At 39.2% G+C, this 114855-nt stretch carries 130 protein-coding genes and 2 tRNA genes (2 of these 132 running past the window's edge); 83 read left to right on the top strand and 49 right to left on the bottom strand.

Annotated features, from left to right (window positions below; translation table 11 throughout):
* The 7 genes from BM192_RS04470 to BM192_RS04445 all read right to left on the bottom strand — a co-directional run.
* Positions 1–472: the 5' portion of a RagB/SusD family nutrient uptake outer membrane protein gene (locus BM192_RS04470; RefSeq protein ID WP_037438333.1), read on the bottom strand. Its footprint begins 1190 nt before the window's first position; only the first 472 of its 1662 coding nucleotides appear in the window; its start codon is at positions 470–472; its stop codon lies beyond the left edge, outside the window.
* 12 nt (positions 473–484) lie between these two features.
* The gene (locus BM192_RS04465) at positions 485–3745 is read right to left on the bottom strand and encodes a TonB-dependent receptor (RefSeq protein ID WP_081857462.1); all 3261 of its coding nucleotides are present in this window, start codon (positions 3743–3745) and stop codon (positions 485–487) included.
* A 232-nt stretch (positions 3746–3977) separates the two neighbouring features.
* Positions 3978–5021, bottom strand: a complete 1044-nt coding sequence (locus BM192_RS04460; RefSeq protein ID WP_037438332.1) for a FecR family protein — start codon at positions 5019–5021, stop codon at positions 3978–3980.
* Between the two features lie 135 nt (positions 5022–5156).
* Positions 5157–5750 (bottom strand): RNA polymerase sigma factor, encoded by a 594-nt coding sequence (locus tag BM192_RS04455; protein WP_051759608.1) that lies wholly within the window; start codon positions 5748–5750, stop codon positions 5157–5159.
* 157 nt (positions 5751–5907) lie between these two features.
* Complete coding sequence (locus tag BM192_RS04450) at positions 5908–6753, bottom strand: alpha/beta hydrolase (RefSeq protein ID WP_234797503.1); 846 nt, start codon at positions 6751–6753, stop codon at positions 5908–5910.
* Between the two features lie 115 nt (positions 6754–6868).
* Positions 6869–7069 (bottom strand): hypothetical protein, encoded by a 201-nt coding sequence (locus tag BM192_RS20725; RefSeq protein ID WP_037438330.1) that lies wholly within the window; start codon positions 7067–7069, stop codon positions 6869–6871.
* Between the two features lie 70 nt (positions 7070–7139).
* The gene (locus BM192_RS04445; protein ID WP_074963903.1) at positions 7140–7739 is read right to left on the bottom strand and encodes a DUF4468 domain-containing protein; all 600 of its coding nucleotides are present in this window, start codon (positions 7737–7739) and stop codon (positions 7140–7142) included.
* A gap of 187 nt (positions 7740–7926) precedes the next feature.
* Here BM192_RS04445 and BM192_RS04440 point away from each other — a divergent pair, with 187 nt between their 5' ends.
* Positions 7927–8619: a hypothetical protein gene (locus BM192_RS04440; protein ID WP_037438328.1), complete on the top strand. Its 693-nt coding sequence runs from the start codon at positions 7927–7929 to the stop codon at positions 8617–8619.
* A gap of 49 nt (positions 8620–8668) precedes the next feature.
* On the opposite strand, the gene BM192_RS04435 is transcribed toward BM192_RS04440, so the two are convergent.
* From BM192_RS04435 to BM192_RS04410, 5 genes are all read right to left on the bottom strand, one after another.
* Entirely contained in the window at positions 8669–9214 is a 546-nt protein-coding gene (locus tag BM192_RS04435; RefSeq protein ID WP_037438327.1) for a hypothetical protein, read from the bottom strand.
* A gap of 207 nt (positions 9215–9421) precedes the next feature.
* Complete coding sequence (locus BM192_RS04430) at positions 9422–10207, bottom strand: Fic family protein (RefSeq protein ID WP_074963911.1); 786 nt, start codon at positions 10205–10207, stop codon at positions 9422–9424.
* A 204-nt stretch (positions 10208–10411) separates the two neighbouring features.
* Positions 10412–10810, bottom strand: a complete 399-nt coding sequence (locus BM192_RS04425; protein WP_037438326.1) for a helix-turn-helix domain-containing protein — start codon at positions 10808–10810, stop codon at positions 10412–10414.
* A gap of 1 nt (position 10811) precedes the next feature.
* Complete coding sequence (locus BM192_RS04420; RefSeq protein WP_037438325.1) at positions 10812–11084, bottom strand: hypothetical protein; 273 nt, start codon at positions 11082–11084, stop codon at positions 10812–10814.
* A gap of 337 nt (positions 11085–11421) precedes the next feature.
* A complete protein-coding gene (locus tag BM192_RS04410; RefSeq protein WP_070808190.1) occupies positions 11422–12027 on the bottom strand; it encodes a LexA family transcriptional regulator in 606 nt (201 codons plus the stop codon).
* Between the two features lie 161 nt (positions 12028–12188).
* Between BM192_RS04410 and BM192_RS21335 the strand changes: the two genes are divergently transcribed.
* From BM192_RS21335 to BM192_RS04285, 26 genes are all read left to right on the top strand, one after another.
* Positions 12189–12449: a helix-turn-helix transcriptional regulator gene (locus tag BM192_RS21335; RefSeq protein WP_037438322.1), complete on the top strand. Its 261-nt coding sequence runs from the start codon at positions 12189–12191 to the stop codon at positions 12447–12449.
* A gap of 1 nt (position 12450) precedes the next feature.
* Entirely contained in the window at positions 12451–12684 is a 234-nt protein-coding gene (locus BM192_RS04400; protein WP_037438321.1) for a hypothetical protein, read from the top strand.
* Between the two features lie 45 nt (positions 12685–12729).
* Complete coding sequence (locus tag BM192_RS20885) at positions 12730–12897, top strand: hypothetical protein (protein WP_157282778.1); 168 nt, start codon at positions 12730–12732, stop codon at positions 12895–12897.
* Complete coding sequence (locus BM192_RS04395) at positions 12898–13101, top strand: hypothetical protein (protein ID WP_037438320.1); 204 nt, start codon at positions 12898–12900, stop codon at positions 13099–13101.
* A 202-nt stretch (positions 13102–13303) separates the two neighbouring features.
* Positions 13304–13522, top strand: coding sequence for a hypothetical protein (locus BM192_RS04390; RefSeq protein WP_037438319.1), 219 nt, complete (start codon positions 13304–13306; stop codon positions 13520–13522).
* A gap of 4 nt (positions 13523–13526) precedes the next feature.
* Positions 13527–14528, top strand: a complete 1002-nt coding sequence (locus BM192_RS04385; RefSeq protein ID WP_051759607.1) for a recombinase RecT — start codon at positions 13527–13529, stop codon at positions 14526–14528.
* 141 nt (positions 14529–14669) lie between these two features.
* Positions 14670–15839: a hypothetical protein gene (locus tag BM192_RS04380; RefSeq protein ID WP_139218404.1), complete on the top strand. Its 1170-nt coding sequence runs from the start codon at positions 14670–14672 to the stop codon at positions 15837–15839.
* Positions 15840–15996: 157 nt separating this feature from the next.
* Positions 15997–16689, top strand: a complete 693-nt coding sequence (locus BM192_RS04375; protein WP_037438317.1) for a PD-(D/E)XK nuclease-like domain-containing protein — start codon at positions 15997–15999, stop codon at positions 16687–16689.
* On the top strand, positions 16689–16967 hold the full coding sequence (locus BM192_RS04370; protein ID WP_037438316.1) for a hypothetical protein: 279 nt from the start codon (positions 16689–16691) through the stop codon (positions 16965–16967). Before BM192_RS04375 ends, BM192_RS04370 begins: the two co-directional genes overlap by 1 nt.
* Positions 16967–17149 carry a hypothetical protein gene (locus tag BM192_RS04365; RefSeq protein WP_037438315.1) on the top strand — a complete coding sequence of 61 codons (183 nt, stop codon included), beginning with the start codon at positions 16967–16969 and terminating at the stop codon, positions 17147–17149. The genes BM192_RS04370 and BM192_RS04365 overlap by 1 nt, the downstream gene beginning before the upstream one ends.
* Position 17150: 1 nt before the next feature.
* On the top strand, positions 17151–17477 hold the full coding sequence (locus BM192_RS04360) for a hypothetical protein (RefSeq protein WP_051759605.1): 327 nt from the start codon (positions 17151–17153) through the stop codon (positions 17475–17477).
* A gap of 9 nt (positions 17478–17486) precedes the next feature.
* Positions 17487–17930, top strand: a complete 444-nt coding sequence (locus BM192_RS04355) for a KTSC domain-containing protein (RefSeq protein ID WP_037438314.1) — start codon at positions 17487–17489, stop codon at positions 17928–17930.
* Between the two features lie 15 nt (positions 17931–17945).
* Positions 17946–18599 carry a hypothetical protein gene (locus tag BM192_RS04350; RefSeq protein WP_037438313.1) on the top strand — a complete coding sequence of 218 codons (654 nt, stop codon included), beginning with the start codon at positions 17946–17948 and terminating at the stop codon, positions 18597–18599.
* Positions 18600–18664: 65 nt separating this feature from the next.
* Positions 18665–19030, top strand: coding sequence for a hypothetical protein (locus BM192_RS04345; protein WP_037438312.1), 366 nt, complete (start codon positions 18665–18667; stop codon positions 19028–19030).
* Positions 19023–19250, top strand: a complete 228-nt coding sequence (locus tag BM192_RS04340) for a hypothetical protein (protein WP_051759603.1) — start codon at positions 19023–19025, stop codon at positions 19248–19250. Before BM192_RS04345 ends, BM192_RS04340 begins: the two co-directional genes overlap by 8 nt.
* Positions 19243–19467 (top strand): hypothetical protein, encoded by a 225-nt coding sequence (locus tag BM192_RS04335; protein ID WP_037438311.1) that lies wholly within the window; start codon positions 19243–19245, stop codon positions 19465–19467. Before BM192_RS04340 ends, BM192_RS04335 begins: the two co-directional genes overlap by 8 nt.
* Positions 19464–21155 carry a DEAD/DEAH box helicase gene (locus tag BM192_RS04330; RefSeq protein ID WP_037438310.1) on the top strand — a complete coding sequence of 564 codons (1692 nt, stop codon included), beginning with the start codon at positions 19464–19466 and terminating at the stop codon, positions 21153–21155. Before BM192_RS04335 ends, BM192_RS04330 begins: the two co-directional genes overlap by 4 nt.
* 78 nt (positions 21156–21233) lie before the next feature.
* The gene (locus BM192_RS04325; protein ID WP_051759601.1) at positions 21234–21605 is read left to right on the top strand and encodes a PcfK-like family protein; all 372 of its coding nucleotides are present in this window, start codon (positions 21234–21236) and stop codon (positions 21603–21605) included.
* A gap of 212 nt (positions 21606–21817) precedes the next feature.
* Complete coding sequence (locus BM192_RS04320) at positions 21818–22921, top strand: PcfJ domain-containing protein (protein ID WP_157282775.1); 1104 nt, start codon at positions 21818–21820, stop codon at positions 22919–22921.
* A 286-nt stretch (positions 22922–23207) separates the two neighbouring features.
* On the top strand, positions 23208–23504 hold the full coding sequence (locus BM192_RS04315; RefSeq protein WP_037438308.1) for a hypothetical protein: 297 nt from the start codon (positions 23208–23210) through the stop codon (positions 23502–23504).
* Between the two features lie 193 nt (positions 23505–23697).
* On the top strand, positions 23698–24462 hold the full coding sequence (locus BM192_RS04310) for a hypothetical protein (protein WP_139218403.1): 765 nt from the start codon (positions 23698–23700) through the stop codon (positions 24460–24462).
* A 1-nt stretch (position 24463) separates the two neighbouring features.
* Positions 24464–25219 (top strand): hypothetical protein, encoded by a 756-nt coding sequence (locus BM192_RS04305; RefSeq protein ID WP_037438306.1) that lies wholly within the window; start codon positions 24464–24466, stop codon positions 25217–25219.
* Positions 25220–25289: 70 nt separating this feature from the next.
* A complete protein-coding gene (locus BM192_RS04300; protein WP_051759599.1) occupies positions 25290–25535 on the top strand; it encodes a hypothetical protein in 246 nt (81 codons plus the stop codon).
* A 327-nt stretch (positions 25536–25862) separates the two neighbouring features.
* Positions 25863–26396, top strand: a complete 534-nt coding sequence (locus BM192_RS04290; protein ID WP_037438304.1) for a hypothetical protein — start codon at positions 25863–25865, stop codon at positions 26394–26396.
* Position 26397: 1 nt separating this feature from the next.
* Positions 26398–26574 (top strand): hypothetical protein, encoded by a 177-nt coding sequence (locus tag BM192_RS20880; protein ID WP_157282769.1) that lies wholly within the window; start codon positions 26398–26400, stop codon positions 26572–26574.
* Between the two features lie 154 nt (positions 26575–26728).
* Complete coding sequence (locus tag BM192_RS04285) at positions 26729–27574, top strand: DNA adenine methylase (protein ID WP_037438397.1); 846 nt, start codon at positions 26729–26731, stop codon at positions 27572–27574.
* Positions 27575–27616: 42 nt separating this feature from the next.
* On the opposite strand, the gene BM192_RS04280 is transcribed toward BM192_RS04285, so the two are convergent.
* A complete protein-coding gene (locus BM192_RS04280) occupies positions 27617–28009 on the bottom strand; it encodes a helix-turn-helix domain-containing protein (protein ID WP_037438396.1) in 393 nt (130 codons plus the stop codon).
* 30 nt (positions 28010–28039) lie between these two features.
* A complete protein-coding gene (locus BM192_RS04275; protein ID WP_037438303.1) occupies positions 28040–28336 on the bottom strand; it encodes a type II toxin-antitoxin system HigB family toxin in 297 nt (98 codons plus the stop codon).
* Positions 28337–29240: 904 nt separating this feature from the next.
* On the opposite strand from BM192_RS04275, the gene BM192_RS04270 reads away from it, so the two are divergent.
* The 4 genes from BM192_RS04270 to BM192_RS04255 all read left to right on the top strand — a co-directional run bounded on the left by BM192_RS04270 (position 29241) and on the right by BM192_RS04255 (position 30787).
* On the top strand, positions 29241–29450 hold the full coding sequence (locus BM192_RS04270; protein WP_037438302.1) for a hypothetical protein: 210 nt from the start codon (positions 29241–29243) through the stop codon (positions 29448–29450).
* A 4-nt stretch (positions 29451–29454) separates the two neighbouring features.
* Positions 29455–29607, top strand: coding sequence for a hypothetical protein (locus tag BM192_RS20875; protein ID WP_157282766.1), 153 nt, complete (start codon positions 29455–29457; stop codon positions 29605–29607).
* Between the two features lie 318 nt (positions 29608–29925).
* The gene (locus BM192_RS04260) at positions 29926–30117 is read left to right on the top strand and encodes a hypothetical protein (RefSeq protein ID WP_037438300.1); all 192 of its coding nucleotides are present in this window, start codon (positions 29926–29928) and stop codon (positions 30115–30117) included.
* Between the two features lie 232 nt (positions 30118–30349).
* A complete protein-coding gene (locus BM192_RS04255; RefSeq protein WP_037438395.1) occupies positions 30350–30787 on the top strand; it encodes an ASCH domain-containing protein in 438 nt (145 codons plus the stop codon).
* Here BM192_RS04255 and BM192_RS04250 read toward each other — a convergent pair.
* Positions 30756–31346 carry a hypothetical protein gene (locus tag BM192_RS04250; RefSeq protein WP_037438299.1) on the bottom strand — a complete coding sequence of 197 codons (591 nt, stop codon included), beginning with the start codon at positions 31344–31346 and terminating at the stop codon, positions 30756–30758. The two genes, BM192_RS04255 and BM192_RS04250, sit on opposite strands and share 32 nt — an antisense overlap.
* 30 nt (positions 31347–31376) lie before the next feature.
* On the opposite strand from BM192_RS04250, the gene BM192_RS04245 reads away from it, so the two are divergent.
* Positions 31377–31565, top strand: coding sequence for a hypothetical protein (locus BM192_RS04245; protein WP_037438298.1), 189 nt, complete (start codon positions 31377–31379; stop codon positions 31563–31565).
* On the opposite strand, the gene BM192_RS04240 is transcribed toward BM192_RS04245, so the two are convergent.
* Positions 31549–31944 carry a hypothetical protein gene (locus BM192_RS04240; protein WP_037438297.1) on the bottom strand — a complete coding sequence of 132 codons (396 nt, stop codon included), beginning with the start codon at positions 31942–31944 and terminating at the stop codon, positions 31549–31551. The two genes, BM192_RS04245 and BM192_RS04240, sit on opposite strands and share 17 nt — an antisense overlap.
* 15 nt (positions 31945–31959) lie before the next feature.
* Between BM192_RS04240 and BM192_RS20615 the strand changes: the two genes are divergently transcribed.
* Positions 31960–32499, top strand: a complete 540-nt coding sequence (locus tag BM192_RS20615; protein ID WP_051759595.1) for a hypothetical protein — start codon at positions 31960–31962, stop codon at positions 32497–32499.
* On the opposite strand, the gene BM192_RS04230 is transcribed toward BM192_RS20615, so the two are convergent.
* Complete coding sequence (locus BM192_RS04230; protein WP_037438296.1) at positions 32494–33123, bottom strand: hypothetical protein; 630 nt, start codon at positions 33121–33123, stop codon at positions 32494–32496. The genes BM192_RS20615 and BM192_RS04230 overlap by 6 nt on opposite strands.
* A 412-nt stretch (positions 33124–33535) precedes the next feature.
* Between BM192_RS04230 and BM192_RS04225 the strand changes: the two genes are divergently transcribed.
* Genes BM192_RS04225 through BM192_RS04215 form a run of 3 tightly spaced genes read left to right on the top strand, consistent with a single transcriptional unit; the run spans position 33536 to position 35116 of the window.
* Positions 33536–34165 carry a hypothetical protein gene (locus BM192_RS04225; protein WP_037438295.1) on the top strand — a complete coding sequence of 210 codons (630 nt, stop codon included), beginning with the start codon at positions 33536–33538 and terminating at the stop codon, positions 34163–34165.
* A gap of 52 nt (positions 34166–34217) precedes the next feature.
* A complete protein-coding gene (locus BM192_RS04220; protein WP_037438294.1) occupies positions 34218–34718 on the top strand; it encodes a hypothetical protein in 501 nt (166 codons plus the stop codon).
* Entirely contained in the window at positions 34715–35116 is a 402-nt protein-coding gene (locus tag BM192_RS04215) for a hypothetical protein (RefSeq protein WP_037438293.1), read from the top strand. Before BM192_RS04220 ends, BM192_RS04215 begins: the two co-directional genes overlap by 4 nt.
* A gap of 51 nt (positions 35117–35167) precedes the next feature.
* On the opposite strand, the gene BM192_RS04210 is transcribed toward BM192_RS04215, so the two are convergent.
* The 4 genes from BM192_RS04210 to BM192_RS04195 all read right to left on the bottom strand — a co-directional run bounded on the left by BM192_RS04210 (position 35168) and on the right by BM192_RS04195 (position 38643).
* Positions 35168–35935, bottom strand: coding sequence for a DUF2971 domain-containing protein (locus BM192_RS04210; RefSeq protein ID WP_051759594.1), 768 nt, complete (start codon positions 35933–35935; stop codon positions 35168–35170).
* Between the two features lie 340 nt (positions 35936–36275).
* Positions 36276–36947 (bottom strand): SOS response-associated peptidase, encoded by a 672-nt coding sequence (locus BM192_RS04205; RefSeq protein ID WP_037438292.1) that lies wholly within the window; start codon positions 36945–36947, stop codon positions 36276–36278.
* Between the two features lie 9 nt (positions 36948–36956).
* Positions 36957–38201, bottom strand: a complete 1245-nt coding sequence (locus BM192_RS04200; protein WP_037438291.1) for a Y-family DNA polymerase — start codon at positions 38199–38201, stop codon at positions 36957–36959.
* A gap of 1 nt (position 38202) precedes the next feature.
* A complete protein-coding gene (locus BM192_RS04195) occupies positions 38203–38643 on the bottom strand; it encodes a S24 family peptidase (protein WP_051759592.1) in 441 nt (146 codons plus the stop codon).
* 165 nt (positions 38644–38808) lie between these two features.
* Here BM192_RS04195 and BM192_RS04190 point away from each other — a divergent pair, with 165 nt between their 5' ends.
* The 27 genes from BM192_RS04190 (at position 38809) to BM192_RS04060 (ending at position 65350) form a co-directional block, all read left to right on the top strand.
* Positions 38809–39282, top strand: a complete 474-nt coding sequence (locus BM192_RS04190) for a hypothetical protein (RefSeq protein ID WP_139218402.1) — start codon at positions 38809–38811, stop codon at positions 39280–39282.
* The gene (locus BM192_RS04185) at positions 39266–39463 is read left to right on the top strand and encodes a hypothetical protein (RefSeq protein WP_037438289.1); all 198 of its coding nucleotides are present in this window, start codon (positions 39266–39268) and stop codon (positions 39461–39463) included. Before BM192_RS04190 ends, BM192_RS04185 begins: the two co-directional genes overlap by 17 nt.
* 47 nt (positions 39464–39510) lie before the next feature.
* A complete protein-coding gene (locus tag BM192_RS04180; RefSeq protein ID WP_037438288.1) occupies positions 39511–40275 on the top strand; it encodes a hypothetical protein in 765 nt (254 codons plus the stop codon).
* A 57-nt stretch (positions 40276–40332) separates the two neighbouring features.
* Positions 40333–40725, top strand: a complete 393-nt coding sequence (locus tag BM192_RS04175; protein WP_037438287.1) for a helix-turn-helix domain-containing protein — start codon at positions 40333–40335, stop codon at positions 40723–40725.
* The gene (gene terL, locus BM192_RS04170) at positions 40722–42185 is read left to right on the top strand and encodes a phage terminase large subunit (protein WP_070808185.1); all 1464 of its coding nucleotides are present in this window, start codon (positions 40722–40724) and stop codon (positions 42183–42185) included. Before BM192_RS04175 ends, terL begins: the two co-directional genes overlap by 4 nt.
* Before the next feature lie 7 nt (positions 42186–42192).
* On the top strand, positions 42193–42594 hold the full coding sequence (locus BM192_RS04165; RefSeq protein WP_037438286.1) for a hypothetical protein: 402 nt from the start codon (positions 42193–42195) through the stop codon (positions 42592–42594).
* Positions 42595–42597: 3 nt separating this feature from the next.
* Positions 42598–42921: a hypothetical protein gene (locus BM192_RS04160; RefSeq protein WP_037438285.1), complete on the top strand. Its 324-nt coding sequence runs from the start codon at positions 42598–42600 to the stop codon at positions 42919–42921.
* Positions 42918–44306, top strand: coding sequence for a phage portal protein (locus tag BM192_RS04155; RefSeq protein ID WP_037438284.1), 1389 nt, complete (start codon positions 42918–42920; stop codon positions 44304–44306). Before BM192_RS04160 ends, BM192_RS04155 begins: the two co-directional genes overlap by 4 nt.
* A 129-nt stretch (positions 44307–44435) precedes the next feature.
* Complete coding sequence (locus BM192_RS04150; protein ID WP_051759590.1) at positions 44436–45497, top strand: hypothetical protein; 1062 nt, start codon at positions 44436–44438, stop codon at positions 45495–45497.
* A gap of 100 nt (positions 45498–45597) precedes the next feature.
* The gene (locus BM192_RS04145) at positions 45598–46251 is read left to right on the top strand and encodes a hypothetical protein (protein ID WP_037438283.1); all 654 of its coding nucleotides are present in this window, start codon (positions 45598–45600) and stop codon (positions 46249–46251) included.
* 5 nt (positions 46252–46256) lie between these two features.
* Entirely contained in the window at positions 46257–46874 is a 618-nt protein-coding gene (locus BM192_RS04140; RefSeq protein WP_051759589.1) for a hypothetical protein, read from the top strand.
* A 6-nt stretch (positions 46875–46880) separates the two neighbouring features.
* Positions 46881–47972, top strand: coding sequence for a major capsid protein (locus BM192_RS04135; RefSeq protein WP_037438282.1), 1092 nt, complete (start codon positions 46881–46883; stop codon positions 47970–47972).
* A gap of 4 nt (positions 47973–47976) precedes the next feature.
* Positions 47977–48303, top strand: a complete 327-nt coding sequence (locus BM192_RS04130; RefSeq protein WP_037438281.1) for a DUF6706 family protein — start codon at positions 47977–47979, stop codon at positions 48301–48303.
* Positions 48303–48632, top strand: coding sequence for a hypothetical protein (locus tag BM192_RS04125; protein ID WP_139218401.1), 330 nt, complete (start codon positions 48303–48305; stop codon positions 48630–48632). The genes BM192_RS04130 and BM192_RS04125 overlap by 1 nt, the downstream gene beginning before the upstream one ends.
* Positions 48623–49069, top strand: coding sequence for a hypothetical protein (locus BM192_RS04120; RefSeq protein ID WP_037438279.1), 447 nt, complete (start codon positions 48623–48625; stop codon positions 49067–49069). Before BM192_RS04125 ends, BM192_RS04120 begins: the two co-directional genes overlap by 10 nt.
* A 32-nt stretch (positions 49070–49101) precedes the next feature.
* Entirely contained in the window at positions 49102–49515 is a 414-nt protein-coding gene (locus tag BM192_RS04115) for a hypothetical protein (protein WP_139218400.1), read from the top strand.
* Between the two features lie 6 nt (positions 49516–49521).
* On the top strand, positions 49522–50025 hold the full coding sequence (locus BM192_RS04110; protein ID WP_037438277.1) for a hypothetical protein: 504 nt from the start codon (positions 49522–49524) through the stop codon (positions 50023–50025).
* 39 nt (positions 50026–50064) lie between these two features.
* Entirely contained in the window at positions 50065–50571 is a 507-nt protein-coding gene (locus BM192_RS04105; RefSeq protein WP_037438276.1) for a hypothetical protein, read from the top strand.
* A 237-nt stretch (positions 50572–50808) separates the two neighbouring features.
* Complete coding sequence (locus tag BM192_RS04100; protein WP_074963899.1) at positions 50809–55740, top strand: tape measure protein; 4932 nt, start codon at positions 50809–50811, stop codon at positions 55738–55740.
* 8 nt (positions 55741–55748) lie between these two features.
* Complete coding sequence (locus BM192_RS04095; protein WP_139218399.1) at positions 55749–56873, top strand: hypothetical protein; 1125 nt, start codon at positions 55749–55751, stop codon at positions 56871–56873.
* A complete protein-coding gene (locus BM192_RS04090; protein ID WP_037438272.1) occupies positions 56873–58546 on the top strand; it encodes a phage tail protein in 1674 nt (557 codons plus the stop codon). The genes BM192_RS04095 and BM192_RS04090 overlap by 1 nt, the downstream gene beginning before the upstream one ends.
* Positions 58546–59673: a hypothetical protein gene (locus tag BM192_RS04085; protein WP_037438271.1), complete on the top strand. Its 1128-nt coding sequence runs from the start codon at positions 58546–58548 to the stop codon at positions 59671–59673. The genes BM192_RS04090 and BM192_RS04085 overlap by 1 nt, the downstream gene beginning before the upstream one ends.
* Positions 59670–63197 carry a phage tail protein gene (locus BM192_RS04080; RefSeq protein WP_037438270.1) on the top strand — a complete coding sequence of 1176 codons (3528 nt, stop codon included), beginning with the start codon at positions 59670–59672 and terminating at the stop codon, positions 63195–63197. The genes BM192_RS04085 and BM192_RS04080 overlap by 4 nt, the downstream gene beginning before the upstream one ends.
* A gap of 5 nt (positions 63198–63202) precedes the next feature.
* On the top strand, positions 63203–63487 hold the full coding sequence (locus BM192_RS04075) for a hypothetical protein (protein ID WP_037438269.1): 285 nt from the start codon (positions 63203–63205) through the stop codon (positions 63485–63487).
* A gap of 133 nt (positions 63488–63620) precedes the next feature.
* The gene (locus tag BM192_RS04070) at positions 63621–64247 is read left to right on the top strand and encodes an N-acetylmuramidase domain-containing protein (RefSeq protein ID WP_037438268.1); all 627 of its coding nucleotides are present in this window, start codon (positions 63621–63623) and stop codon (positions 64245–64247) included.
* A 1-nt stretch (position 64248) separates the two neighbouring features.
* Positions 64249–64554: a hypothetical protein gene (locus tag BM192_RS04065; protein WP_037438267.1), complete on the top strand. Its 306-nt coding sequence runs from the start codon at positions 64249–64251 to the stop codon at positions 64552–64554.
* A gap of 1 nt (position 64555) precedes the next feature.
* Positions 64556–65350: a hypothetical protein gene (locus tag BM192_RS04060; protein WP_074963897.1), complete on the top strand. Its 795-nt coding sequence runs from the start codon at positions 64556–64558 to the stop codon at positions 65348–65350.
* A 31-nt stretch (positions 65351–65381) separates the two neighbouring features.
* On the opposite strand, the gene BM192_RS04055 is transcribed toward BM192_RS04060, so the two are convergent.
* The 4 genes from BM192_RS04055 to BM192_RS04040 all read right to left on the bottom strand — a co-directional run bounded on the left by BM192_RS04055 (position 65382) and on the right by BM192_RS04040 (position 69640).
* Complete coding sequence (locus tag BM192_RS04055; RefSeq protein WP_074963896.1) at positions 65382–66602, bottom strand: tyrosine-type recombinase/integrase; 1221 nt, start codon at positions 66600–66602, stop codon at positions 65382–65384.
* A gap of 92 nt (positions 66603–66694) precedes the next feature.
* Positions 66695–66781: transfer RNA gene (locus tag BM192_RS04050), tRNA-Ser, on the bottom strand.
* A 210-nt stretch (positions 66782–66991) separates the two neighbouring features.
* Positions 66992–67537, bottom strand: a complete 546-nt coding sequence (locus tag BM192_RS04045) for an NADPH-dependent FMN reductase (protein WP_037438264.1) — start codon at positions 67535–67537, stop codon at positions 66992–66994.
* Between the two features lie 24 nt (positions 67538–67561).
* Positions 67562–69640 (bottom strand): HD family phosphohydrolase, encoded by a 2079-nt coding sequence (locus BM192_RS04040; protein WP_037438263.1) that lies wholly within the window; start codon positions 69638–69640, stop codon positions 67562–67564.
* Positions 69641–70030: 390 nt separating this feature from the next.
* On the opposite strand from BM192_RS04040, the gene BM192_RS04035 reads away from it, so the two are divergent.
* Positions 70031–70573, top strand: coding sequence for a YfiT family bacillithiol transferase (locus BM192_RS04035; protein WP_051759587.1), 543 nt, complete (start codon positions 70031–70033; stop codon positions 70571–70573).
* Positions 70574–70584: 11 nt separating this feature from the next.
* Here the strand turns inward: BM192_RS04035 and BM192_RS04030 are convergent, their stop codons facing one another.
* Positions 70585–72609: a cation:proton antiporter gene (locus tag BM192_RS04030; RefSeq protein WP_037438262.1), complete on the bottom strand. Its 2025-nt coding sequence runs from the start codon at positions 72607–72609 to the stop codon at positions 70585–70587.
* A 66-nt stretch (positions 72610–72675) separates the two neighbouring features.
* The gene (locus tag BM192_RS04025; RefSeq protein WP_037438261.1) at positions 72676–73914 is read right to left on the bottom strand and encodes a cation:proton antiporter; all 1239 of its coding nucleotides are present in this window, start codon (positions 73912–73914) and stop codon (positions 72676–72678) included.
* A gap of 173 nt (positions 73915–74087) precedes the next feature.
* On the opposite strand from BM192_RS04025, the gene BM192_RS04020 reads away from it, so the two are divergent.
* On the top strand, positions 74088–74594 hold the full coding sequence (locus BM192_RS04020; RefSeq protein WP_037438260.1) for a hypothetical protein: 507 nt from the start codon (positions 74088–74090) through the stop codon (positions 74592–74594).
* 6 nt (positions 74595–74600) lie between these two features.
* On the opposite strand, the gene BM192_RS04015 is transcribed toward BM192_RS04020, so the two are convergent.
* On the bottom strand, positions 74601–75758 hold the full coding sequence (locus BM192_RS04015) for a metallophosphoesterase family protein (protein WP_051759584.1): 1158 nt from the start codon (positions 75756–75758) through the stop codon (positions 74601–74603).
* Between the two features lie 241 nt (positions 75759–75999).
* Here BM192_RS04015 and BM192_RS04010 point away from each other — a divergent pair, with 241 nt between their 5' ends.
* Positions 76000–77937, top strand: coding sequence for a KUP/HAK/KT family potassium transporter (locus tag BM192_RS04010; protein ID WP_037438259.1), 1938 nt, complete (start codon positions 76000–76002; stop codon positions 77935–77937).
* On the opposite strand, the gene BM192_RS04005 is transcribed toward BM192_RS04010, so the two are convergent.
* Positions 77934–78722 (bottom strand): AraC family transcriptional regulator, encoded by a 789-nt coding sequence (locus BM192_RS04005; protein ID WP_051759583.1) that lies wholly within the window; start codon positions 78720–78722, stop codon positions 77934–77936. The two genes, BM192_RS04010 and BM192_RS04005, sit on opposite strands and share 4 nt — an antisense overlap.
* A 116-nt stretch (positions 78723–78838) precedes the next feature.
* On the opposite strand from BM192_RS04005, the gene BM192_RS04000 reads away from it, so the two are divergent.
* From BM192_RS04000 to BM192_RS03990, 3 genes are read left to right on the top strand one after another with little or no spacing between them, the layout of a single operon-like run.
* Positions 78839–80131, top strand: coding sequence for a TolC family protein (locus BM192_RS04000; RefSeq protein WP_234797502.1), 1293 nt, complete (start codon positions 78839–78841; stop codon positions 80129–80131).
* A 1-nt stretch (position 80132) separates the two neighbouring features.
* Positions 80133–81191 (top strand): HlyD family secretion protein, encoded by a 1059-nt coding sequence (locus BM192_RS03995; protein ID WP_037438257.1) that lies wholly within the window; start codon positions 80133–80135, stop codon positions 81189–81191.
* Between the two features lies 1 nt (position 81192).
* Positions 81193–82788: an MFS transporter gene (locus BM192_RS03990; protein ID WP_037438256.1), complete on the top strand. Its 1596-nt coding sequence runs from the start codon at positions 81193–81195 to the stop codon at positions 82786–82788.
* 51 nt (positions 82789–82839) lie between these two features.
* On the opposite strand, the gene BM192_RS03985 is transcribed toward BM192_RS03990, so the two are convergent.
* A complete protein-coding gene (locus BM192_RS03985) occupies positions 82840–83157 on the bottom strand; it encodes a hypothetical protein (RefSeq protein ID WP_037438255.1) in 318 nt (105 codons plus the stop codon).
* Between the two features lie 166 nt (positions 83158–83323).
* Here BM192_RS03985 and BM192_RS03980 point away from each other — a divergent pair, with 166 nt between their 5' ends.
* On the top strand, positions 83324–83503 hold the full coding sequence (locus tag BM192_RS03980; protein ID WP_037438254.1) for a hypothetical protein: 180 nt from the start codon (positions 83324–83326) through the stop codon (positions 83501–83503).
* A gap of 101 nt (positions 83504–83604) precedes the next feature.
* Here BM192_RS03980 and BM192_RS03975 read toward each other — a convergent pair whose 3' ends face one another.
* Together BM192_RS03975 and BM192_RS03970 are read right to left on the bottom strand one after the other, a co-directional pair.
* Entirely contained in the window at positions 83605–85728 is a 2124-nt protein-coding gene (locus BM192_RS03975) for an ATP-binding response regulator (protein ID WP_037438253.1), read from the bottom strand.
* Between the two features lie 316 nt (positions 85729–86044).
* Entirely contained in the window at positions 86045–86413 is a 369-nt protein-coding gene (locus BM192_RS03970) for a response regulator transcription factor (RefSeq protein WP_037438252.1), read from the bottom strand.
* Positions 86414–86531: 118 nt separating this feature from the next.
* Between BM192_RS03970 and BM192_RS03965 the strand changes: the two genes are divergently transcribed.
* Positions 86532–87914 (top strand): exonuclease domain-containing protein, encoded by a 1383-nt coding sequence (locus tag BM192_RS03965; RefSeq protein WP_037438251.1) that lies wholly within the window; start codon positions 86532–86534, stop codon positions 87912–87914.
* A 64-nt stretch (positions 87915–87978) separates the two neighbouring features.
* Positions 87979–88052: transfer RNA gene (locus BM192_RS03960), tRNA-Arg, on the top strand.
* A gap of 129 nt (positions 88053–88181) precedes the next feature.
* Here BM192_RS03960 and BM192_RS03955 read toward each other — a convergent pair.
* The 4 genes from BM192_RS03955 to BM192_RS03940 form a co-directional block, all read right to left on the bottom strand.
* A complete protein-coding gene (locus tag BM192_RS03955) occupies positions 88182–88961 on the bottom strand; it encodes a DUF4468 domain-containing protein (protein ID WP_051759581.1) in 780 nt (259 codons plus the stop codon).
* 9 nt (positions 88962–88970) lie between these two features.
* Positions 88971–89318 carry a hypothetical protein gene (locus BM192_RS03950; RefSeq protein ID WP_037438250.1) on the bottom strand — a complete coding sequence of 116 codons (348 nt, stop codon included), beginning with the start codon at positions 89316–89318 and terminating at the stop codon, positions 88971–88973.
* Positions 89319–89765: 447 nt separating this feature from the next.
* Positions 89766–90263 (bottom strand): YciE/YciF ferroxidase family protein, encoded by a 498-nt coding sequence (locus tag BM192_RS03945; protein ID WP_394358795.1) that lies wholly within the window; start codon positions 90261–90263, stop codon positions 89766–89768.
* Positions 90264–90444: 181 nt separating this feature from the next.
* Positions 90445–90810 (bottom strand): SpoIIAA family protein, encoded by a 366-nt coding sequence (locus tag BM192_RS03940; RefSeq protein ID WP_037438249.1) that lies wholly within the window; start codon positions 90808–90810, stop codon positions 90445–90447.
* Positions 90811–90969: 159 nt separating this feature from the next.
* Here BM192_RS03940 and BM192_RS03935 point away from each other — a divergent pair, with 159 nt between their 5' ends.
* Both BM192_RS03935 and BM192_RS03930 read left to right on the top strand, forming a co-directional pair.
* Positions 90970–92127, top strand: coding sequence for a zinc-dependent alcohol dehydrogenase (locus BM192_RS03935; RefSeq protein ID WP_037438248.1), 1158 nt, complete (start codon positions 90970–90972; stop codon positions 92125–92127).
* 63 nt (positions 92128–92190) lie between these two features.
* Positions 92191–93459, top strand: coding sequence for an Hsp70 family protein (locus tag BM192_RS03930; RefSeq protein ID WP_037438247.1), 1269 nt, complete (start codon positions 92191–92193; stop codon positions 93457–93459).
* A gap of 107 nt (positions 93460–93566) precedes the next feature.
* On the opposite strand, the gene BM192_RS03925 is transcribed toward BM192_RS03930, so the two are convergent.
* From BM192_RS03925 to trpS, 9 genes are all read right to left on the bottom strand, one after another.
* The gene (locus BM192_RS03925) at positions 93567–93980 is read right to left on the bottom strand and encodes an OsmC family protein (RefSeq protein WP_037438246.1); all 414 of its coding nucleotides are present in this window, start codon (positions 93978–93980) and stop codon (positions 93567–93569) included.
* 68 nt (positions 93981–94048) lie between these two features.
* Complete coding sequence (locus tag BM192_RS03920) at positions 94049–95287, bottom strand: nucleoside recognition domain-containing protein (RefSeq protein ID WP_037438245.1); 1239 nt, start codon at positions 95285–95287, stop codon at positions 94049–94051.
* An 88-nt stretch (positions 95288–95375) separates the two neighbouring features.
* Positions 95376–98216 carry a S9 family peptidase gene (locus BM192_RS03915; RefSeq protein ID WP_037438244.1) on the bottom strand — a complete coding sequence of 947 codons (2841 nt, stop codon included), beginning with the start codon at positions 98214–98216 and terminating at the stop codon, positions 95376–95378.
* Positions 98217–98379: 163 nt separating this feature from the next.
* Positions 98380–100182, bottom strand: coding sequence for a membrane protein insertase YidC (gene yidC, locus BM192_RS03910; protein ID WP_037438243.1), 1803 nt, complete (start codon positions 100180–100182; stop codon positions 98380–98382).
* Between the two features lie 20 nt (positions 100183–100202).
* Positions 100203–101819, bottom strand: a complete 1617-nt coding sequence (locus BM192_RS03905) for a CTP synthase (protein WP_037438242.1) — start codon at positions 101817–101819, stop codon at positions 100203–100205.
* Between the two features lie 462 nt (positions 101820–102281).
* Complete coding sequence (locus tag BM192_RS03900; protein ID WP_037438241.1) at positions 102282–102821, bottom strand: hypothetical protein; 540 nt, start codon at positions 102819–102821, stop codon at positions 102282–102284.
* A gap of 47 nt (positions 102822–102868) precedes the next feature.
* Positions 102869–103609, bottom strand: a complete 741-nt coding sequence (gene kdsB / locus BM192_RS03895; protein WP_037438240.1) for a 3-deoxy-manno-octulosonate cytidylyltransferase — start codon at positions 103607–103609, stop codon at positions 102869–102871.
* Positions 103610–103657: 48 nt separating this feature from the next.
* Positions 103658–104272, bottom strand: a complete 615-nt coding sequence (locus BM192_RS03890) for a deoxynucleoside kinase (protein WP_037438239.1) — start codon at positions 104270–104272, stop codon at positions 103658–103660.
* 45 nt (positions 104273–104317) lie between these two features.
* Positions 104318–105316, bottom strand: a complete 999-nt coding sequence (gene trpS, locus BM192_RS03885) for a tryptophan--tRNA ligase (RefSeq protein WP_037438238.1) — start codon at positions 105314–105316, stop codon at positions 104318–104320.
* 219 nt (positions 105317–105535) lie between these two features.
* Here trpS and BM192_RS03880 point away from each other — a divergent pair, with 219 nt between their 5' ends.
* The 6 genes from BM192_RS03880 (at position 105536) to BM192_RS20720 (ending at position 108543) form a co-directional block, all read left to right on the top strand.
* Positions 105536–106270 (top strand): lysophospholipid acyltransferase family protein, encoded by a 735-nt coding sequence (locus BM192_RS03880; RefSeq protein WP_074963895.1) that lies wholly within the window; start codon positions 105536–105538, stop codon positions 106268–106270.
* Positions 106267–106557, top strand: coding sequence for an Asp-tRNA(Asn)/Glu-tRNA(Gln) amidotransferase subunit GatC (gatC, locus tag BM192_RS03875; protein ID WP_037438237.1), 291 nt, complete (start codon positions 106267–106269; stop codon positions 106555–106557). Before BM192_RS03880 ends, gatC begins: the two co-directional genes overlap by 4 nt.
* 62 nt (positions 106558–106619) lie before the next feature.
* Positions 106620–107387 (top strand): ABC transporter ATP-binding protein, encoded by a 768-nt coding sequence (locus BM192_RS03870; RefSeq protein WP_170844840.1) that lies wholly within the window; start codon positions 106620–106622, stop codon positions 107385–107387.
* Between the two features lie 13 nt (positions 107388–107400).
* Positions 107401–107949, top strand: a complete 549-nt coding sequence (locus BM192_RS03865; RefSeq protein ID WP_037438383.1) for a cob(I)yrinic acid a,c-diamide adenosyltransferase — start codon at positions 107401–107403, stop codon at positions 107947–107949.
* Between the two features lie 84 nt (positions 107950–108033).
* A complete protein-coding gene (locus tag BM192_RS03860; protein WP_008240955.1) occupies positions 108034–108255 on the top strand; it encodes a DUF2795 domain-containing protein in 222 nt (73 codons plus the stop codon).
* A gap of 129 nt (positions 108256–108384) precedes the next feature.
* Positions 108385–108543 carry a lmo0937 family membrane protein gene (locus BM192_RS20720; protein WP_139218398.1) on the top strand — a complete coding sequence of 53 codons (159 nt, stop codon included), beginning with the start codon at positions 108385–108387 and terminating at the stop codon, positions 108541–108543.
* 43 nt (positions 108544–108586) lie between these two features.
* Here BM192_RS20720 and BM192_RS03855 read toward each other — a convergent pair whose 3' ends face one another.
* A complete protein-coding gene (locus tag BM192_RS03855; RefSeq protein ID WP_037438235.1) occupies positions 108587–109270 on the bottom strand; it encodes a 2-C-methyl-D-erythritol 4-phosphate cytidylyltransferase in 684 nt (227 codons plus the stop codon).
* Between the two features lie 112 nt (positions 109271–109382).
* Positions 109383–110432, bottom strand: coding sequence for a tRNA preQ1(34) S-adenosylmethionine ribosyltransferase-isomerase QueA (gene queA / locus BM192_RS03850; RefSeq protein WP_037438234.1), 1050 nt, complete (start codon positions 110430–110432; stop codon positions 109383–109385).
* Positions 110433–110674: 242 nt separating this feature from the next.
* On the opposite strand from queA, the gene BM192_RS03845 reads away from it, so the two are divergent.
* Positions 110675–111919 carry an ABC transporter permease gene (locus BM192_RS03845; RefSeq protein WP_170844839.1) on the top strand — a complete coding sequence of 415 codons (1245 nt, stop codon included), beginning with the start codon at positions 110675–110677 and terminating at the stop codon, positions 111917–111919.
* Between the two features lie 103 nt (positions 111920–112022).
* On the opposite strand, the gene BM192_RS03840 is transcribed toward BM192_RS03845, so the two are convergent.
* Positions 112023–113216: a pyridoxal phosphate-dependent aminotransferase gene (locus BM192_RS03840; RefSeq protein WP_170844838.1), complete on the bottom strand. Its 1194-nt coding sequence runs from the start codon at positions 113214–113216 to the stop codon at positions 112023–112025.
* 166 nt (positions 113217–113382) lie between these two features.
* Between BM192_RS03840 and BM192_RS03835 the strand changes: the two genes are divergently transcribed.
* Entirely contained in the window at positions 113383–114306 is a 924-nt protein-coding gene (locus tag BM192_RS03835; RefSeq protein ID WP_234797508.1) for a cation diffusion facilitator family transporter, read from the top strand.
* Positions 114303–114752, top strand: coding sequence for an NUDIX domain-containing protein (locus BM192_RS03830; protein WP_037440419.1), 450 nt, complete (start codon positions 114303–114305; stop codon positions 114750–114752). The genes BM192_RS03835 and BM192_RS03830 overlap by 4 nt, the downstream gene beginning before the upstream one ends.
* Here BM192_RS03830 and pdeM read toward each other — a convergent pair whose 3' ends face one another.
* A protein-coding gene (pdeM, locus tag BM192_RS03825) for a ligase-associated DNA damage response endonuclease PdeM (RefSeq protein ID WP_037440417.1) crosses the window boundary here: on the bottom strand, positions 114753–114855 show its 3' portion. The gene runs 533 nt beyond the window's last position; the window shows 103 of its 636 coding nt (coding positions 534–636); its start codon lies off the right edge, out of view; its stop codon occupies positions 114753–114755.

Below are 114855 nucleotides of genomic sequence, written 5' to 3'. Positions count from 1 at the left end.
CACCATACAGGTAAGCCAGGCTACGATATGAAAATGCCCTGAAAAAAGATGCTTTTGCAGTCGCTAGTTTCTTTTGTTCCTCTGTCATTTCCGAAGTAGATATGCGGTTGATTATAACATTGGCTTCAGAAATGATCTTATAAAATGCAGACCAATGCGTAAGGGGAATGTTACGGCCCCCACTTGGCACATAGGCTGCAGCCATATTGGTATGCCTTGCCGGGTCAGGCTGCCCATCATAGACAATGTCACAGCCATATAAATAGTCAAAAGGATAGTTTTCATCCCTGGTGTAAAATTCGGTGCGTGTTACCCTGTACATGTCGTTAATAGCGATCGTAAAATCTGCATTCGTTATATAGGCGTTGGATGAGCTTAAAAAGTCTTTGGGTGTTTCATCCAGATAACCCTTCTTGCAGGAAAACACCGAAATGGAAATAAACAGGGCAGTTATTATAGTTATTTTTTTCATGTTCAATACGATTTAGAAGGTTAAATTAAGTCCAAATGAGTAGCCCACCAGCAGTGGACGACCATCTATATTCAGGCCGCCCTCGCTTATTTCCGGATCCCAACCCTTCCATTTGGTTAAGGTCACGAGGTTCTTTCCGCTGGCAAATACACTTAGGTTTTGAATTTCCATTTTCTTGGTGAAACTGTTCGCTATCTTATAGGACAGCGTGACATCCTGCAGGCGGATAAAACTGCGGTTGCGAAATACGGAAGGATTGATTGTTGGGGCTTTCTGGAACATAGGATACTCTCCGTCAGGGTTACCTGGACTCCAGAAATCTACTGCACTCAGGTAGTTCCATCTAATGTTATTGTCACTAAGCATCCAAGACTGGCTATTGTTGCCCAGGTATCCTTTATGACCACCCTGAATCGAATTGATAAATATGCTTAAGCTGAAGTTTTTGTATTGAAAACTGTTTAGGACACTAAACCGGTAAGCCGGGTCTTCGGAGCCGAGTATCGATCTGTCAGCTGTATTTACAACACCATCACCATTTAGGTCTATCACCCGGTAATTACCCGTGTTATAGCCGACGGGCGCTGTTTCTCCAATTTGATAAATGCCATTGGTCCGGTAATCAAATACAGCGTTGATCGGTTGGCCAATGAATAACTTACTAGCGACTAAGTCACCAGTGCCAAGCAGCTTCATGACCTTGTTTACATTTCTCGAAAATGAAAAAGTTGTATTCCATTTAAAAGATCTGCCATCAATATTTTTAGAACTCAGACTAAGTTCAAAACCTTTATTGGCAATCTCTCCAATGTTTGTATTTATTTTGCTGTAACCAGTAATATTCGGAATATCCACACTATATAGAAGATCTCTGGTTTTTCTACTGTAGTAATCAAAACTCCCAGTTAGACGGCTTTGGAACAGGGTGAAATCCAGTCCTGTATTCAGTTCATAGGTGCGCTCCCATTTGAGATCTGGATTACCCAGTATATCTATATACTGACCATATTGGGTGGTTCCGCCGTCTCCAAAAACATAGGCAGGTTGAGTTGATACTTTGCTTAGTGAACTGTAACGGCTAGTTTGATTTCCACTTACGCCGTAACCTACTCTCAGTTTACCAAAATTAAGCCATGGAAGATTTTTTAAAAAAGATTCCTCTGTGAATACCCAACCTGCAGAGGCCGAAGGGAAAATTCCGTATTTACTATTTTTTGCAAAGCCCGAGAATCCATCGCGTCTCAGGGTGGCGGTCACTAAATATTTACCGTCAAAAGCATAGTTTATCCTCGCCATCTGGTAGTTTAATGATTCTGACCATGCGTTTGAAGTTGTAAATCTGTTAGTGCCCTGTTGCAAATTATGATAGCCTAAAGTAAGCCTGGTGAATCCGTTTGCTTTTGCCTCGGTGGATTCATTTTGACGTTCGATAGCTCCATACACCAGCGTTGCGTTTATGGAATGTTTATTGAAAGTGCGGGAGTAGGTGAGAATATTATCCAGCATATAATCATAATACTGTTGGTTCTGTTTGTAGGCCTCACCTGTAAGACCGGCGCCATATTTACTGGCAAAATAATGGTTATCGGTGCGGGCATTATTACCGAAGTTGAACCTGTAGTTTAAACCTTTAATGAAAGGAATATTAGCGTCGGCATAAATATTGGCGAAATAATAATTATGGCGCTCATAGTCATCTACATCATAGGTAAGGAAGGGATTGGATGAATTGTTTCCTTCATAAGGGTTTGGTTTCAGTGTGCCGTCGGCATTATACGGAGAGTTCAAAGGTGATGTCCGTCTCAGGTCGGTAAGTCCCGGCTCGGCACCATCCTGGTTCACGAATGAACCAAATGTCTGTAATCCTATTTTTAACCAGGATGTCGGTTGTGTCTCAATATTTGCACGCAAACTTTTACGTTTAAACAGATCATTGATAATATATCCTTTCTGATTGGTATACCCTCCGGAGATCAGATAACTAACTTTCTCTCCTCCACCGGAGATACTCAATTGATTGTCTTGGATAAAACCTTTTTGACTACCAGCCTTATTCCAGTTAAAATCAGTGTCTACAATCTTGCCGTTAACATCGCGCTGGGAAATATCTACTTTATTAGCCAGATTAAAATCGGGGTTGGGTTGCGTATATCCGGGGGCAAGAAAGGCTTCTGTATAATACATTTTCCGAACCTTTTCAAGTGTTTCTTCCCTGTTCAGTGGTCTCAGGTTACCTGAAGGATTTTGGGTGGTATAAGATGAAGAGAAGGAGATCCGTGGTTTTGTGTTATTTTTACCTTTTCTACTACTGACCAGGATTACGCCATTCGCTGCCTGTGCACCATATACAGCAGTTGAGGATGCATCCTTCAATACGTCAATTGATTCTATATCATCCGGATTAATTGATTCCAGTGAATTATTATATTGTATACCATCAAGAATGATGAGTACATTTCTATTACCATTTATCGTATTCTGACCTCTGATTGTTATTTGTGGTGTTGAGCCTGCTTTGGTTACCGGGCCTACGTTCAGGCCGGGCACTGTGCCCTGAAGATTTTGTGCAATATTTGTATTCGGGGCATCCCTGAAAGGTTCGAGATTCGCACTGGTGACTGCTCCGGTTACAGTTGTTCTTTTTTGCTTTCCGTAACCCACCACCACAACTTCGCTTAGATTGCTTTGATTGAGAGTCAAGACTACATTAATGATTTTTGACTGGGCGACGGCTCTTTCTTCCTGCTTATAACCGATATATGAAAATACAAGTATTGCCTGTTCGTTGGGGACAGTAATTTTATAGATCCCGTTTGAATCGGTTACTACACTGGAACCTGCATCCCTCATCTTCACAGTTACGCCTGGCAAAGGATCTCCGGTCTTTTCGTCTACCACTTTACCGGTAATGGCAATATCGGCCATGATATTACTCTGTATACTCTTTACGGACTGCTTTTTTGAAATGATAATTACGTCATCAGCGGCCTCATATTCCAGATTTAACGGTGCTAAAAGCTGATCGAGCAGTTCCGATAGGGGACGTAATTGGCTAAAGGCATTCACCTTCATTTTAGCGTCCACTACACGCGGGCTGTAAACGAAATTGACGCTGTAGTCCTTCTCCAGTTGCTTTAGAAGCCGGTCAAGGTAAATGGATGGCTCATTAATAGTGATTTTCGTTTTCAGAACTGCTTGCGCCTTGGTGTCTTTTGCAAGCGTAGTGCCAAATACTAAAAACAAAATAGTTAACTGTAAAAATGTTATTCTCATAATTTTTACGAGTAGATCTTTATATTTCATATTTTTGAATGGGTTATAGTGATTATCAACTCAACAAAAAGCCCCGGCACAGCCTGAAAAGGCTGCGTCATCTAATGGCTGGAATCATTTAGAGGGGCTTGCATTAAAAACCGGTAGTACTTCGAATACTATCGGTTTTTTTATGAATTATGGTTTCTATATCTTCATACGCATAGGATTTAGGTTTGTGGTTTATTTGGGTCTATTTTATAGAGATGGTTCCATCTTTGAATTCGTAAACTGCGTCAATGGCTTTACAAATGGCGCGCACTTTCTCATCCAGCGGTAACTTTGACAACGAGGCTGTCACAGTCACCTCTTCATATTTTTCCTTATCATAACTGATTGTTACGCCGTAGGCTTGTTCCAATTTTTTAATAATAACCGGGAGGGGTGCATTGGTGAATGAAAATTCCTTTTTAGCAAGTGAAGGTGAGAGAATAAGGGGTATGCTCACTGGGTTTGTTTTAAATGATGATAATTTAGGTTGATACACCGTTTGGAGGTTAGGCGTCAGAATTACCGATGCCTTAGCGCTGCCATCAGCACTTTTTTGGTTGTTGGATACCTCTACTTTACCCGTGTTCACCATAACCCGGAATCCATTGTCGCCATCGTAAGCGCTAACAGTAAAACTGGTGCCAAGTACCTTAGTTACCATATTGCCCGTATGAATCAGAAATGCTTTAAGTGAGTCTTTCCTTACTTCAAAGAATGCTTCTCCCTTTAAAAATACTTCACGATTCGTACTGCTGAATTTTAACGGATAAGTTATTTCCGAGCGGGATTTTAAAACGACGATACTCCCGTCAGCGAGCTGAAGGAGTTGCGGTGTTTGTTTATCATTGTATACTTTAACAAGGCTGGATTGTGTGGTTGCCAGAATATCAGGGGACTGTCTGTTTTGTTTGAAAAGGATCGTTCCCACAACAAGTATGAGTACAGCAGCTGCAGCCGTCCAGCGGGTAGATAACTTAAATAAGCGAGAGTGCTTTGGCGTAATAGAATGGAGAAAACGTTCGGACATATCTGCTACGTCCTGATCTGACAATTGTTTGTCGTTAGGCTTGATCTGCAATGCCCTTATAATTACAACAGCCTTTCTTACGTGTTCGCGGCGGTCTGGATTTTCGCTTAGCCAGGTTTGCCAAAATACCCGGTGTTCGGGTTTTGGATTTAGTACCCATTCTATAAAAAATCCATCGCACAGAAAGTCTTCCGCTTCGTAGTTCCGGTAATCGTTCATAAGGAAATATTTGGTTAATAGTAATACCCTGATACTGCATCATATTACCCCTGTTGCAGATTTTTTTTTAGATATTATTTTTAATGTGTTGTAAAACAGCGTTTTAATTTTACTGATAGAGAATCGAAATGCTGGTTAAGAGCGGTAAAGCTGCAGGGTTGTGGCGAATAATAGGAATAGCACGCTCCAGTCTGCCCGAAGGCTCGAGTAGGCTTTTTGAAGTAGGTTGTGAGCAGATTGCTTGTTAATATTCATAATACTGGAGATCTGCTGAATATCCAGGTCTTCAAAAAATTTCAGATAAATTATTTCCCGCTGTCTTGCCGGCAGCGTTTGTATGGCCTTCCTGACTTTCTGTGCGAGTTCCAGGTTGGCGGTATCAGTAATCAGTTTGCTGTCAATGGCAAAATCTAATACGAAGCCGTAGTCTTCCTCGAGTAGTTCCTCTTTGAACCATTTGTTTTTTTCACGCAGAACCCGGTTCCTAATTGCTTTAAATAAGTAGGATTTAATGGTAGAATTTTCACTAATATCAAAGCGCCGGTTCCATAAATCAAGATAAAGTTGCTGGATACAATCTTTGACAATGTCTTCATCCGGACAAAACCGATAGCCAAAATCGAAAAGCTGCTTAGAATACTTTTTGATCAAATCAGTATAGGCACGCCTCTGGTGATCTTCCTGGCGGGGTTCCGGCAGATTTTCCTTAATTATTTTTTCTCCGTTCAAGAGTTTTGGTTTATTGAATCAGGTTGTATTGACCGAATAAAGCTATAAGTTTTTTGTAATTAATCAAATATTTGCTGGGATTGGACGGGTGTGTTTTTTTTTTAAAACCAAATGAGCTAAATCGCTTTAACGATGAATGGGAGGAGAGGTGAAGAATTTAAGCGAGCGGGGCTTTCAATTTTTCTTCCATTATACTCCTCATTATTTTTAGGAATTGACTTTGCTGATCTACGAATGGGTAGTGGGAACAATTTTCGATAATATAGAGTTTTTTCTTACCGGTAATTTTCTCTAGATCTGAGATTTGTTTGGAAGAGAAAATGCCGTCATTCGCTCCATAGATAGCAAATAGTTTTACACCCTTAGTTGACAGGCTTTTTAAGATAGGCTTTGTATCAATATTTACGTGGGATTCATTCTTGTAAAATAAAACAGGCGCCTGATTATTGCGTATGTTGGACTTATAAAAGTCGCCAGTATCATATTCTTTGTTTACGTTTTTCGACTCTTCTGTAGGCTTGGGCATTTTGAAATATCCAAAACGAGAGGCAATCTCGTATGTTAGCTGACGATATTCAGCCCCACGTTTATCTAAAGTATTTATATAGTTTATCTTGCGTATGGATGCTGTATCATTTTGTGCTGTAGCCGTCTGTGCGCCCGTACGAAGTATATAGTCATAACTCTCCTGTTGCGCGAAAAGAGCACCAACCAAGATCAGCCGATCAACTTTTTCTGGATTTTGATTCGTAAATAAGGTCGAAACAATTCCTCCAAAACTATGCCCTATCAGGCTTACTTTTTTTAGCCCATATTGTTTTATCAGGTTATTAAGATCATGAGATGCCTCATCAAAGGTAAGATTAGCTGAACTATCTTTGGAACGGCCTTCACCTCTTCTGTCATATACGATCACATAGAAACCCAGGTCTGCTAACTTTTGTGCAGTGGTACCTTCAAATAAAGTTGAGTTTCCTCTGGGGCCGCCATGTATATAAATCATTGGTGGGTTCTTGCGATCTCCATAGGCTTTAGAATATAGATTTTGAGCAAATAGCGATTGGAAGCAGGTATATACAATGAGTGTGACTAGTACAGATATTTTAGTAAACATAGAATTAATAGAGTAGGTTTAGCCATAATGGCGGTGTCGGAACTTCAAAAGTAACTCTGGATGAAAATACAAATTTTAGCGGATGGGCAATTGAATAATTTGGATATTTTAAAATAGCAACAAAAATACTAATACCGGTTTTACCAGACAACAAAGAGAAAAAGCCAGATTTATATTGTTTGTTTAATATATTAATCATTTTCATTGCAATTGTTTATTATATAAAACAATGAAAAGATAATCTCCCTGATCTCAAATCAGGGAGATTATTTAGATTAAAAATCTGTATCAAGCTTTTTTGACATCTCTTTTTGGACTAAATTAAAAGTAGATAGCATCTTGTCATTAAGTGTTTTCAACACTCTCATTCTTTGTCGTTTACCGTTTTGCCTAGAATTAGCCAGGGAACCTACAGGTTTACTTTGCGATTGGAAGTCCGAATATGTCTTATATCTGGATGATTGGCCGTACGTATACTGAGGAACTTCCATTTTTATTTTGTATTTATCATCCTTAACTATGATCGACAATACTGCATTAAAATAATACTGATCAGTACTTGGATTTGAGCCGAAGGCACTTAAAGCTGTCATATCACTGATATCATAGAAATTGTTGATACTGCTAATTCCAGCTTCTGCATCATAATTCGAAGTCCCCATTTTATTGTTCGCAAAGGTCTTCTGAATTGCTAGTTTGGAACGTGAAAATAACTCTTGCTTTGATGTATTTGGGAGTTCAATAACTGCTTCTACATATACTTCGTTATCCCTCAGTGGTAAGTAATCGCCTAGAGCTACAGTATCTGCAACCTTACTTCCATTTCTAAATGTACTCCAGGTTATCGCATCTTGCGCATAAGAGCTTAAGCTCATTGAAAGAAATACTAAACTTGAGATCGTTAATTTGTTTAATTTCATTTTTTGGTTATTAAATTTAAGGATAAAATTAACAATTTCCTGTGGAATTTATTAGGAAGTTTATTGTAAGTAAATTGTTTTACGTTCATAATGTTGTTTATCTTAGGAGTATAAATCTAATCTTAGACTGGACGCTGATTAAATGTCAGCAGGCGCGGTGGGTGGGCTAGCACTTTGTCATAAGGTCATTATATCTAAACTAGATATAAAATATGTAGATGAGATACAAACATTTTGTAGCGCATGCGAAGGCCACGCGGAACTGGATTCTTCAAGAATCGAAGCTAAAAATCTGCTTAGTCTTGTATATGTCAGTAATGGACTTTCTGAAAAATCCCTTGAAGTAGGTTTAGAGTTATTGTCGCAATTTTCAGATGAAATGCTTAGCAAGTATAACAGTACAATATCTGGTGCAGTAACCAGAAGTACTGATCTTGGACGAATGGATGAAGTCCGGCCTTTTGCGCTCAGATATTTGATAAATAAAAAAGCCAAAGATTGGAACACCTTATTAAAAGTGTTGATCTGGTATATCAGATACTATCCAGATGCTCCAGAAATCTCTAGTGAGTTCAAAGAAGTTTTTTCAGGTATTTCCTCTACTATGGGTCATTTACCTGATTCATCTGCTTCACTTACAGATCAGGTAAGTGCCTTATCTGAAGAAAACGCGAGAAATGATAAGAATCTGAATCAATTTAGCAAGATCTATTTTGAAACAGCCACAGAAAATGAAGAACGGGTATTAGCAGATTACTTAAGTACAAATCCCTTATTTGTTTATAAGAAATTTGCATTTGATATGGTAAAAATGAAAAACCGCGTTTCCGAGTAAACTGGAATGGGTCAACCAGAAGACCTACCCTGAACGAAAATGGAATTAATTACGAAACTATAGGGCAAATATCTTCTTGTAAAACCCAACCATTACCTTTCTTTTTATAAACGAGAACACTTCCCTGTCCGCAACGTCCACCACAAAAGAAATACTTTTTTAAAATAGCAAAATTTTGATCTTTAGAAAAAATAGGCTTTGAAATGACGTAGAATGTTTTGTCTAATGTTTCTCCATCAAATGGCGCAATATCTCTAGAAATGGAGCTTCTTTCCCGGCTGCTTAATATTTTCACTGAATCATTACTGAAAAATTCTTTTGACCAGGCTATAGTATCTGTTTCCTGTGCTTGAAAGGTTTCTTCAAATGGAATTTCAAACTTATATTTATTTAATATTTCAGTTAAGCAATCTCTATTCACGGGTCCGTAAGAGGACTGCGATATCTGTATCATTCCTTGCGAATCAATAGATTTAATATAGGTGCTCACTAATGATTTAGTTAGCATATTCTTCGCTTCATAATTTGAATCACTTTTACATCCGATCGTTAGGTAGATTAATGATGCTATGGCTAGCTGAATTCGAGTTTTCATTGAATAGTTCTTTCGTGATTTGCAATCTAGCTTACTACGCAATTGCATTGTAAAAAATTAGATTAAACCCCATATTTTACATTTGAAGCCATTTGAGAGTAAATTCATCCATTACACTTACGGATTAGCTTGTTGCTCTCACTGATCTCTGAAGGGGGGGCTGCATTATTAAATCTTTACTATCCTGGCTTCTAATTGAATTGGCTTTTACTCTTTATCCGTTACAGACTTTGCTAACATCAATAAAAATGGTAAAGCTTTTGAATAGTCCAGATGCTGATATTCCAGACCTAAAGCTCTTATATTATTATAATAAGTCTCATGCTGTGTATAATAATATTTCTCAGACTGCACGAACCAGGCTTTGCTTCCCAGTTTTTGTGAAAGGAACCATTTCTCAAACAAACGTCCACTGCGACCATTACCGTCGTTCCATGGATGTATTTTTACAAATACAATATGGATCATACTTGCAAAGAAGAAAGTCTCTGAAATAGTAAGTTCAGTAGCGAGCAATACTTTCAGATCTGCGTACAATTTGTCCATCTCAGAAGGTACCTCAAAAGGGGAAGCAGCGAAATATTCAATGCGACCATCTTTTGTCGTAACAAACATATTCTGATTCCTGAATTTGCCAAGCCAGTTTGTAGATACAATATGTCTTGCTAAAATTGTGTGCATCCCAGCAAACGTTTTTTTATCTGGTTTGTTTTTCGAAGCAAATTGATAAGCCAGATACAGATCATCTATTTTACGTGTATAATCGGGTTGAAATTCAATGCGAAAACGTTTATGTTTGATATAAGAATCCAGTTCTATAGATTCCCCTTCAATTTTGCTGGAATAAACTGATGCTACTGAAGTATAAAAACTAAATTCGTCTGTAGAAAGAGAGGCATCTTCCAATTGATTAAATGCTGTAAACAAAGCTTCTTCGTTAACCGTCATTTTGTACTGTTCGAGCAAGTCTTTTTGGATGATTTGTAAATCCATTTCCAGCATTTTTTCCTCTTGTTAAATAAAGATAAAAAAAAAGCCTGCTCATCTTAATGATTGCAGGCTTTTTTTTTTGATTTCTGCGGAGGAAGAGGGATTCATGATGTCACTCTGGAGTACGTTTAAAGCCGCTTTCAAAAGTTTTTTACTCATGTTTTATAAGGTTTTTGTCCCCGAATAGTCCCCATTTTGTGCGTAATTTTATAAGGTTTTTGACTTGATTTTATTGAATTCGTCAAGTAGTTTGTAAAGTTCATTTTTCAAAGTAGAAACCTGATTTTCTAATAGTTGTTGGTTAGTCGAAAGTGTTTTCATATCCTTTATAAATCCTCCGAGTTGAGTGCCTTTTTCTGCGGACGCCTTTACTTTACGATCTCCTTTTCCAAAAAAGAACCACTCGAAACTCATATTGAAAACCTCATGTGCTTTTTTAATCACATCAATAGGGATGATGTAAGCGCCAGATTCGTAACGTTGAATAGTTGGCTGTGTAAGCTCTAGCATCTCAGCAAACTTCGTCTGAGTTAAGCCTTCAGTTTCACGAAGTATTTTAAATCTTTTCGTTTCATCAGTTGTCAGTTTTTCCTGCCTAAGCGCCATATTAATTCTCCATTTGTTTATCCGGTGTAAAATTTATTCCTTCTGATCTTTTAATCAGGTCAATCATCATATCTCTTTCAGTGATATTAATTTCAAAGTCCAGCTCTATTGAAAAGATACCAGTACGCTCAAATTCATCATCTTCCAGCTGTTCCTCTTCTGCCTCAAGTTTGCGGTATCTTTCTAACTGAGAATTTATGTTTTTTATGATCAACTGCTTCTCAAGTAAGATCGCCTTCATTTTAGCTTCGAATTCCTTTTCCTTTTTGCCCATTATTTCTAATCGTTAAAGGGATATATCGGAAACACTGCACCTAAACTTGTAAATGCTGATTCGTACTCGGATTTTAAAGAATCATATTTTGCCTTACTTTTTTTCCTCTGAAGCGATTCCCAGACAAATTCCTGAAGGTGGTATAATGCTTCGGAATCTCGTCTCAGGGAGATGCTCTTCTGATATTTCTTTAACCAGGTTTCAGGGTTTTTGCTAGTGAACCGAATTCGTATAGCTTCGATATTCCCGGCGATTTGAAAAAAGATAATTAACACAAAAAATTGAATTATCCCGACGATAACTATAAATGATTCCATATGCGATATTACACTTTAGTCTAAAAGAACTTTTTGATTGCCCCTTTCACCCGGAACACATGGGTTATTACTTTTTTTGGAATTGACTGATTTGCATAATCTGCACCCTTATTGTAAGGTATTAACATATAGTGTTCGTCATCCTTCCCTGCACCAATCATTTTTATAGTTCTAAACCCATTATTGGTTATCACTGCGTAAATTTCACCTTCCAGTAAAAATTCTTGCCAGCTGTCAACTTTTTTTAATGCCACTAAATCTCCGTGAGCAATTAAAGGTCCCATGCTGTTACCAGATACATTGACCCAGTAGTCGGCGTCATTGAAAGGTAGGAAATCAATATAAAATGCTGGGTTTACCTGACCGCCGTTAAAAACCAAGTCGAAACCACCGACAAAATCAATATCGTAATATGGCACGCCTTTTCTATCTGAGTTGATTGACGGGTTTAATGTATCTCTGAAACTGTCCCCAACATTTAAATCAATATTGAGGTTTGTCTTTACATTTTGTAATATGTCATTAGATAAAACTTCATATTTAAACCACTGACTCAACGATTGACGACTTGTATTTAGCTTAATAGCGGCCTCCTCCTGCGTCATATCAAGAGATTTGATAGCCATCTTTAATTTTTTTCCGTTGATATTCAATTGATTACGTTTTTATTTCTTATAAATACATAATGTAATTGCAAAATGTAATTACACTCCTTATATTTGTCTTACCTAACAGAAACAAAGGTACATAAAAACATTTCACTCACATATAGTAAGAAACTACCAAAATGCTACAACACAGGAACCAATTAACTTCAAATGCCGGCTTCATATACCAGCCGATCGGAAATCTGATTGACCCAGGGTTAACCAGACGAGAAATGGAAATTATGAGTTACATCTCTTTTCCCGATAAAATCATAGCTGCTTTATTAAATATCAGCATTAGGACAGTAATTAATCATTCGGTTAGCATTCGTAGGAAAACTGGTTGCCTTTCAAAAGGGGAGTTGATCCGCTACGCTGCCAATAAACAAATAATCAATTGATATGGATGTATCGAATTTAGCAGAACCAGTACCAGGAATTTCTTTGGTAAGACTGGTGGAGGGAATTAAAGAGGGGCAGGAGTTGCCTTTTAATCCAAAAAGAGAAAGATACCTGAGAACTATGGTGAGTAGTACCATTAAAGACAGATATCCAAGCAGAGAATACAGTGTCAATCTTGAAGAAGACAACTCAGCTGTAATTGTCAAAAGAAGTTTTGATAAGAAAATGCAATAGCAAGGATCCACAATGAATACGAACCACAACAACTAAATCGGTAAAATGGGAAGAGTCAAAAAACTCACGGATAAAGAAAGAATCGCACAACTTGAAAAAGAGGTGGTATTTCTTCAAGCGCACTTACTGATTGAGCTCAGAAGACTTAAGGAAGTAATAGGTATCAATGATGATTACGTCCATGAACCAGTAAAAGAATTGAAAATCAGTTAAATGAAAATAGCATATCTACATAAAGCGAAAATCAAAGCAAAGCCGAAAACGGACGAGCTTTTAGAAGGCTTTTATGCGAGGGATATCAGATTAACCTACAACAAAAAGAAAAAGATTTTAAACGATCTGGGGATAAGTGAGATTCAATTTGTCGCTGCCCTAAAAAAGAGGATCGGTACAGATCACGGGATTTTTGGGTATTAAAAAAGCGGCTACTGTCAATAGCCGCCCCTCAAATTAAAAGCAGTATTAAACCACTTAAAATAAGAAACCATGTCAAAAGTAACCACAACCTACCATATTTCAAAACCTACTAAGTGTTTTGAATGCAACCAACCCTTTGCTCACGAAAGGTTTTTCAGTCTCGGGCATACCTTCTGTGAATTGTCTTGTCTTGACATCTTTCATGAGAGAAATAATAACGAAGGGAGGTATGACCATGGGTAGACTCGCAATTACTCGAACAATTATTCCATTGGATTACGATCGTACCGCAGCGGGTTATAACGCCTGGGTAATCGGTATTCGGAATGAGTTACACCTGCCTGATAAGGCCTTTGATATCCATTCAATTATACCAGAGACTAATAAGGTATTGAAATTTCATAAAACACTTAATAAATAATATCATGTCAAATCAAATTCAAGTTACCAAAGATTATATCGATAGACTACATCCGTTATCAGTAGTGAAGGATGCTGCGATAGGAGATCACTTTATTAACAAATTCGTAGCAATGTACCGTGTTCCAAGAGAACAAGCAGTTGCTTTTCATGAGCGTGAGAAGGATAACTTCATTAAAAGGATAACCGATAGTGAGGATTTAAGTGCCTGCACACCAATGTCTATTTTCCTTGCTTATATGCAAGTAGGAGGATGGCAGTTAAGTTTTGAAGGGGGGCCACAGTCAGATGTCTACCTGATCCCTGGCAATAGAAATGTTGCACCGAAAGGTCAGCCGGACAAATGGATTAAAGAAGTTGTCGCTCAGCCAACTCCTTACGGTGAAAAGAAGATCCGTATCCAAAACGGCCAAATAAAAGATGCAGCAAAACCGATCATAGTTTATGAATGTGATGATTATGAAGAGTTTACTGATGATATTGGTAATGTACGTGTAACATGGAAAAAAGGTAATAGAGGCGATAAGCCTGTAATTGTCGGTTCATTCATTCGAATTGAAAAACCAGATGGATCATTCGAAATTAAAACCTTTGATATGGGAGATGTCGCCAAATGGAAAGCATCGTCTGAAAATAAAAATTCTAAATGGGATGCTGCTGCTGGAAGGAAGCTTCCTGGTAAGGCAAATGCACTTTACACTTCAAATAGCGGTCAGATAGACAAACTGTTTTTTGAAGGCAAGACATTGAAACATGCATTCAAACTTTACCCTAAAGTTGTGAATTCTCCAAAGTTGCCTGACGCATTTGTGCCTGTGGCATCTGATGCAATCAGACAAGGTTTTGATGTTTCTGAATTCACAGAAGCAGAATATGTTCCTGAAGAGGATTTATCGCAGTCGGAGCAAAGTGATTTTGATGTTGCTTTAGAGGAGGCACATAATACTGAACCGATTCAAACAAAAACATTTGCAGGTATCGATACCTCCGACGAACCAGAATTTTAATTAACCCAATTCATAACCGGGCATCCGCAATATAAACAACTCTTGTCAAGTTGAGCGGGTGCCTTTAACCATTTAAAATAGAAACCAATGTCAACTACAACAGCAATATCAAATATCAATGTAGAGGAAATCTCTACGACAATGGAAAATGCCGGTTTAATACTGGTGGCAAACGAAACCTTTGCTGATAAAGCCGTCAAAGGTGCAACTCAATTACTTGACACTATCGAAGGTCAAGGCATGTCTGACGAGCTTGATGCTGCGGCAAACGAATGGCAAGTAAAAGCAAAGCAAGCTATTAAAATCTTAAATGAACGTAGGTCGCCCATCACCCAGATGATGACTAAGCTTGCTGGCTTGTTTACAGCTCAGGAAGGTAAACTGGATCCTAAAAAGTCTGATAGCGTATATGCTAAAATTCAAACCGCCCGTGATCAATGGGCAACATTCAAAGTTAATGAGCAAAGGAAAAAAGAACAAGAAATCCTTAAGCAGCAAAATATTGCAAAAGAAAGGATTTCTATCAAAGCTGATATTCAAAACCATATCCGTTCAATTTTCAACCAAAAGCTATCTGCATTCAAAACAGACATACAAAAAAAATACAACCTGTTGACCCTTGAAAATGTAACGGAGATTACGGAGTACATCAAAGCCAGGCCACTTATTTATCCGATTGCTAATTTCAGATTAATTCAGCCGCCAGTTTTTACTGCTTATATCGACCAGGCGGAAGCTGATCAAATAATTTACGATGAACGTGAAAAGCTTTATGATGAGCTGGCAGCGGTCTTTCATGAAAATATTGAGGCTGAAAAGTCAAATACGCTGGAGTTAATTCCATCCCGTGTTCTGGAATTAAAAGAAATAGCCAAAGCCGGTGCACAGGAAAAAGCGCGACTTGAGAAGGCTGCAGAAGACCGACGCAAAGCAGATGAACTTCGATTAAAGAAAGAACAGGAAGATCAGGAGGTAAAAGACAAAGCTGCAGTTCAGAATACAGTCGCCCTTGAGACTGCTGGTTCATTATTCGATACCACTGCTGCTCTTGCTGAGGTTAAAGAAACTACAGGCAAATCAAAAGCTTCTGAAAAGATCAATGTACTGTCTACTGATGGTTGGGGTGCAATCTTCATTTTCTATTTTGAGAAAGAAGGAAAAGGTTTATCAGTTGATGATTTTGGTAAAAAGTCTTTGATTCAGATGAAAGCTTTTGCTGAGAAGCAAAATAATAAGTCAGGTGAGAAGATTGATAATCCTTTCATTGAGTACGTTGAAGAAGTTAAGGCGGTAACCTCTAAAGTAGCTTAGTAATGGCAAAGAAGATAAGATACAAAACTGTACAAGTGAATCTTCCTGAAAACATTAGCCTTAATTATCTCAAAAAAATGGTTGATACTTTAGGAAAGGATTACTGCTGCTCAATTCAGCAAATCGTTGATTTCTTGTCTGACAACAAACTTCAATAATGGTTCAGGATCCATACTTTGGAAGATCAGAAATTAGCAACTCTGATCTTTCTGCACTCCAAGAACTTCTTCATCCTAAGCCTCAATTTGGTGATAAAGAATATGCTTATGCGTTTGGTACACTCCTGGACAACCTTATCACTGAACCAGATAAAGTTGACCTCTTTAATCTTACCGTGAAGTACCAGACCTACCGGTACACTACAGAAGACTTTGAACTGGCAAAAGCAATGAAGCGTGCCTATTACAAAGATCCTTTTGCTAAAATGATCAGCGATGCTGCGGACTTCCAGGCAATATCAACCAGGTACAATTGGTTGATGAATTATAATGGTTTCGACTTCACATTAGAAGCTGGTACCCGTTGCAAATGGGATTTACTCGTAAGAGCCTGGAAGATGGGAGGTGATATCAAGTCAACTGCTGCAGAAACTCAAAGCCAGTTTGAAGCAGCTTGTGAACATTTCGGGTACTTCCGGTCCCGTGCCTGGTACATGGATATCGAAGGAACTAACAAGGATATGCTGATTGGTATCAGTAAGAAGAACCAGAAGATATTCAAGATCGCTATTGACCGGAATGCTCCAATTACTGATATGAGCAGAAAGCTATATGAGCATGGAAAAGCTCAATATGAAGAACTAGCATTTAAATACTGGCTGTTATTCGACGGCCTTAAAATAGCATCATAATGGAAATAGGAAGCATAGTAGAATGTATAGATGATAGAGGTATCAATCCAGTTGGCCTATGTACAGTTCCTAAAAAAGGCAATCTGTATACAGTGAGCGGCTTTGTGAATAAACCTCGAGGCTTGGGCATTTATATTGAAGAAAGCAGTGAGCTTATTATCGTTGAGTATAGCAAAAGACAGAGTTTGGAACGAGCACCATTTCTTGCATCCAGATTTATTGAGAGACTTCCTCCAATGAAAATCGAAGTTGAGGAGATACAATTTCAAGAGATATAATGGAAGACATAAAAGAATACGCTGCTCTAATTGAGCGCATGCGGACTGCTCAGGCAGAGTACTTTCGTACAAGGGCACAAGTCGCCTTAACGGTTTCAGTCAAGCTGGAAAAAATAGTAGACGAGGCTACTGAATCAATCCTCGGACCAGACAGAATCAAAAACCAAACTAAACTATTTTAAAATGGAAAATGAAAAATTTGATCTATGGTGTCTAGTTGAACTATTCGGACATAGTAAAATTGCTGGAAAGTGTACCGAGCAGAATATTGCCGGCAGCAATATGTTAAGAGTTGATGTTCCGGAAACATCCAAATCGGGAGCATTTACTAAGTATTATGGTGCTGGTGCTATTTATGCAATCAATCCGGTCACAGAAGAAGTAGCCAGAACATTCGCTGATTCATTGAATGTGGCCCCCGTAAACCCATGGGATGTTAAGAAGCTACATGATAAGGTACTTAGCCTTGGTCCAGAGTCACAGGACGAAGATGATGATTTCCCATATTAACCTATTCTTATGAAAACAATCACACTTCCCAGCGGCACGTACGCTGTAGATCCTATCCTTGATGGATTCGAATTCATTGAAAAACCTTCCAGTAACGTTGCCTTTGTGGGTACCGATATCCTGGCCAACAAGCTTTATGTCCAATTCAAAAACGGATCCGGATACAAGTATTCAGAAGTGGACTGCGATGTCATGTGTGCTTTACCTGCAGCCTTAAGTATTGGGAGCTTCATCAGTAAATATGTCGTTAAGCACTTTCCAAGTGAGAAGCAAGAAAAGCCTTTGATAACATTCATTGAAGTTATAATTGATGATCCGTATCCAGAAGGAGAATTAAGTGAAGAAACCAGAAAAGTATGGTTTAATAAGCAAATCGCTAATAGATTGACACGTAATAGTCAAAAAGAGCCTGTTACGGAAATAACAGGATTTAGTGATAAACCTGAGTTTTAATTTTTAATCCAATATATGAAATCAACAAAATCAATCACAAAAGACGAGCTGCAGGATAAGATAGACGCAGCAGAAGAAGCACACGAGTTAAAGGCCGGCACCAGAATTAAAATCACCGAGGCCAGTATGGGGAAGAGTGGTGTGAACTTAAAGTACTGGAAAGTCGTAACGCGTGACTTCGCAAATATTAAAGGAGACTTTGAACTGAGAGAGTTTGAAAACCCAGGTGCTGAAAAGCTTCCATTTCTACCGCATCCGGATTTAGTTCTGGCATTTGACTTACTCAGAGTCCATTTACTATTGTCATGCTTGCAAAAAGAAGCTTATGATGCCTATGGGCAGCTGATAGCTCCAATGACATTTGAGAGTTTCAATGGAGAGGATAACGATAATCCATTAAACAGATTCAAAGTTACTGGCTTTGCTATCAACGACAGTGAAACAGGGGTTATCCTTACTGGAGTGAAATACATCCGTGGCAATGCGACCTTACCGCTATCTCAGTACGCTGACTTCCATGGAGGAGAAAATGCCTACGAGTTCGGCGACGAATTGTATCATGTAATTAAGCACGTTAGAAACGAAGTACTCCTTTACTACAATGGTAAGGTTGCTCCGGATTCGCAGTACTCATTAGATTTTGATGATGCTGCCTCTGATATGGAATAATCAATTTTTAAACTACAAACTATGCTCTTTCGTGGTATCGAGCATAGTTTTATAAACTTGATCAAATGACTACAATAAAAATAACAACAGAAAAACCAGAAGTCGCAGCGCTTCTGATAGATATCATGATCGAAGTGGAGCGAGCTGAGGCTAAACATCCAATATGGCCTACTTGTCATATAAAACAGATCGCCATTATAGCAGAAGAAGCAGGGGAGTTAATTAGAGAAGGGAATCTGATTGATGAAGGTACCGGTACTTTCGCTCAAGCGAGAAAAGAAGCGATCGAAACCGCCGCAACATGCATTCGTTTTCTTACCAGGATTAAGCAGACAGAAGAGGACTTTAATCAGCCTGCAATAACCGATTATTTTAATGATCCCAGTTTTTTTATGAAATCAGGGTTGACAGAAGGAGGAAGCGATGAATAACGCTACAACACATCATGTTTCCATCTCTATTGAGGGATTACTAAATAAATCAGATAGTCTACTGCAGGATCTATTTGGCAGCTTTGGTCCCGATATCCGTACCGAATTGGAGGATCGCAAAGAAAAAGGAGAGTTGTTAATTGGTGCAGTAGGGTGCATCGGTTTTTGCCCAATAAACGGATGTCCAGGGCACGAGGAAAGCGAGGCTGACCATGGATAAAAGACAATGGTTATCAGCGTCGACACCTGCTCAACCTGATCCGGATTTATCTCGCAAGGACCGCCGTTCCTTGGAAATGGATGTCCAGTACTGGAAAGCATCATCAAAGCGAAAGGACAATGATATCAGTTATCTCAATAATCAAATAAGAGGCTTTAAATCTCAGATTACACGGCTTAAAGCCGCATTATACAAAAAAGGAGGCAAGCAGTCATGAGCGTAGGAACCATCATACAAATTGGAAATGTATTTAAAATTGAATTTGCATATCGACCAGCAATTACCGAGGCTGTAAAAGAACTTCCTGAACGTAAGTTTATTTATGCAGAAAAGCACTGGACAGTACCGGTTATGTATTCTGCAGCAGTAAGAGTCTTCGCAGAGAAGTATAAGCTCGAATTTGAAACAGTAAACACTGTAGAGCCAGAAACTAACTACGTCATACCACCGCTTCCGGAATTGACTTTGAAAATTCCAACCAATAGGCCAATGCTACCTTGGCAACCTGGTGGAGTGGCTTATACAATGGAGAAGCAGCGGCTAATTATGGGGGACGATATGGGGCTTGGAAAAACAAGTCAAGCCATTATTGCGATGGAGGGATTAAATATCCAAGGGAAAGCGGCTTATCCGTGTTTAATTATATGCCCATCAGCTGTGAAAGAAAACTGGGTAATTGAAATTAAAGCCAATGTGAAACGCACCGGTATTGTGCTTAAGGATAGCGTCAAGAATACTTTTCCTGAATTCTTTCGCGTTGGTATGAGTCAATACTTCATTTGTAACTTTGAGAGCCTTAAAAAGTATTTTGTAACTAAAGTTGATAAACCAGAGGCCGGTAAAAAACTACGAATAAATAATATTCATTTCAATCAGAAATTACTTGATTTCTTTAAAGCTGTTATCGTAGATGAAAGTCATAAGGTAAAATCCCTCACGTCACTTAATACAAAGTTTACAAAAGGTATATGTATCGGTAAGGAAACTATCTTCTTACTGACCGGAACGCCGATTGTTAATAAGCCCAAAGACCTAGTTTCCCAGCTCGGTATACTTGACCGTTTAAAAGATTTTGGAGGCTATAAAGCGTTTGAAAAGCGTTATTGTTCCGGACCCCGGGAAGCAAGTAACATGAAGGAATTGAATTATAAGCTCAATTTGATCTGCTTCTACCGCCGTAATAAAACGGATCCTGATATTAAAAAGTATTTACCGGATAAAGCTAGACAAGTTATACAGTGCGATCTTGATCCTGTCCATCGTAAAGAATACATGCATGCGCAGGCAGACCTTGAAAGTTACATGATCAATATTAAGAAGCAAAGCGATGATCAAGTAGCTAAATCCATGAAAGGGGAGGTGATGGTAAGGATTGGTATTCTAAAAAACATAAGCGCACGTGGAAAACTAAAGGATGCATTTGCCTTCATCCGGGATATAGTTGAACAAGGGCAGAAGATTGTAGTGTTTGCCAGCCTTAAAGAAGTTATTGCAGCGGTACAGCATGAATTTCCCAGATCAGTTAGAATAACCGGTGCTGAAGATGGCAAGCAGAAGCAAGCTGCCGTCGAGCGCTTTCAGAATGATTCAAAGATTGATGTGGTTGTCTTGAATCTAAAAGCCGGCGGGGTCGGTATTAATGGACTTCAAAATGTAGCTACACAGATATGTTTCATCGAATTTGGATGGCATGCAGCTATTATGGACCAGGCAGAAGATCGATTGTATCGGACCGGCCAAGGCGCGAACGTCATGTGCACCTACTTTTTAGGTAAAAACACGATCGATGAGTGGAACTACAAATTAATTAACAGCAAACGAGAGATTGCGAATACAATTACTGGTGCCGAAGATCAAACTGAGGAAACATTAATCGATAGTGTGATGACTCTCTTTTCTAAATAAATTATGCCCTTTTAGGGTGTTAGACATTTTCTTTTCAACAACCGCAGAGATGTTCTCCCCGGTTTAAACCTAAACAATATGCAAGCTACAGATACATTTACGGATGTCATTCAGGCACACCTGCAAAGTAGAGCAGAAACAGATTCTTTGTTTGCTGAGACACTTAAAAAAGCTAATAAAAACATAAAGGATTGCATCACTTATATTCTTAATACTGTGAAATCAAGTGGTCGTAACGGATTCGATGATGAAGAGGTCTTTGGTATGGCTATCCATTATTATGATGAGGATGATATCAAGGCTGGTCGAGATATTAATTGTAAAGTGGTTGTAAACCATTCAATTGCAACAATGGATAAGGTGCTTGCCGATCGTCCACAAGAGAAGGTTGAGACCAAGAAAGTAATGAAAAAACAACCCTTGATCGTTAACCAGTCATCCCTATTCTAACGCTTATGAAACCAAGAACTAAACTTCAGATCAGGGTTTTTGAACTCAGTACTCAACTGCCAAGTCTTAACGATGGACATAAACAATGGATTTATAAAAATTGCTTGTCCCACATCGGATATCGAACTAAGAAAAAGATATCGTGTTTGGATTGTGGGCATTCTTGGCCGGGCCAACAAAAGGTAAAAACTATAAAATGCCCAAATTGTCTTGTGAAGATTGAAATCAAGGATTCATTAAAAAGAAAACTTGACCAGTATGTAGTTGTAGCGTCTGTAGATAATCTTGGTGGTCTCCAGGTTAACCGGTTTTTTGAAGTCCGATCTTATCAAAATGCCGGATATATTGCTAAATATTTAATCCGTGAGATAGTACAGCAATGGTTTGAGCCAGAAGGGAAACTAACAATAGTTGCTCGCAGTGATTCGTTCGGTAACGGAAGTTATTCTGGAGATCTAGAGATCCGAACCAATATTTCAAATTACTGGCAATCCAATAAGTATGATGTTTATGCTGATAAGATTATCCCCAATGCCAATCCTCTACCTATTTACGCACGTAATGGATTCAATAGTAAAATAGAGAAGGTTCGCCTATACTCATTTTTACAGTCTCTGTTGAATGATGGCAAACTTGAAACCTTGATAAAGGCAGGTCAATACCCATTAGCATTAGCAAAACTAGGCGATCGAAGTAACACCATATACAGTCACTGGGATTCAATTAAAATTTGCATGCGTAGGAATTATTTGGTGAAGGATGCGGTGTCTTATCTGGATTACCTTGAACTACTGAGGCATTACGGTAAAGACTTACGTAGTCCTAAATATGTTTGTCCGGCCAGTTTTAAGAAAGAGCATAGCAGGCTTGTAAAAAAGCGAGCGCGAGATCAACGAATAGAAAGGATAATCCGTGACCAACAGGAAGCAGAGAAACGTAAGCTCCAGGCTGCGCAGGAGCAGATTAGTTATCTGGAAGAAAAATCGCCATACTTCGGTCTGTCGTTTTCAGAAGGACCGTTGATAGTTAAGGTTTTGGAGAGTGTACAGGAATTCATTGCAGAAGGTGATCATCACAAACATTGCGTTTATACTAACCGATATTACAGTAAGCCTGATTCACTTTGCTTTTCTGCGAAAGTAGATGGCATCCCTGTGGAAACAGTAGAAGTATCCCTCACAGAAATGAAAGTTATTCAGTCCAGGGGTCTTCATAATCATGCATCGGAATACAACCAACAGATAATTGCCATCATTAAAAAGAATATGGGGCAGATAAGAAAGAGGTATCAAAATTTAAAAAAAGAGGCAGCATAATGAAGCTATACCAAGATAGGCTAGACGCCGGAAGAAGCTCCGCGACGCAGCCGATTACGAGAAAAATGCCACATATAACACCGCCAACACAAGCATCACTGCCTCTATTATACCTGAATACTTTTAAAGTTTACGAGATGTAGAGGGTTTGTTACCATCAATATCGTGTTTTTCCTGAGATTCCATACAAGTAAATCTAAACAATAAAAGTCTGAATATCTAATGATTATAATTTACATACCATTAGGATCATATTAAACAAAAAACCATTCTAATTATAAAGTTCATGAAAGACAGAGATGACGTATACCCTTGGACTGACAGCGGTTTATTATTGCTGCATACCATTAATGCTATCATTCAAAAGAACGGCGGCAGGGAAGCGATGTTAAAGATTGTACAAGCTGAATTGAGTCAGACTGTATTCCATCGGGAAAAGAGTAAGGTGCAGGAAGCAATCAGCAGAATGGTGGAACTTAAAATACCAAAAGCGCAAGCTGCGGATATGCTCAACATATCTTTAACTCAATATAAAGCTGAGCTATCGAACATGAGGCACAATAAGAATGCGCATTCAAACTAATATCTCGAGTAAATATATGCTCCTTTATTACATTGAGAATAATACGAAATAATTAATTAATTTAGCGGTACCGGTTGTCAGCCGCAAGACATTCAATATTATCCCTACAGACCTCTTTGTGCCTATCTGCACTAGAATCAAGCTGACAACCTTAATGGTCTGTAGGGATAATATTACTCAATTCAATTACAGTATGGCTAAAACCAATGATTCTAAACCCAACGGGTACGCTCTTAGCCGTGCATGGTTTGACTTTGCTTTTGAAAATCAAGGGATGGTCTCAGGAAATCACGGCTGCATGTTTCTTTGGTTTTTAGAAAAAAACAATAGAATGGGGTGGGCAAAACAGTTCGGTGCTCCCAGGGATGAGACAATGGCCGCTGTAGGTATTACTTCATTCAATACATACAGGAAGATATTTAGTGATCTGGTTGAATGGGGTTTTATAAATGTTATAAAAGAAAGTAAAAATCAATACACCGCGCATATAATTGCCCTATCAAAAAATGATCAACCATTGATACAGGCACTGGACTCGGCACTGATACAAGCACAAGGTAAGCATGAATACCAGCATAGCTCAGGCACTGATACTGACAGTGTTGCCATAATTAAACCAATAAACAAAGAAACCATTAAACCACAAACAAAGAAACCTATAAGTGGGAAAACTACATTTTCCCCTCCCACACACATTGATCTCTGCAACTACTTTTATGAGAAATCTAATGACTCAAAATGGACTGATCACGACTGCAATTTCCAAGCTCAGAAGTTTATCGATTTCTACAGTTCAAAAAACTGGATGGTCGGGAAAAATAAAATGGCAAACTGGAAATCTGCAGCATCTGGATGGATCAACAGGTCATTGGAAAACATCTCAAAAAAATCAGCGGAAGAAAAACCTCAAAAAGGTTTTCAGGCTGCAATGGACATGTACAACAAACTAAAAATCTAATATGGAAAGTCAAAACCAAATAATCACAACCAACAAACCAAGCGCAGAAGTGCAGCATGTTCTTCAACATCAACCAGCCTTTCTGGAAGATTACAAATCGGTTCACAATGAAGTCCTAGCTCAGGTCATGAAATCAATCACCCATTTGAATTGGTCCGTTCCCGATCAGGCTTCTATGGGTATCCTGGTGAGCGAAATCAGCAACAGCATCAGGAACAATTACAAGCAGATCAGAGTAGCTGAAATAGGAAATTGTTTTGCAAAAGGAATACGCGGTGAATACGGTGAGTTCATGGGATTAAGCGTAGTCACATTTGAAAAATTCATTATGGGATACCTGGTAAGTGATTACCGCTCTAACCTTGGAAAGACACTCCCTAAAGCAGAAATTCCATCACCACCTAAAGAACTAACCAAGCAAGACCGTATCGATTTCGCTCAAAAAGCTTATGATAAATACAAAATTGCCGGTTTTTATAACGACTTAGGGAATATTATTTATGACTTCCTTGATTGCGAAAAACTGATTCCTTTCACTACTTCTGAGAAGTTTGAAATGCTTGATCAGGCCAGACAAGAAGAGTATAAGAAATTACAGAATCCTTTATCACTGGAAGAGGCCAGGAGGTTTAATATTCAGTTAGAAGCCCTTATGAGTAGTAATGATAAGATTATTCCCAGATCAAAACGAATAGCTCTCAATAGATATTTTAAAATTCTGCTTCAGCAAGAGACTGAAAATATTCCATTTAAATAATGGATTTCTCATATATACACTAATATCGGCACTACACTTTTTACACACTTTAAAGAAAAAAACTATCAATATGGACAATTTATCAATAATACCCCGAATTGAAAAAGGTAAATCAGACCTCCAGATGTTCATCAGCAAATACAAGCCATCGAAATACAAAGTATTGAAAAATGGCATCGAGGTGCGTAGCGTTCCAAATGTGGAGGAGGCTGAAAATAAAGCCCGTGAGTTGATTAAAGAGATGAAGCTGCGATTAGTGGTTGTTCGGGATGCGGAAATGAGCGCATATAGAGCCTTTGAAGTTCAGGAGGTTTAATTATGGATTATGTCACTGAAAATTACATTGACCTTTTGGAATTCATAAAGGCAAATAACTCCAACATAACGTTTGGAATAGTATTTACCAAAGAAGAGGGTAGAAAGCATCGTCTATGGTGTGGAAGCGAAGCAAAGCCAATGTTTAGGATTAGTTTAAAAGTAGAATTACGATCAGCACAGATATCCACTATACAGAATTCCCTTCGTGTGAAGTTCATTTAACGGATGACTTCATTGATGATGAAGATGATATTCAATTTGTCTACACCAATACTATCACGGGTGTTAATTGCGAAGAGTGTTTAAAACAATCAAAACTAAAGTCATGATCAAAGAACTCAAAACAGAAAAATTTGAAGGACTGGCGGTCCTGGTGGCTGATGGATATTATTGCGCTGAAATTGAATCAGTACCCGAAGAAAAGTTTTTTCAATTGAACTTTCTACTTGATAATACGGATGAAGAAAGTGGTTTTTTTGGTGATCCGGTTGTTTGGTCTATTGAATTACCTTTTGACTGCAAGATCCTAGGCAAAGCAACCGACTTGACAGAATATGAGTGTGCCGGGATCGTACAGCCGCTATGGAATGGTTTTATGAACTACTTATTGATTAATGAGCCTGTAGGAAATTATAAGCGGCTTGTAAAAGAGACCACCAAGGAATCCTTCGACTCACTGATGCAGTCATTAGGTTGTTACCCTGTCAATCCATTTGCGGGAATATTTACACCTCGCATAGCTAAGGATAAAAAAGATCTCGGTAGTGTTCTGGGAGAGGTGATCTACAATGATATGCGTGAGTTGTGGAAAGAAGCGGAAGCCAACACCGGCACATGGTTGATCCTTCAAAAACTGTAATATGACATTCGACGAAGTACTTTCGATGATGTTTAATGACGTCAAACACTCACATGAGATGATTAGGGTCAGGGCAAGGAAAGCCAAAATAGACCTTGCCAATACAATAATGAAAACAATAATCAGACAGCACGCAGTTCGCTGTTTTTATGGACGGATCGACAGCTCCTTCAGGTGATCAATATTATGGATTTAAAATAACGCACCCAACTACCTTTTCTTAGCTTCTCACGACCTCGATTAGTTTGCATATCACTGCACGTTGGATGCGTATGGCATCGGCTGCAGTATGTACAAATACGGGTCGTGAGAAACACAAAATTAAGAAAAATATGAGAAGATTAAATTTAAAAACACCCATTTCGTACTATGGTGGTAAACAGAAGCTTGCGGATAAAATCATTAGCTTGATCCCTAAACACACACTTTATTGTGAACCTTTTATTGGAGGTGCGGCTGTATTCTTTGCTAAATACCCATCTGAGGTAGAGGTGCTGAATGACACGAATAAGGAGTTGATTAACTTTTATAAGATGGTGCAGAATGAGTTTGTAGGGCTTGAAAAGGAAATAAGGATTTCTTTACATAGCAGAGATCTGCATCGTAAAGCTTCAGTTATTTACAATAATCCGGATATGTTTAGCGAGATAAAAAGAGCCTGGGCGGTATGGGTATTAAGTTCACAAAGTTTCAGTGCTCAATTGGATAACAGCTGGGGATATGATATCTCTAAAAATACTACCACAAAGAAAATTATCAACAACAGGGATAGATTTACCGAAGACATGGCAATTAGACTACAAAACGTACAGATAGAGTCTGCAGATGCTTTGTACATTATCAAAGGCCGTGATAGTGAAGAGTCATTTTTTTACCTAGACCCGCCTTACTTCAATAGCGATTGCGGCCACTACGATGGATATAGCGAGCAGGACTTTGAAAATCTACTGATTCTAATATCCAACATCCAAGGTAAATTCCTCATGAGCTCTTATCCGTCGGATCTGCTCAACAAATACTGTAAAAAGAATGGTTGGAATATTTGGATGGTTGAACAAAATGTAACCGTGAATAATAAATCAGGCGTTAATAAAAAGAAGATAGAAGTTCTTACATCTAATTTCACTATTGATCTAGCTCCACAACTATTTGACAGTAAAGAGCTGACGTTGTGGTAATAGGAAGGATAAACCTGAATAGCTTGTTTATAGCTATTCAGGTTAGGTTAAAGATTGAGAACCTTTTAAATCATACTCTTTGATCAATAATTCGGGGGGAATACTCAACATGTCACTGAACGTTCGAATCATAGTCAAGGACAGTGATTGTTTGTAGTTCAATACTTTGCTTACAGTTCCTTTATCACCGTATTTTTTAGCTAAATCAGCAGACTTATATCCTAAATCTTGCATTCTGATTTTAATTAGCTTAACTGGGTCTACATCTGGTAAATCCCATTTTTCATTTTCGTAAATTGAAATAAGGTGCACCAACAACATCTTTTCTTTGTGTTCGATTGTTCCTTTCGGTGCACGTTTTATTTCTTCATATCTGGCAGTTGCTATTTCGTAATCTTGCTCAGATCCTAGTAAAAACCAAGTTGGTTTATTCATTATCATTATCTCCTTGACTGGGTACACATTCTATTTTATGGTCTTCGCGTCAATACTACTGTACTCCGAATGGGTACCAATAAAATAAATATTTACGATACCGTCTTCATAATCCACTTCGACTATTAAACGATATGTATTTCCTTTTATCTTAAATCTGGCTCTGCTACCTTTTATTATTTTTGCAGAAGGAAAATCACGTCTTATATCTGAGCTTTTTTTCCATATAGCTTGCTCGGTCGTGTTTTTCCAGCTTTTTAAGTGACTAGCAGCGTTAGAATGTTTCTTTGCATACTGGTATAGTTTTTCCAAATAAATGATCTTCATTTTTAATGTATTTATTTTTTTGATCTAGAGATCGATTGGTTATTGTGCCTATTGTTTTCATATCTATGTGATTTTTTAAGAATTTTATTTGTTAAATGCTGTTGGTACTGCAGTTTTGATTTTTGTTCCTGTTTCGTAATATTAATTTAGTTTTGATTCTGTTATCTAAAATCAAATGTAGGAAAAAAGTTGGTAAATAGCCAACTTTTAAATAAACATTTGAAATGAAAAAGGGATTCCGAAAAATCCCTTTAATTTAAAACTGGCTTACATGATGTGTGGCATTCGAAGAATACCGAGCTTAATTAACATGTAAACGAGGTTTAACGTCGCTACGGCTGCCTCTGTGAGAATGGTTAATAACTTAATTCTGCCAGAATTTTGGTTTAAAAACAAATCTGGTCTACCTTTACACGTAGAAAACTGGAGCACAACTTTGTGCTGACAAATTGATAATCTCATAATATCTAGTTTTTGATGAAGGCCAGTACTCGTAATACTGGCCTTCGCTTGTGAAATACAAATTTGGCGATTCTTTTAAGACTGACCCGAAATTGTTGTCCACACAGGTGGAAAAGAGAAATAGTTATTTTGGTGTTTTACCACAATAATTATGTATATCCTTTTATAAAATATCTCCTGTGATGCTTTTCAAGCGAATTCTGTTAATGATATTTGGTTGCTTATAGTCAGAAATTCTCATACTAAAGTGTGTAAAGTTTATTTGCTTGAATATTTTATATGCTCTATTGTGGTATTAGGAATAATTGTTTATGTTTGTCTTATCAAAATGACAGCACCCTTCGACTCAGCTGTTTAAAAGACATTCCAAGTGGTTTATTTCCTTGAAGCGAGTCGAAGCGTGGATAGGGGATAAACCATTTTTATTTTAAATACTTCGACAATGAAATCAAACGAACTTTTAAGGATCAAGTCCTGCGATACTGGATTTGCGATAGTGAGCGATACTGTATTTATCGGCAGCCCTGATGACGATTCAGAAAATCATGATGTGGTGATCAGCAGACAAAATGATATAATCAACGTAAATGAATATCCGCTGACGCCAGCTATGGTCCATATATTAAAAATGTACTTAGATAATCAGATTTAAAGCTATGCAAGTAGAACTAAGTGAAAAAGAGGTATCTGATATCAGGCGCGCTTTAATCATTGCGATGCAGCAACTGGATGCCACTAAGAATGACCCTGATTTACTTCTGTCGAATAGACTGGAACTAATTGAAGCGAGATTGAGAGATTCCAAGTAACTAATAACGGTACTTAATCCGTTCGCCTGCATAGAGATATGCGGGCTTTGTCAGTGCCAGTGTATTCAATTGGTTACCAATATGGGAGATCAGGAATGTTTAAGAGGATTGGAGAAGCTTGTGACTATTTGCCTAATAGTCCTCGCGGTGTTTATGATATCAACCCTTTGGTACCATAAACATCTGAATGAGATGGAAAAGCAGCAAACAAAAGAAGTTGAGTCCTTTATCAACCACAGTGAAATACCACAAAATTACAATAGACTAATTAGTTTATTATAATCAATTATAGAACTTAAACCCTATAAATAACCTACTATGACTAGAAATGAATTTGTTACCTCCTGGGTAATCAACTACACTACGAGTGTGAAATCTGCACGTAAAGCTGCTGAGAAAGAAATGGGTAATGACATGAATGACCTTGTAAAACACGCAGTTCTAATGGCCAATTTAGCCTATACTGAACTTCAGAAGAACGTTATTCCGCAGCCATGCCTTACCAGATAGATCCGGAAATATTAATAGCTACAGGCGTTGTACTGCTGGGTTATCTAGCCGTCTACATAATCAGGAGAGCTAATTCAGACGGTTAAATCGAGCTGTAACGCGGAATTCTATAGTTGAAATAGCATACTGCAATTACGATGATAACAAGTATCCAAAACCACACGGACTTAACATCAATATGCAGACCCCATTTATTTTTATCAAAAAACATAACCAAAAATATAAAAATTATATGAAAGCTTTAACAATCAAAAACCCGTGGGCATTATTGATTGCTCAGGGAATTAAGGACATTGAGAATAGAACCTGGAGGACTAAGTTCAGAGGTAGTATTAATATTCATGCCGGCAAGGATTACCCGTATGTATCGCTCACCGATCAGCAGGAGGATCTTATACGAGGTGATCTCCGGTACAACTTCATCAAAAGGAAATTCAATTGTTCTGCCATCATTGTCGAAGTGGATATTGTTGACTGTGTACTCAATCATGAATCAATATGGGCAGAACAAATGGCTTACGATGTATGTCCGGAGACTGGTATGCATATTTTAAGGAAAGGTCAGCCTTATGTATGGAACTGGGTTCTCGCAAATCCATTGCTTTATGATAAACCGATTGAAAATGTTAAGGGTGCACTTAGCGTTTGGGAACCGTTCTTAAATAAGTAGGCATAGGATCTTTTTGGAGATTACAATTAACGAACCCTAAGGAATAATCATAACATTGCTCGTATTCATTACCTATTAAATCTTCAAAAGTAAGTGTGATGTCTAGTGTGAGGTTCCCCTGATTCAATCTTTCCAGAGTTGTGGAGATAGATAACTCCAGGTCATGGATATAATTTCCAGATGCTATAATTTCTAACTGTATTCGTTTTTCATAAGGGCTATTGATTTTTGCATCAACGCAGTGAAAGGAAATATAAAGGTTGCGAGCATTATTTTTTAATAGGATGATCTTTAATTTTGAGTACAGAATACGATGCCCATTTATCTTGTTTCCGTGGGGTTCAGTTGCTATCGAAAGATCGAATATTGGTATATGTTCAATCCGGTACCGCTCATTTTCTATGAGGGTTATATGCTGTTGAGCTTTTTGAACTATTCGCTGAGAACGAAAAGTAAGTATAAGGTAAATAGCAGTGATGATAGTTACGCCTACCATCACCCAATCAGCAACGGAGCCCATAATATTAGTGTCAGTAAAATAAAAGTTGAATGAGAACATGGTTTAGAGTTTCTCAAAAGTATATAAATTATGAACGAATACGTCTACCACGGTGACAAGCTCACTGATCCTAAATACAAAAAGCAGCCATGTAAGGCGGTAAGGAAGAACGGAAAATGCATAAGAGGTAAGAATAGCAATATGCTAGTAGAGTTTACCGGTGGTGATAAAGTTGTGATCATGGCCAGAACTTTAAGGAAGATTAGGAACCAGAATTAAAGGATGAGTAAGCAGAAACAGCAGCAGAGATCGTACTAACAAGGTTCATTATATTATTAAACCGTTCTTTTGGTAACTCTCCTTCCAACTTAGCTAATTCTAGTTCCAATTTCGTGAAATTATTTCTAAAAACTTCCTCTTCAAAAGTAAAACCACCACGGTTTACAAAGTCATGAGCATCTAGCTCTACTTGTACCCTATAACGTAATCCTGAAAAGTCATGAGAATTAATTAATCCTCTTTTAGAAAATTGTCTAAGTATGCTTTGTACAATAAGATAATCATATTCAAAAGTTTTGGAAGTAATTGTCTGACCGCTTAAACCATTGTTAACTAATCTATTTAAAATATCATCCTTGATCGCTGGTGTAATTATCATACCCCAATATACAAAATGAAATCATCTGCCATTTTAAAAGCCGTTTACAAAGATTGTCTGGATCGGGGTTACATTCTCCATGGTGATCTGTTGCTGCCACCTAATCATCCGGATGCTCTAAAATTATTAGCAGTAAAACCAAAAAAGAAAAAGAGGGTAATTACCCGCAAGACCGGCTGGATAGATGACGAACGGAATATCAGGAACAAAGCAAACCAGCGAGATGCGTTTATGATGTTCGTTGAGCAGCAGCTGCATGTTGAAGTATGGCCTGAGTTCTACTTTAGTACTGAAAGGCTTTACCGGTTTGATTATGCAATTCCAATCCTGTCGAATTCGACACCTTTAAAACTGGCTATTGAACAAGAAGGCGGCATTTGGGCAAAAGGTAACAGTGGTCATTCATCCGGTACAGGCATCAGCAGAGACATGGAAAAGTCGAACCTTGCGCAATCTCAAGGATGGGTAGTGATCAGGAGAACGCCGGATCAGATGATTACCAGTGAGACGATTGAATTAATTAAATCATTAATCAAGCAGCGAATACCATTATAGAAAATATCCGCTGAACACCTGTTTTATAATAGCTAAAAGTTCCTGTGCATGTTCTTGTGTTACACCTAACTGAATGATGATACTAATTATTGTCCCTATAAATAGTCCTTGCCAATCAAATTTATTCATATCATTAGCAAGTGCTAAAAGATGATCTAATTTAGATTCAATGGCAAAATTCTGTTCAGAAGTTAAAGATATAGCTGCGATTGATGACTTTATCTGGGATATCTGTTGGCTCAGTATCAAGTATTCAGAATGTGAAAACATGGTGTTGTCAGCTGGGATAATACCCCTAAGGTTATTCATCTCCTGTGTTAATCTATCCCATTTGTCCGGTGCAGATATTTCCCTGTTTAAATTCTCTACCCAATGTCTAAAATGTATTGCTACTTCGGACCAAAGTGATGTACTTGTCGAATTTTGATATGTATTAGAGCCGGGGATAAAATCAATATACCAAGATGATGTTACCTTTTGTATCTTAAAATAATACTCAGAGTTAGTATATTGTATTCTAAATTGATTAGCGCCATCTATTACAGCAAACTGAGATGGTGTAAAACTATCATTTAATTCGATGAGGTCGTATAGACTATTTTTTTGGGAGGTAAGTAGTTTCATGTTATTAATCGCGGTTCGCAACAATGATAGTGAAAACTATGGCAAAAAATAAATAAAAAAAGATACTAAAAGCTTTGAAATATCAAAGTATTTAGTATCTTTGAATATGTTAAAATTAACAGTAACAAAGAAAGGATTTGATGTTCGTTTCAAGGGGACATTCAAATCGGTAGGAAGACTGATCAGACTGGTAATCAAGATCATCATCTTTTAAAGACCAACCGGGGGCAAGGCTCCCGGTTCTTCCTTTTGTTATTGCAAATATACTAATTATGATAAAACAAATCTTAGGGTATTTAAAAGCTTGGATCCGGGGAGAAGATGCTGAGCTGCACATTGACAAGACCTGGAGTTTTGCTTGGTGGGAGCTGGGTGCAATTCTAATTATTATTGGACTTATTATTTATTTGATATGCAGGTAGAAGGAACAAAAGCAGCCTTCGAGGCTATGATCAAAGAACGAGGTATATATAAGCGTCTTGGAGTTGACACCAGTACCGTGGCAAATTGGAAGGCATATCTCCGGGAAGGGAAGAGTATATCTCTGGATAAGATGGAGGAAATGCTATTTAGGTCCGGAGCCCAGATCGTTACAAACAAAGTTTGGCGTATATGTGATAAATATGAATTAAATCCTTGGAATAACAATTTGAGCTCACTAAAGCCCAGTGACGTGCGCATCGGGAACTACGTGAGATCTATCTATAATGGTGGAACAACTGCTATTGTGAGCGCCGAAATAATCATAAATTTAGAACATCCTGAAAGTACAACGTATCAACCGATTTTACTGAGTGAAGAGTGGTTATGGGATTTTAAATTTGAAAAAAAAGAAGGTGGCGTTGCGAATTCTTGGCATATAGGTCATAATCCCATAACTAAAGATTGGCTTATGGAGGTGGTGCAAATAGTTGATGATAATAGATTCTTCTATAGAAATTCTCATTTTAAATTAAAGTATGTTCATCAGCTCCAGAATTTGTATTTTGCTTTGACCGGCGAAGAGTTGACCATCGGAGCTCTGCAGAATGGAAACAATTGAATTGATAAAAGCAGTAATCAAATAAAGAACAAGAAATAATTAGATTTGAGTAATGAGAAACCCAGAAAGAATACCAATTATTTTAGATTTGATACAGGGAAACTACAAGCAATTTCTTGATGATCTGCACGTGGAAGTTGGCGATATTGATTCACTGATTAGTCTATACAATACTAAGAGGATTGATATAGAGGAATATTGGATGGCTAATCCAGATCTCAGACTCACTCAAGTTTTAGTGAATATGGGAATACTACAGAATATTCCTGGCGACTGGTATTATAAAGAGGAAACAGATTATGTTGTGGAAAAAGGATTCTGCGATTTTGAAGATGTTCATTTTTGGGGTGTTAATTTTGACGAATTCGGGAAACAGTTGCCAGCAACTTTACATAAGCCGCTTCGTGAACTTGACACAAATCATATCCGTGCAATAGTAAAAATGTTTGAAGGACACCATACACGATTAAAACATGGGTATATAGATTACTTTCGTAGCCGAATAGCAAGTGATTTTGATGTAGACGGTTTAATAAATAGTTTAAAATCATGAAAGCTAACGAATTGAGAATAGGGAATTATATTGCTACTGGAGGATTTGTACACAAAATTATGGCGATAAGCATACTACAGATTGAGACTGCAGTTCTAGAACCAGGAAGTAACTCAATATATTATAGACCTGTATTTACAAAATGCGAGTATTTATCAAATGGAGATTATTATCTGCGCTTAAATAAATCTTGGTTATTGCGTTTCGGTTGGGACCAAGAATCACAATCTATTTCAGTCAATGGATTTGAAAGTCTGATAGTATCGGAAGACGATGGAAAATCTGTGAGACTAATCGACTCCGCAGGTAATTACCTTTCAAAAAGCTTTACATACGTCCATGAGCTGCAAAACCTTTATTTTGCATTGTCTGGTGAGGAGCTGGCTTTGAAAAGCTGAAAAAAGAAAAGGGCCAACCCTTTTCTTAATCATATGTAGATAAATAATAAATTACCTTAGGGGTTTGGAAGACATTGCAGATGGCATTGCGGTGAAGTTATATTTATCACCATATTTCGCAATTACATTATTGATATCTTCTAAATCCTCTGTGTTTGCAGATGGTGATGCATACACTGCACTTACCAAAGTGTTCAAGTTGCACTTTATATTTAATCCTTTTGTAATAGTTTCTTGCGTGTAGTCAGGTCCAACGCTCATATCCGGGAATGTGATTCTGGGAGGCTGTTTAAATACTAGTGCACGAAGTTCATTTTCATAACTGAAATTATTTCTTTTTGAAAAGAAATGGCGGAAATAATTATCGAATTCTATTTTTTCTTCTTCATAATCCAAGTAAGATACCTTACCAATGTATACGTTTTCTTCATCAGTAATGCATTCTTTCAATCTCCCAACGGTTGACTTTATAACAACGCCATTCCTATTCTCGGCATAGTGACTCCAGAGTCCATCATTCTCGATTTCATTAATATGCCAACAACTAATACCGAAATATTTCGGTAAGTTTTTATATTGGTCACCTTTGTCTTTCAGAAAAGGTTTAGAAAATTGATGGTTTAATTTAATATACTCATTGTAATCTTGATAATCCTTTTTAGTCAGTGAACCTTCATGCTCGTCCTTAAATTTGTCTGATCGACAAAACCAAAGGCTATTAGATTCCAGGAGAAGTTCAAACTTTTCCTTGTTCATATATCTCCAGATAACTGTTTCATCTGGAATAGTTATCACCGATTCATGTTCTTGATATGGCATAATTAAATAAGGTTTTTTATTGCATCTTCGCGAGCTTTCAAAATAAACTCAGTAAGAGTTCCATTTCTATGCTCAGCAAAAAGCTCTTTATAATATAATTTATAGGTTAAAATCGAATTTAGCTGAAAGCTGTGCTGTTGCCGAAAAAATTACATTAACCCTGATATTAGGGGTATGAATGCACTAATGTTAATTATTAGTAAAAAGCAAATCGTGAGGTGATATTGATTAAAAATATAAAGGGGTTAACCAGAAGGCTAACCCCTAATACATAAACAGTCATTCATTGGTAGATAATGACCTTACTACAAATGAGCTTAAAATTTGGTTTTGATTTATTTCACTGACTATTGATCGATTCCATTAAGCCAGCGTGATTATTTACCACTTTATTCACTTCCTGGCTAACCCTGAATTTATTCATCTCATCGGCTGGATAACTGTCGCAAAGGGATAGTATCTCAGGAATGGGCAGATCTTTACTAAGCCATAACCTTTCATCTGACTTGGATAATATCACCGGCATGCGCTCATGGATTGGTTTAACCACATCATTTGCAGAAGTAGTAATAATTGTGAAAGTCTCATATGGTTCACCTGTTGCCGGATCTCTCCATCTGGACCATAAACCCGCGAACGAGAACAAATCTCTACCTGGCACCACAAAACGGTAAGGTAGCTTCTCTTTACCTGCCTTTTCCCATTCATAGAATCCATCAGCCAGAACCAGACAGCGTTTGGCTTTTTCTATCAATGGCCGGAATGATGTTTTTTCAAGGATTGTTTCTGCCCTTGCATTTAACATACTAAAACCGATCTTCTTTTCCTTTGCCCAATATGGCACTAATCCGAAATGCATTAGTTGTGCAATATCTGGTTGATCAGCTGTAATTACTAAACCATTGTCCGTAGGGGCTAAATTAAAGTTCGGTTTATAATTATCAGGAAGTTTAACCTGATAAGCTTTCAAAAGCTCTTTTTCAGACTTGCTTAATATATAACGTGCACACATACCTTTGATTTATTTTACTTTTAAAATGTCCGCCCACTTGCTGGTATAATTTGGACTCAAATATTTCCTTTTCATGGCCCAATGTGGCTTTAAGCTCTCACTAGCTATTCTTAAAGTGCCAACCCCGTAATGACTATTGATATCATCCATGATCTTACTAAGCTTGTCATTTAATACCCCATTAAAAGAACTAAACAAATTTAGTTGTACTTCAGTTTCAGGAATTAATCCGGTGGCCATAACCTCAACTTTTTGAAACATATATCCCGGCAGGTATATTTTCTCCAATCCGGATAAGGCTGCAGCAACTATATCGTGCGTATTATTTACTGGATGCACAAGAGATATGCTAATTGAGGGATATGCTTGAGGCTTATCAGTTTTAAAGCGATTAGTCAGTAATCTGATTGATAACACCGTAGCGCAACTATTATCCCTGCGTAATTTAAGCGCAAGTCTACTGGCATAGTTTACCGTGGCCTCTCTTAGATCATCAATGCTATTGGTCAGCTTGGAGAAGGCTCTGCTCGTACAGAGTCCCTTTTTTCGTTCAATAATATCAGAGAGTGGTATGCAGGACTTACCCCAAAGCTCATTCCACATTCGAACCCCTTGGATAGTTAACTTTTCCTGAATAAAACCAATGGGCATACCGCGTAGATCTGCTGCGGTATTTATGCCGATCTTAATCAGTTGCGTAGCGTACGCCCTTCCGATTCCCCAGAGATCTTCAACTTGATATTCTTTTAAAGCTGCTGTTATCACATCTTCCGTGTCAAGCACGCAAACCCCGCCGGTGCGTTTGCACATCTTATTGGCGAGCTTAGCCAGCGTCTTAGTGGGAGCAATTCCAACGCTTACAGGAATGCCGGTATTTTTAATCACTGCATTGCGTACATCGTGAGCAAACTTTTCATAACCGGTGGTTACAGGAACTTTGATAAAGCATTCGTCAATACTATAAACCTCGACATCTGGAGAAAAGCGCGCAATATTAGTCATCACTCTGGCACTCATATCGCCATATAGCGTATAGTTGCTGCTAAATACTGCTATTTTATGATCCTTTATTTCTTGCTCAATCATGTAAAAGACAGCACCCATCTTAATACCAAGTTCCTTTGCCTCGTTAGACCTGGCAATTACACATCCGTCATTATTTGAGAGCACAATGACAGGCACCCCGTTAAATTCAGGCTTAAAAAGCCGTTCGCAGCTCGCATAGAAGTTGTTGCAGTCGATTAGGGCAAACATATCAATCCAGCTTAATTATATCAGAGGAGCCTTCGCCAACTAATGGATTACACGCCCACGTAACCACACCGAATACTAAAATTCCATTTTCCTCAATTTTTATTGGTTTACGATCCATCGGGCCCTTGCTTAAGTATTGATTACTGACAAGCATACGCGTAAGCCACTCGCCCTCATAATGTCCCACAATGATAGATCCGTTACGTGGCTTTATCGATCGATCCACAACCAGCAGCGCACCTTTGTTTATACCCACCTGGATCATGTCATTATTCTCCATTTCAAAGTAATATGTATTAGTTGGATCCTTCACTAAGCGCTGAATGATGTGTAATCTTTCTTGAATGTAGTCGCCTGCGGGCGAAGAGAAACCAGTAACCTGTCCGGGATCTTTTAATGGCTCAAGATCGCTATCTCTCTCTGGTATGATTTTTCTAAGCATAACATATTGATTTGGGACTTCAAAACTACTAATATATTTAGCTTAATTACTAACAATATTAGTATTAATTTTAAGCGTTGGAATTTCAACCTACTTCAAAATCAAAATAATAGTGTTGAAATATGCTCTTTTATTATATTAGGAATAATATCTATATTTGTGCTAATGAGGCATTATAATCCAGCATTAGTTGTAGATATCCTACGTAAAGAGTATCCAGAAGTAAATAAAAGGATCCTTCAGCGTATCGACAATGATATTCCAATGAAGCTGGATGATTTGGAGCTAATTCCTTGTATTATAAGATCATTCAAGGTACATAGAGGAGTGGATCACATCGAGTGGATCAATAAATTGGGAAGTCGGGATATTAGTGAAGACCGGGAACTATTGCTTTCGGTCGTCATGCTTTTCTTTCATCCGGAAAAACTTATTCAGTTGACTACAGAGAAAGCACGGTACGGAGTGATGAGTAAAATGTCCGGCGAATTGAATTGCGGCCGGGATGTATTGAAGAAGAGCTTGACAGCTGTAATTGTGGCATTTAGAGTTTATAAATCATTCCATGAAGAAGCCTACCGACTTTATGAGCTCATTAAAATTGAAAACAAATTTTTTGAATATGGCAAAGCAGAGTAAAACAAAATATCCCGTTGATCGGGTGAAAACCAGCCAGGCATTTGACAATAGTGAAGTGTCGATTGAAATCATGACTACTCATCCCAGGGTAATTATCACAATTGGCGGCGGACTTTCTGAGGAAGTGGTAAGTGACCTGCAGAATGCGGTTGATGAGGTGTTGAAGCATCACGGTAAGTGAAAATTATAGAATGTGTTTCGAGTCCCGGGGTTAATTTGTAAAATAGTATGAGAGGATTAAAGTTAGATAACTTGGATTTTGATGCAGATTTTAATATAGATGATTTTTCAGACGAGTTAGATATTGAATTTGAAACGAGGTATATCAAACCACCGAAAGCAAAGGAAATAGCAGAGATTAATCTGAAATACAGTAAGGCTGAAGATTTAGCAAGGGATATTACAAAGCTCAGAGATCACCGTTATTTTGTTATTATAAATGGAACGTTTGTTTTTGGCGATTTCATTGAAGCGTTTCTGGTAGGTAATAACATCCATGTAAAAAGAATGACTATATCCACGTTATCGCTTTCAGAAAATAACGTGGATAGCCTGGCTAATCTCTTAAACGGAGGCTATGTAGATGAACTTAATATGATTGTTTCTGACTTCTTTTATTCTCACGAAAGAAACAACCTGATACCTTACCTCTACGAACGGTTAGATAAGAATAACAGATTCCAACTTGCAGCAGCATCTACGCATTGTAAGATTTGCATTTTTGAAACACACTGCGGTAATCACGTAGTTATTCATGGGTCAGCCAACCTGAGAAGCTCTTCTAATATTGAGCAGATAGTGATTGAAGAAAATAAGGTCTTATATGATTTCAATAACGAATACCAGAATCATATAATTGACAAATTTAGAACTATTAATAAAAGTATAAGAGGAAAAGAATTATGGCATCAGGTTCAAGTGGAAAATCTGGAGGGAGCGGAAGAGCCGGTAAAGGCAAGGCGTCGCAGGCAAAAAAAAGAACTCCTAAATTAACAGCAAACGCAAATGGCGATGGGGGATTTAACGGCGCTCCTTTTTAAATAAATAAAAATGCAAACTTCAAAAAAACCAACACCAGAAAAATTCCAGTCAGTTCTCAAATCAAAAGCAGGTAATGTATCTGAAGTGGCTAAAGCCTTCAAAGTAACCAGAAAGACCGTTTACAATTGGATAAATGGCAATAAAAAATTCATGGAGATTTTTGAGGATCAAATTGAATCTTTGATTGATTTTGCGGAAAGTAAGTTGTTGAAATCAATCAACAACGGAAGTGATACAGCTACAATATTCTTTCTTAAAACTCGTGGCAAATCAAGGGGGTATGTGGAAAAATCTGAGGTTGATCACACCACAAAAGGCGAAAGCATTAATAAGCAAGTCGAAAAACTTACCGATGACGAGCTGATGGAAAAAATAGAAAAACTTAGAAATAAAATGAAATGATATCCACTGCTCCTTCACGCACTTTATTGATTGAGCAGTTTTTACATGAGCAAGAACTTTACAAAAGAGAAGCTAAAAAAACCGTTCTTAAATTTACTAAATATACTTTCACCCATAAATTCCATGCCACTTGGCTCCATAACTCATACTATCAAAAGTTAGATGATTTTGCGAAAGGGAAAATAAAGAAACTCATGGTTTTCATGCCGCCACAGCATGGTAAATCTGAGGGTTCTACCAGGAGGCTTCCAGCGTACGTACTGGGTGAAGATCCGGATAAGAAAGTTGCTGTTGCCTGTTACAATTCCTCTAAAGCAAGGAAGTTCAACAGGGAGATACAGCGGATCATGGATGAACCTGATTATCAGGATTTGTTTCCCGATGCACGATTATCAAACGGATCAGATGGGTATGCCAGGACTAGTGATGAGTTTGAAATGCTTAATCATCGAGGCGGCTTAAAATCAGTTGGTGTAGGTGGGTCGTTGACAGGTGAACCAGTTGATATGCTGATTATGGATGATTTGTACAAAGATGCAAAATCAGCATGGTCACCTATTGTCAGGGAAAACGTCCAAGATTGGTATGATACAGTTGCGGATTCCAGACTGCATAATGATTCGCAGCAATTGCTGGTATTTACCAGGTGGCATCCAGATGATCTGGCAGGATATCTTTTAAAACAAGAGGGTGATGACTGGGAAGTCATTATTTATCCTGCTATTAAAGTAGGCGAACCCAATGAGTATGATCCGAGGCAGGAAGGAGAGGCTCTATATCCTGAAAAGCATAATATAGAAAAGCTTTTAAAGACCAAGAATAGAAATAAGCACGTTTTTGAATGTCTTTATCAGCAGAATCCGACAAGTAAGGTAGGATTGCTTTACGAACTGTTTAGGACTTATACCCCTGGCTTTCTTCCATTTACAACTAAAAAGAAAAGAAAAGCAAGGATTGATACAGCGGATAAGGGTAAAGATTACCTCTGTTCAATAACTTATGATGAGATCGATAGTGGAATGTATGTCACAGATGTAATTTACACTCAGGAAGGAATGGTTATAACAGAACCAAAAACCTCACTCCAGATGATGAAACAAGAGGTAGAAAATGCACTGATCGAAAGTAATAACGGTGGTGAAGGTTTTGCTAGAAATGTTGAAAACGGAACACGTGCACTCGGAAACACGAAAACAACGTTCAGGACATTTCATCAAAGCGATAATAAAGAGGTAAGAATCTTTACTAAGTCAGCTGATGTTACCAACATGATTTATATGCCTGATGGATGGGATAAATTATTTCCTAAATTCCATAAAGCAGTAACGGAATATATGGCTCAAGGTAATAATGAAAATGATGATGGCCCCGATACACTGACTGGTATGGTTGAAGATTTCGGTGAAGAAATGGATACACGTACAGAAAGTATAACAAAAGAAGAATTAGGATTTTATTAAATTATATATGAAACTAGAACTTATAATCAAGGAAGAATTAAAGGTGAACATCGAAGAGGCACGTAAGGATCCTTTGTTCAAGGATCCTAAAATCAATTTGAAGGATGAAAAGATAGTGTCAATTACCGATTGTATCCGGATAGCAGAAAGATATGCTATGAACCAGATATTACTGCATGTTCCAGTATGGAATCCTATATCTCAGGATCCGAGTGAGGTGGGATTTTATCATGTTTATAATGATTATCCTGGTGTTAACTTTCCTATTGATCGTGCTTATTGGGATGGCGTGGTATTCCGACCAATCAACGACAATCATCAGATACTTAGCCTACAGAATTTCAATAGCTTAACGCACTGGACCGAACCTTTAGCTGCACCTGTTACAATAGAGGATAATAACGATTAATCTATGAGATCATTCAGAATAAAGCCAATCCTTAAAGCTATGGACTTTTCTACCATCTTGCCTACTAAAATTGAGTTCATATGTACCACTCAGGTACTCGATAAAATCCTCTGTGATAAGGCTGGTATAAAATGGGATCAGCAATTAGCGGATGGCCTTGAAGAGAAAGTTAAACATTATTTCGTTGTTAAGACGAACATGGAGTATAATGTGGTATCCAGCCACATTCTTGATCCTTTTATGAAAGAGCATTCTATAAAGGTCATGATTCACCAGTCCGATAAGGCTAAAAAGTGCATTCAACACTATCTAAAAGCATTGAAATGAGCATCATTGATAAATTAAAAAAGTTTATAGGAATGGAGGAAGAAGATAAAGACCTTGTAACCTTGCTTACTGAGGGTTCAATTGAAAAAGCAAAGGGTAAGTTTAGCACCAGAACTGCAATGATTGATAAATGCCTCGAGCAGTGGAATACCGAGGATCATGAAATTACCAGTAAGCAAAGTAGGAAATTAGTTAAGGGTGACTTGTTGCATAGTTGGAATCTTCCGATCGCCTATCAGCGTAAAATTGTAAGTATGGCTGTGGCGTTTCTTTACGGTGCGCCTATTAAATTAAAACAGCAAAGCAAAGGGACAGATAAAGCTTTTGCTCTACTCCAGGATCTACGTGACGACATGCGTATGGACGCAAAGAATCAGGAGTGTGCCACCCTTCAGATGTCGGAAACTGAATGTGCTAAGTTATTCGTAGAGTACCGCGATTCAGATGCTGACCCGACAGATACTACTAAGTTCAATAGCGTAAAATGTATCTTACTCGCAAGGTCAAAAGGAGATATCATTCATGTCAGTTTCGATAGCTTTGGAGTGCTCAGGGCAGTTGGACGGGAATATAAAGTTCGGTACAACAATAAAGACATCGAGCACTTTGATGTTTACACTGCTGAAACTAACTTCTTCTGTAACCGCCAGAGCGGACGATGGGAGGTAGAACCGAAAATAAATCTGATAGGTAAGATTCCTATAGTTGTCAGGCAACAGAAAGAATCTGAATCTCATATTGTCGAGCCTCTGATCAAAAGAAGGGAATATTTAACATCGGCACGAGCGGATGTTAATACCAGATCAGGTGATCCAATATTAGTATTGGAGGGGGATAGAGTGGGGGATTTGCCAGATGCAGAAAAAACTGCAAAAGTAGTTCACCTTAAAAATGGATCTAAGGCTTACTACCTGGTACCCCAAATGTCAGTCGATATGGTAAAGGATGAGAAAGAAGATCTGAAGGAGCTGATCCATTACATAACAGACACACCAGATCTATCCATGGATAAGATGATGAGCTCCGGTCTGAAATCAGGTAAAGCAATTGAAATGGCTTTCTTTGGCTCAACACTTAAATCGAAAAGCAAGCATGGGTATGAAGCCGAGATGATTGATAGGGAAAATGAGATTCTAAAAGCTTTCATATACAAAGTAATCGATACAAGTCTGGAGGGTGAAGTCAAAAAGTTGAAAGTGACAGTTGAATTCGGAAATCCACTTCCTGATAATATGGAAGATTTTGTAAATATCCTGAGTGTGGCGACCGGTAGTAAACCGATCATGAGTAGGAAAACTGCAGTTGAATTAAATCCAATGATCAAAGATGCGGACGCGGAGAATAAGTTGATAGATACTGAAGAAATGAGTATTCCTATTGAATAAATTATGCTCTATTATAATATGGGGAATAATGTTATATTTGCAGTGTATTCATTGTTATTCAACGGGTAGTTGTTTGGTTTAAGTTAGGCTAAGAGTGTGGTTCCTCTTAGCCTTTTTAGTTTTATAAATATGCCAAAAAAGACAGAAAGGGATTTTGAAGCCAGGCACCTGGGGGATATCAAAACAGAACAGCTGAAGATTAGGAATTTGTATGAAAAAGCAATAGCAGATATTTATAAAATAACTGGGATAATCAAGTTTAACGGCGGTGTTTTCAACATTACACGATATCCATCCTTTAGTAAAAAAGTAGATGATATATTATTGACACTCAGTAAAAATATGACCTTTACATTAATTAATGGTGCAAAAGGACAATGGAATCTTGCTGTCAATAAAAATGCTGCGGTTATTCATAAGAACTACGGATCCGGAAAAATCAGCCGTGCTGTCAATCGTATGATATATGATCCGCAGGAAAAGGCAATGGAGGAGTTTATTCATCGCAAAATAAATGGATTAGGCTTATCTGATCGTGTTTGGAAATACACCAATCAATTTAGAACAGAAATTGAACAGAATTTATTTGCAGGATTAAGCGAAGGAAGATCGGCTGCAGCTATGGCGCGAGATCAGGCAAAGTATCTCGAGATGCCAGATATGCTCTACAGGAGGGTTCGAGATGCAAGTGTAAAAACAAGCCTACAAAAGCGTGAACTTGTTTTATCTCCGGATGCAAAACGATATAAACCTGGTAAGGGAATTTACCGATCGAGCTATAAGAATGCAATGAGGCTCACACGTGACACAAATAATGACAGTTACCGGCAATCGGATATGGTAAGGTACAAGACATTACCCTTCATACTCGGTTATAACGTTAACCTTTCAAACCGTCATCCGATTACAGACATATGCGATGATCTCCAAGGCACATATCCGGTAACCTTCGTTTGGCTGAAATGGCATAATCAATGTATATGTAGCTGTACCTCTAAGTTAGCAAGTCCTGAAGAATATGCTCGTTATGAGCAATCTATAATTGATGGTACCTCTGATAAATTCATATTCACTGGAAGGGTTAACGAGCTTCCGGCAAACTTTAATTCCTATGTTGAAAGTAAGCAAGGATCGATGGATAACTGGAAGAGGAAACCCGAATGGGTGCTTCAAAACAATGTCAAAATCTAATAAGCTATCCCCAAAGGCTATTGGTGAAAGCTTAATAAAAAGTCGCGTCTATATCCTTGGTAATTTTATGCGTATTCAAAAAACAGCATAATAAACTACTATGTACGAAAAGATTCTTGCACAACTGATGGCTAAAAACCCAGGGGTGTCGAAAGCAGTTCTGGGACTAATTGCAACTAAAATGGTGGCAAAGGTAACAGAGGAAGATCAAATTGAAGGGGCTATCACAGACTTTGAAAGCAACTCACTTGTTTCAATTGCAGATTATGCTTCCTTAGTTCAAAAGGATGGTGATAAACGTGTCGCTGATGCTTTGAAAAAAGCTAAGAAAGATGCAGGTATCGTAGAACCTGATGAAGATCCTGAGAAAGGAAAAGGGGGCGGACAGCCGGATATCGCTAAGTTGATCGCAGATGGAATAGCAGCAGCTATGAAACCTATGACTGACATGCTCGGAACAACCAAGGTGAAAGAAACTAAAGAAGGCTTACGTAGCGCTCTTAAGTTGAAAAACATTCCTGAAGATTGGGCTGATGATGTGCATATCGGTGATGACTTCGATACAGAGGGTACTATCACACGACTGGAAACAAAATGGAACAATGCTAAACAGGTAGCAATCAATTCTGCTGTTGGTGACGGATCGGTTAGGTTAGGAAACGTCAATGGCGCGACTAAAATAGAAGATTCGATCAAGGAATTTGGTAAAACGGTGACGCCAAAAGAATCCGGATTTAACATTGTAGAAGTTTAACAACTATGGGTTTATTTAATTCAAGTAGATCAGATGTAGCTGGAAGGCCTATGTTTCCATCACCTCAACACCTGCAGGATTTCCCAGGCGGAGGTACATTGGATAAAGATCAGTTTCCGGAAGGGACGATCTTAAGGACTGCCACAATCGTCTCCTTTGACGAAGCTACAAGCATTTTCAAAGTTCTAAAGACTGCTACTATTGTAGAAGCAGCAGCGGCCGATGCAGTCGCTTATAAAATTGCTAAAACCGTGAATGATAATGATCAGCCCCATCTAATTTTAAAGACAGATGTATTGGCTAAAACAGTTGGTGGTCCCTCGTATGCAGTTGCTACCATTGATCAGACAAACTCAGCCTTCGACACTATTACCTTCGGTACGTCCTTAGGAGCAATGGCTGTTGGGGATGTATTGTTTCATTCCGCGGCAAGTGGTGCCGATAAAGGTGCATTGAAAGTTATTCCCAATGGAGTGCTGAGAAATGACATCGTTGTTGAGAAAAACACATTTGGCCCTATAATTCGCGTTGGTGCTGTTTATAACAGACGCTTACCGTTTAAGGCACCTCAGGCGGTGAAAGATGCCCTGAAAGGTTTTATTTATTTCTCTGAACAACGCTAATAAAAAATGGTAGGATCAGTAATTTCAGAACTTGCAGGAAAGAAAAGTCTGCAGGTTTATATTGACGAGACAAAGGCAAAGTACGCTGGTATTTTCTGGCCGTCATTGCTCAAAACCGTCCCGTCCGATAATTTAAAATGGAGTGCAGTAATTGGTGACCGTAAAGCTGGTGTTGCTGGTAATGTTACGGCATTCAATGTTTCGGCACCGTTGCATACCCGTGATGCACTTCGTGAGAAAGATGGTAGAATTCCTTCAATACGTGGAAAGCGTGTGATGGACGAAAACGATCTTCATAAGTATTTGGAACTTTCCAAGCAGAATAACCTTGATATCAATCGGGTTCTGGCTCTTATTTATGATGATATTGAGTTTTGCTCAATTGCACCACATAAACGAGTTGACTGGATGACTGCGAAAATGCTCTCAACTGGTGGTAAGATCTCTTTTCAATCTGATAATAATGTTGGAGTCGTTACTCAGTACGATGTAGATTTTGGAATGCCAGCCTCTCACAAAACGGGTACAACGGGTGAAATTTGGTCAAATGCTGCAGGTTCAACTCCTCTGAAGGATTTAAAGACAAATTTCTTTGAGCCGTTAGCTGATTTAGGAGTAGGTGGTGGTGTGATCAGAATGCATCCTTCAAAAGTCTTTGATCTTCTGAACTCGAACGAAGTCTTAGCGAAATTTGGATTACTTTCAAACGGTAAAACAAATGGTATTGATCTTTCTCTTCAAACGGTCAATAACTTTCTAACTCAGAATAGCTGGCCGACTATACGTCCATTTAATGCTTCTGTCGGTATAGAGGTAGATGGTAAGGTAGTTTATTCGAATCCTTTTGAGAAAGACAATATTGTCTTTACTCCCGACGGACAAATTGGATCGCTGCATGTTGCTCCAATCGTGGAGAGAGATCGTCCAGTTGATGGTGTGACTTATGCAGAATACAATGGTAACCTGGTTAAAAAATACAGCAAAACAGACCCTGTTGTAGAGTTTACTGCATACGAGTACAATGCATTCCCTTCTTTCGACACAATCGATCAATCATTCATTATGAATACTGCTCGTAAAGGATCCTTCGCAGCATAATAAAATGGAAGAATTAACAATAAAAGAAGCTTTAACCAGCCTTGTCGATTTCACTATCCCTAGATCAAGGGTTTTGAAAGCACTAATCGATGCTAATCTTGATGGCAGCGCTATCTATAATAAAAAAGATGAGATGTTAGTCGACCTATGTATGGCTGAGCTTCTTTTATCGTTGCTTCCATATAAAAGGATCACTGAGGGTGGATATACTGTAGAGTTACCAAGCCCAATTGATATGAGAATCGTAAGATCTGCTCTTTTAAAGAAATGGGGGATAGTAGAAGATGATCCAGAAGAATCATCAATAGAGGATATCAGTAATAAATGGTAATGATTGTTCAATATCCTCATACCTTGAAATTTGATAGCGCTTCAGGTGCAACTACTGAGATTGATGAAAATGGTGATACTGTGATCATCCCTGGTGTTACAACGACAGTGGAAGTTCAATGCAGATTTGAACCAAATTCAAAAGGCCAGTTCCTGATATCGAATGACGGATTACAATTGTATTATGCTTGGAAGGTATACATGCCTCTCGGTGAAGTGAAATTACAATCAGGGATGGTGATTACAGGCTTCCAGAATCAGGATGTAATTGCGTTCGGCACCGTACAAAGGTTCAGTGAAGGCCAGTTAAATTCAACGGCATGGCTATAAAGCCTAGTTTCACCAATGCACAGGTCCGGAAAGAACTTGAGAGGCAACTAGAAAGGATTGAATCTGCAATTATTAGTCGCCTTCAGTACATCGGAGAAACTTTTGTAAATAATGCCAGGCTTAATGGTAAATATTTGGATCAGACCGGTAACCTGCGAAGTTCGATCGGATACATAGTAATGAAAAACCGAAAGGTCGTTAAAGAGAATTTCGAGAAATCCGGTAAGGGTGGACCGAAAGGAGTTTCTTCAGCGAAAGATTACATCAACAAGTTGAAGCTGAACTTTGGTAATGGGTACGTTCTGATTGTTGTCGCCGGAATGGACTATGCAGCAGCTGTTGAAAGTAGGGGTAAAGATGTATTAACAGCAAGTTCAATTATTGCGAAAAAGGATTTACAAGCTGCAGTAAGAAACTTCAGAAAAATGTTAAAGTGATCATGGGAAATACTTCAATATCGGTTTTAAATATGCTCTTTGAGTACACTAAGAATAGTGTTTTGATGAGAAATGCTTTAAGACCTACAGGTAAGATTTGCAAACTGCAAAGACCTGGTAATTCTGAGTTGGAGGATATTGTAATAGATCCATTGGCAAATGTGAAGGACGATGTAGATGAAGGAGTTCTGGTAATCAACATTTATGTGCCAAATCTGGACTACAGCAAAATCCAAGGACATCCGATGCAATCTGACAAAAGTCAACCCAACACTAAGCGCCTGGGTGAACTCTCTGAGCTGGCAAATGAAGCATTTGAAGACGGTGAAGATATCTGGGATGAATCAGGAGAATGGTGCTTTAAACTACAACAAGACGGTGTATATGCTGACACCAATAATCAGCATTATTTGAATTTACGAATTGAGTTTTACTCTATTAATTAAATAATTATGGCAAAGAAATTTTATGCTTTAAAGGCCATTACTATGGGCGCACCGGCAGAAGACGGAGGTATGGGACTAGTGTTAACAGAACTCTTAGGAGCCACTGTTAAAGGTACAGCGACATTGACATCATCCACTCCCGAAACAACTGACGTAGAGATCGAGGAGTCCGATGAAATTTATGATGAGCTGGAAACAAAAGCGGCTGTCTGGACACTTGCAGCAAGTACCTATAATGTAACTGCTGCTACCATGAAAGAGTTCTTTGGCGGTACTGTTGTGGCTGGAGTTTGGTCCGCGCAAGTTGGCGGAGCAACTGTAAAGGTCGAAAGATCCGTTGTTGCAGAAACTCGAACAGGCATCAAAGTAAGTTTCGTTAAAATGAAACTTACTGGTACGGCAAACCTTGCTTTTGACAAAACAAAACTGGGCCAGATAGACTGGACCGCGAAGGTTTTAAAACCTGATAAAGCCAATACCCCTGCATTCTCAATTGATTTCGGTGTATAAAACTTATAGCCCCCTTCACTGGGGGCTTTAACTATCCAAATGGACAAAAAAGAAATATTAAGGCTTGTAGGTGAGTCTAATACAGATTTGCCGAAAGAGTTCATCGTAAATATCAGACCCTTTGGAATATTTCAGCGTCTGCTAATGAAAATTGGAGTGATGAAAAAACAACGTGTTTTGGAGATCAGTCCAATTTTAGTGCAGAACCGGTGGAGAGTATCCACAAAGGCAGTTGGTCTTCCCGAAGATCTTTTTGTGAATGGTACATTCCAGCTGAATAAAGCGTGGGCAACGATTAAAGATCATAACGAAGATTTCATTTACATAGTAGCTACATGTGTTCAGAATGATAAAAGAGAGCCTACAAAGGCCCTGAAAGACTTTATCAGATGGCTACCGGAAAACATATTCCTTGATATGCTTGATGTGTCGCTCAGTATGGCGGGAGTACCAAATTTTATGAACTCTATCATCTTAATAAACGGAAGCAATGTCCTGAATGTCAAGGAGCCGGATGCGAGTCCTGCGACGACACAGGTACAGTAAAAGGTGAGCCCAGCAATGACCCGGGGGATAATAGCCCGTGGAGAATGATCGGTTCATACCGAAAATATTTCAAATGCAGTCGTGAGGAGGTCATGAATATGAGTTGGATCAATTTCATAATGGATTTGGCTTCGATTCCTGATACAAGTAGCGCAACAACGAAGCAATCTGAACAGGAGAAACACATATCTCCAGAAGATGAGGCGGCAGAATTAAGAAAGGATTTAGGAATTTAAAATGGGTGTATCAGTTACTGGTGGAGGTTTACATTTTGATGCAACGATTGATGGTAGCCAATTTCAGGCTCAGATCAATCGTATGGAAAGCGATTTAAATCGAATTACAAATAAGGCTATCAACCAGGGCAATGAAATTGAGAACTGGGTTAAGAAAGCAACTTCTGCAGCTACAGCATTTTTCTCGCTGAACGCGGCTCAGGGATTTATTTCAACATTAATTGATGTAAGAAGTCAATTCCAGCAATTGGACATTGCCTTTACCACGATGCTCAAAAGCAAGGCAACTGCCAACGCTTTGATGAAGGAATTAGTAACCTTCGCAGCCGAAACTCCATTCGGTTTGAAAGATGCCGCCAGTGCAGCAAAGCAGCTATTAGCATATGGGTCAACTGCTAAAACAGTTGTCGGTGAATTACGTATGCTTGGGGATGTAGCCTCTGGTGTTTCGGTACCTATTGGTGATCTGGTTTATCTTTACGGAACTTTAAAAACACAAGGTCGTGCATACTTAATGGATATCCGACAGTTTGCTGGGCGCGGTATTCCTATATATGCTGAGCTTGCTAAAGTACTTAAGGTAAGTAAAGACGAAGTTTCAGCATTAGTTACAGCTGGAAAGGTTGGCTTCCCTGAGATCGAACAGGCATTCAAGAATATGACAGCTACTGGGAGTATGTTTGGCGGTTTAATGGAAGCACAATCTAAAACATGGACTGGCCAGATTGAGCGTTTTAAAGATGCCTGGGACGTCATGTTAAATGAGATAGGTAAATCTCAGGAAGGATTATTTGCTACCGGGATATCAGGTTTAACAGCCATGGTTGAGAATTACCAATCTATAATTGATATCATCACTGTTTCGGTGGCTGCATATGGAGTATACCGGACCGCACTTCTTGCAACTGCCGCTTTCGAAAGAGTCTCGACTGCTTCAAAATTCGGATTAGCATTAGCAGTTAATCAAGAAAGTGTTGCTAGAATCGCTAACGCTCAAGCCTTAGCTGTTGAACTGCGTGCAGAAGTTTCAAACCTAGCCATCAAAAAAGCATCAGCAACTCAGGCTGCACTTAATGCTGTACAATCACAAGCCAGTGCAGTAGCGTCCTTAAGGGAGGCTGAAGCTAAAATAGCAAATACAGCTACCAACAATGTAATCGCTGCACAAGAGAAAGCTAGTATTGCTAGAAAAGCAGCATTAGCTGCAACATCACAATTCTATACTGCTCAACAGCGCTTAGAAACGCTTTCTAAGACTGAAAGTAGTGCTGCAGAATTGAATCATTTGCGCGCTCAAGTTAGTAACCTGGCTGTGAAAAAAGCTGCTGCAATTCAAGCCGCTATAAATGCTGCTGCTAATGTTAAGGTAGTGGAATCTAAGGTTCTTGAAGTGTCAACTGAAAAAGTTTTGGCAGCACAAGAAAGGGTTGCAATCACAAGGAAAGCTGCTCTTTCAGCATCTTCAGAATTTTATGCAGCTCAGCAGAAATTAGAGGCAACAGCAAAGGTTGCGAATTCAGCAGCAACAGTTGAGCTTACTGCAGTTGAAAGCTTGAATGCAGCTGGTAAAAGAATACTTGCTAAAGCAACTGCTGCCTACAATACAGTATTAGCTGCATCTCCGGTCTTAGCGTTCACAGCTGTAATCACTGCATTAGGGCTTGTAATCTATTCTTTAACTCAAATTACCAATGCTGCTGAAGAATCGCAGAGATTGTTGACAGAATCCCATGAGGAGGGGGGCAAAACCGCTGATTCACAGAAAAGGAAGATTGATCTATTAATTGCTGTTTTAAAGGATGAAACTTCTACAGTTGAACAGAAGAAAGCGGCGTATGACAAACTACAGGATACAACCGAAGGTGTTTTAAAAGGGTATTCGCTGGAAGAGATTGCGATCGGAAAAGCTGTTTCATCTCTGGAAGATTATATAGTCAAAATAAGAGAAGCCGCTTCTGCAAGAAAAGCGTTTGCTGAATATAACGAGCTTGCTGACCAGATGGATGCCTTGGAAAGGCAAGGAATATCTTCAATTAGTACATGGACTAGGTTGGGGCGTTCAATTCAAAATACCTTTTCACCAACTTCGAAAGGGTTGTCTTTTGGTGAGTGGGCAAATGAAGTGTTTGACAGCAAAGCTGCGTCAGATAGGATAGTAGGACAAGAAAAAGGAGTGCTACAAGACGCTATGGATGCTTTGAAAAAAGAATTCGGGGGTAAGTTCAATGAAATTATAAGTGGGACTGATGAGACCTCTACATCTACAGTTAAGAAATCGAGAACGGTAGATGTTATTGACGCCGACATCAAAAAGCTTAAAGAAGAACAAACAGCTGTTTCGGAAACTTCAGCTCAATACAAAAAATTTCAGAACCAGATTAATGCATTAGAGGCAGAACGAACACGAATAACTGGCGCTTCAGCGAAAGCCTCCCGGGAGGAGGATAATTCGTTGAAGAGAAAAGCTGAAATGTTAAACAAAATATTTGAATTAAACGAGAGGTATATCGCGAACTCACTAACAGATGATGAGCAAAAGTTACAGTCGATCCGTAATGCTTACAAAGCACTCCAAAGGGATATCGATATCTATAATGCCAATCCAAAAAATAATAAAGTTAACCCAAACCTGAAACCAGCACTTGAGAAGGCTATTGAAAATCAGCAGTATGCAAACGACACTAAAATTCTTCAGGTTGAACTTGACAAGCAGAAAGACCTTTATCAGCAATACGAAGAAAATAAAGTCACCTTAGGTATTACTGCAGCTGAGAAAATAAGGCAGAAGAACGGTAACTATTTCAATGAAGAGCTGGCAGAAAACAAAGTAAACTACAGTACCTATTTAGAATACCTGGAGGCTCAACGAGCAAAGCTCTTAGACAAGGATCCAATGAATATGTCAGGTCCTGAATTGGAAAGGCTTTCAGATTACAATAAAAGAATAGATGAGCAGGTTAAGTTGCAAAAGGAAGCTTATGCGGTACTTCTTAATGACAATAGTACATATCAGCAATTAAAAGCATCAGCAACTGAACGGTACAATAAAAAGATTAGTGAATTAGCTGGGAATGAAAATGCCGGTCGTAGGGCAGTGTTAACCAAAGGATATCAAGATGAAGTCAATCATCTTTCTGAGGCAATGCTGCAAAAAACTGATATTTATAAAAAGGCCGCTCAGGAAGCTTTAATATTAACCAGGCAGGAAACGATTAAACAGATTGCCGCCTTAAATAATCTGATTGAATCAGGGTTGATACCCACTGATCAGGTAGCAAAGATCCAGGCAGAAATTAGTAAGCTTAAATTTAACCTTAATATCGGTGTAAATGAAGGTAATCTCAATTCACTTAAAGACGAATTTACAAGAGTAGCAGCCCAATTAAAAGTAAAAGATGAAAACGGCACTGAGATAATTCTTAGCGATGATGATTATAAATCTATCATCACAAGACTTGCTGAAATACAGACTAAAATTGATAATATAGTTAATCCTGGTACTGGAAAAGTTAAATCAGATTTTGCAAAAGGGCTTGAGGAAAGTTTTGATTACCTACAGAAGGGAAAAGGTGCCTCTGACGTTGCTAAGGGATTATCAAAAGATCTTAGTCAGCTGTCATCCGGATTCAATGAGCTTTCAGGAGCATTAGGTGGCAACGATACGCAAGCAGGTTATTTGCTGGATACTATAGGGCAATTAACTAAAGCCGGATCAGATGCTGCGGGCGCTTTCGCTTCCTTTGCCAGTGGAGACATTATCGGTGGTATTACCAAGACAATGAGTGCGGTTACCTCAATAATTTCTATAGGGAGAAAAGTAAAGGAAATGAATGCTGCAGCCCGTAAGGAAGTCGAGACTTTCTATGCAAATGCAATCGCCGGTGAACGAGAATATCAAGATCTTTTAAAGCAAAGAGAGCTTCAAACGATCAGGAATAATAAGATTGCGTTGCAGGGAATTCGCGATGAACTCAAGCTGAGGAAATCTCAAAATGATGAATATGCTAAAGAAGCCAACGAGATTATGGCTAAACTCAATACTAAGAGTTTTATTGCTTCTGAAAGTTATACGCATGGCACTTGGTTAAGGAAGGCGAAAGTCAATAAGACATATAGCAGCTTGAATGGAATGGGATTCGAGCAACTGAGTCAATTGCTTGCACAAGGTAAACTTGAAGGTGACGCGAAAGCGCTCGTTGAACGCTTAAAGGAATTGGAATCCAAGGGTTACGATGCGCAGCAGGCAATAACCGAACTTGCTAGAGAGACATCAGAGCTTTTTACAGGTACTACATCAAGCAATCTAACTAATACTTTATCTCAAATGTTTGCTGAAGGAAAAACATCTGCAGCAGATCTGGCAGATTTCTTCAAACAAAGTATGGATGATGCAGCATTAAGCATTTTCAAAAATAAGGTATTAGCAGGTGCTATGGAGTCATTCTACGCGGAGTTTGATAAGGCTGCACAAAGCGGTGATGAGTTGACCTCTGATGAAATTGCAACGCTTAATGGCTTATTTACATCACTGACTGGTGATGCACTTAAAAAGTTTGAAGAGTTCAAGAAAATTACAGGCTCTGACCTGATGGGTAAAAGCACGGATCAGCCTGCTTCTGGTGTCTCAGGTAAAATTGTTGGGGAAGCATTGACCGAAGGGACAGCTAATAGAATGCTGGGAATATCTATCGGACAGTATGACGAGATCAAACGCCAGGGTATAGAGGCAAGGGCATACTTCGAAATGGCTGTATCAAATTTTCAAGTTCAGGTAAGAATTGAACAGAATACCCTCAGAACTGCTGACAATACTGATCAATTAACCAGGTTAAAGAAAATCGAGGAAAACCTAGATCAGATAGCGAGTAATACAAAAATTGATAGCGGATCATCTCTCGATCAGCTCTTAAGAAACGGAGGGATCAAAGCTTAATGTACACTTTGAAAAATATAGTTCTTGCTGATATAGGTTATATTCCCGGCCGTCAAACGGATAGTAATATCGCACTATCAGGTTGTTTTGATATGCCACAAAGGTTAGGTAAAACTAGCCACTCATGGGCGGATGAGCCCGGAATTGAACCATATGTTTCGTTGTCAGATATTCAAAGCGGAGGTTTTTCCGGTAGGAATCTGAACCTTACTGGTTTTATAAAAGGGACCGACCGGGAAGATTGTGAAAACAAGTGTAAAGCTGTAATTGGAATTTTTGCCGATTTAACAGACCTAATCCCTTTGACAAGTAAATGGGGGCAGTTCATGGTTCTATTAAATGGGGTAATTCAATTTAAATATCTCAGTAATAATTACCTCACAGTAGACATTCCAATGCGGGAACCTGAACCTATTATGCCTTCTGAATTGACATTCACCGGAAACAATGATACGGGAATTGATGGAATTAGCTTTCAACAACTCGGCGGGGCGTTCCTTGGATTAGCCAATAGAAGGAATCGGCCAGATTCAAAAGCGAGTGATATTACTACGTATGGTAAAGATGGATATCAAATAACCCAGCGATACGCTCAGGAGATGACGCTCAGGATGGCAATCAAGCAACCAACATATGAATTGTTCAAAGAAAAAATAGATTTTTTGATGTCATTGTTTGCAGCTCCCGGTTTACGTAAAATCAAGATCCCAAACGATCTGTCTCGTGAGTTTTTTGTGAAGGATGGCTTCACCGTTAATAACCTTTACTCAAGGCCGGACTTTATGTTCGGGATTATTGAGTGTGTAATTGTTCAGGTTGAGGGCATAGTCAAAAAATACAACCAGACCATAACCTTTCCGGCAATCGTAAATAAGTTCGTTGATTCAGAGGATTTCTGGCCGCAAGTAAGTGTTTCCTCAGGTTTACCAATCACACTTACAAGTAGTAACGAATCAGTAGCAGAAGTGCTTAGTGGCAATAGAATTCATATTACTGGGATTGGCCAGTCAATAATAACGGCGACTCAGCCAGGTAACGAACAATTCAATGCGGCTACGCCGAAGATTCAAATCTTAAGGGTAACCGAAGCAAATAATCAATTCACATATACATTTCCATATCCTTTATCATAATGGCTTTAAACTTAGGACCAGACAAACAAACTGGACAGCAGCACACTGCCCAAGAATACAATGCTTTTAAAGCCGCAATATTAGGGCTTGATGAAAGTATGCAGCTCTTTATTTTAGAGCTTCTAAAAAAGGCGAGTCTGTTGAACGGTAAAATTCCTTTAACTGAGTTGCCCGACGTAGTAATTGTTGGCATGACGGGATCCGGAACAGCAGAAGATCCTTATATTATACCAGAACAAGGTTCGGGCGGGCAGGTTAGTGCAGAGGCCTACCTTAAAGCGCTGCCAGGTTATGTGGAAGGTGAGCAAAAGATTCTTTACTCAGCGCCATTTTCATGGGGGCCGATTCCGGCAGGTGATCAGGATGAACTTGCGAAGCCAACTCTTACAATGGGAACGCCAACTGTGAATGGTGTACCGATGAATTGGACACAGGTTGTTGATGCTACATCATATACCGTGCAACGTGCATTATCAGATGTCTTTGCTGATGCGGTGGTGATTTACTCCGGCAACGGTAAATCATTTGTAGATATTGGACTGAGCGCTAAAACAAAATATAATTACCGGGTACGTGCCACGGCAACCGGTTTTAAATCCAGTCAATGGGATTCTAAAACAATTACGACGCCGGAACAGGGTAATATTACTCCACCAGCTCCGACTTTGCCTGTAACCAATGATAGTGCAGATACATTTGATTTTACTTTTGCAACCGGATATGCTGCAGTAGCTGATTATGAATTCACTTTAGATGGAGGGTCGGCATATGTTCAATTGACGGCTAAACCTTTGGTAATTGGAGATGTAAGTAAACCGGTTGGTCAAGTTGGCGTAAGAGTTAAAGCTGCCACCGGAAGGGATTATTCTGCAACCTTGTTTAACACAGTGGCATTTTTACCAGTTCCTATTACACCTCCAGCACCCACAGCAGGTATCGTAAATAATGATAATGACACTTTTGATTTCACCTTTGCTCTAGGATATAATAATATAGGAGACTACGAGTACTCTTTAAACGGTGGTGCTACGATTCTGCCGTTGAGTGTGAAGCCAATCATAGTAGGTGATTTGGCATTAGCTGCCGGGCAAGTCCGCGTACGTGTTAAAGCAGCCATTGGCCGTAATGCATCAGCATGGTTGATGAATTTAACCGCATTTACAATAGCGCCTCCAGCGACAGTTCCACTGACTAAATGGGTATCAGTATTGAATGGTACGCTAACCGACAATAACATTTCGTTCACCAGTTCTCCAGGTTACGGACAAGGATTAAGTAAATATTACATTCCTGCAGGCAGTATTGGTTTTGTTCAATTCACTGCAGATGTAGCATTGAACGGAGCTATCGTATTGGATCCTGGAAATACGCAACCTAACAATCAAGCATTAATCCGTATGGATTACTCAAATGAGCGTTTTAAGGTATTCTTAGGACCTGATGATCAATTTGTAAATCCAAGACCCGCAGCGGGTCCCAACTTAAGGGGACGATTAAGATGTGATGGAGTTTCGCTGTATGCAGAATGCAGTACCGATGCTGGCTCAACTTGGGTTATTATGAAGCAAATGGAACAGCCTATAATGGATCTTTACGTAAAAGCATTCGTTGACGTAAATACAACCGCACCAGTTAAAAATATTAGAGGCATGAACTTAACTGAGACGGCATAATGACAGTCATTTTAAAAGGAAGAAACATCATCAATATACCTAGACCAATTGATCCAGGAAATCCCGGTGAACCTGGTGGATCGGTAGTGAAAATTACCGTAACATTTGCAGGTGCTCCTGGAATAGCAAATTCGACGATACCGACTTTCAAGTTTAATAAATCCAAAGGTATTGCACTGGAATTTGATGATGCTGCGATAAGTGCTGTTGATGCCTTCGAAAAACTTCAAAGTACCTTTTACAATGATGGTTGTGGTAATCAACGCAACTATGCAATGGGACTTGCGGTGAATGGCCGCAACCAGTTTAACGATGCTGAAATTGGGGACTATCCTGGTCAAAATGCATCTTATGTACAGCGGATGCCAATGATATTAAAGGGGCTGGATATCATGAACCACTCATACTATCATGAGCCTGAAGGTAACTTCAATTACGGTAGTGACCGGGACCGCAATATAAAAGAGCTGGACGATATGATTCTTGAAAAAGAAAAATATAAGATGAACTGCTTAGTGGTGCCCACATCCTGGGCAGGATTTCATACTGCAGCTGCCAATTACGGTTATATAGGTGGGTCTTCTGAAGGTGTGTTTGATACATTTCCACCAACCCCTGAATATAATCCAAAGGCCAAATTGGAAAATATTCCTAAAGCTCCTTATGTTGCAATCAAACGTGGTTTTACCGATAACTGGACAATGTCGGGCAGTCAATGGGAACTGATCAATGAGCTTTTTGCTGGGAATGAATTCAACTTCTTTGAGATTGGCACCCATGGGATAAATCAGGCCTCCCAGAAGACAAATTTTAATGCCTGGATTGATAGCGTCGTGACGAAAGCTGGTAATTCGGTGATGTTTGGTAGTCTTCGCGAATTCTTGGAATATACACATCTCAGAAACTATGTGAACAAAACTGATAAAATATCAGGAAACCAAATGGTGGTCACATTGGATTACACCAATGTGCCTAACCAGAATCTTTCATGGCATGATTTATCTCTGGTGATTAGCTCGTCCGCTGCTATATCCTCAGTAAAAATTGATCGATCAGATTTTGCCCTGGCATATAATCCTGCCACCAAGCTCATCAACATTACAAAACGAAAAACAGTGTGGCCATGAACAATGAATTAATAGTATATAGGGGAGAGGAGCTGTTAACTAAGATTGACATCGATCAAAATACTGTTTACTCTGAAAAGCTTCCCGGGACAGATCTTGTAGCTTGTCCGGTTTCAGCTCAACAAGCTCTGGACTTATTGGAGGGTGATTACATCCTGCATGAAGAGCAGGTCTATAAAATCAACAAGCTTCCCAAAATCAGTAAATCCAGTGAATCATTATCCAAAAAATATGAGTTCACGTTTGAAGCATTATTTTATGATTTACTGGACACTTTCGTCATGCGTGGGAATGTTGCAATATTCCCTTACCATGGAAGCGCGCGTGATCACCTGCAGCTGGTTATAGATAGTGCTAACCGGGGCGGATCTGGCTGGCAAATCGGCGAGGTAGATATTACCCCGGAAAAGCTACTGGAGTATGATTGGACTTATGTTCGCGCATCGCTTGATAATATTGCAGAAGCTTTTGGCCTGGAATGGAAAGTGACCGGTAAAACTATCCGCATGGTTAAAACCATTGGTAGAGATACCGGCCTACAGCTGGAGTATGGTAGAGGGAAAGGATTACACCAAATATCGAGAGCATCTGACGAATCTAAAAACGTTGTCAATAGGGTTTATGGAATAGGTGGCACTCGTAATATTGAAGCAACTTACCGTGGTGGAGTAGAAAAAAATCTCGTATTCGAGGAAAGGTTTGTGGAAACACCGGGAGTAACCGCCGGTACCGAACGATTAAAAGAGGGCAAATATGAGAACCTGGACATCTACCCTAAGTTTTTAGGAAGTGTAAAAGCAACCCGACTAATCCGAGCTGCGGATGGGAAAATAACAGGCGCAACGATAACAGATCCTGCGATTGATTTTGATCTAATGCTACAGTTGCAACCAGAAGTGAAAGCCAAAGTAGGCTTTCTCAGCGGACCGCTTACCGGTGTTGAATTTGAAGTTTCCGACTTTTCCTATGCCTTACGGACGGTTACTATCATTCCGAATACCGATACGAACGGCTATGTATTACCTAACGAATTGAACTTTCCGGAATTAGGCAATTCATTCACCTTCTATGATATCATTATGCCAGATTCATACAAATTGAAATGGGAAAATGAGCTGAAAGCTGAATCATTAGCTTATCTGAATGATAACAAAACACAGCGGTTGATCTATGGAGTGAAACCGGATCCGAAATTCTTACGAGATAATAATGTTCGCTTGCGATGTGGTGACCGTACAGAGATGTATGACGAAGAACTTCAAGTGGAAGAGATGCTGCGTTTTACCGAAATCAGCTATCCATTAGTTGATCCATTTGACCTAACTGCCATTATCGGTAATGATATCCGGTTTGACCGGGTGACCAAGCTATTTGCTGATGTGCTCCAAGCTCATCAGGATATACAGGTGATAGATCGAAAGAGTATTGAGCTGGCAAGACGCGCCACAGCAAACCTTCGAGTACTGGAATCCAGTATTTTCGATACTGATGGTAAGTTTGATATGGATTTACTTAATGTCGGTGTGTTGACTACTGCTTTAGGCATATACGGTGTCAGGTCGCAGAATTTCTTGCTCAGCGGGGTTTATATAACCGATAATTACCAGGGCAATCCAAATGCTATTAACATATCCGCAGGCGAATTGATCCATATGGAATTTTCGAATCCAGGAAACAGAACAATATGGCAGATGCAGGCATTAACGCAATCTGATTTATTGCCGGCCTCGCGATATTATGTTTATTCAAAATGTAGCAAGTCTTCGCAGGTAGGCTCATTCGTGTTGTCCACAGCGCAGATTCTGCCAGAAGACGTTTCCGGATTTTACATGTTTCTAACAGGCATAGTATATCCGGTTTTGAATGGGTTGAGAGATTCTGAGTTTTCCAATGGCATAACCAGTATTAACGGTAACCGGATCAAGACCGGTAAAATAGAAAGTCCCACCGGCGAGCTGGTTATCAATTTGCTGACATCAACGATCTTTGGGAAGATTAGCTTTAAAAATGGCTCTGTTACCAAAGACCTTGTAGATGTAGATAATCAGACTACTGCAAATAAAACGGCAATCACAGTCGAGGAATCCCGGGCGATAGCAGATGCTGTGACAAAATTAGCCGAAGCAAAGGCAGATGCCACATCAAAAGTTGAAGCAGCAAAAGTATCAGCAGCGGCCGATGCACTTTCAAAAGCTGCAGCTGCAGAACTAAGTGCTAAGAATTACGCGAATTCTCAGGATGTGAATCTGAAAGCATTAACTGATGCTTACGCCGATGGAAAAATTACTGCTGAAGAACAGGCTCGTATTGATCAGGCAGCGGCCAATTTGCAGGCGGCGCGGAATGAGATTGAAATTGCCAGGCTAGCCGGCGTCGACTACGCAAATGCGCAGATAGCAATTGCCAGGACACAAATTATAAGTTCTGCGTCCACTGACGCACAATCGAGAGCTAATCAGGCCCGTATAGATGCAATCAGCTCTTCCAATCTTTATGCAGCTTCTGAAGCTGCAGCTCAAAGATTAATAGCGGAAGCATATGCTGATGGCAAAGTAACTGCTGAGGAGCAGGCGCGCATTGACCAGGCATTGATAAATTTAAATGTAGCCAAAGCCGATGCAACTGCAAAAGCAAATGCGGCAGCTGCGTACGGTCAACAGGCTCAATTGGCATATAATAATTTAACAGCTTCATTGAGGTCGCTGGCATACCAAGATGTAGAGCAAATGGCCATCAATGGCACATCGGTTTTTAGTGGAGGCAAGTTGAATGTGGTCCTATTGGATGCTTTATACATTCGATCGAACATCATTGATGTAGGTTACATCCAAGGGATGAACCTTAATTTCACTCAGGGTAGAATAGGTGGATGGAATATTAGCTCTAGTAATCTCTTTGGCTCGAATGGTGGAACTTCGATAGAACTCAATGTCACTGCAGCAAATCCATTCATACAAATATTAGCTGGGCAGAGTAGTACCAGAATTGATTACCAAGGTATTCGTACGACTTACACGGTAACCGATGATGTATTAGTCAAAAGGGGCTTCTTTATAGATGCGGACCATGTATTTGTTAAATCAGGAACTGATTCAAATGGTGATAGTGCTTACAATGGCCGAGTCGGAGCTTATGGCTCAAATGGGTATGCATTTATCGAGCGAAAAGGTGTAAATGGAGAAAATACAGAGGTTAATGCTTATGCGGTTTATGCTGCCCACGGTACTGTATCGGACATGCGGTATAAAAAACAAGTGAATAAATCACCTTATGGCTTGAAAGAAGTCATGAAGCTTGATACAATACGATTTAAATATGATTTACCAGACGGGCATCCAAGAGGTAAAGACGATAGCTTACATATCGGATTAAGTGCACAGCAGGTAATGAATATAATTCCTGAAGCAGCTCATCAAATAGATGGGGTAGATATGCTGGCTGTCACGCTTTCAGACCTCGTGCCAGTACTGATCAATGCTATCCAGGAATTAAAACAACAAATAGATAATTTAAAAACAAACTAAATATTATGGCAACTTCAAAAAGAAAAAGCTTAAGTGTAAATCAGAAAGCAGTAGACGTTTTAACTGTAGGTGACTGGGATCTTAAATTCACATATGAGCATGATGGTACTTATTTAACAACAGAAATTATAGTTGACGGGATAAATAAACGGGGATCATTTAGGGCAGCAAAGAATCCCACAAATACAAACTTCAATTTTAACGGAATCGAACCAGACATGAACTTAATCAAAGTTGTTCATGATGAGTTAAACGACATTGTAAGAGGGTACTCTATTATCCAGGAATAAATGTAAAATCAGATCTGTGGAATTCGACTTTTGCAGATCTGATTACCTAATGTTTCACCAACTGTACATGGTGAAGTCAACTCGACTATACCCGTGAATGATGGGGGTAAATTTGTGATACACAAGTTGTATTATGAAGTTAACAAGAGTACAGATTGATAAGATTGCAGCAACAATAAAAGCCAATCCTGCAGCATTCAGATCCTTTTTAGAAGCAGAAAGCAATTCACAAGGTTTTAGTGAGATAACTGGAAAGATTATTATACAATTCGAACCTTCATATTTCAAAAAGACATACAAGGACTGGCAAAAGTCTGATAAGAATAGTGTCTGGTTAAATAATCCTGTCGGGAACCAAACTGTGGAGTGGAAAGCATTCAATGATGCGTATAAATTATCTCCCGCTGCTGCAATGAAATCTACTTCCATTGGCGCAGGTCAAGTGATGGGATATCATTATGCAAGGCTGGGATTCAAAACTGTAAACGAAATGTGGGATTTCGCCAAAGGCTGGGATGGTAAAACTTACAGTAACGACAGGGGAGAGTATAACCAGGTGGTATTAATTGCACTTTTCATCAAAACCGATCCAAGACTCCTTAAAATTATGCAGAAACCAGAATTGACATTATCTGATTTTGATCTAATAGCTAAGTATTATAATGGATTATATTATAAAGAGCTAGCAATCAAATTAGATCGTGAGCCATACGATAAAACCATGTTTAAGTATTATAACCATTTTAAAGCAGCAGCATAGCATGACTCTAAAAATACCCACTGCTGAGAAAATGAATAAGTACCCATGGGCGGTAACATCTGTATCATTGTTTTCTGTCTGTGTATTCCTTTTAATCTTACTACTCGACAAACCAGATTGCGAGGATGAGGTAAAGCGATTAAGGTTTGAAAATACTCAGTACCGGTCTGATAAAGACGCCCTGACAAACGCTCTTCTAATCAGTAGAGGTATCAACATTCAACAAGCAATCGAAAAAAAAGAAATGGATAGTACCATTAGGCAAAAGCTGGCGACCAAAGCCAATAAAGTAATCGGAGGTAAATAATATGAAAAATTTAAAATTCTATCTTATCATCGCTGCCTTGGCCATCGGGCTAACGGTTGCATTGGTGTATCTCTTTCAAGAAAAAGAAAGGGTGTCATCATTTGAAAAATCAAAAGAAAAACAAGCTAAGCAAGTTCTAACCGAGGCTAAAGCAATCAGTAGAGCAGTGGACGCTAAAGGGATAGAAAATGTAATTTTTGACATTACCAAAAATCATGCTTCCAGTAAGAATGAGGGATTCGATACTGATTCGAAGGGTGTGATAGATACTGCAGCCATGGCATTGGATATCCGGAATAAACAGTTGAAAGAGGTTCTTGTAATCAATGCCTCGATAAGTGCGCGTAATCTGCAGCTAGTTGAACAGCTAGATTCCCTGAAAAGAAAGTACTATACCTACAATGGAAATGGTTTAAATTTGATATTTACACCACCATATGATTCAACTAGCTCAGCAAGAGCAGACTTTTTAGGGTCACTTAATTTGACTGCGTCACAGGGATTTAAGAAAAAATGGTTATTGGGCAGAGAGCGGACTTTATTATCAATAACCTCCGATAACCCATATTTCAAAGTTGATCATGTCAATTACGTTGGATTTGATCGTAAACCTGTTTCTTTCAATGCTGAAGCACACTTGAAAAGTACTTACAACAAAGTTATTGGAGCAGGATCAGGTCCAGGAATAAACATCAAGCTCGGTAGAGTCGATTTAAGTGGAGATTATCAGTATTATCCGAGTATGAAGGGTTGGATGTTCGGCGCCGGCGCGTCGATTAGGCTAGTTGGATTTTAATAGAAGATATCCCTGCATCAGGGATATCTTATTATTCAGTTTTATTTCTGGACCAGCCAATCGTCTTTCCTCGTAGCCTAGTTTCCAAATGTCCAATTAGGTCACGTTTATATTTATCGTAACCAGCCGTATCTCTATGACCGGTAAGGTTCATTACTTCAGCATCACTGTATTTTGCATTTAGAAGATCCACAACTCGCGTGTGCTTCCAGCCATAAGGACTAAAGTTTTCAGATATGCCAAGTGGCTTTCTGATCTCTTCCCTGAATGTTTTTGTGTACCAGTTTTCACTGTGCATATGTGGAGACACTTCACCTTCCTTACCTATCACATAATAATTAAGCGGATGCTTGTCAATGTTCAGGCTGTTTAAAATATCAAATAGTTCATCGCATATTGGGACAGTTCTACTTTTGGTCTTACCCACTATTTTAATGTAACGTCCTGCCATATCTACATTTTCAATTTTTAGGTTCCGGATCTCGTCAGGACGCATGCAGCTGAAATAAATAAACATACAGAATTGCTCCAATTTTGGGAACTTTTTTAATTCTTCCCTGACCCTGGGGCCTACAGGATCCCCAAAATATTGATGCTTCATTGGGCTAGAATTCTTGAACTGTATGTCACCGTCTTTTCCAAGGTCAAATACTTCTGGGTTTACCCAAAATCGAGGCTTCTTAGCAAACCATTTGATCAGCATAGCCCACATACTCAAATGATTGTTAAATGTTGTAGGATTCCATTTCTGTACTGGCCTTAACCATTCCAGCATGTTACTGACGAACAACGAATCAATAGCGTCCACACGTAGGTCAGCCATCTTGTTTTCCAGTAAATAATATTCGAACATACCGATCTTACCTTCATATGATTGGATAGTCGGCTTAGCCAGATCATTTCTCCGCTTTTCATTTAGAAATTCAATAAAGCCTTCAGTAATCAGCGGAAAAGGAGGGTTCTCTACCCTTTCAATTTCTGCCTGAACCTCCTTTATAATTACTTCACTCGATTCATCTGTTTCGAAGGGGTTGTATCCGGCTTTCAGAGACTTATTGATTTCTGAAATAAGCTCCTCTCCAAATTTTTCTTTTGTTTGAAGATCTTTGATTTCATTAATGCCTTCGTAAACTTTAATACGTTCAAATCTCAGGGTAGATGGGTTAATGAAGGAATAGAAAACAAACCATTTTTCAGAAGCATCACCGCTCTTTCCTTTATAGACTTTTGCGAATTTATATTTCTTACTCATGAATTTATGGCGATTTAACTGTGTCCCTCTTTTGTCCCCGGAATGGCTTTTAACGTAAAAAAGCCCCTTAGTGGGGCTTTCATTACGTTCTGCGGAGGAAGAGGGATTCGAACCCTCGGTACCGTTGCCAGTACGACAGTTTAGCAAACTGTTCCTTTCGGCCACTCAGGCATCCCTCCGTTTAAATTTGTTACCCGTTTTTCGGGATTGCAAATATAGTAAATGATTCATATCTGCAAAAATTAATTACACATTTTGTTACGCCGATATCAGGATATGACAGCTTTTCGCTGGCATCATATTGAGAATCAGAAGTATAATTTTTTGATTTTTTTGATATATTTTTTGAGATTTTGGGAGAATAAGTAAGATTTTCCCAATCTTTCTTGTTATCGCAAGTTTTTCTTTAAAGATATTGTCAGTGTATTTATTAGTTTAAATACTGCTGCTTCTGTTTTTAGGTCCGTGAAACGACCATTTTCATCGAATTTACCCTGCCCACCGCTAATCAATAATTTTAATTCAGTTGGAATTTCTTCCTGTAAAAGAGTTGACATGATCAGATCTAATGATTCAAAGGCTTTTATGCCCGAGGCGGATAAAATAATAAAGGCAAAAGGTTTAAATGAAAATACAGTCTCTGATACAGTCCATTCTAATGCATTCTTAAGTATTCCTGGTAAACTGAATACATACTCAGGGCTGCAGATCAATACAGCGTCAGCGGCTCTTATCTCACTTAGAAATGTAATGACACTAACAGGCATCTCATCAGGATTAAGCCCCGCACTGAAATAAGGGAGTGATTCCAGATCGAAATTTTCAAAAGAGATTTCATTAGCGTATTCACTGGCTATCGCCCGCAATAGCTTTTCATTACTGGAGTTTTTTCTCGTGCTGCCAGATAAAGTGAACAGCTTTGGCTTGGTTTTCAATAGAAAAAGTTTTGCAGTAGTGCTTTATACGTTCTGCAGGTAGTCGATCCGAACGTGATAGATACTCATTAGCATCGTTTTAAAAATGAGTTTAATCGTCTCCAGATCTTTTAAGGTCAGGTCGCAATTGTCAAGTTGGTTTTGTTCAAGTTTATAGTTGATAATTCTTTCTACCAGGTCATTGATATTTTGCGCATCTGGGTTTTTGATACTTCTGGAAGCAGCTTCCACAGAATCGGCGAGCATTAAGACACCAGTCTCTTTGGAGAACGGAATAGGACCTGGGTAGCGGAAAGTATTCTCGTCAACAAATTTCTCGGGAGAATTCTTCAGGAAGCTCTGATAGAAGTAATCTACACGTGTATTTCCATGGTGTGTTCTAATAAAGTCAATAACACTTTCCGGAAGCTGATGCCTGCGGGTAATTTCGATTCCCTTGTGGACATGTTTGATAATGATCTGCGCACTTTGCTCATAAGGGAGCTTATCATGCGGGCTTAGCGTTGTATTCTGGTTTTCAATAAAATATTGCGGATTTTCAATCTTGCCAATGTCATGATATAATGCACCTGCACGGACAAGAAGTGAGTTTCCACCGATTTTAAAGATAGCTGCTTCTGCCAGGTTAGCTACCTGCAGAGAGTGTTGAAAGGTGCCCGGAGCTTTGAATGCAAGCTCGCGTAGTAACTTATTGTTGGTGTTGGTCAGCTCGATTAATGCAACATCGGAAGTTATACCGAAGACCCTTTCAAACGCATAAATTAACGGATACGCCAATAGAGAAAGTAGGACGCTGAAAATGAATGGCACAAAATTCATCCATTCGATTTCCTTGAATGAGCCCTCTCTCAGCAATCCAATACCCAGGAAGCAGATGAAATACGCAGTCAGGATATATAATGCAGACAATAGAAGCTGCTCTCTTTTAATCAGGTTACGGATGCTGTAAATCGCGACCATACCTGCTGTAGTCTGATAGAACACAAATTCAAAGCTGTTTGGTACGAAGAAACCCGCTATAAGGATTACCAGTAAGTGCAGGTATAAGGCAAGCCTGGTATCAAATAATATTCGGATGATAATTGGAACGATACAGAACGGAATATAATAAAGGCTCGGCAGATTTAATTTTATGGAGTAGGTGAGTGAGAGGAGCATACTGGTAATGACGAGCATTAAGAGCGAAAGCTGCCTGTTGTCTGCATAGATATCTTTACGGAATAAATATAAAAAGATCATTAACAGGCTCAGAATGAAACTAACCAGCAAAATCTGACCGAGGTAAACAATTTTACTGTCACCGATGGTTTTTGTTTGTGCCTCATAAGTTTCTTTAAAAGATTGAAGCTTCTGATAAACCTCGTCGTCGATTACATTATTCCTCGCTATAATCAGTTCACCTTTCTGCACCATCCCGCGGGTTGTAGAAAGACTGTTAATCGTATTGTCCTGAACAATTCCAGTTAGCTTCTCATCAAAGATAATATTAGGCTGTAAATGGTCTTCTACCAGATTCATAACCATTTCCTTAACTTTTAAATTTGTGGTTGTGAAGGTTTTATTGAAATAATCCAGGGCCGTTTGTACGGTGTAAAGATCCTGTGTACTGATAGTTTTAGTCACATTATTATTCAGGAGAGAGACGTCATAATACTTTCTTCCTTTCTGGTGCTTGGCATTAGTTGCTATAATACCTTTCTGATAGATTTCGTTAAGCAATTTTAAAGAGGCGGTTTTATTGGCGACCCGCTCATCTTCGGGAAAGGCATTGCCATTCCATTTAACATCAAATTCATTGGCATAAGCCTCATCTACATCCTGAAGCAATTCAGAGTCATACCTGTAAATTGGCAGAACGTTTTCAAGCGCGTCTTTTTTATCTGTGCTAACCTGAGGATTAGTTTTCAAGATAGCAAAGCTGAAAGGCGAGATAAGATCTTTATTTAACCATATTTTACCTTTTTGAAATTCATATCTGAAACGTGGCTGTTTAGGCAGAAAAAAGGTAATGATAAATACAGTCAGCGCCATCATAATATACTTGATATTAGCGGAATACTTCCTGTACAGGATCTTATGAGAATTCTTTTTGATTTTAGCCAAAATGATTTGATTTGATTTTCAAAAATAGCAAATTTCAATGAATATGAACAGTTTAGCGCCGTGGAAGCAGGTATTTCTATTTCAGGTCCATTTTAAACCTTTAATTTACTGGTTTTGTTTTTCTTTCAACGAAAGTGTGGCGGCTGTATTAGCTGCATAGTCCGTTTAGATTTAGTTCATACTTCCTTAATTGTCTGTTCAATCTCGAATGAACAAACAATGAAGGAAGTATGAAGAAACAATGAATAAAGTATGCCTGAAATGTTAACATGATCCAACCAAAACTACTATTAATCTATAGTTAATAACTAGTTTTTTGGAGCATGTCTAAAGCGGCATAAATCCTTTGTTCTTTTATTAAAAATAGTCTGGGTTTTTTATCTTCGTTGCATGACTGAAGATCTGGAAGAATCATATCGTTATCCCATTGGCCGTTTTAAGCCTGCCGAGGCTTTTACACCGCAGAATAAAATGGCCTGGATTGGCTCTATACGCTCAATACCGCTGTTACTGGATTATTGTATAGAAAATATGGATGAAGGACAATTGCTGGTACCGTACAGAAAAGATGGTTGGAATACGATTCAGGTAATTCATCATATCGCAGATAGTCATATGAATGCCTATATCAGGATGAAGCTGGCACTGACTGAAGAAGCCCCGGTCGTTAAACCATATGATGAGAATTTATGGGCTGAACTACCCGATGTTTTTGAGGTGCCGCTTAATGTCTCAGTTACCTTAATACACGCGCTTCACCGCCGCTGGACAGCATTAATGGATGCAATGACAGACCAAGACTGGAACAAAATTTATATACATCCGGCAGATGGAAAGGGGGTACCACTTTGGCAGATGATTAATTTATATAGCTGGCATGGTAAGCACCATGCCGAGCAGATTTTAGCATTACGCAAAAGAAAGGGCTGGTAGGCCTTTTCTTATCAGGACATTTGCGGATAAATCAGAAGTTTGGTCTGTTTTTCAAAAATCACGTCAAGTTTACGCTGTGTGTGTGTCAGGGATAATAGATAGTTTGTATCCTCTTTCCGGTCCAGTACGAAGATCATAAAATCATTAACCGAGATCCTGGACTTCAGCATTCTCCAGTCCTTCCATACTTCTGCCTCGTCAAATTTAATATTGATGCTGGATTTGGTATGCAAAAGATATTGATTGATGTGTGTTTTGGTCGCTTCATCGCAATAACAGATTACCGGCAAGCTTAATTCAGCACTGATCTTACATACTTTGGATAACCAGATGCTCATTGTAATTTCCGGCAGGTAAGCAGGCGGGCAGACCAGCTGCAGTCTGTCGTGTACGGATATCGGTTTATTGAGATGCAGAATAAAAAGGTGCGCATCAGATTTTTCTATCAGCGCCGCAGATTTGTCCCCAAGAAATTTATCCAGCACAGTTGTGCGCCTTGGCCAGCCGGTAATGATGATATTAGCGGCTTTTTCTTTCGCAATACGAAGTACACCACTAGCGATATTATGGTCTAATGTGGCAATAAGTTTAATCAGCGTGCCATTTCCGGACGCATATTTTGCAGAGTCATTGAGTTTTTTTCTTGCGTTAACCAGGTTTGCCTGCGCATTATCGCTATCTGGTACTACGGAGAGCAGGGTGATCGGCTGTTCTGAGTTTTTGTCTTTTAACAATAAGGCCAGGTCCAGCATGGTATCCATATTATTGAAATCGGCAATAGGTATCAGAATACTTTCCTGCTGTTGCACAGGAGCGGGGCCATCAACCTCTTCTGCAGATACGATCTGCCTTCCTGCTTTCTCTGTTGCAAAAGAAGCCACTACACAGGTAACCAGGATTAAGATAATGGTACCGTTAAGAATATTGTCGTCAATAATTTTGGCCTGATAACCAACTAAAATAATAGCCAGTGTTGCTGCAGCATGTGCACTGCTGAGGCCAAAAATTAGTAAACGCTGATTTTTACTATAGCCGAAAATCCATTGTGTAAAGGTCGCACTGAGGTATTTACCAATCAGCGCAACCACAGTTAATGAACCTGCAATAATTAAGGCTTCAGGTCCGCGGAATAAAACGCGCAGGTCGACTAGCATACCTACGCTGATCAGGAAGAAAGGAATGAATAAGGCATTACCTACAAATTCGATTCTGTTCATTAAAATGGAAGTATGGGGAATCAGTTTATTTAGTGCCAGTCCGGCAACAAATGACCCTATAATTGGTTCTATGCCAGCTAACTGCGCCAGGAATGCAGAAAAGAATACAACAGAAAGAACGAAAATATAATGTGAGGTTTTTTCACTTTCCAGTTTTGTAAAAAACCATTTGGCAATCTTCGGGATTATAAAGAATACAGTAGCAGTGAATAAACTTAAAGAGATAGCCAGCTGTATCCAGAATGTGGAGTTGAGTTCCCCTTCCACAGATCCCATAATGACAGCCAGGATAATTAAAACAGCGGTATCTGTTAGAATCGTTCCGCCAACAGTTACCGCTACAGCTTCATTTTTTCCAATTCCGAATTTATTGATAATCGGATAAGCAACCAGTGTATGCGTAGCAAACATGCTGGCAGTTAGCAGGGAAGTTAAGAAGGAGTAATTGAGCAGATAATAACAGACAGGAAAACCTATTAAAATGGGAACAGCAAAGGTTAAAAAGCCGAATATAAAGCTCCGGTGCTTTTTCTTTTTGAATTCGGCCAGGTCCAGCTCTATACCGGCGATAAACATGATATACAAAAGACCGATGGTAGAGAATAATTCGATTGCTGAATTTTTCTTCAGGATATTGAATCCGTAAGGGCCAATGATTATACCGGCAATAATGAAACCTACTATACCAGGTATTTTTATCTTTCCAAGCAGAATAGGAGCTATCAGAATGATAAATAGTAACAAGGAAAAGATCAGTACCGGATTGGTAAATGGCAGATCAAACTGTCTTGTTAGGTGCGTTAAAAAATTCGAATGCATAAATGTTTGTTTAAATCCTGTTGTCTTTCATTAGGAAAACAACAGGCATATGACCTTATGTTCTTGCTATTTAACAAGCCTGTCCACAACTTTATTGAGGGTGAGGCCCTGCACAATAATAGAAAAAATCACGATAGTATAACTCGCAGATACAATAAGTGGTTTATAATCGGAATCCGGTAAAGATAAAGCAAGTGCAACGGAAATACCGCCCCTTAAACCAGCCCAGATTAAAATACCCAATCTGTTATAATCTACTTTCAGCGAACGGCGCAGCAGAATTCCGGGTGCAGCAATGCTGACACCTCTGGCAATGAGTACAAATACGACCGACAACAAACTGATTGCCCAGTAATTGGTAAAGAATGGGATAACAACTATCTGTAAGCCGATCATAACGAATAAGATGGTATTCAGCAGATCGTCAATTAAGCCCCAGATTTTATCCAGCATACTTTTCAATCCGAAAGTTCCCTTACTTTCTCCTAGTTCCATGTTACTCAGCATAAGGCCTGCGGAAACAGCTGCCAGCGGAATAGAAACATGGAGTAAGCCACCTATCACAGAGATTCCCATCACCATGGAGATCGTAATCATAAGTATCGTTTGCAGGTCATCTACTTTTTTAGCTAACCTGGTGCAAAAATAACCGGAGATCACACCGAGGAGTATCCCGCCGAAAACTTCCTGGATAAATAATTCACCGGAGTGAGACCAGGAGAACGCTACTGAAGTATCTACGGTAAGCTCACGCAACGTGACAAATAGTAAAATACCCACGCCATCATTAAACAGTGATTCACCGCCTATTATGGTTTCCAGTGAAGGTGGTATTTTTGATTTTTTTAATACGGATAGAACGGCCACAGGATCGGTAGGTGAGATCAGAGCACCAAAAAGGAAACAGTAAATGAGTGGGATTTCCACACCTATAACCGGTCCTATCCAGTATAAAAGAAACCCGAAAATAGTCGTACATCCGATTACACCGACAGTGCTGAGGATTAATACGGTTCTTTTTTGTTCTTTAAGTTTTTGATAGTCGAAATGAAGGGCGCTTGCAAATAGCAGGAATGCAAGCATTACGTCTAGTAGGGTTTTGGTAAAGTCGATACTTGAAGTGAGTTCTGATACCAATGCGTAAGCAGCAGGGAAAGTTTTACCGGTTAGCATAATGAGTACTGAAAAGGCAATGGCTATAACCATAATACCTATAGTACCGGGCAGTTTAACAAAGCGATGATTAAGATAGGAAATCAAACCGCTAATGGTCACCAGGATCGTAATAGAAGTAAAAGTGTTCATTTAATAATTAAAAGTGTCAGCTTGTATGCAATATAATATACGGCAACAAAATAACATTATCTTAAGTTTTTTTTATCTGCTCAATGTCATTCCACGATTTCCAACGATCTGAAAAAATTTAGGAAGATTGAAAAAAACAATGTACTTTGATTTTAATAAAGCAAAAAAAAACTATGAAATTAGCGTTCGGAACCAGTTTTCATAATCAGCCGAATTATTTTATTGAGAAAATATGGAGGGGACTTTTAGCCGGTTCTGATGACTTTATAACTAATTATCAGAACTATCAGCGACGCTACCTGGAGAAATTTGGTGTATGCTGGGATGGCGAAGATTTCGGCGAATTTATGGAGCCAAAGCTACATACGATTAGAAAAGATCTGGACAATGAATGGTCAGCAGGGAAGACTATACAGCTGGTTATTAATCTCAATGCGACCGATGAATTTCAATTTGCGCCGCAAATAACCTGTACTTCGGTACAGCGGATCCATATAGATTATTCGGGACTGATTAAAGAAAACGGTCCTGCTGTTTTTATTGATTATGAACTGCTGGATCAGGAAACCCTGGCTAAGCTGGCTATTAATGATGGATTTCCAACTATTGCTGACTTCTTTCTGTACTTCAACGAAGAGTTCGCAGGAAACCTGGTACACTGGACGCCAATCCGGTATTAAACTCAATTAAGCCTGTTCGTTCAAATAAGCGGCTTTTTCAGCTGGATTGAATGTATATTCAAATTCTTCGTATAAAGTAGCACTTTCACCTTCTTTTAAACCTTCGTGAGGGATTGCGTAATAGCGTCCTTTAATGGTTCTTCCTTCAGTGTTTCTTTCTATGCTGAGGTTTAGAAACCCATGCTGCATTGCACAGAAACGTTCCAATTTCACGTTGTCGAATAAAGGATTGTCGTTGCTGTAGCTGATATCATCTGCTTCTGCCAGCCAATGCATTTCGTCAAATCCTCCGGCGCCACAAACGATAAAAGGAACGATATTGCCGTCTGCATAGGTTTTGCTGAAACGCTGATAATTATGTACATGCCCGCTAAGTACTAATTCTGGTTTTACACCGGCCTGTTCGAAACAATCGTCCAAAAATGTGAGCATGGGCAAACTGGATCCGTGATTGAAGTCTGCGGAATAAGGGGAGTGGTGTAAGGCTACAATCAGCGCTTTTTCCTGCTGTTCAGTTGCCGCATGTTTTAATTCTTCTATAAACCATGCTTTCTGCTCTGTCGTAATTACACCGTATTTAGGAACATTAGTGTATAGTCCGATTATATTTGCCAGTGGGGTCTGCAAAGTCCAGTAGACATTTGGCTGCACACCGCTCAATCTGTCTTTTTTACTTCCAAATGGTACTGCCCGGGGCGCTGATCCGCAAAATACACTGCAGAAAGCATCCAGACTATGGTAGGGTTTTTCACTTAGCGGGTTTACGTCACTATCATGATTTCCGGGAATCGCAAAGATCGGAAGCGGATAGTTTCTGTAAGGTTTGAAGAACTGCTGTTCATATTGATTAGCTTCTCCATGGTGATAGACTATATCGCCGACATGAAAAAGAAAAGATGGTTTTTCATCAGCTGAAGGTGCTTCGAAAAATTGTCTGCCCATTTCTTCTGCAATCTGTTTTTGAAAGGCAGGGGATTTTACTCCACCTGTATCTCCTGCAACTTGAAAAATCATTTTATCTGGTGTTGCAGTCTGAATCTCTGGTTTTAGCCGGTAAGGATACTGACCAATTGCTACGGGAGCCGGCAGGTATTTATAATTATCGTCTGGTTGGTTAAGTTTAAAGAGGGGTTTTACGGGAATGCTTTTATTTTCTGACAACATGATGCTAAATTCGGAATGAACAGGCTATTCAGGCAGGAAGGTGGCATTGACCGGATGGATGAGCTGTCTGAGTGTATCCTGTGGTATGATCTCAAATATCGCAAAATTTATGCGTAAAAAAGACTTTGAGGCCGCTCAGATCGAAATTTAACCTGTATTTAACAGTCAGATGATAAATTATAAGATATGCACATACTCAATCATTTACAATTGCATACATTTGCGCCACTAATTTAAAGAGATGGCAAGTCATAAGGATGTCAACAAGCTGACAGCAGCAGGTGTGTTAATTAGCCTGGGCATTATTTACGGGGATATTGGCACTTCTCCTTTATATGTTTTTAAAGCTATAATCGGCGACCGGCTTATTACAGCAGATCTGATCCTGGGAGGGTTGTCCTGCATCTTCTGGACGCTGACACTCCAAACTACGCTGAAGTATGTAATTATTACTTTACAGGCAGATAATAAAGGGGAGGGGGGTATCTTTTCTTTGTACTCCCTGGTAAAACGAAGAGCTAAGTGGTTGATTATACCGGCAATGATTGGGGGAGCGGCTTTACTGGCAGATGGTATTATGACCCCGGCAGTTACGGTCTCCTCTGCTATTGAAGGTTTAGGCATTATCTACAAAGACCTGCCGACTGTGCCTATTGTAATTCTGATTATTACATTCCTTTTCGGAATACAGCAATTCGGAACTTCTTTTATTGGTAAGGCATTTGGTCCGATCATGTGGATCTGGTTTACGATGATTGCAGTGCTGGGAACGGTTTATGTGTTGAGCTTTCCGGAAATATTGAAGGCTGTTAATCCATATTACGCCTACCATATTCTAACGACCAATCCAGAGGCTTTTCTCATTATAGGTGCGGTATTCCTGTGTACAACTGGAGCAGAAGCACTGTATTCGGATCTCGGGCATTGCGGAAGATCGAATATTCGAGTGAGTTGGATTTACGTTAAAATTTGTCTGATTCTAAGTTATATGGGACAAGGCGTTTGGTTATGGCAATTGCAGGGAACACATCTGGGGCAGGTGAATCCTTTCTTCCATATTATGCCGGACTGGTTCCTGATTTATGGAATTCTGATTGCCACAGTAGCTGCTGCAGTCGCAAGCCAGGCACTGATTTCGGGATCTTTTACCCTGATTTCTGAAGCTGTCCGGTTAAATCTCTGGCCTAAAGTAAAGATTAATTTTCCGAGTAATTCAAAGGGGCAATTATATGTTCCCTCCATGAACTGGATATTATTCGCCGGTTGTATTCTGGTTGTGCTCATCTTTCAGAAGTCAGAAAATATGGAGGCTGCATACGGACTTTCTATCACTGTGGCCATGCTGATGACAACGATTCTGGTGTCTATATTCCTGATCCGTAAAAAGGTTCCTTATTACCTGATCGGACTATTCCTGCTGGTTTATGGTATTATTGAAATTACATTCCTGTTGGGAAATGTCGCCAAAATCATGCATGGAGGATGGTTCACTTTACTGCTGGGGATATCTTTATTCTCTATCATGTGGACCTGGTCTAACGGCCGCAGAATCAGAAACCGGTACATGCGCTTTGTGGATATTGAGAAATTCTACCCGATTCTTGGTAAGATCAGCGAAGATGAATCTATTCCAAAATATGCATCTCAGCTGGTTTATCTGACGAGTGCGAATTTTGCGACCGAAATTGAATCATCTATTATGTATTCCATTATTCAGAAGCATCCAAAAAGGGCAGATGTGTACTGGCTTATTCACGTGGATGTAACAGACGAGCCGTTCACACTCGAATATAAAGTGGAACAGTTGATTGATAAGAAATTGATCCGCATTGATTTCCGGTTAGGTTTTCGAGTGGAGCAGCGTGTTAATGTGCTTTTCCGTAAAGTTGTTGAAGAGATGGTTGCCAACAAAGAAATTGACATTACCAGTAAATATAACTCGCTTAAAGAGCATCATATCGCCGGCGATTTCAGGTTTGTAGTAATCGAAAAAGTACTCTCAAACGCGGATACATTGAATCTGATTGAAAGATTCACGATGATTTATTATGGTTTCCTTAAAACATTCAGTGTAGCAGAGGAAAAAGGTTTTGGCCTTGATCTGAGTTTTGTTGCAGTGGAAAAGGTGCCGTTGATCGTAGAAATTCCAACAGATTTTCAGCTGAAAAGATTAAACTAGATTTTCTTAGCAAAATCTGTCGGCCGGAAATTAGTTAATTGATGGAAAGCTTTGCTAAAGGCTGCAAGACTGTTATATCCGGTCAGATAAGCAATTTCTGAGGTGGTTTTGTCGTGCTGTAACAGCATTTCTATGGCTTTGACGGTACGGAGTAATTTGAGGTATTGCAAAAAGGAAATGCTCATCGTAGATTGAAATAGCCGCGACAAAGTCCGCTCACCCATTCCGAATCTTTCACTCAGGGACTGTAATGTTAAATGTTCAGAAAAATGTGTACTCAGGTACATAATAACCGGGCGAAGTCTGGTGTTAGCTGTCGTCGGCAATGCAATTGGTAAAGCGCGTGTATTAAGCTTAGGCAGGATATCTTTAATAGCCGAAAGGAAAGCAAAACCTTCTTCCTTTATATTCACAGTTCCATTCCAGTGTTCTGTAAATACTATCATCTCGAAAAGGAGATTATTGACGGGGTATATGCCCAGCTTATCATAAAAGGGATCTTGACCGTCGTCATGGAAATAGAGGTTTCTGGTTACGGTTTGTGCATTTCGCACTTTTAAATAATGCTCAAGTCCGCTGGGAATCCAGACATAGTGACGTGCAGGTATGATATAGGTCTTGTTCTGCATATAAATATAGGCTATGCCACCTTCTACATAGGTAAGCTGATGCTTTTGGTGTGCGTGAGGCGGCAGGCGCCGCTCTACCTTTTCGTGCATAACGAAGATACCCTGCGGTGTCAGATCTATGGCTTTCAGGTAGGTGTGGGTGTCTAAATAAGGCATTGGCTGGAATGGACTAATAAATGGTAATATAGATAAAATTACAGGATTATAAGCACCGTATTTTTGTGCTATTGTTTACCTATATGTATCATCTTCATAAAAAGACAGTACTAATTTTGCTGTCATTCGCTCTCTTCAATCCTATAAAAGCTCAACAACCAGTTAAAGGGGAGCTTTCCATTCAACAAATCTGGGATAAGGTTTCCGCTCAAAATAAAGCTATTCAGATTCAGGATCTCCGTGTCCGTGAATCCATAGAAGGTATTAAAGATGCCAAAGCGGAAAGACTGCCGGAGATTGGTGTAGCGGGTGAGTATGCCCGCGTAAGTAATTTTCCTGTTTATGAAAACGGCTTACTTCATGCACCTACACAGATGGAAGTAGTACATACCACTTATCGCGTTGGCGGGGAAGCCTACTTAAATCTTTATAATGGCGGGCGGACTAATCTTAATATTAAGCTGGAGCAGAAAGAAAATGAAATTGCACAGGAACGCAAGCATCTGACTGTTTCAGAAATGAAGCTTCAGGCAGCAGCTCTATATCTCGATATGCAGCGCAGTACTATTTTTAAAACATTGTTACTTAAAGATATCAGTGACCAGCAAAAGCAGCTCGAGGAAATTCAGCAATTGCAAAAAAATGGTGTTGTGTTAAAAAGTGATGTATTACGTGTGACTTTAAAGCTGTCCAAACAGCAAATGGCACTGGAGCAGTTAAATAATGACCTGAAAATTGCCAATCAAAAATTGAATATACTAATGGGGGAGCCGGATGAGTTCATACTTAACCCAGCCGCCGCGGACGATAATGAAATGCCTGTTTTACTTCCTTATCAGGAATATCTGAATACAGCGATGGGACATTCTTACGCTTTTAAAATATCGGAAAAGGAAGAGGAACTTCGTGAACTGGAGCTGCGTAAAGTGAAATCTAATACCGCTTTAAAATTAGGTCTTTTTGCAAATTACAGCTATTCCTACCCTCAAATTATGCTGTATCCATATTCAATTGCACTGTATGGTTTAGGAATGACGGGCGTTAAAGCCAGCTTTCCGATCTCCTCTCTTTACCACAATACGCATAAAACCCGCGACGCTGTATTAAAAATACAGGAACAGGAGGTTGAACACAGTGGTACGGAGGATAATATACGGGTGGAAATAAATACGGCTTACCTGCGTTACCAGGAGTCTTTGAAAAGAATGGATGTTGCCCGCGAAAATATCATCCAGGCGACAGAAAACTTAAGGATTGTAAATAATACCTATTTCAATCAGTTGGCGCTTGTCACTGATTTATTAGATGCAGATACACAATTACTGCAAACCCGGTTCGATTATGCTGCGGCAAAAATAGCTGCTCAGTTTCAATATTATCAATTACAAAAGGCTATAGGCAATCTCTAAAATGAAAACTAACGAAAATTATACCAATACTGACAGGCTGATTACCAAAATAACGGCTTGGATTGCAACCGGAATTGCTGTCGCTCTCGCGATTTGGGGCGTGATCACCTTATTTCAATTATATAGATACGAAGAGACAAACGATGCCCAGATAGAGGAATATATTAACCCGGTAACTTCCAGGGTAACGGGTTATATCCGCAAAATTAAATACGAGGAAAATGAGGCGGTAAATAAAGGAGATACGCTGCTGATTATCGATAATAGTGAATATGAATTGCAGGCAAAAGAGGCTGAGGCGGCCCTGGCCAACGCTAGGGCGCAGATTGGGGTTTTACAAAATGATGTGCAGTCGAATGCGGCAGTTTCTGTGGTTACACAAAGTCAGATTGCTTCGGCGAAAGCCAGGTTATTAAAGCAACAGCAGGATTATGATAGGTATGCAGCACTATATAAGGTTGAATCTGCTACAAAACAGCAACTCGAGAATAGTAAAGCGGCATTAGATGTCGCCACTGCAGAGTATCGTGCTGCAGTTGATAACTATCAGGCTTCCTTGTCAAAAGTTGAAGCTATCAAATCACAAAAAGGTGTTTATGAAGCAGAAATAAAAAGGAGGGAAGCATTGCTTGACCGTAACCGTCTGGATGTAGGTTATACAATAATCACCGCCCCTTATAATGGTAAAATGGGGAGACGTACAATCCAGGAAGGACAATTGATCCAGGCAGGCCAGACCCTGGCTTATATCGTAGACCAGGAAGCTGGTAAATGGGTGATTGCAAATTTTAAAGAAACTCAGGTTTCTACTATGCGGATTAATGGTCTGGCCGAAATCATGACGGATGCTTATCCTGGTCAGGTATTTAAAGGCAAAATTGTTTCCCTGTCCCCTGCAACGGGAGCGCGGTTCTCTTTACTCCCTCCAGATAATTCTACAGGTAATTTCGTAAAAATTGTTCAACGGATACCGGTAAAGATCTTATTAACTGATGACAAAGCTAAACTTGAAAATCTGAAAGCCGGGATGAATGCAAATGTTAAAATAAAGAAAGATTGAAATGAGCGCTGTATTACCGGTTTTTAAATCCTGGGTACCGGTCTGGCTAATCAGGCTGGCTATTTTTATGGCTATTCTTCCTGGTCTGATTTTATTTGGCCTTTCTTCGGTAAATATTACTGCTGCTTCTGGCTATTATGGCATTGAGCCAGCTGATGTCCAGTATTCTATGTTGGTGTTTTACGCAGCAGTATGTGGTTTTTTTGCATTGGAGAGGCGATTTTTCATTTTCACTGCTACCAGGGAATACTTTCTGCTAAGCATAATTGTACAGGTGATTACAGCATATATCTGTTATCATACGCACCACGCCTATATTCTTTTCATTTTCAGGTTTATTGAGGGGATGGCTAATTGTATGGCTACCAGTATCTGTATTACACTCATTTTTGGCAGCCTGAATAACGAAAGGGCCCGGGAAATTGGTTACTCGGTGTTTTATGGTATGTTACTTTGTGTTACGCCTGTTTCGACATTTATTACTGCTCCTATTTTGGATAACTTCGATTATAATGTACTTTATAAGTTTATCATTTTTGCCTACATGCCGGGAGGTATTCTATTACTGATGATTATGAATAATGTGCGGCTAAACCGAAAAATGCCCTTATATCAGCTAGAAGTCTACAGCTTTATTATCTATTCAGTTTTATTATTACTTATCGGATATACACTAGCCTACGGGCAGCAATATTATTGGTTCGACGATATTAGAATTGTCAGGAGTGTAATTGCGATCGTACTGTTAATGGCTATTCTGATACTGCGTCAGCTCAAACTTAAAAGGCCATACCTGAATCTCCAGGTGTTTAAATACCGGAATTTTGTAGTAGGTATGTTCATGATCGCTTTCTTGTATATTATTAGGGGGGCATTTTCAGTTGTTTCAACATATTTCACGACAATTCTGGGTATGGACCCCACACATCTGGGAAATATCATGTTATATAACGTACTGGGAATCGTTTTTGGTGTTATAATCTCATCACGGTTGCTGATTCTAAAACGGCCAACCAGGCTGGTCTGGATTTATGGATTTATATGTTTACTCGTTTTCCATGTCTGGATGTGGTTTTTGTTTAGTACGCAGGCAGATGCAAATACTTTTATTATTCCTTTGATCCTGCAGGGGATAGGAGCAGGTTTGCTGATGATGCCTATTATCGTGTACTCAATCTCATCAGTGCCGGTTTATCTCAGCGGATCAGCTTCTGCGACGGGAGTATTTTTTCGCTTTACTAGTTTTGCTGGAAGTATAGCGCTTATTAATTATTTCCAGTTACAGCATAAGGCTAACCACTATAACCGTTTTCAGGAGCAGCTCAGTGGTTTGAATACACAACTGACCGAACGGTTAAATCTTTACAGCCGCATAGTAAGTGCAAAGGGTATACCGGTAGATCAAGCTGCGAAGATCAGCAGGGGCTTATTAAATAAGAGTGTAGACGCACAGGCGCAATTGCGCTATATGATGGATTATTATTATTTCATCAGCATAGTTATTATTGCGGCAATTCTGCTGATTGCGATGTTCCCATTTTTAAACAGAACGAAGATCAACGTAAAATCAAGTCAACCATCGCCAGTGTCTTTTTAAAATCAGCCGGGAATCCTGAGCCATACGGTGGGCTTAAGAACGGTGAAGAAATTACGTCCGGATTATCTTCTCGTCTTCATCCTCATCCTTATCTCTTTTCCCGGCACCAAGGTCTGTATCTGTGTTTTTACCGAATAAAGATTCATCGTTTATACCCTTTTCAGGCCCTCTGTCTGCGTTTTCAGTCGGGGCCGGGGGGTGTTGATCGTTATTTTGATGATCTAAATTCTCAATAGAAGGCAAATTACCACTGTCCCGTTTTTCACTTGTACTGTTGTATTGAGGCCTTGTAATTTCTTCTGGTTTATTAGGGTTATAGTCCTTATTTACAGCCGTTTGAGGGTTTTTGTTGTCTTTTTCGTTTTCCATGTCTGATGTGATTTTGTTTCTTGTCAGTCTAACAATACCATGAAAAATTGGTTTTAAATAAATACAGGCGTATAATTTATGCTAATTATACTTCGTTATAGATTTGGAAGAAAACCAATATTTATTACCTTTAAGCTCAGAAATCAAATTTAATTAACAAAATATCATGGAAAAATTCGCAAAATTAAAAGAATTAATCGCCGGAGTTGAGGCAGATGCTGACAAGTTTTATAACTCAGGTAACGGTGCTGCCGGAACAAGAGTACGTAAAGCTATGCAAGATTTGAAAACATTAGCTCAGGACATTCGTACTGAAGTTACTGAAAAGAAAAACAGCACTAAATAAGATACTCTGACATTAATGTCATAAAAAAAACACCGGATACTATGTGTCCGGTGTTTTTTTATTTATTGGATTTTTACTGTTAGTTCGGTAGCACCTTGCAGTTAGTGCAGGTAGTCCATTATCTTTTCGGTTAGATCTGCAGCAGTATAGGGTTTGATCAGATAATCATTCATACCTGCGGTGAGGTAATCCTGATGTGCGTCCTGTGAGATCTGTCCGGTGATAGCCAGCACCGGTGTATTACTTCTCTGCAGATCTTTTGAGTTTCGGATTTTTCTGGTCAATTCAAGGCCATCCATGTCAGGCATCTGTATGTCTGTTAATACCATGTCATAATGGTTCTTTTCAAATAAGGTTAAAGCTTCAGAGCCGGTATTTGCAGTATCAAAATCAATACCTTGTTTCTTTAAGATCATACCTGTAACCACCAGGTTCATTTCTGCATCATCTACAACCAGTAACTTTTTGCCTTTGAAGGTTTCTGTCTGCAGGCCCGGTCTTTCTGTTGTGTATTCAGCATCCGATCCTTCTGGTATTTTATAAGGTAATTCGATTTCAAAGACAGATCCTTTTCCGACATTACTCCGAACGTTTATTTTCCCATGATGTAATTCAATTAGTTTCTTACAAATAGGGAGACCCAAACCTGAGCCTTTCTGCCAGTCTATCCTGTGATAATGAACAACCTGTCTGAATTCATCAAATATATAAGGCAGATCTTGTTCTGAAATACCAATGCCGGTATCTGCAATACTAATCTGCAATGAAACCATTTTTTCAGGTAGTTTTTTTACTTTCAGATCAATCTTAATAGTACCCTGATCTGTGAATTTAATGGCATTGGCAACCAGGTTCAGCAAGATCTGTTTCAATCTGTATGGGTCTCCAGTTACTGTCAGGTCAGGTACATCATTCTGATCGTATACCAGTTTCAGGTTCTTCTGTGCCGATAGAACTTCGGTAGTGGCAATAATATCATGTAATACTTTTTTGTACCGGAAAGGCACTTTTGAAAGTGTAAGCTTTCCGCTTTCCAGTCTGGAGAAATCCAGGATCTCATTTACTGCAGATAGGAGCATGGAGGATGATGTCTCCAGTAAAGTCGACATAGACTTCTGTTCCGGGTTCAGAGTGGTGGTTTTTAATTGTTCTGTAACACCCATAATCGCATTCAGCGGTGTACGCATTTCATGACTGATGCTGGTGAAAAATCGTGATTTGAAGATTACCTGTTCCGAGGCCTTCTTATTGGCAACGAGTATTTTTGAATAAGTTTTGTATAACTTAATAAGTAAAAGTATAATAATAATGAAGGAAATGACACCTATAAAAAAGCTGATTTTACCGGATCTGTCAATTACTTTTAAGGCGTGTAGTGTCTTATCTCTGAGCAGATTCTTCCGTACCTCGTCTAGTTGCAGTTCTCTGTGTTTAAACTCCTTAAACATGAGTTTGATATTTTGCAGAATCTGTTCGTTCAGCCTCAAAATTGATTGCTCTTTTTTACTGAGCTGTGCATGTGAACCGCGCTGTTTTTCTAGTAATTGTCTGTAGAAATTCTCTACCTGGTCCAGTTGCTTTTTGGTATAAAGGTTCTGCTGACTCGGCACTTTTTCATAAGTAGTTTCGATCCTGCTGTTTTTTGAGGTGTCTTTTAATTCTTTATTCAACAGTGCGCCTTTAAGACGCTGGAAGAATTTAGGTTTTTTGGTTTCGGTTTTAACCTCTTCTACGACTACCGTTTTTTTGACCACCTCATTAGTCGCTGGACGGAAGGATTTAATGACCTGGAGCTTCTGAACGGTGTCTACTAGAAGGTTGGCAGACATCAGGGAGTCTGTTAGTTTCTTTATTTGCGTATAAAGTAATACTTGTTCTTTTTTCTTAGCCAGATCCTGGGAGATGTCATCTGATATATTTTTGACATCTCTCCTGGAAAAACTCTCCAGGAGGTCTGAGATTTTTTTTATTTCCTGATTATATAGATTAAAGTATTTTCTGTCCCAGATAGAAGTATACATCCTGAAATTGTTTTCTGCGTCTTGCAAGCCCATGCTAATCGTATCGAGCTTCGCGATCTGCTCATTATTTGCCTGTAGTTCAAGACTGGTAGCATACAAGTTTTTCTGTTCGGCGTATTGATCGTAAGAAGTCCGCAGGAGTGTGATAATATAAAGGACAATCAGAATCAGTATAAATATAAAGGAAGCTTGTTTATTTTTCATTTAGAAATAATTTCATGACACTCACGGGAGCTTCAAATATTTGAGGTAGGCGTGACCATTACGGAATATAATTTACACAGAATTTACAAGCCGCGTGCCATGAATGTTTTTTTAGTCTTCTAAGCACGATTTGTATATTATTCGTCACCCTGTCTTAGTTACATCTAGGCATCTGGTTGGCCTACAGTGTATTCAATCCGGGCGTATCAAGATGGGGATAATAATCGGGATTAATTATATATTGGAAACAGGGGGTAAATTGCCCAAATCAAGGCGTTTTATCCAAGGTATTACACAATGAAAAAGGCAGGTTAGGTCAGGCTGCTGAAATCTGCAACTTAACCAGGTCAATCAAATTATACATATCAAATGGTTTTGCGAGAAAAGAATCTGGTGCTCCGGGAGATTTAACCACGCTTTGTAGATTATGGCTCGCGGAGATCATAATGACGGGAATCTGGCTGAAGTTGGAATCGTTTTTTATTGATTTGCAAACTTCCCTGCCATCCATACCGCCAAGCATAACATCCAATAAAATCAAGTCAGGCCTATCATTTGCTATTAACCTTTGTACTTCCATACCGTTATCCAGGGTCGTAACCTGATACCCTTCGTCTTCAAGGATGAATTTGATGATATTCAATATATCAGAATCGTCATCAACAGCTAATATTTTTTTGAGCATCGTTATTTTTGTTAATCTAAATACATGAAAGCTATTATAGTGCCAGAAATTCTTATCATAAATAATTTTTATACTAAAATAATTAGCATATTTGTATGTATTATCTACCTGATTAAAAATGTTATACGCTGTTGTTGATATCGAAACTACTGGAGGCTTCGCTGCCGGAAATTGTATTACTGAGATTGCTATTATTATCCATAACGGAGAGGAGGTCGTAGAGCGTTTCGAGACGCTTATAAACCCGCAGATGGAAGTTCCACTCTATATTCAGGGATTAACCGGCATCACGGATGAAATGGTCCGGGAGGCGCCGGTCTTTACAGACGTGGCAGGTAAGGTTTATGATTTATTAAAAGATAAAATATTCGTCGCGCATAATGTAAGTTTTGATTATTCGTTTGTACGTCATCAGCTCCTGCAAAGTGGTTTTGATTTGCAGTCCCGCAAATTGTGTACGCTACAGCTGAGCCGTAGATTACTTCCCGGACACACTTCTTATAGCTTGGGCCGTTTGTGCGATGCACTGCACATTCCTCTAATCGGGCGGCACAGGGCCGGCGGAGATGCCGGGGCGACTGCTATTTTATTAGGACACCTGCTTCGTAATGATCCGGAACAATATATTTTATTGTCCCTACAGAAAAAAAGCAAAAAACAGATTTTGCCGCCCAACCTGTCTGAGAAGGCAATCGAAGAGCTTCCTTACAGTCCCGGCGTATATTATTTCCGCGATAATAAAGGAAAGATAATTTATATCGGAAAAGCAGTGAGCCTGCGTAAAAGGGTGATATCGCATTTTACGGGAAATAACGTCAACCGACAGCGGCAGGAATTCCTCAGAAATATTCACAGCATAGACTACACGGTTTGTGGTACCGAATTAATGGCACTGATTCTTGAGGCTGCTGAGATCAAACAACACTGGCCGGAAAATAACAGGGCATTGAAACGTTTTGAACAGCGTTTCGGCCTGTATTCTTATGAAGATCAGAAAGGGTATATCCGGCTGGGAATTGATAAGCTCGACAAGCAGGGAAGGGCGCTATACAATTTTGATAGTCTGCTTTCAGGACAAACTATGCTTAAAGGGATGGTTAGTACCTATCAGCTTTGCGAGAAACTGTGTTTTATTCAGCGAAATAGAAACTCGTGTACAGGACTGCAAAGTGGTACTTGTAATGGTGCATGCTCTGGAGAAGAGTCTGCTGAACAGTATAACCTGCGGGTAAACCAGGCGATCGACCATTTGAAAAGCGTTTCACCATCATTTATCCTTGTAGACAAGGGTAGGGATACCGACGAAAAAAGCTTTATTTGTGTGGAAGAAGGTAAATTTACCGGGATGGGCTATTTTTCTTTTGATACAGATGTCCAAGATATGAGTACCCTGCGGTCCAACTTAGTCCCTTATCCTTCAAATGATTATGTGCTAAATCTTGTTTTAAAGTATGCTGAGGCACATCCTGAACAAAAAATTCTTCATCTGAAATCTGCATAAATTTGAAAAAACATTTGTTTGTATTGCACAATAATTCTATCTTTGGCCCACCGTAAAGGGAAACGCATCCATAGCTCAGCTGGATAGAGCAACGGTTTTCTAAACCGTAGGTCATAGGTTCGAATCCTATTGGGTGTACAAGATTTATTTCTTAATTTAAGGCGACGTTGCTCCAGACGTTGCCTTTTTTTATGCTTAAACTTTCTGATCTTTTGGCATTGATCTCTTTCGGATCGTATCGTCAAGAATCGGTTGCCTGCTGACGAATTAATATTTATTACGTTTTATATTTTTTCTAAGATCATTGACGAAGGTGTTAACGACGTTGTCTAGCGCATAACCGGTATCTGGCAATCTCATGCGTCCCTTTGACGAAAATATAGTCTGATCATATTTGTCTCCCGAAATGCCTACAGTCGTCGTTCGGTTTTTGGAACGTAATCGCATGATACTGTTAATTTCAGGTGTTTCGACCAGGAGACGGTTATCTTCAAAATGCATGGTCAGGGTATAATTAAGAGTGAACTTACTTATATAACCTGCAACCGGAATCTGGCTATCAGTTGTATGAATAGTTATACTTTCTTCTGCAGCAGAGGTTATAATTCCGCCTGGCTCATTGCAATAATGTCGGAGATAGGCCAGAGCTTTAGTATACAGTTCATCTTTTGATTTACCTGGAAATTTTAAGATGATATAGTTCATCTTTTTATCTTCCCGATTTACGAAACCGTCAGTGGTCAATTGAAATGGTCCGGTAGAGGTTCTTGAACCGAACATTGGATTAAAAAAGTTAGTTTCTGTACCTGGTGTGGTGCTTGCATTTGTACCCGAAATTGGCGTGACAATCGTATTGTTCACAATTGTGGAATGTGTTCCATTAGGGTTCACAACGACCGACCCATGGATGGTAGAATGCGTCCCATTCGGGTTTACAATTACAGAGCCTACAACAGTGGAATGCGTTCCATCAGGATTGACCACAACTTGCCCTGAAGCCATTCCGGCTGTCAGGATCAAGGTAAAAAAGAGTGGCAATCTGTTCATGATATATTATTAATCTTCTTCGTTAAATATATTGTCATCTTCCCAGGTCAGGTAATCACTATACCATTTTGCGCCTTCAAGAAAGATATCTTTTAATTTAATTTCCGTAAGAGTGGTATAATGCACAATCATCTTGTGATTTTCTTTCATACCCGAACTGTTATGATAAACGAAATCAAAAGTAATAACCTCCGGGGTAAGATTCATCTCAAGAACATCATCCATATCTACTACCTCGATGATAGTATGAGAAGGTACGTGTAAAATAATACTTCTTCCAGCAGTAATACTAGGCTGCTGGTGCTCGCTTCCATCTAGAAAGGCAAATATGGGTAACGCAAAATCATTTAATTCCATGGTTTAAAACTAGCAATATATATTCCACAAATGGAATGGTGTTCAGGTTAATTGTGATCCATTTTGATAATACCCGGTTAAAGAATTTATAAGCCCTATTCTACCGGATATTTTCTGGGCACTGTCGGATGAAAATAATAAATATTATCTTACAATAAGAAATGTTTGCAAGACTTATTTTTAAATAAATAATTTCAGCTTAGCAAAAAATATAACTATAGGTTCCCAGATGATCTGTGTACTAGTTTCGATTGATGAGAATCTTTTTGAAACGGATTATGTAGTAAATACTACAATGGAGAAACGAAAAGGAGCAGGGTACGTATGGATTACCGGAATTTGGTTTATGATTGACTTATTTCAGGACCACAGAGCTTTTTTGGACTTTATAAGAGTAATTAGAAGGCATCTCATCCCCCTAAACTGGGGGCGAGATGCCCTTTTTAATTATTCCTGCGCCGCTTGTTCATTAACGAAGCTTTCTGCAATACCAGTCAATGCCTCATCGGTGGCTTTTTCATCGTCCAGGGTTCCCTGAAGAAGCTCGACAACATCTGTATGGCCCATGTTTTCTGCAAAGGTTCTAAGTGTGCCGTATGTCGCGATTTCATAATGTTCAACCTTTTGAGCCGCGAGGATCAGTCCTGCATCTCGTACCAATGTGCCTTGATCGGTATCAGCAATAATACTGTCTGCTTCTTCCAGCAAACCGGCCATTGCATCACATTTCTTTGCCTGAGCTTTTTCGTCTAGTAATTCGAAGACCTTCTCCAGCGTCTGAATGTGCGTGTTGGTTTCTTCCGTGTGTTTTTCGAAAGCAGCAGCCAGTTCTTTACTAGTCGCTGCTTTCTTCATTTTTGGAAGCGCCTTTACCAAATGTTTTTCGGCCCAGTAAATGTCTTTCAACTCATCTACGAAAAACTGATGAAATTCTGAGTCCTGCATTTTACCGGTGTTTCCTTTCGGTTTTTTCTGAAGGGATATACTGGCAGATTTTGCTGCATTTTTAACGGTACTGCTTTGCGTTTCTTTTGCACTTGAAGTGCTGCTTTTTTTTGTTGTAGTTGCCATAATTTTGTTTTTATAGGAGATGTAGACACACATAACTAACAACTACACAAAATGTTTAACGTTTAATTACCCATTTTCTGGCTTTTTTTAAATCTTCCATTTTAAAGCCTTTAGCTTCGCCTGGGGTGATGAAGCTGAATAGGTCAGTAAACTTCTCCACGGCCGGTTGATCAGTAACAATGGCCATTTTCTTCCATCTGGTGAAGTGCTTCAACCCGGCTGTAAGATCTTGAATCCAGGCTCCCGCACTGAAGTTTTCAACACCTGTTTCTAAAACAAGCAAATAATATATTTCACCAAATTGTTCAGCCTTAACGGCAAGACCAGGTAACAAAACGCTTTTAACGTCTTCCTGATCTACTTCTCCAGAAGCGCGGATTCCCAGAACGTGGTCTGGCAGATTATGAATAAGTGTCAGCATATTTTTTTATTTAGTATCTGGATATAACAGGCAGATACAGTGTAGGTTTGAATTAAAAAAAGAATCATAAGATTTTCATTCCCCGGAAACATTTAGCTCGATCCCGTGTTCCGCAGATATCGGAGACAAAACATCTATTAGAAAATTAATCTAAATTTTATGAAAGCAGCAGTATTTCACAAACCCGGACAGATCACTTATGATCAGGTAGCTGATCCGCGTATTGAAGCAGCAGGGGATGTTATCCTCAGAGTTACTTCCACAGCTATTTGCGGATCGGATCTGCATATCTTAAGCGGTGCAGTCCCTCAAAAAGAGGAGATGATCATGGGACATGAATTTATGGGCATCGTAGAAGAAGTCGGTCCGGCAGTAAGGAACTTGAAGCGGGGAGACCGTGTTGTAGTCCCTTTTCCAATATCGTGCGGGCATTGTTTTTTCTGTAATCACGGTGCATCTCCGAGTTGTGAAAATTCAAATTATAAACATTACGGCCCTAATGGAGATCTAATGGACCAGAAAGGTGCCGCTCTTTTTGGATATACTGATCTTTATGGTGGTTATTCCGGGGGGCAGGCAGAATATGTCAGGGTTCCGTACGCAGATATAAGCCCCCGGATTATTCCAGATAACATTACTGATGAACAAGCTTTATTTTTGACAGATATATTCCCAACTGGCTGGTCTGCTATAGACTGGGCTCAGTTAAAAGGGGGAGAAGTAGTTGCTATTTTTGGTTCCGGCCCGGTCGGTCTTATGGCTCAAAAGGCTGCATGGTTAAATGGTGCAGGAAGGGTGATCGCAATTGACCCGCTGGATTACCGCCTGGAGAAAGCAAAAGCTGTTAATAAGGTGGATATTTTAAATCCGCACAAGGTCGACGTGATCGAAGCTATCCGGGAAATGACCGGGGGCAGGGGCGCAGATGTTTGTGTTGATGCTGTAGGTTTTGAACCTGAACGTAATTTCCTGGATAAAGTTAAAGCAACGGTGAATTTTGAGAAGGGAAGTATTAAAGTGCTGGATATGTGTTTTAAAGCTGTACGCAGAAGTGGCACTGTATCTATTATGGGTGTTTATGGAAGTCCATATGATAATTTTCCGCTTCACCGGATTTTTGATAAAGGAATTACTATTAAGCAGGGGCAGGCACCTGTTTTGAACTATATTGATAAACTCATTGAACTTGTAAAAGAGGAAAAAGTAGTGCTTGATGACATTATTACACACACCCTTCCTTTAAGCGAGGTCGCACATGGTTATCAGATTTTTGATGAAAAACAAGAAGACTGTGTAAAGGTAGTTCTGAAACCTTAAAGAATTATTATATTTGCGGTAGGAAAAAGTTCTTTTCCTACCGCAAAATATATCCCTCTTTTCATGAATAAATACCTCTACGGAATCGATTTCGGCACAACGAACTCCGCGTTATCCATTTTTGATGAAGAAAAACAAGAAATTCTAACAACCATCACGGTTCCATCTTTACTATACTTTCAATACGAACAAACTTCCTCCCAGCCGATGCAATATGTAGTTGGCGAAGAAGCTATAACAGCCTACCTCGCAGACGGAATGAGAGGCCGGTTCATCAAATCAATAAAACAGATTTTATCGAGAAGTAGTTTTATAGAGACTCGTATTTTTCACCAGCGTTATAATGCTTCTGATCTTGTAGCCTTGATCTTGAAAGATTTGAAGACCAAAGCAGATAAAATAACTGGCGAAGATTGTCAGAAAGCCGTAATTGGCAGACCAGTTTTCTTTGATGACGACAACAGTGCCAAAGATACGCTGGCACAGAACCGGCTGAATAAAGCGGCACAGCTTTCTGGATTTACAGAAGTGCGCTTTCAGTTTGAGCCAATAGGGGCAGCATTTTCTTATGAAAAAACGATAAGCAGTCAGCAGAAGGTGTTGGTTGCTGATTTAGGTGGTGGCACGACAGATTTCACTTATCTGGTACTGGACCCCGAACATTCTGGAAATACTGACCGTAGGGAAGATATGATAGCTTCCGGTGGCATTTACATTGGCGGTGATAGTTTTGATTCTGCTTTTATGTGGGATAAGGGGACCCCTTATTTTGGGAAAAATACAATGTATGAGGCTACTCCAGGCAAAGTACTGAATGTTCCTAAATCGCTCTTTGCCAACATTTGTACCTGGGACAAAATGAATTTTTTTAATGGTCAGAAGATTCGAAATGAGATACAGGATTATTATTATTACTCGAAAAATGACCCGAAGTTTAAAAATTTGCTGACCTTAATTGAAAACAACCTCGGTTACTCAGTATTCAGGTCCATTGAAAAAACTAAAATAGCTTTATCGGCTGCCGGCAGTGCTGAATTTGCTTACCACCAAATGGATATTGATATTCAGGAAATGGTATCCAGAGCTGCATATGATCAGATTATTGAAAAGGATATCCGTAAAATTGATATTTATCTCCAGGAGTTTATGGAGAAAAATAAGATCGCGCCGAAAGAGATTGATAGTTTATTCTTAACTGGAGGAAGTTCTCTGGTGGGTGGGGTACAAGAACTCTTTAAAACTAGATTTCCAGATATTCCAGTGAATTCAGGTGATAATTTTACGAGTGTAGCCAAAGGTTTGGCTTACAGTGGTTATCTTTTTGAAAATTAACAGAATTTTGGTAAAACATAAAAGCCTTTAGCTTCTAAAAAACTGAAATGCCCCAAAAAGTTAGACACTTATTGGGGGCATTTTTATGTTTTACCAAAAATCATTTGCTAGAGCTTCAATTCATGGCTTTCTATAGTGATAGGGCTAGTTAAGATCTTATGAATTGGACATTTATCGGCAATTTGCATTAGTCGTGCTCTTTGTTCTTGTGTTAGTTCACCTTCCATTTCTATTTTCCGGATAATACGTGTACTAGCATCCATTTTCTCTTCTGCGCAGATGCTAAGCTGGATTCTGATGCTCGTCAACGGATATTCCTTGCGATCGGCATACATACGCATGGTTATTGCTGTGCAGCTTCCCAAACTAGCCAATAACAGCGATCCTGGCGGCATAGCCTCGTTAGTTCCACCTTTATCTTCGGGTTCATCGGCATAAACGAGGTGTCCCCCGGCATAAATTTTTGTCAGGTAATGTGCTTGGTCTAATTCGGTGACGGCTGTAATCAGGTCTTCTGGCATATGTAAATAGTTTAAAGTTTGTTCTATCTATTAACAAACTTAGGTGCCAAATCGTTTTCAAACAGTTATTAATGGAAAAATAGGTACGCAACGAAGACGGCGGCGATAATTCCCGCCAGATCTGCGATTAATCCCATGGGGATAGCATATCTCGTCTTTTTAATTCCAACAGAGCCGAAATACAGTGCGACGATATAAAATGTAGTGTCTGCTGAACCATTGAAAATGCAGGATAAACGACCGACGAACGAATCAGGACCAAAGGTTTTCATGGTGTCAACCATCATAGCTTTAGCACCACTTCCACTCAGCGGTTTAATTAAGGCGGTTGGCAGGGCGGGAGTAAAATCTGTATTTAGTCCTGTATGCATAAAACACCAGGTAAAACCGTCAACAATATAACCTAATACCCCAGAATTTCTTAGTACTCCAATTGCTACAAGCATGCCGATCAAATAAGGGATAATAGTGATACAGGTAGTAAATCCACCTTTTGCACCCTCAATAAATGCTTCGTAAACATTAACCTTTTTGCGTAAAGCACCGAGAATGAACGCAATAATGATGAAAAAAAGTATGAAATTTGACGCTACTTTCGATACAACTTCAATCTCCGATTTGCTCAGGTAATTGCTGAAATAAAATATTAATCCGACCAGAAATAGTGTAATTCCACCAAGCCAGGAAATAACTACTCTGTTAAATAGGTTTATTTTCTGTTTGATTGCTACAGCGATCATTCCCACTACTGTTGCAACGTAGGTTGCTATCATACAGGGAATAAATATATCTGAGGGATCTGCTGCGCCCAGGATAGCCCGTTGGGCCATAATACTCAGTGGAATAAGGGTTAATCCAGAGGTGTGCAGTACCAAAAACATAATCTGCGCATTACTCGCTGTGTCTTTATCCGGATTAATCTCCTGCAAACTTTGCATCGCTTTAAGTCCGAAAGGTGTGGCTGCATTATCCAGGCCCAGGAGGTTTGCTGAAAAGTTCATCACCATATGACCTGTTGCAGGGTGGTTTTTAGGTACTTCTGGGAATATACGGCTAAAAAACGGGCCTATAATACGCGACAGAAAGTTAATGGCACCGGCTTTTTCACCAATATTCATAATCCCAAGCCATAAAGTCATAATACCTACCAGAGGTAGGGCAATGTCCATCACACCGACTTTGGCCGACTCAAATGTTCCATCTATTATCAGTTTGAAAATTTCGGTATCGCCGAAGAATATCAGGCGGATTAGTGCAACAACAAATGCAATTACAAAAAATGCAATCCACAGGTAATTTAAAGCCATATATATGTTTGAAGCTATGAATGTAACAAAAAAGGATCTGCATTCCTGAAAATGCAGATCCTTTTTTAATTTAATATGGTGACCCAGACTAAGGTTTTTCGTCCGTTAGTTCAAAACCCCATGTTTTACCTTTTTCAGTTGCTGGAATTCCGCTCGTCATCCAAACTGGTGCTTTAGCTCCTTTGAGATAATGATCGAAAAACTGCTGCTCACGAATCTGAATGTCTTTTCTATTCTGACGAAGCACCAAATTATGTGCCTCATTATTATAGTTTAGCATCCATACTGGTTTACCTAATCTCCTCAGACCAGTAAACATTTCAATACCCTGATACCATGGCACAGCTCCATCTGCATCATTGGCCATAACTACAACTGGTGTATTTACTTTAGGAAATGCAAATAAAGGTGAGTTTTCAATATACAATTCTGGTTTTTCCCATAGAGTTGCACCAATTCTACTTTGTGTTTTTTCGTATTGGAACTGCCTGTTCATCCCAGATTCCCAACGCATGCCGCCATACGCAGAAGTCATATTTACTACCGGAGCACCAGCCCATGCTGCTGCATACATATCTGTTTTCGTAATCAGATGGGCAACCTGATAACCACCCCAGCTTTGTCCCTGGATACCGATTTTGGTCCCGTCGACCCAAGCATTCTTTTTTAGCGATTCTACACCTGAATTGACGTATTCTTCCGCTGATCTACCTGGATAACCTGTTTCATAACTGATATCCGGTGCAAAAACAAGGTATCCATTACTTACAAAATAAGGAATATTTAATCTGGAAGGTGTAGGAGCCGGTGCATTATAAGCGTATAGACCATCGCTTAATTTCTCATAGAAATAAGCGATCATCGGGTATTTTTTTGCCGGATCAAAATTCTCTGGTTTGTATAAAATACCTTCGGCTTGATGACCTTTAGGGGTTGTCCATTTTACAAGTTCTGCAGTTCCCCAGTTATACTGCTGCTGCTGCGGATTAGTTTGGCTCAATTTAGTTTCCGTTTTCAGATCTGCGGATGCATAAACATCAGGTGAGTTCGTATAATTTCCCTTGTCATAGAGGTAACGTTCTGCAGATTTAGCTTTAATTACTGCAGAGTATTTATATTTCGCTATAACCAGTAATTCAGGATTCTTACTATTGGAAACTGAAGTTTTATAGAAACCATTTTCTTTAGTCACTTCGTTAAAAGCGCTCAATAGAATTTCGGGCTTTTTACCAATAAAACGTTCTTGAGGATCAGTTTGTAAATAACGGAAAGTCAGTTTATTTTGTCTCCCAAATCCATTGGTCAGGTTTTTTGCTGCTGACTTGCCATCTGGTGAGAATGACCAGATATCATATTTGTCATAAATTAATACCTGCTTATCATCTGCTGTCCAACCTGCAAGACCATATTGGCCTGGCTCGTCCGGTACGTCATTATCCTCGTTCGCAAATTTCACGGTGGCAGATTCGGTTAAGGAAATAGTTTTGCCGGTAGCAACTGAATAGGATGACCAGTTTCCTGTAGCCTTATCAAAATAGGCAATGTAATTGCCTCCCGGAGATGCAAATACGCTGCCTCTCAACCCAGTGATGATTTTCTTGCGATTACCATTACGTGTGTCTACCAAATAGTAATCACGAATAGTTCCTGCAGTCCATTGCATCTGTACTCGGTTGCCGAAGTCTGTAGATGCCAAAACATAATTTGCGTCTCCCTCATTCAATATACTCGCCTCAGGCAGCTTAAGATCCGTTAAAGGAACAATTTTCGGGTCACTGCTGTAAATATCAATAACAGTCAAGTAGGATCGTTTGGATTCTTTATCTGCATTTTTTAATTGCATTGGTTGCAGATAATCATCTTTATAACCCCAAATGTCAAGCTTAGCATTTTCAAAATCTACCAGGGTAGTATCTTTTTCTTTTTTAACAGGAGCAATTCCAAAATAGAGTTTATTGCCTTCTTTGCTGAATGTTAAAGTTCCATCACCGCTTACAACCCAGTTTGCTGGCATACCTTCCATTTCCTGATCGACCAGAGACTGTGCTGTATCCAGTGATAATGAGTTGAAATAAATGCTGTAATCTTTAATTTCCTTTTTCTCAGGAGAGGTTTCACCAAGGAAAACGACCTGTTCGCCGTCTTCATCAAATACAAACCCTTTAAAATTACCTTTTACGCCAACAAGAGTTTTAGTTGTACCTTTTAAGGTGTTAAATAAATAAACACCGGGCTTGTTATTCTTATCTTTTTTAGACACAGCTACAGCAAATACCAACTGTTTTCCATTTTTGCTCAGCGCATAATTGGTCACATTCGGGAATGTACGCTCTATGCCGGTAAGCAGGTTTCTTAACACGAGGTCGGAACCGTCTTTACCATCTTTTTTTACCGCATCATCATCTGCGAAAAAAGCGTCTTCAGCATCTGAATCTTTAGCTACAGCTGGAGTGACTTTCTTGCTCGTATCTAATGCAGGTTCTTTCTGGTAGGCCAGGAAACTACCCTCATTTTCAGGAAGTACAAACGATTTAACACGTCCGACTTTATATATAACTGCGGTTGTCAGGTTAATTACGCCGAGAGAATCTTTAGACATTTCGGCTGGTTTTTTCTTCTTGATTTTCTCTAGCCTGACATCTTTAAAGAAAGGCTTAATCAGGAATGCTGCAAATTTTGAATCTGCACTGAACTGCATCTTTTCGCCTCTGTTAACGTTAATTTTTCCGGAAGCTGTCAGATTCTGAAAGTATAAATTTGCGTCGCCTTCTTGTTTCAGAACGGAATAAGAAGCCCATTGTCCATTAGGAGATAGTTTTTTAACACCTATACTCTCCCAGGAGTCATAAACCGTATGGTCTAGGGGTTTCTTCTGCGCAAATACAACGCTCGCACAGAGAAGGAGAATAAAAGTAAATTTGTTTTGCATAATCAATGTTTGTGTTTGGATGGAATGTTTTAAAATTTAAAAATTGCAATTTATTCCCGGTTTACCATACATGTATGGCAAATTTTACATCTAAAGCATGAAAAAGGGCAAAAAAAAAAGGTATCCTTTACAGGATACCTTTTTCATAAAACCAAAACCAGGATTATTTATTTTTATTCTGCTGCGTTTTAGCTTGTTGCTGCTGACGCATATAATCATCCAGACGAGTCTGGAATTTAGATTTTTTCTTTTGTTCCTCTGGTTTTTTCTTGTTCTCTTTCAGGATATTATGAATTTTTTCATCGTTAACGAGCATCTTAATCAGAAATTGCTGACCGAAAGTAAGCATGTTCGCAAGGAAATAATAATAGTTCAGACCTGAAGGGTAACTGTTTAATACACCCAGGAATACTATTGGCATGATATAACCAATGTATTTCATCTGACCTGTAGCACCCGAAACCTGGTTATTGAAGTAAGTATAAATCAATGTCGATATGGTCATCAGCACACACATTAAACTTAAGTGGTCACCAATGAACGGAATAGTGAAACCAAACTTAATGAAATCATCATAAGTTGATAAATCATGCATCCAAAGGAAGCTTTGTCCTCGTAATTCGAATAAGTTCGGGAAGAAGAAGAAGAATGCCATTACAATCGGTAACTGAAGCAGCATTGGTAAACATCCGCCAAGCGGGTTAACGCCAACCTGTTTATAAAGTTTCAGATATTCTTGTTGTAAAAGTGTAGCATTGTCTTCTCCAACTTTTGCTTTGATCTCGTCCATCTCCGGCTTGAGGATTCTCATCTTCGCCATAGAGATATAAGACTTGTAAGTTAGTGGAGACAAAACAAGTTTCAGGGCTATAGTTAATACTAAAATGATTAGCCCGTAGTTCCAGCCGAATCCTTCAAGAAAGTTAAACACAGGTAATACAACAAATCTGTTGATGTATTTTAACGGCCAGTAACCCATCTCAACCAATTTCTCAATTTCCTGACCCTGCGCTTTTAATACTTTGAACTGATTAGTTCCAAAGTAGAACTTCATTTTGTAGTTCTGTGCAGCCAGCTGATTAAATGGCAAACTTAAATTTGCATGATAACCTTTAACTTGTTCGGGTGTAGTTAATACAGTAACACCTAATTTAGCCTTAGCGAATGGGTCAGCAGGGATTAATACAGCCGAGAAAAAGTGTTGCTTAAAAGCGATCCACTCGATCTTGGATTTAGAAAGGTCTTCTGTCTCATCTTTAGCAATGCTCAGGTGATCTGGATTTTTATCTACATACTTATAATAAGGCGCAGAGTACTGCTGCTCATTTTTCAGTGATTTTTCTTGTTGTAATAATACTGTAGACCAGTTTAGTGCAATGCTATCCCTCTGAATAACCTGATTCATACCATTCAGGTTAATGTTGAAACCAACGTTATGTGATTCAGGCTGCAGATCGTAAACAAATTCAATAAATTTATCAGGACTGTAGTTAGCACGCATGGCCATTGAACGCTCTGTCAGTACCGGGGTAAAGTACAAATCGTTAGTGTTAACTTGTTTGCCTCCAATAACGAGTGTTAAACCAAATTCGTTCTTGTCGCCATCAAATAAAACAACAGGTTTACCCTGGTAACTTTTTTCATTTTTAAGCTCAACGGATTTGATTTTACCCCCTTTGTTGCTGAAGGTTAATCTGAGTTCGTTGTTCTCAAGTACACTTGTAGCTTCTGTACCTGAGATGTTGGCGCCAAAAGGTCCTTTTAGAGTTGCAGAATCCAGCGACGGAACTGCAGTTTGTGCAGCAGCAGCTGCAGGAGTAGTAACTGTTCCTGCTTTTTTAGCTGAATCCAGTGCAATTCGTTCACGTTCCTGTTTTAATTCAGCCTCACTTGGCTTGAAAAAATAGAAGGAACCTGCAAGAACGATCATAATCAGGAATAATCCTGTGAATGTATTTTTATCCATTATAGTTGTTTAAACGCCTTTTATTTGGTTTTTTTCTTCGCATACTCCATCGCAGCGGCGACAAATTTAACAAAAAGAGGGTGAGGATTAGCAACTGTTGATTTTAATTCCGGATGAAATTGTCCACCAATGAAAAACGGATGATTTTTTAGCTCAACGATTTCCACTAAATTACTGTCAGGATTGATGCCTGAAGCTATCATACCTGCATTCTCATATTGATCCAGATATGCGCTGTTGAACTCATAACGATGTCTGTGACGCTCATTAATTCTGGATTTTCCGTATGCTGCAAAGGCTTTAGTTCCTTTTTTAAGCTCACATGGATAAGAACCCAGTCTCATAGTGCCGCCTTTATGGGTAACAGTTTTCTGGTCTTCCATCATATTAATTACCGGGGCCGAAGTCGTTTCATCAATCTCAGTTGTGTTTGCTTCGCTCAAACCTAAGACGTTACGGCCAAATTCAATTACCGCGCATTGCATACCCAAACAGATCCCGAAAAATGGAACATCATTCTCTCTAACGTAACGGATCGAGTCAATTTTGCCTTCAATACCACGGCTTCCAAAACCGGGAGCGACCAATACACCATCCAGGTGTTTTAGTTTCTCTTCTGCATTATCCGCATAGATATCTTCAGAATGGATATACTCTACTCTTACTTTACACTCGTTTTTAGCACCTGCATGAATAAATGCTTCTGTAATTGATTTATAAGCATCTGGCAGTTCGACATATTTACCGATCAGACCAACTCGTACTTCGGCAGTAGGATTTTTTAGTCTTCCCAGGAAATCTTTCCAGCTTTCCATATCAGGCTCGTTTTTCTGTGCAAGTTTCAGTTTACTTAGAACAGTTTTATCCAATTGCTCTTTCATCATTAACAAAGGCACTGAATAGATAGAAGAAGCGTCGATTGATTCGATTACCGCATTAACGTTTACATTACAGAATAAAGCGATCTTTTTACGGATATCTGGTGTAATATGATGTTCTGTACGGCAAACAAGGATATCCGGTTGAATACCATATTCCAGTAATGCTTTTACAGAGTGTTGAGTTGGTTTTGTTTTTAACTCTCCGGCAGCCGCCAGGTAAGGAATTAAAGTCAGGTGAATAACTATAGCATTGTTAGCTCCGGCTTCCCATTTAAACTGCCTTACAGCTTCAATAAACGGAAGAGATTCAATATCACCGACAGTACCACCTAATTCTGTAATTACGATATCAAATTCTCCTGTATCACCCAGGATTCGCATATTACGTTTAATCTCATCTGTAATATGCGGAACGACCTGTACAGTTTTCCCAAGGTATTCGCCCTGACGTTCCTTATTGATTACGTTCTGATAGATACGTCCGGTGGTGATATTATTTGCCTGAGAAGTAGGTACGTTAAGGAAGCGTTCGTAATGACCAAGATCCAGATCCGTCTCTGCGCCATCTTCAGTTACGTAGCATTCGCCATGCTCATAAGGGTTTAACGTTCCCGGATCAATATTGATATAAGGATCGAATTTCTGAATGGTTACCCTGTAACCTCTAGCTTGTAAAAGTTTGGCCAATGAAGCGGAGATGATGCCCTTACCCAAAGAGGAAGTGACACCGCCCGTAACAAAAATATACTTAGTCATGTTTGTGAGTTTGTGAAATAAAAGCAGCAGTAGGCGCTGTTTTATTGCTTTTGTACGGGATACAAAGTTAACAAATATTGTGGTATAGAAAAGTAAATTTTGGAGATTATGTATTCAGCTGAGTCTGAGGAAAAATGGCTGAAAACGAAAAAGACCAGGATGATCTCCCGGCCTTTTTCAATAATATATTTGGTTAGAATATGCTGGTTTAGGTAGTGCTGCATGTTTAGTGCTTAACACTAAGGTAAAGCTAATGTAAATTTTAAGATTTAGTACGTCTGAGGTGAAATAAATTACAAATAAAATGTAAGTAACTGATTTTCAGTATAAAAAAATTGATGGCCACTGCTTTTTTGTGCTTTGGCAGTAATTTCTTGCTGTCGTTTGGCTGTTAATTTATGAGCATTAATGTATAAATTTCGATCTCTAACTTAGTGTCTAACTTACACTAAGTACTGCTTTCTATTTACAGCACTCGTAGTAAGGTTTAACCTTTTTTTCTTTCTCGGACCAAGCTACGTATACCTTTGTTTCTTTACCTAAACGGTATTTAAAGCCATTGAGACCACTTTTTCTTAATTCTTCAAAAAATTCTTTATCAGGCGTATTTTTGTCTGCCAGTTCATCTTCAGTAACTGCAGGTTCCAGGAAATTCTCTTCTTCGAAGAAAAGTTTGAGTTCCTGCTCCATAAAAGCTTTTTGTTTTTTCTCCCTCGCAAGGTCTACACTTTCCTTATAATTATCCAGCAGATCTGACGCAAGTATCCGGACAGCATATACCGGTGCGCCTCCTTCGGCGGTAATATTAAACAGTAATGCCATTTCTTTTGGTTTGGATCCCTGTAATTCTATCCTGAAAGTATCAGGTTTTATTGCGTTGCTGAAATATTGAACAGTAGTTTGAACATGGTTCTTATCGGAAAGCTGCTTATCTTCTGATGATGAATTACAGGATACAATAAATAAAAGTAGTATAAAGAAGGAGTAAGGAGTAAGTCTCATAAGCAGGATTTAAAGTAATATAGGTAATTAATTATCCTTTGAAATAATTATCCCTCGAAATGTCTAATCTTATCAAGATCCTGCGGTGTATCGATGGCAATAGTTTCCAGTTCTGTAATACGTGTGTGTATTTGATAACCATTTTCCAGCCAGCGCAGTTGCTCAAGGCTTTCGGCAAGTTCCAATGGAGAGGGAGGTAATCTGGTGATCTCAGCTAATGCACGGCGTGTGTAGCCATAGATTCCGATATGTTTAAAATATTGATGGTTTGCCGCCCAATCGGAAAGTTCATGAGCACGTTGAAAAGGTATGGGGTGCCGGCTAAAGTACAGTGCCTCGCCATTTGCATTAAGCACTACCTTTGGAATATTGTGGTTGAAAAGCTCACTCTCATCACTGATCTTTTTAACAAGGGTAGCGAGTTGTACGCCAGGGTTGTCCCTGAAGCATGACGCTAAAAGTTCAATTTGTCTTGGATTTATATAAGGTTCGTCACCCTGTATATTAATGATTACATCATATTCATCAAAATTGGATGCGACCTCGGCACAGCGGTCTGTTCCGCTCTGGTGATCAGACCGGGTACGTATATACGGCGCATTAAAACTTTGAAGTTCCGTAATGATCCGGTCATCATCTGTGGCGACAATTACTTTGTCAAGAAGGCTGGCTTTGCTAGCCTGTTCATAAACTCTGCGAATCATGGATTTCCCATTAATATCCACCAGAGGTTTGCCCGGAAAACGGGTTGACGCGTATCTTGCAGGAATGATCCCTAATATTTTCATTGGTATTGATTGTGTTAGTACTTTACCATTCTGCGTTATTGTTTTTCCTTAGAAAAGCCCGTTGATTTCGGCTTCGATGGACTGAATAACTTGCCCAAGGTCTTCCGGATTGCTGGTGAAATCAAGTTTGTCTTTATCAAGGATTAATAATTTACCGAGTTGATAACCTTTAATCCATTCTTCATATTTTTCATTCAGTTTAGATAAATAATCTAAACGGATACTTGCTTCGTAATCTCTTCCCCGGCGCTGAATATTATTTACCAGTGTTGGAACTGAAGCACGTAGATAGACAAGCAGGTCTGGAGGTTTGATAAAAGTGGTGACGTTATCGAAGATATCTCTGTAATTTTTGTAGTCCCTTGAAGTCATGAGTCCCATTTCGTGCAGGTTTTCTGCAAAAATATGTGCATCCTCGTAAATGGTTCTGTCCTGAATTACGTTGCGCTGATTGGTTTGAATATCTACAAGCTGCTGAAAACGATTGTTCAGAAAGTAGATCTGAAGATTAAAGCTCCATCGTTTCATGTCACTATAAAAATCTTCCAGGTAAGGATTGTTATCTACTGCTTCGTAAAGGGCTTCCCAGCCATAATTTTTTGCAAGTAACCCGGTAAGGGTCGTTTTTCCGGCTCCGATATTGCCAACGATTGCTATATGCATATCTCTATTCTAATGCTTGTAAATAAATAAGTTTCGTGGACAGTACTAGAAAGGCTTAAAGCCGATCAGTTCTCTCACATCTTTTAGGGTCTGTCTCGCGCTGATCCTGGCTTTTTCTGCACCACGCTGCGCTACCTGACGGAGATAATCAGTGTCAGCTGAAATCTCCAGAATCCTTTCACGAATAGGGGAGTTGAAGACGATCATATCTTCTGCCAGTTGTTTTTTGAAATCTCCGTAACGGATTCCGCATTTATTGTATAGTTCGTCAAAATGTGCAAGCGTATCAGCCGAAGAAACGATTTTCATCAGATCAAATAAATTCTGAATAGCTTCAGGTTTAGGCTGGTTTTCCTCAGTAGGGCCGCCGTCGGATACTGCTTTTGCTACTTTTTTTCTGATTACTTCTGGAGAATCTGCCAGGTAAATACAATTGGCATCTCCTTCAGATTTACCCATTTTACCTTTGCCGTCAAGTCCGGGAACTTTAACCAGGTTCTCGCTGTAGCTAAAAGCAAATGGCTCTGGAAAATAATCTGCGTTATATAAACGGTTAAAACGGTTTCCAAATGTTCTTGTCATCTCCAGGTGTTGTTCCTGATCTTTTCCTACCGGAACTTTAGTAGCTCTATGAATCAGGATATCGGCGGCCATCAATGATGGATAGGTAAGCAGACCTGCATTAACATTATCAGGATTTGAGCGGACCTTATCTTTAAAAGAAGTACTTCTTTCCAATTCACCCATATAGGCGTTCATATTCAAATAAAGGTATAGTTCAGTTACTTCAGGGACATCCGACTGAACATATATTGTTGCTACTTCCGGATCTATTCCGCATGCCAGATATTCAACCAATACATTTTTTACATAACCGTTTAAATCTGTTGGTGTAGGATGTGTCGTGAGTGAGTGCAGATCTGCAATGAAAAAGAAGCAGTTATATTCATGCTGCATTTTCACAAAATTGGTTACTGCGCCAAAATAGTTGCCCAGATGTAATTTTCCTGTAGGTCTGATACCACTTAATACGATTTCTTTCATGTGCTTCAATTAGATTGCGGTAATTTGATACAAATGGAACGATTATCCATTGGGGCAAATCTCCTGGGCCGAAATTAAGAAAAAACCCTTATCTGATGTTCTATTATATTTCTTTTTGTGAATCCGGTGGTAATATTATAGAATGATATTGTGGGTCAGGGCAAGAATATCCAATTGTTTACGATAAGCTATTAATGTATTTTTTGTACGTTTGAATTTATGATTTTGCTGTTACGCCACCTGCACCGCTTTTATGTAATCGTTGTAATCCTGTTTTTTTTTGTACTCTTTTATCCCTTCTATTGGCTTGCATCGCGAAAGCCTTCCGGTTACTTCTTCTTAAATCATCTAAGAACTGCCAATAGCTGGTGCAGTAGTGTGTTTTCCGGTATTTATTTCCGTTTTCATTATGAAAGCCCCCTTCAGAACGATCAGGCTTACGTATTCGCTGCCAACCACTCCTCGAACTTGGATATTATGTTGTTTTGCCAGCTGGCAAAAGGGGCTTATAGTTTCCTTGGAAAGGTAGAGCTATTGAAGAATCCAGTATTAAAGTTGTTTTTTCAAACGATTGATATCCCATTGGACAGGGCGAGTAAAATGTCGGCGTTCCGCGCGTTCAAACGGGCGGGGGAGCAACTAAATGCGGGAAGAAGTCTAATTATTTTTCCTGAAGGCGGTATTTCGGGAGCTAATTATCCACCAACTCTGGAGCCGTTTAAAAATGGGCCATTTCGTATGGCTATAGAAACCGGAACACCTATTGTTGCAGTGAGTATCAGCGATGCCTGGAAACTCATGTGGGATGATGGTGCAAAGTACGGAACAAGACCTGGAATCTGTGATATTTATGTACATTCACCCATTGTTACGGAAAATATGTCGGCTGATGATGCCGAAAAGCTGAAAGAACGTATTTTTGAATTGATAAAGCATAAAATTGTGCAGAAATGAATATAGACCAGAAAACAATATATAAAGTGGCTGATCTTGCCAGAATTGAAATCAATGCCGATGAAGTAGAAACTCTTCAGGCGGATATGAATAAAATTCTGACCTTCATGGAGAAACTTAATGAGTTGGATACGAGTAATGTAGAGCCTCTTGTTTATATGAACCCGGAAGTAAATGTGTGGCGTGCCGATGAAGTCTTTCATGATATAAGTGTAGAAAATGCCTTAAAGAATGCGGCGGTTCATAATGAAAACTACTTTATGGTTCCTAAAATTCTGGAGAAATAAGCCGCTGTTGTAACATTAATAGAATAAGCTTGTCTAAATGTGATAACAATAAATAATACCTGATGGAGAACCCGCTAATTAATATTAAAGATATCGGTCGTAAATATGTAATCGGATCCGAAGTGATTCATGCATTAAAATCAGTTTCACTGGATATTTTCAAAGGCGAATTTGTAGCATTAATGGGACCATCCGGATCGGGTAAATCTACATTGATGAACATTCTGGGGTGTTTAGATACTCCAAGTAAAGGTGATTATATCCTGAATGGAACGAATGTTAGCCAAATGACTGATGATGCTTTGGCTGAGGTTAGAAACAAAGAGATTGGGTTTGTTTTTCAGACATTTAATCTTCTGCCCAGATCTACATCCCTTGACAATGTAGCTTTGCCTTTAATTTATGCAGGTGCTTCTAAGAAAGAACGTGATGAGCGTGCGCAGAAAGCTCTTGAAAATGTGGGTTTGGGAAACCGGGTTACACATAAGCCAAACGAACTTTCCGGAGGCCAGCGTCAGCGTGTAGCTGTGGCGAGAGCTTTGATCAATAATCCCTCTATTATTCTGGCCGATGAGCCGACAGGAAATCTGGACACTAAAACTTCCATTGAGATAATGGGGCTGTTGGAAGAAATTCACAGTAAAGGCAATACGATCATCCTGGTTACGCACGAAGAAGATATTGCGCAGCATGCACATAGAATTGTAAGAATGCGGGATGGTCTTATAGAAAATGATTATAAAAATACCGATATTAAAACTGTTTCACCACGGTTGAGTAAACTAAACGAGACCGGTGATGATTTTGAACAAATCGGAAAACAGTTATAGAAATATCTACGGAATGAAAATTTATACCAAAACAGGAGACAAGGGGGAAACTTCATTGATCGGTGGTACCAGAGTTCCGAAATATCATTTGCGAATTGAATGTTACGGGACGGTGGATGAATTAAATTCATATATCGGATTGATTCAGTGTCAGCGGATCGGTTCTCATTCAAAAGAGATACTGAAAGAAATACAGGACCGTTTATTTACCATCGGTGCGGCGTTGGCTGCAGATCCGGAGAAATCAAGAATGAAAATTCCAGACCTTCAACAGGAGGATATCGCGTTGCTTGAACAAGAGATGGACAACATGAATGAAGAGCTCCCGGCATTGAAACATTTTGTACTTCCTGGTGGGAGTACTGTGGTATCATGGTGTCATATCGCAAGATGTGTTTGCCGCAGGGCCGAGAGACTGACTGTCCAGCTGAGTACAGAAAGTGAGGTTGTACCCAGAGTGGCTATTTACCTGAACAGACTAAGTGATTATCTGTTCGTTCTGGGCAGAAAGATCGCACAGGACACGCAGACCGCTGAAAGTATCTGGATACCAAGGGTCTAGAAAGTGGAAAAAAAAGTTTGTTTTCGTCAGCTTTTTTAATATACTTTTGCAAAACTAAATAAGAACAATAAAATAGTAAATAATATGTATTGGACACTAGAATTAGCATCGCATTTGGAGGACGCTCCATGGCCTGCAACAAAAGACGAATTGATAGATTACGGCATCAGATCAGGTGCACCGGTAGAAGTTATTGAAAACCTGCAGGCTTTAGAAGATGATGGTGAACCGTATGAAACTATTGAAGAAATCTGGCCAGATTATCCAACTAAAGATGATTTCTTCTTCAACGAAGACGAATATTAAATGAAACATAGTTGAAAGTCCCCTCATACGGGACTTTTTTTTTGTTTTTGGAACGAAGATTGTTTTGAGAATTGTCAAGAGAGTGTCTGCTTTCTAATTATTCAAACACAATTTAAAAATCTACAAACTATGGGAAATTTACTTTATTTGGTCGCGGTGGTATTAGTTATACTATGGGTAATCGGAGTCTTTTTTAATGGCTTCGGGAATGTCGGCGGTCTGATTCACGTTTTACTGGTCATCGCAATTATAGCAATTATCCTTAAGGTGATTAACAAGGCCGCCTGATCTGAATAATTCTGAAATTATTATATAGTCACAGCCGCTGATCTTAATCAGCGGTTTTTTTTGTTTGCAGAAACCAGTCTGCAAGCTGCAGATCCTCTGTATAAGTTATTTTTATATTGGTTCTTTCTCCAGGAACTAAATGAATAGGATACCCTGCTTTTTCGACCACAGAAGCATCATCGGTAAAATCGATACGGTAAGGTTGTAGATATGCTTTTTTTAACTGTTTTAAATGAAAAGCCTGCGGTGTCTGGACAAGAAATATCTCATTTCTGTTTAATGGGGTTGCATGCTGACCCTCGATCTGGATTCTAACTGAATCTACGGCCTGTACAGCCGTTATTGCATTCCCATCGACTTCTGCTGCCTTAAAGATAGTTTCGATTAGCTCCGGGCTTATTAATGGACGTACAGCATCATGAATTGCGACTACTCCGTCTCCTTTAATCTTTTTCAGTCCATTTTTAACCGAATCAAATCTTTCTGCACCGCCCTTAACCAACTGGTGAGTAATTCTGAAGTTATGTTTACTACAGAGTTCTTCCCAGAATTCATGCTGATGTATATTCAGCACTAAAATGATTTCAGGCTTTAATGCGCATTTGGCGAACGCTTCCAAAGTATGCATCAGCACTGGTTTACCCTGTAGTTCCAGAAATTGTTTGGGGACCGTTTGATTCATTCGGCTTCCTTTTCCTCCTGCAACTATAATCGCAATATATTTCATCTGAGTTTGTAAGTTTCTGTTGACTCGTAGCAGCCCTAAATTTATAGAAAAATGGGTAAAAAAAATAGGAGCAACCCTTGGGTCCTCCTATTTCATATCTCTTAGGCAATTATTAGATAATTAACATTGCATCACCGTAACTATAGAAACGGTATTTTTCTTTTAAAGCTACTTCGTAAGCATTTCTTACATAGTCGTAACCACCAAATGCACTTACCATCATCAATAAAGTAGATTCAGGTGTATGGAAATTGGTAATCATCGAATTTGCGATACTAAAGTCATAAGGAGGGAAGATGAACTTGCTTGTCCAGTCGTTAGCTGGCTTAAGCATTTTACCTGAAGAAACCGCTGATTCTATTGCACGCATGGAAGTGGTACCTACTGCACAAATTTTTCTTTTTTCCTCCAGTGCTTTGTTAACGATGTTTGCTTGTTTTTCTTCAATGATAAACTGCTCTGAATCCATTTTGTGTTTAGTCAGATCTTCTACTTCTACAGAACGGAAAGTACCCAGTCCTACGTGTAAAGTCACTTCTGCAAAATTAATACCTTTCAGTTCCAGACGTTTCATTAGCTCACGGCTAAAGTGCATACCCGCAGTAGGTGCTGCAACAGCTCCTTCATGTTTAGCAAAAATAGTCTGGTAACGTTCCTTATCCTGTGCAGTTGCTTTACGCTTAATATATTTAGGGAGTGGTGTTTCACCAAGTATTTCGATGTTTTTTCTAAATTCTTCGTCTGTCCCATCAAATAGGAAACGGATAGTACGGCCACGTGAAGTAGTATTATCTACAACTTCTGCCACTAAAAGATCATCATCACCAAAATACAACTTATTACCTACGCGAATTTTTCGAGCCGGATCTACCAGCACGTCCCAAAGGCGAAGTTCTTTATTCAGTTCACGTAGCAGGAACACTTCAATAGTAGCACCAGTTTTCTCCTTATTTCCGTACAGACGTGCAGGAAAAACTTTAGTGTTATTCAGGATCATGACATCCTGATCATCGAAATATTCCAAAATATCTTTAAATATTTTATGTTCAATTTTGCCAGTGTCTTTATGCAAAACCATTAAACGGGCTTCGTCCCTTTGTTCTGAAGGATTATTGGCAACTAATGATTCAGGCAGATTAAACTTAAATTGAGATAACTTCATGTTTTAAAATAAAATAATTAAGGCCGCAAAATTACGTAATTTAATGCTTATTAATAAATATATCTTTATTCCGGTATTTTTATATTTAATTTACCCATTGTTTTCGTCCGGTAAATTGATTTTAAGCAGATATTAAACGTTTTCACAGGAAGATTGTGTGCAATGGTCAGTAAAAATATTTATAAAAAAAAACTTAGCGTTAGCTGTAACCTTTTACCCGCTTTTCCATCTAATCATCAATTATGATCATATTCAGACTTATAGGAGAGAGCTTCAGGTTTGCTGCCGATGCGCTGATACAAAATAAACTGCGTACAATGTTATCCTTGCTGGGTATAACGATCGGTATATTTACCATTATAGCTGTTTTCTCGGGCGTGGACACACTGCGGAACAAACTGCAGGAGAGCGTCGATAAGCTGGGCTCAAATACACTATTTGTTCAGAAATGGCCCTGGGGTGGATTTGGGGATTACCCCTGGTGGAAATATATGAACAGACCAGAACCAACTCTTCGTGATTATCAGGCACTAAAAGGTCGTTTGGAACATGCTGATGGAATTTCTTATGAAGTATCCAGCAGAAACAGAGTGATTAAATACAGAAGTAGTTCCGTAGAGGGTGCGACATTAAATGCCGCCACTCATGACTATCATATTACCTGGACCCTGGATTTTCAGGAGGGCAGGTATTTTACGGATAATGAGAGCCGGTCGGGTAGTCCTGTCGCTATTCTCGGTGCGGAGATAGCGAACGGACTTTTCGGCGGATCATCCGCGATGGGAAAGCAAATCAAAGTTATGGGACGAAGACTTACAGTAGTTGGTGTCTTTAAAAAAGAAGGGGAAGATATGCTGGGGATGTCTCAGGATAATAACGTATTGATTCCATTAAACTTTGCAAAGGGCTTATTTGATATACAGAATAGCAACTATGATCCGACAATCACTGTAAGGGGTAAGTCTTATATAGCTTTGGAAGAGGTCGAAAGTGAGTTGCAGGGAGCTATGCGCTCTATTCATAGAATCAGACCCGGTGTGGAAGATGATTTTTCATTGAATAAAACGACTATGATTTCTAACCAGCTGGATATTATGTTTAAGATGGTGCGTATTGCTGGATGGGTGATCGGCGGATTTTCAATCTTGGTTGGTGGATTCGGTATTGCCAACATTATGTTCGTATCTGTTAAAGAACGGACTAATATTATTGGTATTCAGAAATCACTTGGGGCAAAAAATTACTTTATTCTGCTACAATTCATGTTCGAGGCGGTTGCTCTGTGTCTGATGGGAGGTTTGCTCGGATTATTACTGGTATACAGTCTAACCCTTGTAGTAACTTATGGCTTTGGAATTAAAGTAGTACTTGACTCGGCCAATATCATTATGGGAATTTCGATTTCCGTGGTCATAGGTGTTATTTCAGGGTTCTGGCCTGCTTATTCAGCATCCAGACTTGATCCAGTTGAGGCTATCCGCTCTTAAGCCTTAACATGAATGCGGCTGGTTGTTAGTGCTCATTCTTAAAAGCATAAAAAAACTCAGTACGGAATGACCCGTACTGAGTTTTTTTATGGATAAGATTTACTTAGCTGATTTTAGCCAGGGCATCTTTAATTCTTGACACCGCTTGAACCAATTGGTCTTCTGCAGCAGCATACGAAATTCTGATACAGTCCGCATTTCCGAAAGCTTCGCCGGTAACAGTGCTAACATGCGCTTCGTTTAGTAAATAAAGACAAAGATCATCGGCTGTGTTTATCACAGATCCGTTTACACTTTTACCGAAGAAAGATTTTACTTCCGGGAAGAAGTAAAATGCGCCATCCGGTAGGTTCACTTCAACACCCGGAACTTCCTTTAGAAGGCCGTAAACCAGGTCTCTGCGTTTTTTGAATTCATTCTTCATTTCAGTTACGCTGTCCAGATTACCTTCATATGCAGCTAATGCGGCACGTTGAGCAATGGAAGAAGTTCCAGAAGTGATTTGTCCTTGTAGTTTATCGCAGGCAGCAGCGATTTCTTTATTAGCTGCCATATAACCAACTCTCCAGCCAGTCATTGCATAAGCCTTAGAGAAACCGTTAATGATAATTACGCGGTCTTTAATTGCAGGGAATGATGCGATTGAAGCATGTTTGTCTACAAAATTGATATGTTCATAGATTTCATCGGAGATGATATAAATCTGTGGATGTTTTTCAAATACTGCTGCCAGTGCGGCTAGTTCTTCATGTGAATAGACCGACCCTGTAGGATTACAAGGAGACGAGAACATAAACAATTTAGTCTTTGGCGTTATAGCCGCCTCCAGTTGTGCTGCGGTGATTTTAAACTCCGTTTCAACTGTAGCGTGGATAAAAACTGTCTCGCCTTCTGCCAGTTTAATCATTTCTGAATAAGAAACCCAGTATGGCGTAGGTACAATTACTTCTTCTCCCGGATTAACCAGGCACATTACAGCATTAGCCAGAGATTGCTTGGCACCTGTAGAAACCACGATCTGATCAAAGGTATAGTCCAGATCATTTTCGTTCTTTAGCTTAGTGGTAATCGCTTTACGCAGTTCCGGGTAGCCAGATACGGGCGTATAATAAGAGTAATTTTCGTCGATAGCTTTTTTAGCAGCTTCTTTGACGGAATCGGGAGTGAAAAAGTCTGGTTCCCCGAAGCTCAGATTAATTACATCAATACCTTTAGCTGTAAGTTCTCTTCCCAGCTTTGCCATTTTAATGGTCTGTGATTCTGAAAGGTTATTGATTCTTTGAGATAAAAATGTCATGATTAGTTGATAAGATAACAAATATAAAATCTGCGGGCGTTAAAAGCTAAAAAAATACGTTTTTAGTAGATATTCATCAGGAAAACGTATTTTTGAGCCCTAAATTCATCTAGTGAGTCCTAAAAAGAAAGCTATACTCGTTTCCCTTTTAATCAGTGTTGTACTGATGCTGGCAAAATTCGGGGCTTATTTTCTAACAGGGTCTAACGCGATTCTGACAGATGCAGCAGAAAGTATAGTTAACGTAATAGCCAGTAGCTTTGCCTTTTATAGCATTTATCTCGCAACTATCCCTAAAGATGAAAACCACCCTTACGGTCATGGAAAGGTAGAATTCTTTTCTGCATTTGTAGAGGGAGTGCTCATCGGTCTGGCCGGATTGATCATTTTGGTGAAATCGGGATATGACCTGGCTTTTCCGCGGGAGATTAAGCAGTTATTAGATGGTGCGGTTATTATAGGTGCAACAGGCCTGATTAATCTGCTTGTTGGATATTATTTGATTAATACCGGGAAAAAACATTCTTCATTAACATTAGAGGCCGACGGTAAACATTTATTAACCGATGCGGTGACCAGTGGAGGTTTGGTTGCAGGCATTATTCTTATTCAGCTAACGCAAATTTTCTGGCTTGACAGTGCAATATCTATTGTACTTGGCCTGTATATTTTATATAATGGATATAAGCTAACCAGAAGATCTATCGGTGGCCTGATGGATGAGAGTAATATAGACCTGGTTAATTCCATTGTCGTCCTTTTACAGCAAAACAGGCAGGATGCTTGGATTGATGTTCATAATTTAAGAGCCCAGCAATACGGAGCCGATCTCCATATTGACTGCCATGTTACACTTCCTTATTATTATGACCTGAATCAGGTCCATCAGGAAATTTCGGCCATAGATCATATGATTAATGGAAGCGGCGAACGTGAAACCGAGCTGTTTATACATGCCGACCCATGCCTGCCGGAATGCTGTAATTACTGTAAAATGAAAAATTGCCCTGTTCGTCAGGAACCCTTCCGGGCAGAAATTCCCTGGAATTCAGATAATGTCACTAAAAATAAAAAGCACTTTAGTCAATGAGTTATTTTAATGTAAGAGTTTACGGTTTACTGATTAATCAGGCTAACCAGATTTTGGTTAGCGATGAACTGTCAGGAGGCAGAAGTTTCAGTAAGTTCCCTGGTGGGGGACTGGAATATGGAGAAGGCCTGATTGATGCGCTCAAGCGTGAATTCATGGAAGAGTGTAATGCTGAAATTGAGGTGATCAGTCATTTTTATACGACTGATTTCTATGAGAAATCGTCTTTTAATGATAGCCAGATCCTAAGTATCTATTACCTGGTCAAAGAGAAAAATCCTTTGGAATTAACTTATAAAACGAAAGTCTTTGATTTCGATCCGGATTGTGTACAGTCGTTTCGCTGGATTAGCCTATCTGAATTGAAAACTACCGATGTAACCTTCAAGACAGATCAGACCGTTGTTCAGATGCTGCTTTCTTTGATTGCTCAATCGGCAGATTAATCAAACCTGAAGAACCCGGTCACTCGCTATAGCATAATAGGTGCCGCCATTTACGGCTGGGATCCTGCTCAATCCCGTAAACTTACTGAAAGCAGGAAGTATT

Origin of the sequence: Pedobacter antarcticus, assembly GCF_900112985.1 — a bacterium.
Taxonomy (GTDB): Bacteria; Bacteroidota; Bacteroidia; order Sphingobacteriales; family Sphingobacteriaceae; genus Pedobacter; species Pedobacter antarcticus.
The sequence above is the reverse complement of the archived record's forward strand: the minus strand, read 5'-3'. Positions and strand labels throughout refer to the sequence as shown.

Bases quoted from the DNA above. Each gene is read 5' to 3' on its own strand.
- BM192_RS04465 (WP_081857462.1), bottom strand. From the start codon at position 3,745: ATGAGAATAACATTTTTACAGTTAACTATTTTGTTTTTAGTATTTGGC.
- BM192_RS04460 (WP_037438332.1), bottom strand. From the start codon at position 5,021: ATGAACGATTACCGGAACTACGAAGCGGAAGACTTTCTGTGCGATGGA.
- BM192_RS04450 (WP_234797503.1), bottom strand. From the start codon at position 6,753: ATGATTTATATACATGGCGGCCCCAGAGGAAACTCAACTTTATTTGAA.
- BM192_RS20725 (WP_037438330.1), bottom strand. From the start codon at position 7,069: ATGAAAATGATTAATATATTAAACAAACAATATAAATCTGGCTTTTTC.
- BM192_RS04445 (WP_074963903.1), bottom strand. From the start codon at position 7,739: ATGAGCTTAAGCTCTTATGCGCAAGATGCGATAACCTGGAGTACATTT.
- BM192_RS04440 (WP_037438328.1), top strand. From the start codon at position 7,927: ATGTCAGCAGGCGCGGTGGGTGGGCTAGCACTTTGTCATAAGGTCATT.
- BM192_RS04435 (WP_037438327.1), bottom strand. From the start codon at position 9,214: ATGAAAACTCGAATTCAGCTAGCCATAGCATCATTAATCTACCTAACG.
- BM192_RS04430 (WP_074963911.1), bottom strand. From the start codon at position 10,207: ATGGATTTACAAATCATCCAAAAAGACTTGCTCGAACAGTACAAAATG.
- BM192_RS04425 (WP_037438326.1), bottom strand. From the start codon at position 10,810: ATGGCGCTTAGGCAGGAAAAACTGACAACTGATGAAACGAAAAGATTT.
- BM192_RS04420 (WP_037438325.1), bottom strand. From the start codon at position 11,084: ATGGGCAAAAAGGAAAAGGAATTCGAAGCTAAAATGAAGGCGATCTTA.
- BM192_RS04410 (WP_070808190.1), bottom strand. From the start codon at position 12,027: ATGGCTATCAAATCTCTTGATATGACGCAGGAGGAGGCCGCTATTAAG.
- BM192_RS21335 (WP_037438322.1), top strand. From the start codon at position 12,189: ATGCTACAACACAGGAACCAATTAACTTCAAATGCCGGCTTCATATAC.
- BM192_RS04400 (WP_037438321.1), top strand. From the start codon at position 12,451: ATGGATGTATCGAATTTAGCAGAACCAGTACCAGGAATTTCTTTGGTA.
- BM192_RS20885 (WP_157282778.1), top strand. From the start codon at position 12,730: ATGGGAAGAGTCAAAAAACTCACGGATAAAGAAAGAATCGCACAACTT.
- BM192_RS04395 (WP_037438320.1), top strand. From the start codon at position 12,898: ATGAAAATAGCATATCTACATAAAGCGAAAATCAAAGCAAAGCCGAAA.
- BM192_RS04390 (WP_037438319.1), top strand. From the start codon at position 13,304: ATGAGAGAAATAATAACGAAGGGAGGTATGACCATGGGTAGACTCGCA.
- BM192_RS04385 (WP_051759607.1), top strand. From the start codon at position 13,527: ATGTCAAATCAAATTCAAGTTACCAAAGATTATATCGATAGACTACAT.
- BM192_RS04380 (WP_139218404.1), top strand. From the start codon at position 14,670: ATGGAAAATGCCGGTTTAATACTGGTGGCAAACGAAACCTTTGCTGAT.
- BM192_RS04375 (WP_037438317.1), top strand. From the start codon at position 15,997: ATGGTTCAGGATCCATACTTTGGAAGATCAGAAATTAGCAACTCTGAT.
- BM192_RS04370 (WP_037438316.1), top strand. From the start codon at position 16,689: ATGGAAATAGGAAGCATAGTAGAATGTATAGATGATAGAGGTATCAAT.
- BM192_RS04365 (WP_037438315.1), top strand. From the start codon at position 16,967: ATGGAAGACATAAAAGAATACGCTGCTCTAATTGAGCGCATGCGGACT.
- BM192_RS04360 (WP_051759605.1), top strand. From the start codon at position 17,151: ATGGAAAATGAAAAATTTGATCTATGGTGTCTAGTTGAACTATTCGGA.
- BM192_RS04355 (WP_037438314.1), top strand. From the start codon at position 17,487: ATGAAAACAATCACACTTCCCAGCGGCACGTACGCTGTAGATCCTATC.
- BM192_RS04350 (WP_037438313.1), top strand. From the start codon at position 17,946: ATGAAATCAACAAAATCAATCACAAAAGACGAGCTGCAGGATAAGATA.
- BM192_RS04345 (WP_037438312.1), top strand. From the start codon at position 18,665: ATGACTACAATAAAAATAACAACAGAAAAACCAGAAGTCGCAGCGCTT.
- BM192_RS04340 (WP_051759603.1), top strand. From the start codon at position 19,023: ATGAATAACGCTACAACACATCATGTTTCCATCTCTATTGAGGGATTA.
- BM192_RS04335 (WP_037438311.1), top strand. From the start codon at position 19,243: ATGGATAAAAGACAATGGTTATCAGCGTCGACACCTGCTCAACCTGAT.
- BM192_RS04330 (WP_037438310.1), top strand. From the start codon at position 19,464: ATGAGCGTAGGAACCATCATACAAATTGGAAATGTATTTAAAATTGAA.
- BM192_RS04325 (WP_051759601.1), top strand. From the start codon at position 21,234: ATGCAAGCTACAGATACATTTACGGATGTCATTCAGGCACACCTGCAA.
- BM192_RS04315 (WP_037438308.1), top strand. From the start codon at position 23,208: ATGAAAGACAGAGATGACGTATACCCTTGGACTGACAGCGGTTTATTA.
- BM192_RS04310 (WP_139218403.1), top strand. From the start codon at position 23,698: ATGGCTAAAACCAATGATTCTAAACCCAACGGGTACGCTCTTAGCCGT.
- BM192_RS04305 (WP_037438306.1), top strand. From the start codon at position 24,464: ATGGAAAGTCAAAACCAAATAATCACAACCAACAAACCAAGCGCAGAA.
- BM192_RS04300 (WP_051759599.1), top strand. From the start codon at position 25,290: ATGGACAATTTATCAATAATACCCCGAATTGAAAAAGGTAAATCAGAC.
- BM192_RS04290 (WP_037438304.1), top strand. From the start codon at position 25,863: ATGATCAAAGAACTCAAAACAGAAAAATTTGAAGGACTGGCGGTCCTG.
- BM192_RS20880 (WP_157282769.1), top strand. From the start codon at position 26,398: ATGACATTCGACGAAGTACTTTCGATGATGTTTAATGACGTCAAACAC.
- BM192_RS04285 (WP_037438397.1), top strand. From the start codon at position 26,729: ATGAGAAGATTAAATTTAAAAACACCCATTTCGTACTATGGTGGTAAA.
- BM192_RS04280 (WP_037438396.1), bottom strand. From the start codon at position 28,009: ATGAATAAACCAACTTGGTTTTTACTAGGATCTGAGCAAGATTACGAA.
- BM192_RS04275 (WP_037438303.1), bottom strand. From the start codon at position 28,336: ATGAAGATCATTTATTTGGAAAAACTATACCAGTATGCAAAGAAACAT.
- BM192_RS04270 (WP_037438302.1), top strand. From the start codon at position 29,241: ATGAAATCAAACGAACTTTTAAGGATCAAGTCCTGCGATACTGGATTT.
- BM192_RS20875 (WP_157282766.1), top strand. From the start codon at position 29,455: ATGCAAGTAGAACTAAGTGAAAAAGAGGTATCTGATATCAGGCGCGCT.
- BM192_RS04260 (WP_037438300.1), top strand. From the start codon at position 29,926: ATGACTAGAAATGAATTTGTTACCTCCTGGGTAATCAACTACACTACG.
- BM192_RS04255 (WP_037438395.1), top strand. From the start codon at position 30,350: ATGAAAGCTTTAACAATCAAAAACCCGTGGGCATTATTGATTGCTCAG.
- BM192_RS04250 (WP_037438299.1), bottom strand. From the start codon at position 31,346: ATGTTCTCATTCAACTTTTATTTTACTGACACTAATATTATGGGCTCC.
- BM192_RS04245 (WP_037438298.1), top strand. From the start codon at position 31,377: ATGAACGAATACGTCTACCACGGTGACAAGCTCACTGATCCTAAATAC.
- BM192_RS04240 (WP_037438297.1), bottom strand. From the start codon at position 31,944: ATGATAATTACACCAGCGATCAAGGATGATATTTTAAATAGATTAGTT.
- BM192_RS20615 (WP_051759595.1), top strand. From the start codon at position 31,960: ATGAAATCATCTGCCATTTTAAAAGCCGTTTACAAAGATTGTCTGGAT.
- BM192_RS04230 (WP_037438296.1), bottom strand. From the start codon at position 33,123: ATGAAACTACTTACCTCCCAAAAAAATAGTCTATACGACCTCATCGAA.
- BM192_RS04225 (WP_037438295.1), top strand. From the start codon at position 33,536: ATGCAGGTAGAAGGAACAAAAGCAGCCTTCGAGGCTATGATCAAAGAA.
- BM192_RS04220 (WP_037438294.1), top strand. From the start codon at position 34,218: ATGAGAAACCCAGAAAGAATACCAATTATTTTAGATTTGATACAGGGA.
- BM192_RS04215 (WP_037438293.1), top strand. From the start codon at position 34,715: ATGAAAGCTAACGAATTGAGAATAGGGAATTATATTGCTACTGGAGGA.
- BM192_RS04210 (WP_051759594.1), bottom strand. From the start codon at position 35,935: ATGCCATATCAAGAACATGAATCGGTGATAACTATTCCAGATGAAACA.
- BM192_RS04205 (WP_037438292.1), bottom strand. From the start codon at position 36,947: ATGTGTGCACGTTATATATTAAGCAAGTCTGAAAAAGAGCTTTTGAAA.
- BM192_RS04200 (WP_037438291.1), bottom strand. From the start codon at position 38,201: ATGTTTGCCCTAATCGACTGCAACAACTTCTATGCGAGCTGCGAACGG.
- BM192_RS04195 (WP_051759592.1), bottom strand. From the start codon at position 38,643: ATGCTTAGAAAAATCATACCAGAGAGAGATAGCGATCTTGAGCCATTA.
- BM192_RS04190 (WP_139218402.1), top strand. From the start codon at position 38,809: ATGAGGCATTATAATCCAGCATTAGTTGTAGATATCCTACGTAAAGAG.
- BM192_RS04185 (WP_037438289.1), top strand. From the start codon at position 39,266: ATGGCAAAGCAGAGTAAAACAAAATATCCCGTTGATCGGGTGAAAACC.
- BM192_RS04180 (WP_037438288.1), top strand. From the start codon at position 39,511: ATGAGAGGATTAAAGTTAGATAACTTGGATTTTGATGCAGATTTTAAT.
- BM192_RS04175 (WP_037438287.1), top strand. From the start codon at position 40,333: ATGCAAACTTCAAAAAAACCAACACCAGAAAAATTCCAGTCAGTTCTC.
- terL (WP_070808185.1), top strand. From the start codon at position 40,722: ATGATATCCACTGCTCCTTCACGCACTTTATTGATTGAGCAGTTTTTA.
- BM192_RS04165 (WP_037438286.1), top strand. From the start codon at position 42,193: ATGAAACTAGAACTTATAATCAAGGAAGAATTAAAGGTGAACATCGAA.
- BM192_RS04160 (WP_037438285.1), top strand. From the start codon at position 42,598: ATGAGATCATTCAGAATAAAGCCAATCCTTAAAGCTATGGACTTTTCT.
- BM192_RS04155 (WP_037438284.1), top strand. From the start codon at position 42,918: ATGAGCATCATTGATAAATTAAAAAAGTTTATAGGAATGGAGGAAGAA.
- BM192_RS04150 (WP_051759590.1), top strand. From the start codon at position 44,436: ATGCCAAAAAAGACAGAAAGGGATTTTGAAGCCAGGCACCTGGGGGAT.
- BM192_RS04145 (WP_037438283.1), top strand. From the start codon at position 45,598: ATGTACGAAAAGATTCTTGCACAACTGATGGCTAAAAACCCAGGGGTG.
- BM192_RS04140 (WP_051759589.1), top strand. From the start codon at position 46,257: ATGGGTTTATTTAATTCAAGTAGATCAGATGTAGCTGGAAGGCCTATG.
- BM192_RS04135 (WP_037438282.1), top strand. From the start codon at position 46,881: ATGGTAGGATCAGTAATTTCAGAACTTGCAGGAAAGAAAAGTCTGCAG.
- BM192_RS04130 (WP_037438281.1), top strand. From the start codon at position 47,977: ATGGAAGAATTAACAATAAAAGAAGCTTTAACCAGCCTTGTCGATTTC.
- BM192_RS04125 (WP_139218401.1), top strand. From the start codon at position 48,303: ATGATTGTTCAATATCCTCATACCTTGAAATTTGATAGCGCTTCAGGT.
- BM192_RS04120 (WP_037438279.1), top strand. From the start codon at position 48,623: ATGGCTATAAAGCCTAGTTTCACCAATGCACAGGTCCGGAAAGAACTT.
- BM192_RS04115 (WP_139218400.1), top strand. From the start codon at position 49,102: ATGCTCTTTGAGTACACTAAGAATAGTGTTTTGATGAGAAATGCTTTA.
- BM192_RS04110 (WP_037438277.1), top strand. From the start codon at position 49,522: ATGGCAAAGAAATTTTATGCTTTAAAGGCCATTACTATGGGCGCACCG.
- BM192_RS04105 (WP_037438276.1), top strand. From the start codon at position 50,065: ATGGACAAAAAAGAAATATTAAGGCTTGTAGGTGAGTCTAATACAGAT.
- BM192_RS04100 (WP_074963899.1), top strand. From the start codon at position 50,809: ATGGGTGTATCAGTTACTGGTGGAGGTTTACATTTTGATGCAACGATT.
- BM192_RS04090 (WP_037438272.1), top strand. From the start codon at position 56,873: ATGGCTTTAAACTTAGGACCAGACAAACAAACTGGACAGCAGCACACT.
- BM192_RS04085 (WP_037438271.1), top strand. From the start codon at position 58,546: ATGACAGTCATTTTAAAAGGAAGAAACATCATCAATATACCTAGACCA.
- BM192_RS04080 (WP_037438270.1), top strand. From the start codon at position 59,670: ATGAACAATGAATTAATAGTATATAGGGGAGAGGAGCTGTTAACTAAG.
- BM192_RS04075 (WP_037438269.1), top strand. From the start codon at position 63,203: ATGGCAACTTCAAAAAGAAAAAGCTTAAGTGTAAATCAGAAAGCAGTA.
- BM192_RS04070 (WP_037438268.1), top strand. From the start codon at position 63,621: ATGAAGTTAACAAGAGTACAGATTGATAAGATTGCAGCAACAATAAAA.
- BM192_RS04065 (WP_037438267.1), top strand. From the start codon at position 64,249: ATGACTCTAAAAATACCCACTGCTGAGAAAATGAATAAGTACCCATGG.
- BM192_RS04060 (WP_074963897.1), top strand. From the start codon at position 64,556: ATGAAAAATTTAAAATTCTATCTTATCATCGCTGCCTTGGCCATCGGG.
- BM192_RS04055 (WP_074963896.1), bottom strand. From the start codon at position 66,602: ATGAGTAAGAAATATAAATTCGCAAAAGTCTATAAAGGAAAGAGCGGT.
- BM192_RS04035 (WP_051759587.1), top strand. From the start codon at position 70,031: ATGACTGAAGATCTGGAAGAATCATATCGTTATCCCATTGGCCGTTTT.
- BM192_RS04030 (WP_037438262.1), bottom strand. From the start codon at position 72,609: ATGCATTCGAATTTTTTAACGCACCTAACAAGACAGTTTGATCTGCCA.
- BM192_RS04025 (WP_037438261.1), bottom strand. From the start codon at position 73,914: ATGAACACTTTTACTTCTATTACGATCCTGGTGACCATTAGCGGTTTG.
- BM192_RS04020 (WP_037438260.1), top strand. From the start codon at position 74,088: ATGAAATTAGCGTTCGGAACCAGTTTTCATAATCAGCCGAATTATTTT.
- BM192_RS04015 (WP_051759584.1), bottom strand. From the start codon at position 75,758: ATGTTGTCAGAAAATAAAAGCATTCCCGTAAAACCCCTCTTTAAACTT.
- BM192_RS04010 (WP_037438259.1), top strand. From the start codon at position 76,000: ATGGCAAGTCATAAGGATGTCAACAAGCTGACAGCAGCAGGTGTGTTA.
- BM192_RS04005 (WP_051759583.1), bottom strand. From the start codon at position 78,722: ATGCCTTATTTAGACACCCACACCTACCTGAAAGCCATAGATCTGACA.
- BM192_RS03995 (WP_037438257.1), top strand. From the start codon at position 80,133: ATGAAAACTAACGAAAATTATACCAATACTGACAGGCTGATTACCAAA.
- BM192_RS03990 (WP_037438256.1), top strand. From the start codon at position 81,193: ATGAGCGCTGTATTACCGGTTTTTAAATCCTGGGTACCGGTCTGGCTA.
- BM192_RS03985 (WP_037438255.1), bottom strand. From the start codon at position 83,157: ATGGAAAACGAAAAAGACAACAAAAACCCTCAAACGGCTGTAAATAAG.
- BM192_RS03980 (WP_037438254.1), top strand. From the start codon at position 83,324: ATGGAAAAATTCGCAAAATTAAAAGAATTAATCGCCGGAGTTGAGGCA.
- BM192_RS03975 (WP_037438253.1), bottom strand. From the start codon at position 85,728: ATGAAAAATAAACAAGCTTCCTTTATATTTATACTGATTCTGATTGTC.
- BM192_RS03970 (WP_037438252.1), bottom strand. From the start codon at position 86,413: ATGCTCAAAAAAATATTAGCTGTTGATGACGATTCTGATATATTGAAT.
- BM192_RS03965 (WP_037438251.1), top strand. From the start codon at position 86,532: ATGTTATACGCTGTTGTTGATATCGAAACTACTGGAGGCTTCGCTGCC.
- BM192_RS03955 (WP_051759581.1), bottom strand. From the start codon at position 88,961: ATGAACAGATTGCCACTCTTTTTTACCTTGATCCTGACAGCCGGAATG.
- BM192_RS03950 (WP_037438250.1), bottom strand. From the start codon at position 89,318: ATGGAATTAAATGATTTTGCGTTACCCATATTTGCCTTTCTAGATGGA.
- BM192_RS03945 (WP_394358795.1), bottom strand. From the start codon at position 90,263: ATGCAGGACTCAGAATTTCATCAGTTTTTCGTAGATGAGTTGAAAGAC.
- BM192_RS03940 (WP_037438249.1), bottom strand. From the start codon at position 90,810: ATGCTGACACTTATTCATAATCTGCCAGACCACGTTCTGGGAATCCGC.
- BM192_RS03935 (WP_037438248.1), top strand. From the start codon at position 90,970: ATGAAAGCAGCAGTATTTCACAAACCCGGACAGATCACTTATGATCAG.
- BM192_RS03930 (WP_037438247.1), top strand. From the start codon at position 92,191: ATGAATAAATACCTCTACGGAATCGATTTCGGCACAACGAACTCCGCG.
- BM192_RS03925 (WP_037438246.1), bottom strand. From the start codon at position 93,980: ATGCCAGAAGACCTGATTACAGCCGTCACCGAATTAGACCAAGCACAT.
- BM192_RS03920 (WP_037438245.1), bottom strand. From the start codon at position 95,287: ATGGCTTTAAATTACCTGTGGATTGCATTTTTTGTAATTGCATTTGTT.
- BM192_RS03915 (WP_037438244.1), bottom strand. From the start codon at position 98,216: ATGCAAAACAAATTTACTTTTATTCTCCTTCTCTGTGCGAGCGTTGTA.
- yidC (WP_037438243.1), bottom strand. From the start codon at position 100,182: ATGGATAAAAATACATTCACAGGATTATTCCTGATTATGATCGTTCTT.
- BM192_RS03905 (WP_037438242.1), bottom strand. From the start codon at position 101,819: ATGACTAAGTATATTTTTGTTACGGGCGGTGTCACTTCCTCTTTGGGT.
- BM192_RS03900 (WP_037438241.1), bottom strand. From the start codon at position 102,821: ATGAGACTTACTCCTTACTCCTTCTTTATACTACTTTTATTTATTGTA.
- kdsB (WP_037438240.1), bottom strand. From the start codon at position 103,609: ATGAAAATATTAGGGATCATTCCTGCAAGATACGCGTCAACCCGTTTT.
- BM192_RS03890 (WP_037438239.1), bottom strand. From the start codon at position 104,272: ATGCATATAGCAATCGTTGGCAATATCGGAGCCGGAAAAACGACCCTT.
- trpS (WP_037438238.1), bottom strand. From the start codon at position 105,316: ATGAAAGAAATCGTATTAAGTGGTATCAGACCTACAGGAAAATTACAT.
- BM192_RS03880 (WP_074963895.1), top strand. From the start codon at position 105,536: ATGATTTTGCTGTTACGCCACCTGCACCGCTTTTATGTAATCGTTGTA.
- gatC (WP_037438237.1), top strand. From the start codon at position 106,267: ATGAATATAGACCAGAAAACAATATATAAAGTGGCTGATCTTGCCAGA.
- BM192_RS03870 (WP_170844840.1), top strand. From the start codon at position 106,620: ATGGAGAACCCGCTAATTAATATTAAAGATATCGGTCGTAAATATGTA.
- BM192_RS03865 (WP_037438383.1), top strand. From the start codon at position 107,401: ATGAAAATTTATACCAAAACAGGAGACAAGGGGGAAACTTCATTGATC.
- BM192_RS03860 (WP_008240955.1), top strand. From the start codon at position 108,034: ATGTATTGGACACTAGAATTAGCATCGCATTTGGAGGACGCTCCATGG.
- BM192_RS20720 (WP_139218398.1), top strand. From the start codon at position 108,385: ATGGGAAATTTACTTTATTTGGTCGCGGTGGTATTAGTTATACTATGG.
- BM192_RS03855 (WP_037438235.1), bottom strand. From the start codon at position 109,270: ATGAAATATATTGCGATTATAGTTGCAGGAGGAAAAGGAAGCCGAATG.
- queA (WP_037438234.1), bottom strand. From the start codon at position 110,432: ATGAAGTTATCTCAATTTAAGTTTAATCTGCCTGAATCATTAGTTGCC.
- BM192_RS03845 (WP_170844839.1), top strand. From the start codon at position 110,675: ATGATCATATTCAGACTTATAGGAGAGAGCTTCAGGTTTGCTGCCGAT.
- BM192_RS03840 (WP_170844838.1), bottom strand. From the start codon at position 113,216: ATGACATTTTTATCTCAAAGAATCAATAACCTTTCAGAATCACAGACC.
- BM192_RS03835 (WP_234797508.1), top strand. From the start codon at position 113,383: ATGCTGGCAAAATTCGGGGCTTATTTTCTAACAGGGTCTAACGCGATT.
- BM192_RS03830 (WP_037440419.1), top strand. From the start codon at position 114,303: ATGAGTTATTTTAATGTAAGAGTTTACGGTTTACTGATTAATCAGGCT.